Origin of the sequence: Sulfuritalea sp. (assembly GCF_017302275.1) — a bacterium.
GTDB lineage: Bacteria > Pseudomonadota > Gammaproteobacteria > Burkholderiales > Rhodocyclaceae > Sulfuritalea.
In genome coordinates this window covers 1-112,827 of record NZ_JAFLDR010000010.1, presented here as the reverse complement: position 1 = coordinate 112,827, position 112,827 = coordinate 1, and the positions used below count along the sequence as shown (strand labels likewise).

105 protein-coding genes and 1 tRNA gene (1 of these 106 only partly in view) are annotated in these 112,827 nt (G+C 66.1%); 55 read left to right on the top strand and 51 right to left on the bottom strand.

The window, feature by feature from the left end:
• From gltB to J0M27_RS07685, 9 genes are all read right to left on the bottom strand, one after another.
• Positions 1–382, bottom strand: partial view of a glutamate synthase large subunit gene (gltB, locus tag J0M27_RS07725; RefSeq protein ID WP_294989443.1) — the beginning only. It extends 4,247 nt beyond the left edge of the window; 382 of the gene's 4,629 nt are visible here — the first part of the coding sequence; it begins with the start codon at positions 380–382; its stop codon lies off the left edge, out of view.
• Between the two features lie 187 nt (positions 383–569).
• Complete coding sequence (locus J0M27_RS07720) at positions 570–1,694, bottom strand: deoxyguanosinetriphosphate triphosphohydrolase (protein ID WP_294989440.1); 1,125 nt, start codon at positions 1,692–1,694, stop codon at positions 570–572.
• Positions 1,687–2,781: a 3-dehydroquinate synthase gene (gene aroB, locus J0M27_RS07715; protein ID WP_294989437.1), complete on the bottom strand. Its 1,095-nt coding sequence runs from the start codon at positions 2,779–2,781 to the stop codon at positions 1,687–1,689. The genes J0M27_RS07720 and aroB overlap by 8 nt, the downstream gene beginning before the upstream one ends.
• Positions 2,769–3,296 carry a shikimate kinase gene (locus tag J0M27_RS07710; RefSeq protein WP_294989433.1) on the bottom strand — a complete coding sequence of 176 codons (528 nt, stop codon included), beginning with the start codon at positions 3,294–3,296 and terminating at the stop codon, positions 2,769–2,771. Before J0M27_RS07710 ends, aroB begins: the two co-directional genes overlap by 13 nt.
• A 144-nt stretch (positions 3,297–3,440) precedes the next feature.
• Positions 3,441–5,642 (bottom strand): type IV pilus secretin PilQ, encoded by a 2,202-nt coding sequence (pilQ, locus tag J0M27_RS07705; protein WP_294989481.1) that lies wholly within the window; start codon positions 5,640–5,642, stop codon positions 3,441–3,443.
• Between the two features lie 26 nt (positions 5,643–5,668).
• Positions 5,669–6,193: a pilus assembly protein PilP gene (locus J0M27_RS07700; RefSeq protein ID WP_294989430.1), complete on the bottom strand. Its 525-nt coding sequence runs from the start codon at positions 6,191–6,193 to the stop codon at positions 5,669–5,671.
• The gene (locus tag J0M27_RS07695) at positions 6,190–6,939 is read right to left on the bottom strand and encodes a type 4a pilus biogenesis protein PilO (RefSeq protein WP_294989427.1); all 750 of its coding nucleotides are present in this window, start codon (positions 6,937–6,939) and stop codon (positions 6,190–6,192) included. The genes J0M27_RS07700 and J0M27_RS07695 overlap by 4 nt, the downstream gene beginning before the upstream one ends.
• Positions 6,939–7,505, bottom strand: coding sequence for a PilN domain-containing protein (locus J0M27_RS07690; RefSeq protein ID WP_294989425.1), 567 nt, complete (start codon positions 7,503–7,505; stop codon positions 6,939–6,941). Before J0M27_RS07690 ends, J0M27_RS07695 begins: the two co-directional genes overlap by 1 nt.
• Positions 7,502–8,593: a pilus assembly protein PilM gene (locus tag J0M27_RS07685; RefSeq protein WP_294989422.1), complete on the bottom strand. Its 1,092-nt coding sequence runs from the start codon at positions 8,591–8,593 to the stop codon at positions 7,502–7,504. Before J0M27_RS07685 ends, J0M27_RS07690 begins: the two co-directional genes overlap by 4 nt.
• A gap of 167 nt (positions 8,594–8,760) precedes the next feature.
• Between J0M27_RS07685 and J0M27_RS07680 the strand changes: the two genes are divergently transcribed.
• On the top strand, positions 8,761–11,193 hold the full coding sequence (locus J0M27_RS07680; protein ID WP_294989419.1) for a penicillin-binding protein 1A: 2,433 nt from the start codon (positions 8,761–8,763) through the stop codon (positions 11,191–11,193).
• On the opposite strand, the gene cyaY is transcribed toward J0M27_RS07680, so the two are convergent.
• The gene (gene cyaY, locus J0M27_RS07675; RefSeq protein WP_294989416.1) at positions 11,190–11,516 is read right to left on the bottom strand and encodes an iron donor protein CyaY; all 327 of its coding nucleotides are present in this window, start codon (positions 11,514–11,516) and stop codon (positions 11,190–11,192) included. The two genes, J0M27_RS07680 and cyaY, sit on opposite strands and share 4 nt — an antisense overlap.
• Positions 11,517–11,559: 43 nt before the next feature.
• Between cyaY and J0M27_RS07670 the strand changes: the two genes are divergently transcribed.
• The 4 genes from J0M27_RS07670 to J0M27_RS07655 are packed head-to-tail and all read left to right on the top strand — an operon-like array spanning position 11,560 to position 17,337.
• Positions 11,560–11,823, top strand: a complete 264-nt coding sequence (locus tag J0M27_RS07670) for a lipoprotein (RefSeq protein WP_294989413.1) — start codon at positions 11,560–11,562, stop codon at positions 11,821–11,823.
• Positions 11,820–13,085, top strand: coding sequence for a diaminopimelate decarboxylase (gene lysA, locus J0M27_RS07665; protein WP_294989410.1), 1,266 nt, complete (start codon positions 11,820–11,822; stop codon positions 13,083–13,085). Before J0M27_RS07670 ends, lysA begins: the two co-directional genes overlap by 4 nt.
• Positions 13,085–14,293, top strand: a complete 1,209-nt coding sequence (locus J0M27_RS07660) for an efflux RND transporter periplasmic adaptor subunit (RefSeq protein WP_294989407.1) — start codon at positions 13,085–13,087, stop codon at positions 14,291–14,293. Before lysA ends, J0M27_RS07660 begins: the two co-directional genes overlap by 1 nt.
• Complete coding sequence (locus J0M27_RS07655; protein ID WP_294989404.1) at positions 14,290–17,337, top strand: efflux RND transporter permease subunit; 3,048 nt, start codon at positions 14,290–14,292, stop codon at positions 17,335–17,337. The genes J0M27_RS07660 and J0M27_RS07655 overlap by 4 nt, the downstream gene beginning before the upstream one ends.
• A gap of 298 nt (positions 17,338–17,635) precedes the next feature.
• On the opposite strand, the gene J0M27_RS07650 is transcribed toward J0M27_RS07655, so the two are convergent.
• The 6 genes from J0M27_RS07650 to J0M27_RS07625 form a co-directional block, all read right to left on the bottom strand.
• On the bottom strand, positions 17,636–18,082 hold the full coding sequence (locus tag J0M27_RS07650; RefSeq protein ID WP_294989401.1) for a type II restriction endonuclease: 447 nt from the start codon (positions 18,080–18,082) through the stop codon (positions 17,636–17,638).
• A 24-nt stretch (positions 18,083–18,106) separates the two neighbouring features.
• Entirely contained in the window at positions 18,107–18,421 is a 315-nt protein-coding gene (locus tag J0M27_RS07645; protein ID WP_294989398.1) for a hypothetical protein, read from the bottom strand.
• Positions 18,421–19,200: an HNH endonuclease gene (locus J0M27_RS07640; protein WP_294989395.1), complete on the bottom strand. Its 780-nt coding sequence runs from the start codon at positions 19,198–19,200 to the stop codon at positions 18,421–18,423. Before J0M27_RS07640 ends, J0M27_RS07645 begins: the two co-directional genes overlap by 1 nt.
• Entirely contained in the window at positions 19,190–20,431 is a 1,242-nt protein-coding gene (dcm, locus tag J0M27_RS07635; RefSeq protein ID WP_294989394.1) for a DNA (cytosine-5-)-methyltransferase, read from the bottom strand. Before dcm ends, J0M27_RS07640 begins: the two co-directional genes overlap by 11 nt.
• 350 nt (positions 20,432–20,781) lie before the next feature.
• Positions 20,782–21,348 carry a hypothetical protein gene (locus J0M27_RS07630; protein WP_294989392.1) on the bottom strand — a complete coding sequence of 189 codons (567 nt, stop codon included), beginning with the start codon at positions 21,346–21,348 and terminating at the stop codon, positions 20,782–20,784.
• Positions 21,345–22,619 (bottom strand): ATP-binding protein, encoded by a 1,275-nt coding sequence (locus J0M27_RS07625; protein ID WP_294989389.1) that lies wholly within the window; start codon positions 22,617–22,619, stop codon positions 21,345–21,347. The genes J0M27_RS07630 and J0M27_RS07625 overlap by 4 nt, the downstream gene beginning before the upstream one ends.
• A gap of 211 nt (positions 22,620–22,830) precedes the next feature.
• On the opposite strand from J0M27_RS07625, the gene J0M27_RS07620 reads away from it, so the two are divergent.
• Positions 22,831–24,018: an MFS transporter gene (locus tag J0M27_RS07620; RefSeq protein WP_294989386.1), complete on the top strand. Its 1,188-nt coding sequence runs from the start codon at positions 22,831–22,833 to the stop codon at positions 24,016–24,018.
• A gap of 12 nt (positions 24,019–24,030) precedes the next feature.
• On the opposite strand, the gene J0M27_RS07615 is transcribed toward J0M27_RS07620, so the two are convergent.
• From J0M27_RS07615 to J0M27_RS07565, 11 genes are all read right to left on the bottom strand, one after another.
• Positions 24,031–24,906, bottom strand: a complete 876-nt coding sequence (locus J0M27_RS07615; RefSeq protein WP_294989383.1) for an AEC family transporter — start codon at positions 24,904–24,906, stop codon at positions 24,031–24,033.
• A gap of 5 nt (positions 24,907–24,911) precedes the next feature.
• On the bottom strand, positions 24,912–26,237 hold the full coding sequence (hslU, locus tag J0M27_RS07610; RefSeq protein WP_294989381.1) for an ATP-dependent protease ATPase subunit HslU: 1,326 nt from the start codon (positions 26,235–26,237) through the stop codon (positions 24,912–24,914).
• On the bottom strand, positions 26,234–26,770 hold the full coding sequence (gene hslV, locus J0M27_RS07605; protein WP_294989379.1) for an ATP-dependent protease subunit HslV: 537 nt from the start codon (positions 26,768–26,770) through the stop codon (positions 26,234–26,236). Before hslV ends, hslU begins: the two co-directional genes overlap by 4 nt.
• 20 nt (positions 26,771–26,790) lie before the next feature.
• On the bottom strand, positions 26,791–27,918 hold the full coding sequence (locus J0M27_RS07600) for a hypothetical protein (protein ID WP_294989376.1): 1,128 nt from the start codon (positions 27,916–27,918) through the stop codon (positions 26,791–26,793).
• Between the two features lie 135 nt (positions 27,919–28,053).
• Positions 28,054–28,722 (bottom strand): DUF1826 domain-containing protein, encoded by a 669-nt coding sequence (locus J0M27_RS07595; protein WP_294989373.1) that lies wholly within the window; start codon positions 28,720–28,722, stop codon positions 28,054–28,056.
• A gap of 2 nt (positions 28,723–28,724) precedes the next feature.
• Complete coding sequence (locus tag J0M27_RS07590; protein ID WP_294989370.1) at positions 28,725–29,156, bottom strand: hypothetical protein; 432 nt, start codon at positions 29,154–29,156, stop codon at positions 28,725–28,727.
• 25 nt (positions 29,157–29,181) lie between these two features.
• The gene (locus J0M27_RS07585) at positions 29,182–29,955 is read right to left on the bottom strand and encodes a metal ABC transporter permease (RefSeq protein WP_294989367.1); all 774 of its coding nucleotides are present in this window, start codon (positions 29,953–29,955) and stop codon (positions 29,182–29,184) included.
• A gap of 13 nt (positions 29,956–29,968) precedes the next feature.
• The gene (locus J0M27_RS07580; protein WP_294989364.1) at positions 29,969–30,856 is read right to left on the bottom strand and encodes a zinc ABC transporter substrate-binding protein; all 888 of its coding nucleotides are present in this window, start codon (positions 30,854–30,856) and stop codon (positions 29,969–29,971) included.
• 9 nt (positions 30,857–30,865) lie between these two features.
• Positions 30,866–32,272 carry a TonB-dependent receptor gene (locus tag J0M27_RS07575; RefSeq protein WP_294989361.1) on the bottom strand — a complete coding sequence of 469 codons (1,407 nt, stop codon included), beginning with the start codon at positions 32,270–32,272 and terminating at the stop codon, positions 30,866–30,868.
• Positions 32,273–32,332: 60 nt separating this feature from the next.
• Positions 32,333–32,698, bottom strand: coding sequence for a hypothetical protein (locus tag J0M27_RS07570; RefSeq protein ID WP_294989358.1), 366 nt, complete (start codon positions 32,696–32,698; stop codon positions 32,333–32,335).
• Positions 32,699–32,705: 7 nt separating this feature from the next.
• On the bottom strand, positions 32,706–33,158 hold the full coding sequence (locus tag J0M27_RS07565; protein WP_294989355.1) for a transcriptional repressor: 453 nt from the start codon (positions 33,156–33,158) through the stop codon (positions 32,706–32,708).
• Between the two features lie 109 nt (positions 33,159–33,267).
• Here J0M27_RS07565 and J0M27_RS07560 point away from each other — a divergent pair, with 109 nt between their 5' ends.
• From J0M27_RS07560 to J0M27_RS07540, 5 genes are all read left to right on the top strand, one after another.
• Complete coding sequence (locus J0M27_RS07560; protein WP_294989352.1) at positions 33,268–34,080, top strand: ZIP family metal transporter; 813 nt, start codon at positions 33,268–33,270, stop codon at positions 34,078–34,080.
• Between the two features lie 20 nt (positions 34,081–34,100).
• Entirely contained in the window at positions 34,101–34,595 is a 495-nt protein-coding gene (locus J0M27_RS07555; protein WP_294989349.1) for a DUF2796 domain-containing protein, read from the top strand.
• Between the two features lie 10 nt (positions 34,596–34,605).
• A complete protein-coding gene (locus tag J0M27_RS07550; RefSeq protein ID WP_294989346.1) occupies positions 34,606–35,301 on the top strand; it encodes an ABC transporter ATP-binding protein in 696 nt (231 codons plus the stop codon).
• On the top strand, positions 35,298–36,557 hold the full coding sequence (locus J0M27_RS07545; protein ID WP_294989343.1) for an FtsX-like permease family protein: 1,260 nt from the start codon (positions 35,298–35,300) through the stop codon (positions 36,555–36,557). Before J0M27_RS07550 ends, J0M27_RS07545 begins: the two co-directional genes overlap by 4 nt.
• A 275-nt stretch (positions 36,558–36,832) precedes the next feature.
• On the top strand, positions 36,833–37,357 hold the full coding sequence (locus tag J0M27_RS07540; protein WP_294989340.1) for a DUF3299 domain-containing protein: 525 nt from the start codon (positions 36,833–36,835) through the stop codon (positions 37,355–37,357).
• Between the two features lie 49 nt (positions 37,358–37,406).
• Here J0M27_RS07540 and J0M27_RS07535 read toward each other — a convergent pair whose 3' ends face one another.
• Positions 37,407–38,597 carry a class I SAM-dependent methyltransferase gene (locus J0M27_RS07535; RefSeq protein ID WP_294989337.1) on the bottom strand — a complete coding sequence of 397 codons (1,191 nt, stop codon included), beginning with the start codon at positions 38,595–38,597 and terminating at the stop codon, positions 37,407–37,409.
• Positions 38,598–38,629: 32 nt separating this feature from the next.
• Positions 38,630–39,520: a LysR family transcriptional regulator gene (locus tag J0M27_RS07530; RefSeq protein WP_294989334.1), complete on the bottom strand. Its 891-nt coding sequence runs from the start codon at positions 39,518–39,520 to the stop codon at positions 38,630–38,632.
• Between the two features lie 136 nt (positions 39,521–39,656).
• Here J0M27_RS07530 and J0M27_RS07525 point away from each other — a divergent pair, with 136 nt between their 5' ends.
• Both J0M27_RS07525 and J0M27_RS07520 read left to right on the top strand, forming a co-directional pair.
• Positions 39,657–39,932, top strand: a complete 276-nt coding sequence (locus tag J0M27_RS07525; protein WP_294989331.1) for a hypothetical protein — start codon at positions 39,657–39,659, stop codon at positions 39,930–39,932.
• A 282-nt stretch (positions 39,933–40,214) separates the two neighbouring features.
• On the top strand, positions 40,215–40,700 hold the full coding sequence (locus tag J0M27_RS07520; protein ID WP_294989328.1) for a DUF1499 domain-containing protein: 486 nt from the start codon (positions 40,215–40,217) through the stop codon (positions 40,698–40,700).
• A gap of 16 nt (positions 40,701–40,716) precedes the next feature.
• Here the strand turns inward: J0M27_RS07520 and J0M27_RS07515 are convergent, their stop codons facing one another.
• Positions 40,717–41,208: a flavin reductase family protein gene (locus J0M27_RS07515; protein ID WP_294989326.1), complete on the bottom strand. Its 492-nt coding sequence runs from the start codon at positions 41,206–41,208 to the stop codon at positions 40,717–40,719.
• 59 nt (positions 41,209–41,267) lie between these two features.
• Between J0M27_RS07515 and purT the strand changes: the two genes are divergently transcribed.
• Both purT and mutY read left to right on the top strand, forming a co-directional pair.
• Entirely contained in the window at positions 41,268–42,503 is a 1,236-nt protein-coding gene (purT, locus tag J0M27_RS07510; RefSeq protein WP_294989323.1) for a formate-dependent phosphoribosylglycinamide formyltransferase, read from the top strand.
• Between the two features lie 113 nt (positions 42,504–42,616).
• Positions 42,617–43,693 (top strand): A/G-specific adenine glycosylase, encoded by a 1,077-nt coding sequence (gene mutY, locus J0M27_RS07505; protein ID WP_294989320.1) that lies wholly within the window; start codon positions 42,617–42,619, stop codon positions 43,691–43,693.
• Here the strand turns inward: mutY and J0M27_RS07500 are convergent.
• The 6 genes from J0M27_RS07500 to J0M27_RS07475 all read right to left on the bottom strand — a co-directional run bounded on the left by J0M27_RS07500 (position 43,651) and on the right by J0M27_RS07475 (position 48,129).
• The gene (locus tag J0M27_RS07500; protein WP_294989317.1) at positions 43,651–44,256 is read right to left on the bottom strand and encodes an LON peptidase substrate-binding domain-containing protein; all 606 of its coding nucleotides are present in this window, start codon (positions 44,254–44,256) and stop codon (positions 43,651–43,653) included. The genes mutY and J0M27_RS07500 overlap by 43 nt on opposite strands.
• Positions 44,253–44,786 carry a Gx transporter family protein gene (locus J0M27_RS07495; protein ID WP_294989478.1) on the bottom strand — a complete coding sequence of 178 codons (534 nt, stop codon included), beginning with the start codon at positions 44,784–44,786 and terminating at the stop codon, positions 44,253–44,255. Before J0M27_RS07495 ends, J0M27_RS07500 begins: the two co-directional genes overlap by 4 nt.
• Entirely contained in the window at positions 44,767–45,213 is a 447-nt protein-coding gene (locus tag J0M27_RS07490; protein ID WP_294989314.1) for a NusG domain II-containing protein, read from the bottom strand. The genes J0M27_RS07495 and J0M27_RS07490 overlap by 20 nt, the downstream gene beginning before the upstream one ends.
• Positions 45,210–46,052, bottom strand: coding sequence for an RNase adapter RapZ (gene rapZ / locus J0M27_RS07485; protein ID WP_294989311.1), 843 nt, complete (start codon positions 46,050–46,052; stop codon positions 45,210–45,212). Before rapZ ends, J0M27_RS07490 begins: the two co-directional genes overlap by 4 nt.
• A 103-nt stretch (positions 46,053–46,155) precedes the next feature.
• Entirely contained in the window at positions 46,156–47,283 is a 1,128-nt protein-coding gene (locus tag J0M27_RS07480) for an aminotransferase class V-fold PLP-dependent enzyme (RefSeq protein ID WP_294989308.1), read from the bottom strand.
• A 147-nt stretch (positions 47,284–47,430) separates the two neighbouring features.
• Positions 47,431–48,129, bottom strand: a complete 699-nt coding sequence (locus tag J0M27_RS07475; protein ID WP_294989306.1) for a GntR family transcriptional regulator — start codon at positions 48,127–48,129, stop codon at positions 47,431–47,433.
• Between the two features lie 137 nt (positions 48,130–48,266).
• Here J0M27_RS07475 and J0M27_RS07470 point away from each other — a divergent pair, with 137 nt between their 5' ends.
• The 7 genes from J0M27_RS07470 to eda all read left to right on the top strand — a co-directional run bounded on the left by J0M27_RS07470 (position 48,267) and on the right by eda (position 54,498).
• Entirely contained in the window at positions 48,267–48,818 is a 552-nt protein-coding gene (locus J0M27_RS07470; RefSeq protein ID WP_294989303.1) for a TRAP transporter small permease, read from the top strand.
• Between the two features lie 109 nt (positions 48,819–48,927).
• A complete protein-coding gene (locus J0M27_RS07465; protein WP_294989301.1) occupies positions 48,928–50,217 on the top strand; it encodes a TRAP transporter large permease in 1,290 nt (429 codons plus the stop codon).
• A gap of 36 nt (positions 50,218–50,253) precedes the next feature.
• The gene (locus J0M27_RS07460) at positions 50,254–51,255 is read left to right on the top strand and encodes a DctP family TRAP transporter solute-binding subunit (RefSeq protein WP_294989298.1); all 1,002 of its coding nucleotides are present in this window, start codon (positions 50,254–50,256) and stop codon (positions 51,253–51,255) included.
• Positions 51,256–51,268: 13 nt separating this feature from the next.
• Complete coding sequence (locus tag J0M27_RS07455) at positions 51,269–52,261, top strand: C-terminal binding protein (RefSeq protein ID WP_294989295.1); 993 nt, start codon at positions 51,269–51,271, stop codon at positions 52,259–52,261.
• Positions 52,258–52,905, top strand: coding sequence for an RraA family protein (locus tag J0M27_RS07450; protein WP_294989293.1), 648 nt, complete (start codon positions 52,258–52,260; stop codon positions 52,903–52,905). Before J0M27_RS07455 ends, J0M27_RS07450 begins: the two co-directional genes overlap by 4 nt.
• Positions 52,892–53,854: a sugar kinase gene (locus J0M27_RS07445; RefSeq protein WP_294989290.1), complete on the top strand. Its 963-nt coding sequence runs from the start codon at positions 52,892–52,894 to the stop codon at positions 53,852–53,854. The genes J0M27_RS07450 and J0M27_RS07445 overlap by 14 nt, the downstream gene beginning before the upstream one ends.
• A complete protein-coding gene (gene eda, locus J0M27_RS07440; protein ID WP_294989287.1) occupies positions 53,851–54,498 on the top strand; it encodes a bifunctional 4-hydroxy-2-oxoglutarate aldolase/2-dehydro-3-deoxy-phosphogluconate aldolase in 648 nt (215 codons plus the stop codon). The genes J0M27_RS07445 and eda overlap by 4 nt, the downstream gene beginning before the upstream one ends.
• A gap of 7 nt (positions 54,499–54,505) precedes the next feature.
• Here eda and J0M27_RS07435 read toward each other — a convergent pair whose 3' ends face one another.
• The 3 genes from J0M27_RS07435 to J0M27_RS07425 are packed head-to-tail and all read right to left on the bottom strand — an operon-like array spanning position 54,506 to position 58,388.
• Positions 54,506–55,285: an SDR family oxidoreductase gene (locus J0M27_RS07435; protein WP_294989285.1), complete on the bottom strand. Its 780-nt coding sequence runs from the start codon at positions 55,283–55,285 to the stop codon at positions 54,506–54,508.
• Positions 55,286–55,287: 2 nt separating this feature from the next.
• Positions 55,288–56,070, bottom strand: coding sequence for a 3-oxoadipate enol-lactonase (gene pcaD, locus J0M27_RS07430; RefSeq protein WP_294989282.1), 783 nt, complete (start codon positions 56,068–56,070; stop codon positions 55,288–55,290).
• Positions 56,067–58,388 carry a UvrD-helicase domain-containing protein gene (locus J0M27_RS07425; RefSeq protein WP_294989280.1) on the bottom strand — a complete coding sequence of 774 codons (2,322 nt, stop codon included), beginning with the start codon at positions 58,386–58,388 and terminating at the stop codon, positions 56,067–56,069. Before J0M27_RS07425 ends, pcaD begins: the two co-directional genes overlap by 4 nt.
• A 263-nt stretch (positions 58,389–58,651) precedes the next feature.
• On the opposite strand from J0M27_RS07425, the gene J0M27_RS07420 reads away from it, so the two are divergent.
• Positions 58,652–59,005: a hypothetical protein gene (locus J0M27_RS07420; RefSeq protein ID WP_294989278.1), complete on the top strand. Its 354-nt coding sequence runs from the start codon at positions 58,652–58,654 to the stop codon at positions 59,003–59,005.
• Here J0M27_RS07420 and J0M27_RS07415 read toward each other — a convergent pair.
• The gene (locus J0M27_RS07415; protein ID WP_294989275.1) at positions 59,002–59,874 is read right to left on the bottom strand and encodes a FecR family protein; all 873 of its coding nucleotides are present in this window, start codon (positions 59,872–59,874) and stop codon (positions 59,002–59,004) included. The genes J0M27_RS07420 and J0M27_RS07415 overlap by 4 nt on opposite strands.
• Before the next feature lie 72 nt (positions 59,875–59,946).
• Between J0M27_RS07415 and leuS the strand changes: the two genes are divergently transcribed.
• The 6 genes from leuS (at position 59,947) to J0M27_RS07385 (ending at position 67,439) form a co-directional block, all read left to right on the top strand.
• Complete coding sequence (leuS, locus tag J0M27_RS07410) at positions 59,947–62,571, top strand: leucine--tRNA ligase (RefSeq protein ID WP_294989272.1); 2,625 nt, start codon at positions 59,947–59,949, stop codon at positions 62,569–62,571.
• A gap of 17 nt (positions 62,572–62,588) precedes the next feature.
• On the top strand, positions 62,589–63,167 hold the full coding sequence (lptE, locus tag J0M27_RS07405; RefSeq protein ID WP_294989270.1) for an LPS assembly lipoprotein LptE: 579 nt from the start codon (positions 62,589–62,591) through the stop codon (positions 63,165–63,167).
• 5 nt (positions 63,168–63,172) lie between these two features.
• The gene (gene holA / locus J0M27_RS07400) at positions 63,173–64,129 is read left to right on the top strand and encodes a DNA polymerase III subunit delta (RefSeq protein WP_294989267.1); all 957 of its coding nucleotides are present in this window, start codon (positions 63,173–63,175) and stop codon (positions 64,127–64,129) included.
• A 27-nt stretch (positions 64,130–64,156) separates the two neighbouring features.
• A complete protein-coding gene (locus J0M27_RS07395; protein ID WP_294989265.1) occupies positions 64,157–65,413 on the top strand; it encodes a glutamate-5-semialdehyde dehydrogenase in 1,257 nt (418 codons plus the stop codon).
• A gap of 75 nt (positions 65,414–65,488) precedes the next feature.
• Positions 65,489–67,054 (top strand): GMC family oxidoreductase, encoded by a 1,566-nt coding sequence (locus J0M27_RS07390; RefSeq protein ID WP_294989263.1) that lies wholly within the window; start codon positions 65,489–65,491, stop codon positions 67,052–67,054.
• Positions 67,047–67,439 (top strand): hypothetical protein, encoded by a 393-nt coding sequence (locus J0M27_RS07385; protein WP_294989261.1) that lies wholly within the window; start codon positions 67,047–67,049, stop codon positions 67,437–67,439. Before J0M27_RS07390 ends, J0M27_RS07385 begins: the two co-directional genes overlap by 8 nt.
• 90 nt (positions 67,440–67,529) lie before the next feature.
• Here J0M27_RS07385 and J0M27_RS07380 read toward each other — a convergent pair whose 3' ends face one another.
• Positions 67,530–68,936, bottom strand: a complete 1,407-nt coding sequence (locus J0M27_RS07380) for a DUF4139 domain-containing protein (RefSeq protein ID WP_294989259.1) — start codon at positions 68,934–68,936, stop codon at positions 67,530–67,532.
• 95 nt (positions 68,937–69,031) lie between these two features.
• Between J0M27_RS07380 and J0M27_RS07375 the strand changes: the two genes are divergently transcribed.
• The 3 genes from J0M27_RS07375 to J0M27_RS07365 all read left to right on the top strand — a co-directional run bounded on the left by J0M27_RS07375 (position 69,032) and on the right by J0M27_RS07365 (position 71,943).
• Entirely contained in the window at positions 69,032–69,604 is a 573-nt protein-coding gene (locus tag J0M27_RS07375) for a chalcone isomerase family protein (protein ID WP_294989257.1), read from the top strand.
• Between the two features lie 161 nt (positions 69,605–69,765).
• On the top strand, positions 69,766–71,007 hold the full coding sequence (locus J0M27_RS07370; protein ID WP_294989254.1) for a CaiB/BaiF CoA-transferase family protein: 1,242 nt from the start codon (positions 69,766–69,768) through the stop codon (positions 71,005–71,007).
• Positions 71,008–71,073: 66 nt separating this feature from the next.
• On the top strand, positions 71,074–71,943 hold the full coding sequence (locus J0M27_RS07365) for an HDOD domain-containing protein (RefSeq protein WP_294989251.1): 870 nt from the start codon (positions 71,074–71,076) through the stop codon (positions 71,941–71,943).
• 6 nt (positions 71,944–71,949) lie between these two features.
• Here J0M27_RS07365 and J0M27_RS07360 read toward each other — a convergent pair whose 3' ends face one another.
• Complete coding sequence (locus tag J0M27_RS07360) at positions 71,950–74,151, bottom strand: SulP family inorganic anion transporter (protein WP_294989248.1); 2,202 nt, start codon at positions 74,149–74,151, stop codon at positions 71,950–71,952.
• 143 nt (positions 74,152–74,294) lie between these two features.
• Between J0M27_RS07360 and J0M27_RS07355 the strand changes: the two genes are divergently transcribed.
• The 6 genes from J0M27_RS07355 to xerD all read left to right on the top strand — a co-directional run bounded on the left by J0M27_RS07355 (position 74,295) and on the right by xerD (position 80,010).
• Positions 74,295–75,242, top strand: a complete 948-nt coding sequence (locus J0M27_RS07355; RefSeq protein ID WP_294989245.1) for a TAXI family TRAP transporter solute-binding subunit — start codon at positions 74,295–74,297, stop codon at positions 75,240–75,242.
• 79 nt (positions 75,243–75,321) lie between these two features.
• Positions 75,322–76,164, top strand: coding sequence for a hypothetical protein (locus J0M27_RS07350; RefSeq protein ID WP_294989242.1), 843 nt, complete (start codon positions 75,322–75,324; stop codon positions 76,162–76,164).
• Positions 76,165–76,177: 13 nt separating this feature from the next.
• Positions 76,178–78,280, top strand: coding sequence for a TRAP transporter permease (locus J0M27_RS07345; RefSeq protein ID WP_294989239.1), 2,103 nt, complete (start codon positions 76,178–76,180; stop codon positions 78,278–78,280).
• On the top strand, positions 78,277–78,651 hold the full coding sequence (locus J0M27_RS07340) for a DUF1850 domain-containing protein (protein ID WP_294989237.1): 375 nt from the start codon (positions 78,277–78,279) through the stop codon (positions 78,649–78,651). The genes J0M27_RS07345 and J0M27_RS07340 overlap by 4 nt, the downstream gene beginning before the upstream one ends.
• The gene (locus J0M27_RS07335; protein ID WP_294989235.1) at positions 78,648–79,118 is read left to right on the top strand and encodes a methylated-DNA--[protein]-cysteine S-methyltransferase; all 471 of its coding nucleotides are present in this window, start codon (positions 78,648–78,650) and stop codon (positions 79,116–79,118) included. Before J0M27_RS07340 ends, J0M27_RS07335 begins: the two co-directional genes overlap by 4 nt.
• Entirely contained in the window at positions 79,105–80,010 is a 906-nt protein-coding gene (xerD, locus tag J0M27_RS07330) for a site-specific tyrosine recombinase XerD (protein WP_294989232.1), read from the top strand. Before J0M27_RS07335 ends, xerD begins: the two co-directional genes overlap by 14 nt.
• 5 nt (positions 80,011–80,015) lie before the next feature.
• On the opposite strand, the gene J0M27_RS07325 is transcribed toward xerD, so the two are convergent.
• Positions 80,016–80,795 (bottom strand): DUF1223 domain-containing protein, encoded by a 780-nt coding sequence (locus J0M27_RS07325; RefSeq protein WP_294989229.1) that lies wholly within the window; start codon positions 80,793–80,795, stop codon positions 80,016–80,018.
• A gap of 94 nt (positions 80,796–80,889) precedes the next feature.
• Here J0M27_RS07325 and ybaK point away from each other — a divergent pair, with 94 nt between their 5' ends.
• Positions 80,890–81,393 carry a Cys-tRNA(Pro) deacylase gene (ybaK, locus tag J0M27_RS07320; protein WP_294989227.1) on the top strand — a complete coding sequence of 168 codons (504 nt, stop codon included), beginning with the start codon at positions 80,890–80,892 and terminating at the stop codon, positions 81,391–81,393.
• A gap of 168 nt (positions 81,394–81,561) precedes the next feature.
• On the opposite strand, the gene J0M27_RS07315 is transcribed toward ybaK, so the two are convergent.
• Both J0M27_RS07315 and J0M27_RS07310 read right to left on the bottom strand, forming a co-directional pair.
• Positions 81,562–82,191: a TRIC cation channel family protein gene (locus J0M27_RS07315; RefSeq protein WP_294989225.1), complete on the bottom strand. Its 630-nt coding sequence runs from the start codon at positions 82,189–82,191 to the stop codon at positions 81,562–81,564.
• On the bottom strand, positions 82,188–82,535 hold the full coding sequence (locus J0M27_RS07310; RefSeq protein ID WP_294989222.1) for a dihydroneopterin aldolase: 348 nt from the start codon (positions 82,533–82,535) through the stop codon (positions 82,188–82,190). Before J0M27_RS07310 ends, J0M27_RS07315 begins: the two co-directional genes overlap by 4 nt.
• Before the next feature lie 146 nt (positions 82,536–82,681).
• On the opposite strand from J0M27_RS07310, the gene plsY reads away from it, so the two are divergent.
• Both plsY and J0M27_RS07300 read left to right on the top strand, forming a co-directional pair.
• The gene (gene plsY, locus J0M27_RS07305; protein ID WP_294989219.1) at positions 82,682–83,287 is read left to right on the top strand and encodes a glycerol-3-phosphate 1-O-acyltransferase PlsY; all 606 of its coding nucleotides are present in this window, start codon (positions 82,682–82,684) and stop codon (positions 83,285–83,287) included.
• A 93-nt stretch (positions 83,288–83,380) separates the two neighbouring features.
• Entirely contained in the window at positions 83,381–84,292 is a 912-nt protein-coding gene (locus J0M27_RS07300; RefSeq protein WP_294989216.1) for a cyclic nucleotide-binding domain-containing protein, read from the top strand.
• A 20-nt stretch (positions 84,293–84,312) separates the two neighbouring features.
• Here the strand turns inward: J0M27_RS07300 and tsaD are convergent, their stop codons facing one another.
• Positions 84,313–85,329, bottom strand: coding sequence for a tRNA (adenosine(37)-N6)-threonylcarbamoyltransferase complex transferase subunit TsaD (gene tsaD, locus J0M27_RS07295; protein WP_294989213.1), 1,017 nt, complete (start codon positions 85,327–85,329; stop codon positions 84,313–84,315).
• Positions 85,330–85,370: 41 nt separating this feature from the next.
• Positions 85,371–86,444, bottom strand: coding sequence for a PA0069 family radical SAM protein (locus J0M27_RS07290; protein WP_294989210.1), 1,074 nt, complete (start codon positions 86,442–86,444; stop codon positions 85,371–85,373).
• A gap of 344 nt (positions 86,445–86,788) precedes the next feature.
• Between J0M27_RS07290 and J0M27_RS07285 the strand changes: the two genes are divergently transcribed.
• From J0M27_RS07285 to J0M27_RS07225, 13 genes are all read left to right on the top strand, one after another.
• A complete protein-coding gene (locus J0M27_RS07285) occupies positions 86,789–87,568 on the top strand; it encodes a PEP-CTERM sorting domain-containing protein (RefSeq protein WP_294989207.1) in 780 nt (259 codons plus the stop codon).
• 323 nt (positions 87,569–87,891) lie between these two features.
• The gene (locus J0M27_RS07280) at positions 87,892–88,584 is read left to right on the top strand and encodes a PEP-CTERM sorting domain-containing protein (RefSeq protein ID WP_294989204.1); all 693 of its coding nucleotides are present in this window, start codon (positions 87,892–87,894) and stop codon (positions 88,582–88,584) included.
• Between the two features lie 176 nt (positions 88,585–88,760).
• A complete protein-coding gene (locus J0M27_RS07275; RefSeq protein ID WP_294989201.1) occupies positions 88,761–94,445 on the top strand; it encodes an MG2 domain-containing protein in 5,685 nt (1,894 codons plus the stop codon).
• 76 nt (positions 94,446–94,521) lie between these two features.
• Positions 94,522–94,839 carry a hypothetical protein gene (locus tag J0M27_RS07270; protein WP_294989198.1) on the top strand — a complete coding sequence of 106 codons (318 nt, stop codon included), beginning with the start codon at positions 94,522–94,524 and terminating at the stop codon, positions 94,837–94,839.
• Positions 94,839–95,915: a hypothetical protein gene (locus J0M27_RS07265; protein WP_294989196.1), complete on the top strand. Its 1,077-nt coding sequence runs from the start codon at positions 94,839–94,841 to the stop codon at positions 95,913–95,915. The genes J0M27_RS07270 and J0M27_RS07265 overlap by 1 nt, the downstream gene beginning before the upstream one ends.
• Complete coding sequence (gene pbpC / locus J0M27_RS07260) at positions 95,916–98,117, top strand: penicillin-binding protein 1C (protein ID WP_294989193.1); 2,202 nt, start codon at positions 95,916–95,918, stop codon at positions 98,115–98,117.
• Between the two features lie 58 nt (positions 98,118–98,175).
• Positions 98,176–98,388 carry a 30S ribosomal protein S21 gene (gene rpsU, locus J0M27_RS07255; RefSeq protein ID WP_041100734.1) on the top strand — a complete coding sequence of 71 codons (213 nt, stop codon included), beginning with the start codon at positions 98,176–98,178 and terminating at the stop codon, positions 98,386–98,388.
• A gap of 95 nt (positions 98,389–98,483) precedes the next feature.
• Positions 98,484–98,933 carry a GatB/YqeY domain-containing protein gene (locus J0M27_RS07250; protein WP_294989190.1) on the top strand — a complete coding sequence of 150 codons (450 nt, stop codon included), beginning with the start codon at positions 98,484–98,486 and terminating at the stop codon, positions 98,931–98,933.
• A 19-nt stretch (positions 98,934–98,952) separates the two neighbouring features.
• Entirely contained in the window at positions 98,953–100,707 is a 1,755-nt protein-coding gene (dnaG, locus tag J0M27_RS07245) for a DNA primase (protein ID WP_294989187.1), read from the top strand.
• Positions 100,708–100,825: 118 nt separating this feature from the next.
• A complete protein-coding gene (rpoD, locus tag J0M27_RS07240; RefSeq protein ID WP_294989184.1) occupies positions 100,826–103,033 on the top strand; it encodes an RNA polymerase sigma factor RpoD in 2,208 nt (735 codons plus the stop codon).
• A 50-nt stretch (positions 103,034–103,083) separates the two neighbouring features.
• A tRNA-Ile gene (locus J0M27_RS07235) sits at positions 103,084–103,159 on the top strand.
• 38 nt (positions 103,160–103,197) lie between these two features.
• Positions 103,198–103,434, top strand: coding sequence for an ArsR family transcriptional regulator (locus J0M27_RS07230; protein WP_294989181.1), 237 nt, complete (start codon positions 103,198–103,200; stop codon positions 103,432–103,434).
• A gap of 55 nt (positions 103,435–103,489) precedes the next feature.
• Positions 103,490–104,389: a patatin-like phospholipase family protein gene (locus J0M27_RS07225; protein ID WP_294989471.1), complete on the top strand. Its 900-nt coding sequence runs from the start codon at positions 103,490–103,492 to the stop codon at positions 104,387–104,389.
• A 21-nt stretch (positions 104,390–104,410) separates the two neighbouring features.
• Here J0M27_RS07225 and J0M27_RS07220 read toward each other — a convergent pair whose 3' ends face one another.
• A complete protein-coding gene (locus J0M27_RS07220) occupies positions 104,411–105,832 on the bottom strand; it encodes a 3'-5' exonuclease family protein (protein WP_294989178.1) in 1,422 nt (473 codons plus the stop codon).
• Between the two features lie 30 nt (positions 105,833–105,862).
• On the opposite strand from J0M27_RS07220, the gene J0M27_RS07215 reads away from it, so the two are divergent.
• Complete coding sequence (locus tag J0M27_RS07215) at positions 105,863–106,762, top strand: radical SAM protein (RefSeq protein ID WP_294989175.1); 900 nt, start codon at positions 105,863–105,865, stop codon at positions 106,760–106,762.
• A gap of 16 nt (positions 106,763–106,778) precedes the next feature.
• Here J0M27_RS07215 and J0M27_RS07210 read toward each other — a convergent pair whose 3' ends face one another.
• From J0M27_RS07210 to J0M27_RS07200, 3 genes are all read right to left on the bottom strand, one after another.
• On the bottom strand, positions 106,779–107,342 hold the full coding sequence (locus J0M27_RS07210) for an OmpA family protein (protein WP_294989173.1): 564 nt from the start codon (positions 107,340–107,342) through the stop codon (positions 106,779–106,781).
• A 263-nt stretch (positions 107,343–107,605) separates the two neighbouring features.
• Positions 107,606–109,720 (bottom strand): DUF1631 family protein, encoded by a 2,115-nt coding sequence (locus J0M27_RS07205; protein ID WP_294989171.1) that lies wholly within the window; start codon positions 109,718–109,720, stop codon positions 107,606–107,608.
• A gap of 69 nt (positions 109,721–109,789) precedes the next feature.
• Positions 109,790–112,537, bottom strand: coding sequence for a bifunctional acetate--CoA ligase family protein/GNAT family N-acetyltransferase (locus J0M27_RS07200; protein WP_294989168.1), 2,748 nt, complete (start codon positions 112,535–112,537; stop codon positions 109,790–109,792).
• Positions 112,538–112,827 lie beyond the last annotated feature (290 nt).

The window sequence follows — 112,827 nt, the reverse complement described above, 5'->3', positions numbered from 1 at the left end:
CGTCGCGCCAGCCGAGCAGCACTTGGCCTTCGTAGCGGATGGCGCGCTCGATCACGGCCTCGCAGGAACGCCGGCTGGCATCGCCGCGCGGCAGGAAGACCATGCCCACGCCGTACATGCCGACAGGCGGTAGCGCCACGTTCTGGCGCGCCATCTCCTCGCGCAGGAACTGGTCTGGAATCTGGATCAGGATGCCCGCACCGTCGCCCAGCAGGGGATCGTAGCCGGTAGCGCCGCGATGCTCGAGGTTCTCCAGGATTTTGAGGCCCTGCTCGATGATGGCATGGCTCTTCTGGTTCTTGATATGTGCAACGAAGCCGACGCCGCAGGCGTCTCGCTCGTTTTCCGGGTCGTATAGACCCTGGCGCTGGGGGAGGACCATCGTGTCTTTCCTCGGAAATGCGACCGGCAATCGGCCGAAATATCTGCAAACGCGGCCGGCAAAAAAGCCGGGGTGTTGCCGCTCCCCGGCCTTGGATTTTCCGCCATGCATCGCGGACACTCGAATATACCGCCAAAAGAGGTGGATTTCAATACGCTGCAACGCAGCAATCGGGCTAGGGTGCTCCCTAGAACTCGCTGACGGCAAACAGGCGGCGGTGTTCCCGCATCGAGTAGCGGTCGGTCATGCCCGCGATGTAATCCGCCGTTGTCCGTTCGATTGTTCCCGCGGCGGCCATGGCCTGGTACTGGGGCGGCAGCAGGCGCGGATTGGCGACGAAAGCGCCGAACAGGTCATGGATCACGCGCCGTGCCTTGGCGGTCATGCGCAGCACCTCGTAATGGCGATAAAGATGCTCGCGGAGAAAGCCCTTGAGCGCACGGTTTTCCTCAGTCATGGCCGCCGAGAAACCGATCAACTCCGCTGCACTGCGGACATCCTCCAGTGTGCCCGGAGCTGCTGCCGCAATACGCCGGGCCGATTCGGAGAGGAGGTCGGTGACCTGGGCGTCAATCATGCGCCGGATGGTTTCATGTACCCGGCGGCGTCCGGCGATGGAAGGAAATTCGGCGGAGACTTCGGCGGCATGGCGCGTGAATAGAGACACGTCCTGCAACAGCTCCAGCGTGAGCACGCCTGAACGCAACCCGTCATCCACGTCGTGGTTGTTGTAAGCGATTTCGTCGGCCAGATTGCAGATTTGCGCCTCCAGCGTAGGTCGCCGGCCATCGATAAAGCGCAGGCCGAGATCGCCCAACTCCCGTGCCCGCGCCGGCGAGCAGTGCTTGAGGATGCCCTCGCGCGTCTCGAACATCAGGTTCAGGCCATCAAAGGCACCGTAGCGTTCCTCGAGGCGATCGACTATGCGCAGGCTTTGCAGGTTGTGCTCGAAGCCGCCATGCCCCTGCATGCATTCGTTCAATGCATCCTGGCCGGCGTGGCCGAACGGGGTATGGCCAAGGTCGTGGGCCAGTGCGATGGCCTCGGCCAGGTCGTCGTTGAGTTCCAGCGCACGCGCCACGGTGCGCGCGATCTGGGCCACCTCGATGCTGTGCGTCAGCCGGGTGCGAAACAGATCACCTTCATGGTTGACGAAAACCTGGGTCTTGTACTCCAGGCGACGGAAGGCCGTGGAATGGACAATGCGATCGCGATCGCGCTGGAACTCGCTGCGCACCTTGGGTCGCGGCTCCGCAACCGCTCGCCCCCGGCTGTTTCCGTCACAGACCGCGTAGGGCGCCAGATCAGGCATGGCAGCAGGTCTCTATGGCCGCTGCGACGTCGGCGGGTGGTGCATCGGCATGGGTCACCGCCTGCCCCAGGCCCTTGAGCAGGATCAGGCGCAGGCTGCCGGCGATAACCTTCTTGTCGTGCGACATCAGGTCAAGATAGCGCGCAACTCCGAGATCGGGTCCGGTGACGGGCAGGCCGGCACGCAGGAGTAGCTTGCGGACCCGCTCCACGTCGGCGGCGGACAGCCAGCCGAGGCGGCGGGAAAGCTCGGTGGCCATCATGGTGCCGGCCGCAACCGCCTCGCCGTGCAGCCATTCCCCGTAGCCCATGCCGGCCTCGATCGCATGACCGAAGGTATGACCGAGGTTGAGCAAGGCTCTGCCTCCATCCGTGGCCGTCTCGAACTCGTCGGCGCCTACAACCTCTGCCTTGTTGGCGCAGGAACGTTCCACGGCTTCGGCGAGTAGTTCGCCATCGCGCGCCATCAGCCCGTCCATGTTGGCCTCCAGCCAGCGAAGGAACGGCAAGTCGCGGATCAGGCCGTACTTTATGACCTCGGCCATCCCGGCGGACAATTCCCTCGGCGGAAGCGTCTGCAGGGTATCGGTGTCGGCGAGCACCAGTTGGGGTTGCCAGAAGGCTCCCACCATGTTCTTGCCTCGCGCATGGTTGATGCCGGTCTTGCCACCCACTGACGAGTCGACCTGGGACAGTAGCGTGGTCGGAACCTGAATGAAGGGCACGCCGCGCTGGTAGGTAGCGGCGGCAAATCCGGCCAGATCGCCAATGACGCCACCGCCGAAGGCCACGACCGTGGTGGATCGATCACAGCGCGCAGCCAGCATTGCGTCGTGGATTCGGTTTAGCGACTCCCAGTTCTTGTGCGCTTCGCCGTCCGGCAGGACGATGGTCGTGACGCCGACACCGTGCTTTTCAAGGGCGCCGACAAACCGTTCGGCGTAAATTGGCCCGATCGTTGAATTGCTGACCAGCGCAACGCGCGGCGCGCGCAGCCGCTCAAGCAACAGGTCGGCGCGGTCCAGCAAACCGCGCCCGATCAGAATCGGGTAGCTGCGAGCAGCGAGTTCAACGTTCAGGCGGCGCATCGCTTCTGCAACTCCCTTTCAAGCTGTCTTACGAGGTGGCTGGTGCTGCCGCCGAGGCTATTGACGACGATATCGGCGACTTCGCGATAGAGCGGATCGCGCTGGGCAAAGAGTTCCTCGATCTTTTGCATCGGATTCGCGACCTGTAGCAATGGGCGGTTGGGATCCAGGCGCGTGCGCTCGAACAACAACCTGGGCGCGGCATGCAGATAGACCACCGTACCGCTCTGCTTCAGGGCGACCCTGTTCTCCGGCCGCAGCACTGCGCCGCCGCCGGTGGCGACGATCAGATTGCCATCTCCGGCAAGATCGGCGATCACCTTTGCCTCGCGGTCTCGAAAACCCTGCTCGCCTTCGATATCGAAAATCAGCGGGATCCTGACTCCGGTGCGGGCTTCGATCTCATGGTCGGCATCGACAAAGGTGCGTTGCAACCGACGTGCAAGCTGACGGCCTATGGTGGTCTTTCCTGCACCCGGCATGCCGACGAGGTAGATGTTCTTGGTAGTGCTCACGTCCGAATTGTAGCCTTCAGCGGTGGGGGGGACGAGAACGCCCCGCCATCGTCGTGAATGGCGCGTCGATGCGGCGAAAGGCGAGCCCGAAAATGGTGCCGGCAGGCACGTTGTCCGGGAGCCTGGCCCCCGGACGTTTGGCGCTTACCGCTGCGCCAGGGTTTCGCTGATGATGCGCGGCGTTATGAACACCAGCAACTCGCTGCGTGACTGGTTCTTGCTTGTGGTCTTGAACAGAAAGCCGACATAGGGCAGGTCGCCGAGAAACGGAACCCGGTCCTGTGTCTGAATCTCGGCTTCCCTGGCAAAGCCGCCTATGACCACCGTCCCACCGTTTTCCACGATCACATTGGTGGTCACGGTATTGGTGTCGAGGCTGCCCGTGTTCGCGTTGGTGATCGTGCTCTTGGCGATGTTGAGTTCCAGGCTGATTCGATTGTCCGGATTCACCGACGGAGTCACACCAAGGGTCAGCGGCGCCGAGAAGGTCTGGTAGATCGGCAGGCCGGTTGTGGCATTGACGCCCGTCAGAATCGTTACCTGCTGTGTGTTGTTGATGGTCGCGGCCTTGCGGTTGAGGGTGACGATGCGCGGTGAGGATATGGTCTTGTTGCGCGTATCCTGCTCGGCCGCCTGAAGTTCGAGCGCCAGCAGCTTGGTCCCGGCATTGTTGAACAGCATCAGCCCGATGTTGGCGGCCGCCGCCAGGGCATAGCTGGGCTGGAAGATATTCGTTGACGATCTGGCCAGCGCGGGCACAGACGGTGCGCCAAACGTATCCACGTTGGTGAAGCCGGCTGTGGTTCCCAACGCGACTCGCGTCGTACTCGATTCGGTGAACGGAATCTGGTATCCGCGATTGCCCAGAACGTTGGCATCCGCCACGCGCAGCCGCATACCGAGCGAATTGGTGAATCCGGTCGACGCCTCGACGATGCGCGCTTCGATCAGAACCTGTTTGGGCGGTATATCAACCGTGCGGATGACCTCTCGAATCGCCTCGATCACCGCCGCCGTGTCGCGGACGAATACCTGGTTGGTCGCATCGTGGATGGAGATCCCGCCGCGCGCGGTCAGCATGCCCTTGTTGGCGCCGGCGGGCGCGCCAGCCGCAGGTGCCGCCGCCGGTGCGGCGCCAGCCGCTGGAGCCGCAGCGGCACCAGCGGCAGCAGGAGCGAAGCTTGTGTTCACCAGCGAAACGATGTCGGCCGCCTTGACGTAGCTTAGCTTGAAGGTTTCGGCCACCAGCGGCGCTATGTCGCTGGCGCGCGCCAACTCGTCAGCCGTGTCCTGGTCGCGCCGTTGCAGGACCGCCCGGTCTCCGAAAAGCACTACGTCGTTTCGCACCCGCATGCCCGCATTCACCTGGGCCATGATGATTTCCAGCGCCTGGTCATAGGGTATGTTGTCGAGATTCGCGGTAACCGCGCGTCCATTCAGCGAGGGATCGATCAGGACGTTCTTGCCGGAAATGTCGGCAAGAGTTCGCAGCACCATCGTTGCGTCCGCGTTGAAGAAGTTGATCGAGACCTTCTGGCCTTGCTGGCCGGCCTGTACCAGCTTGTTCGCCTCGTCAGCGGGGATGGGTTTGATCTCGATGTTGAGCTGGTTGTTCGTCAGGTGCGCCTGATGGAACCAACGGCCCCGTGCAGCAATTTCCATACGAGTCAGGTTTCCGTCGGCACGCGAAGTAATCGTGGTCACCGGCGTCGCAAAGTCGTTCACGTCACGGCGATTCTGCAAACGCTCCGGAATTTCAACGTCACGCAGCTCGACGGTGATACCCGTTGCGGAGCGACGGATGTCGATCGGCGTGGTGCCATCCGTCAGGTCCACTGTGATTGATGCCTGCCCATCCTCGCCGCGCCGGAACAGTATGTCGCGAACGGCCGCGGTGTCAGCCGCCTGGGGAGATTTTGCGGCCGCGGTGGTCGTGACAGGGGTTGGCTGATAGACGCTCGGAGCCTGTTCCTGGCTGGCCTGCACGCCCTGTGCCTGAAGCTTGATGAACAGCGCATCGCCGACAATTTCGGTCGAAAATTTGGTTGGACGATAGAGATTGAGCACCAGTCGGGTCAGCTTGTCGGTCTGGACCAGGTTGAGGCTGCGGAGGTCTCCCTCGGACACCTGCTGCACGGTCTTGCCGGATTGGTTGTCCGTATCCGGAAAATCTATCACGACGCGTGGCGGTTCGACCACACTCCAGTTGCCCGGAAGTGCCTTCAGGGGAGTGGCCATCTGGACTTTGAGCAGGACTTGATCGCCGTCGCGCCTTACCTGGACCTGCTTGATCGAGTTGTCGGCCGCGAACGAGTAGGCCGGAACGCCGAGGCAGAAGCCCAGCATGGCCAACGCGGCAAGTTTAAGCTTGTTCATTTACGTCCTCCTTCGTTCGGCACCATGAGCACCTTCTCCTGCGCGACCCATGCGCCGTTCGCGTCCTTGACGGTTTCAAGTACCGTAACGCCATCTCGGGAAATCTGCGTGATCCTGCCGAAGCTGCGGCCCATGTATTCGCCTACCCGCACATGCTTGGGCTTGTTGGGTGGTGGGGTCTGGATGAGGGCGTAGGGCACCGGGCCAGCCATGACGATGCCCATCACCTTCAAATCCTCGATCGGAAATATCTCAAGGGGTTGCTGCGGCCGCGACCTGTCCGGTGCGGACTTGTCGGCAACTGCCTCCAAGGTCACGATCTTGCCGGACGCGAATGGCGGCGTCAGCGTTTCGGTTTCATAGGCAACGACGGGGAAAGCCGCGATTTCCGGCAAGGGAGCGACCTTGCCCCTCATGCCCTTGGCTTCCTCTCGCATCCATTCCCGAATATCCTGATGCTGCTCGGCGCCACACCCGGCCAACAGCGGCAGGATCAGGATCAGAAGGGCGCTAGGCTTCATTTCTTGCCTCCCTTGGCGGCCTTCTTCTGGTTGGCAATCTCGGTGTCATCCAGATAGCGAAATGTCTTTGCGGTGGCCCGCATGGCGAGAGTGCCATTCGGATTCGCCGCCATGCTGATGTCGTTGAGCGTGACGATGCGAGGCAGTTTCGCGATATCCCCGGTGAAGCCGCCGATGTCGTGATAGGTTCCTGTCAGGTTGAGTGCGATAGGCACTTCCGCATAGAACTCCTTGGGCGCTTCGCCACCCGGCTTGAAAAGTTCCACCAGCAAGCCCCTGCCTTGCGCAGCCTTGTTGATGTCGACCAGCATGTCACCCATTTCGGCCTTGTTTGGCAACTGCTTCAGCAGTGCGCCGAACGAGCGATCGATTTCGGCCAGTTGGCGCCGGTATTCGTCCAGGTTTACCGCCTGCCGTTTCTTGTTCAGCCAATCTTCCTTGTGTTTGACCTCTTCGGCGCGCTTCGCTTCCAGTTCCTCCAGCTGTACGCTCCATCCAAGTGCGCCGAATCCCCAGGCAGTTGCCATCAGCGCAATGAACAAGCCCAGAAGAATGACGATTCTCGGCGCCAGCGGCCACAAACCGGGATCCTTGGGGTCCAGGGTCTTGAAGTCCATCGCCAACTGCTGAAAATTGATCATCGGCGCCTTTGGCGCGGTGGGCTCCACCTTGGCCGACTGCTTTTCGGCCAGCTTTTCGGCAGCTGACTTGCGTTTGAACAGGTCTTTCAGGGAGGGCAGCTTCATCATTTCTTCCCCGGTGCCTGCGCGGTCTGGCGCGTTATCATCGTAGTGATGCTGAACGCATTGAGCCGGCGACCGGCCACGGCCTCTGCCTTTGTTTCGACCAGCGTCGACGCTTCAAGAAGCGGCGATTCGTCGAGGTTGTTCATCAGGGTCGTGATTCGGGCATTCGACTGCGCGTACCCGGCAAGAACGATCCTCGGCCCGGTCTGTACCAAGGTACGCAGGTAGATGCCTTCGGGAACCTGCTTGGCCAGCTCGTTGAACAGGTGCACCGTCTCGCTACGGTTGGCCTGAAGGGCCTCGATCACGCGCTTGCGTGATAGCAGTGCATTGGTCTGCTCCTGGATCTTCTTGATTTCGCTGATTTCCTTGTCGAGGCTGGCTATTTCCTTCTTGAGAAACTCGTTCTTTTCGCTCTGCAGAGCCGTCTCGCGGCTGATCACCGAATAGCCAAGGAACCAGATCACGGCCGCAAGAACCGAGACCAGTCCCATCAGGACATAGAACTGCTGGCGCCGCGCCTTGCGCTTTTCTTCGCGGTGCGGAAGGAGATTGATCCGGATCATTGATCGAACTTCCTTAAGGCGAGTCCGCACGCCACCATCAGCGACGGCGCGTCGGCAGCGAGTTGCTTGGCCCGGATGCGCGGCGAAATGGTCATTCCGGCAAAGGGATCGGCCAGGATGGTGTTCACATTGGTGCGCTGGCCCACGATTTCGGCGACGCCCGGAATCAGCGCGGAACCACCGGCGAGGATGATGTGATGCACCTCGTTATGCGGCGTCGAAGTGAAGAAGAACTGTAATGCACGTGCGACTTCCTGCGCCATGTTCTCGATGAAGGGATGCAGGATTTCGGCTTCGTAGTTGTCGGGAGGAGTACCGGAACGTTTGAGATTCTCGGCCTCTTCCGCGCCCATGCCGTAGGCACGCATGATCTCATCGGTCAATTGCGATCCACCGAAGGCCTGTTCGCGCGCATACAACTGCTGGTTGTCCTTGGTAATGGTGACCTTCATGGCGGCGGCGCCGACGTCCACCAGGGCAACGATCTGCCCGGCACCTGCTTGCGGCAGTTGCATCGTGACCAATTCATAGGCGGCCTGGGTCGCATAGGCCTCGACATCCATCACCACCGGCTTGAGCTCGGCGACTTCCGCCGCCGCCACCCGGTCCTCGACCTTTTCCTTGCGCGATGCCGCCAGCAACACCTCGACATCGTCGGGGCTCGACGGCGCGGGTCCGATGACCTGAAAGTCGAGATTGACCTCCTCCAATGCAAAGGGAATGTATTGGTTGGCCTCGGACTCCACCTGCACTTCCATTTCCTGCTCGCGCAAGCTGGCCGGGAGCGTGATCTTCTTGGTGATTACCGCCGCCGTCGGCAATGCCAAGGCGACATACCGGGTAGATGTGCCCAAGCGCTTCCAGCATCGCAACAGGGTTTCGGACACGGCATCGACCGACGCGAGATTGCCGTCAACCACAGCATCCTTGGGCAGCGGTTCTATGGCGTAACGCTCCACGCGCGGCTGCCCCTTGCCGCCATCCACCAGCTCGACCATCTTGACCGCGGTCGAACTGATGTCGACCCCGATCAGCGGACGAAGCTTCGGGTTAAAGATCGACTTCAGGGCCGAGACATCGATCTGCAAAGAATTTTCCTTTAAAAATATTGCGTTACAAGCTATACGGATAATTTACTTCAGATGCTAGCAGCAACTATATCGAGTGTAAAGCAAAATTGTAAAGAATCCACTGTGGCAGCGTCTCTTCAACGCCACAGCTATAATTCGCCGCGCCGCCTCCCACCTTCCATTTCGTGCCAATTTCCTCCGTCAACGCTCCGGTCCGCTGGGTCCTGTATTTTCTGCTCGTGCTCGGCGGCAGCGTGCTTGGCGTCCTCGCGTTGGCCGGGATAGTGCTGATTCTTGCGTATCCCCAACTGCCCTCGGTGGAAGTCCTGACCGACTACCAGCCGAAGATACCCATGCGGATCTATTCCGGCGACGGCCACCTGATAGGTGAATTCGGCGAGGAGCGGCGCAATTTTGCGCGTATCAAGGATGTTCCCGCCATCATGACCCAGGCGATCCTCGCCGCCGAGGATGAGCGTTTCTATCAGCATCCCGGTATCGACACGCAGGGCATACTGCGCGCTGCGTATTCGAATTTCGTGGGAGGCGGCAGGCGGCAAGGGGCGTCGACCATCACCATGCAGGTGGCGCGCAATTTTTTCCTTTCCAGTGAAAAGACCCTGACCCGAAAACTGTATGAGATGTTACTGGCTTTCAAAATCGAGAACAATCTCGAAAAAGACCAGATTCTGGAAATCTACCTCAACCAGATTTACCTCGGACAACGCGCCTACGGGTTCTCGGCGGCGGCGCAGTTCTATTTCGGCAAGGCACTGAAGGACGTCACCATCGCCGAAGCGGCCATGCTGGCCGGCCTGCCCAAGGCGCCCTCCGCCTTCAACCCGGTCGCCAACCCGAAGCGCGCCCAATTGCGCCAGCGCTATGTGTTGCGCCGAATGCACGAGCTGAACTACATCGACGATGCCCAGCTAAAGACGGCACAAGCGGAGACACTGCGCGTCAAGCGCGACGTCAACGACTTCGGGGTGCATGCCGAGTACGTCGCCGAAATGGCGCGCCAGATCACCGTCGAACGCTTCCCCGATGATTCGTACAGCCGCGGCCTGAACGTCATCACCACCGTCGATCGCTCCGAACAGCAGGCAGCCTATCTTGCGCTGCGGCGTGGCGTGATGGATTACGACCGGCGTCACGGCTATCGCGGCGCCGAGGCCTACGTCGACCTCAAGGACGTCACCTCGGACCAGGACGAGGAACTCGAGGAACTGCTGACGGATTTCCATGACAGCGACGATCTGCTGCCGGCAATCGTCCTCGAAGCGGGGCCGAAGCAGGTGCGCGCTTACCTGCGCGGCGGAGATTTGCTCAAGATCGGCGAAGAGGGCCTCAAGTTCGCCGCCCGCATGCTGGACGACAAGGCGGCGCCGAACAAGCGCCTGCGACGCGGCGCGGTGATTCGCGTGCAAAAAACCGAAAAAGGCTGGCAAATCCTCCAACTGCCCGAGGTGGAGGCCGCCTTCGTCGCCGCGAGCCCGGTCGATGGCGCCATCCGCGCCCTGGTCGGCGGCTTCGATTTCAATCGCAACAAATTCAATCATGTCACGCAGGCCTGGCGCCAGCCCGGCTCCAGCTTCAAACCCTTCATCTACTCGGCGGGACTGGAAAAAGGCTACACGCCCGCATCGGTGATCGCCGACGAGCCGGTCTCTATATCCGCCGAGGAAACCGGGTCGCAGGCCTGGGAGCCGAAAAACTACGACGGCAAGTACGAGGGCCCGATGAGCCTGCGCACGGCGCTCGCCAAGTCGAAGAACATGGTCTCGATCCGCCTGCTGCGCTCGATCGGGACCCATTACGCGCAGGACTACGTGACGCGCTTCGGCTTTGATGCCGACAAACACCCACCCTACCTGACGCTGGCATTGGGCGCCGGCGCCGTGACGCCCTGGCAGCAGCTTGCCGCCTACTCGATTTTCGCCAACGGCGGCTACCGCGTCGAGCCCTACATCGTGCGCGAGATCCGCGACGACAAGGGCAGCTTGCTGGCCGCGATTCAGCCAGCCCTGGCGGGTGACGAATCCCTGCGCGCGATAGACGCCCGCAACGCATGGCTCATGGACAGCATGATGCACGACGTGGTGCGCCGCGGTACCGCGACGCGCGCCGCCACCGCGCTGAAGCGCGGCGACCTGGCCGGCAAGACCGGCACTACCAACGACTACATCGACGCCTGGTTCTGTGGTTATCAGCCGACGGTGGTCGGCATCGCCTGGATCGGCTTCGACCAGCCCAAGCGCATGGGCAACGGCGAGACCGGCGGCGCGGCGGCGTTGCCGATCTGGATCGGCTACATGGAACACGCGCTGAAAAACGTCCCCGAAAGCTGGCCCGAGCTTCCTGAAGGACTGGTATCCGTCGTCACCAACGATCCCGCCGGCAAGACAGGCAAGGAACTGGTCTACAAGGAACACCTGCCGGCTCCGCCCGCCGAGGAAGAGGCGGAAGCGTCGGTACAGGAACCCGCGCCGGTGCAGGACGCCAAGCCCAAGCCGGTCGAAAGGCCGGCGGGCGAAAAGCCTCCCGGAGAAAAGGCCGCTGGCGAGAAAGCCGCGGCCGACAAGCCGGTCTCGGCCAAGCCCGCGGAGAAGAAGCCCTAGAGCTTCACGCTGGTCCCGGCCTGCTGCGACACGGCCCGGGACAGCGCCACCATCAGTTCCTCGCCGTCACGCGTGCCGAACCAGCGCCCTCCCTCGGGCCGAAAGTGAAACCCGCCGGATTTCGCCGCCAGCCAGATCTCGCGCGCGGCGGCATGGCGATTGACGATGATCTTCGAACCATTGTCGAACTCGATCTCGATGATGCCACCGGGCTTTATTTCGAAGTCGAAATCGACCGCAGCACTGTCGCACGCGGCCTCCAGTGCCGCTTCGATGCGCGCCAGTTCGGCATCGGCCGCCGCCATGAATTCCTGTTCGTCCATCGCGTGTTCCTTTCAGGGGAAAGCGCGGCCGGGAGAGGCCAACATGTCGCCGGCACTGCGCGCCGCATATACTACCGTTCCCAGCCTTCCTTCCGCGAACCCGATGCGCCCGATAACTCCATTGCTCGCCGCCCTGGCCTTCCTCGGGGCGCTCGCCGGCTGCGGTACCAAGACTCCCCTGACGCTGCCGCCGCAGCAACCGCCGGCGAAGGCTGCCGCCTTGCCGACGACATCATCGATGGAATCGATGCAAGGACTGGCGCTGGCGGATAGTCGTCGCGACCCGCGCGCCGAGCCCCGCCGATGAGCCTGACCAGCATGGGCAAGGACGGCTTGCAGGTCGAGGCCGTCGCGCTGGACGACGTTGCCGCGCGCTTCGGCACGCCCTGCTACGTCTATTCGCGCCTCGCGCTGACCGCCGCCTACGTCGGCTATCGCAACGCCTTGCAGGCACACGGTCTGGGTGACCGCTCACTGATCTGCTACGCGGTCAAGGCCAATTCGAACCTCGCCATTCTCAATTTGTTTGCACGTCTGGGCGCCGGCTTTGACATTGTCTCCGGCGGTGAACTGGCACGCGTCCTGGCGGCCGGCGGCAGCGCGGACAAGATCGTGTTCTCCGGCGTCGGCAAGTCGCGCGAGGAAATGTGCGCGGCGCTGGAAGCCGGCATCCATTGCTTCAACGTCGAATCGGCCAGCGAGCTGGAACAGCTCAATGCGGTCGCCGGCAGCATGAATCGCCGCGCGCCGGTTTCGCTGCGGGTAAATCCCGACGTCGACGCCAAGACCCATCCCTACATTTCCACGGGCCTCAAGACCGCCAAGTTCGGCGTCGCCTTCGACCAGGCCTTCGACACCTACCGCCGCGCCGCGTCCCTTCCGCATCTCGCGGTAAAGGGCATCGATTGCCACATCGGTTCGCAACTGCTCGACCCGGCGCCCGCCGCGGAGGCCGCCGACAAGGTATTGGCGCTGGTCGACCGCCTCGCGGCGGCCGGCATCGTGCTGGAACACATCGACCTCGGCGGCGGCATGGGCATCCAGTACCGCCGCGAAGAACCGGCGCCTGCGACCGCCGACTACCTTGCGCCGATGCTCGCGAAGTTCGCCAGCCGGCGCGAAAGCCTGATCTTCGAACCGGGTCGCTCTCTGGTGGGGAATGCCGGCCTGCTGCTGACCCGAGTACAGGTGCTCAAGCCCGGCGCGGAGAAGCATTTCGCCGTGGTCGACGCGGCGATGAACGACCTGATGCGTCCCGCCCTGTATGACGCCTGGCACGACATCGTGCCGGTGGCAACAGTCGGCGCTGGCGCTACGGCGATGCCGTACGAGATTGTCGGTCCGGTCTGCGAATCCGGCGACTTCCTCGGCCACGACCGCAGTCTGGCCTTGCGGGAAGGCGACCTGCTCGCCATCCTTTCGGCCGGCGCCTACGGCATGGCCATGGCATCGAACTACAACAGCCGGCCGCGCGCCGCCGAAGTCATGGTCGATGGCGCGCAGGCCCACTTGATCCGCCGCCGCGAGGACCTTGCGGAACTCTTCGCCCTGGAGTCGGTCCTGCCGTGATGCGCAGGACATTCGCCGCCGGCATCGCCCTGCTGCTGCTTGGCGCCTGCGGCCAGAAAGCCGAGGAAAAGAAAGCCGGGCCGCCGCCGGCGTTGATCACCGTCACCCAGGTCGGCAGCGGCGAATTCGAAGTGGTCGAGGAAACCCTGGGCACGCTGGAAGTGCTGGCCGACCCGAAAGTCGGCGCCGAGGTGCCGGGGCGCGTCGTGCAGGTGCTGGCGCGCACCGGACAGCGCGTGAAAAAGGGGCAGGTGCTGGCGGTCATCGACGCCGGCGATACCACGCTGGCCAACCGCGCCGACGAAGCCGAAGCGCGCCGGCTCGAAGCGCTCGCCACCCAGCAGGACCGCCTGCTCGAACGCCAGCAGGCGCTGGTGGCCAAGGGCTTCCTGTCGAAGAATGCCGGCGAGGATATCGCCGCGCAGCGCACCGCCGTCAATGAGCAACTGACCGCCGCCCGCGCCCGCGCCGAAAACAGCCGCCGCTCGGTGGGCAAGACCCGCGTCACGGCGCCGCTCGATGCCGTGGTCGAAGTGCAGATCGTCGCCCCCGGCGATTACGTCAAGGTCGGCGATCCGCTGTTCCAGTTGGTCGCGCCGCACAAGCTGCGCGCCCACCTGCCCTTCCCCGAAGTCGCCGCCACTCGCCTCGCCCGGGGCCAGGCGGTGAGCATGACGTCACCGCTGGCGCCGGGCAAGCTATTCGAAAGCCGCATCCACGAAATCCGTCCCGGCATCGTCGAAGGCAGCCGCACGCTCGACGTGCTGGCCGACATCGACAACCGCGAGGGCCTGTTGCGCGGCGGCGGCACGGTGAATGCCACGGTGCGCATCGCCGCCAAGGCCACGGCCCTGACGGTGCCCGAGCAAAGCGTGGTGCTGCGCCCGGCCGGCAAGGTGGTCTATGTCATCAGCGAGGTCGAAGGACAGAAGCGGGCGCAGGCGAAGGTGGTCAAGGCCGGCGCCAAGCGCGGCGGCCGCGTCGATATCCTCGAAGGGCTCAAGGGTGGCGAAACGATCGCGCTCGACGGCGCCGGCTTCCTAACCAACAATGCCGTGGTGGCGATCAAGGAGGCAGCCAAGCCGGGCGGCAAGGGCGGCCCGCCCAAGGATTCCGCCGCCGACAAGACAGTTCCCGCAGGGACGCAGGGCGCTGGCGCTGACGCCACGGCGAAGAAGGCCGACCCCGTCAAACCCGAAGCGAAATGACCCTGCCCGAGCTATCGGTCAAGCGCCACGTCCTGGCGTGGATGCTGAACGCCGTGCTGGTGCTGTTCGGCGTCATCTCCTTCAGCCGCATCGGCATGGACCGCCTGCCCTACATCGAATTCCCGGTGGTCTCGGTGACCACCGCACTCAAGGGCGCCAACCCGGACATCGTCGACGCCAGCGTCACCAACCTGCTGGAAAGCTCGGTGAACAGCGTGCCCGGCATCGAGCACATCCAGTCCACTTCCTCGCCCGGCGTCTCGGTGATCAACATCACCTTCGGCCTGGAGAAGGACGTCGACATCGCCTTCAACGAGGTGCAGTCCAAGGTCAACCAGGTGCTGCGCCGCCTGCCGAAGGATGTCGATCCGCCCATCGTGGCCAAGGTCGAGACCAACGCCTCGCCGATGTTCTGGATGGCGCTGCAGGGCGACCGCACCCAGCAGCAGCTCAACCAGTACGCGCTAAACGTGGTCAAGAAGAAGCTGGAGACCATAGACGGCGTCGGCGAGGTGCGCCTCGGCGGGCGGCGCGACCGCACCATCCGCGTAAACCTAATCCCCGAACGCATGACGGCGCTGGCGATCTCGGCGCAGGACATCGCCAGCGCCTTCGCCACCGAGCACGTGCAGCTCGCCGGCGGCTTTGTGGTCGGCCAGGCCACCGAACACCTGGTCAAGCTCGACCTCGAATTCCACTCGCTCGACGCGCTGGCCGGCCTGGTGGTGACGCAGCGCAACGGCGTCGCGGTGCGCCTGGGCGATGTCGCCGAGCTGGAGGACGGTCTCACGGACAACCGCCAGTTGGCGCGCTTCAACGGCGAGATGACGGTGGGCCTCGGCGTGGTCAAGGTCGCCAATGCCAACACCGTCGCCATCGCCGAGCGCATCAGGGCGAAGCTGGCCAACGAGATCGAGCCGCAACTGCCGCCGGGCATGAAGATCAGCATCGTCTCCAACGATGCCGTGTTCATCCTCGAAATCGTCAACTCGCTGAAGCAGCACCTGGTCGAAGGCACCCTGCTGGCGGCGCTGGTGGTGTGGTTCTTCCTGCGCTCGCTGCGCTCGACGCTGATCATCGCGCTGGCCATCCCGGTGTCGCTGATGGGCGCCATCGCGGTGATCTACTTCTTCGGCTACACGCTGAATTCGCTGACCATGCTGGCGCTGCTGCTGCTGATCGGGGTGGTGGTGGACGACGCCATTGTCGTTCTCGAGAACATCTTCCGCCACCGCGAGGACCTCGATCCCGATCCGCAGTCCGCCGCGATCAACGGCAGCCGCGAGGTGGTGTTCGCGGTGATCGCCGCCACGCTCTCGCTGGTTTCCATCTTCGCGCCGGTGATCTTCCTGCAGGGCGTGATCGGCCAGTTCTTCCGCTCCTTCGCCGTGGTGGTCACTTTCGGCGTGCTGGTTTCGCTGTTCGTCTCGCTGACGCTCACCCCCATGCTCTGCTCGCGCTATCTCACGGTGGAAAAGCAGCACGGCCGACTCTACCACCTGCTCGACGGCATCCTCGGCGGCCTCGACCGCCTCTATGTGCGCCTGCTCGAAGCCGCGCTGACGCACCGCTGGTGGGTGGTGGCGCTGACCGCGCTGATCGTGGCTTCCAGCAGCTTCTTCTTCATCCACATCGGCAAGACCTTCACCCCGGACGAGGACGAGGGCCGCTTCCGCGTCTCGCTGCGCACGCCGCTGGGCTCCAGCATCGACTACACCGACGGCAAGCTGCGCGAGGTCGAGGCGGTGCTCAACAACTACCCCGAGGTGCGTACCGAGTTCGCCCTGATCGGCCTGGGCAGCGCCGGCCAGGTCAACCAGGGCACGGTCGTGGTGCGCATGGCGCCGCGCGAGGAACGCCAGCGCAGCCAGCAGCAGGTGATCGCCGAGGTGCGCAAGGAACTCGCCGGCATCCCCGGCGCGCGCGCCTTCGCCGCGCCCTTCTCCATCGTCGGCGGCGGCCAGCGCGGCGAGCCATTGCAGTTCGTCCTCGCCGGCGAGAACATCGACGAAGTCGGCCGCCTCACGCGCGAACTGCAGCAGAAGCTGGCTTTGCTGCCCGGCATCGGCCGCGTCGACACCGACCTGCAGCTCGACCTGCCGCAACTGGTGTTCCGCCCCGACCGACTGCGCATCGCCAACGCCAACCTCTCCACCGCCGACGTCGCGCTGGCGGTGAACATGCTGACCGGCGGCATCGACATCGCCAAGTTCAACGACGAACCCGGCGACGGCCAGCGCTATGACATTCGTGTCAAGGCGAAGGAAGGCGCCTTCACCCAGCCCGCCGACCTGTCGAAGATTTTCCTGCGCAACCGCGACGGCAAGCTGGTGCGCCTGGATTCCGTGGCGCGCTTCGAGGAGAAGCTCGGCCCCGCCGTGATCGGCCGCTTCGACCTGCAATACTCGGCCACCTTCTATGCCACGCCGGCCATCCCGCTCGGCGACGCCGTGACCCAGATGCGCGCCGCGGCGGCCGAGATCCTTCCCGCCGGCTACCAGGTCAAGCTGATCGGCCAGGCCGAGGAATTCGGCAAGACGCAGAAGTACATGAGCTTCGCCTTCGGTCTCGCCCTGGTGCTGCTCTACATGGTGCTGGCGAGCCAGTTCAACAGCTTCCTGCAACCGGCCATCGTCATGCTCGCCCAGCCGCTGGCGGTGGTCGGCGGCATTGCCGCGCTGTGGCTGTTCGGCCACACGCTGAACATCTACTCGATGATCGGCCTGACGCTCCTGATCGGCCTCGTAGCGAAGAACTCGATCCTGCTGGTGGACCTCACCAACCAGCGCCGCGAGCAGGGCATGGCGGTCGACGCCGCCTTGCGCAACGCCTGCCCGATCCGCATGCGCCCGGTGCTGATGACCTCGGCGACCGTGATCCTGGCGCTGTTCCCTGCCGCGCTGGGCCTCGGCGCCGGCGCCGAGACCAACCAGCCGCTGTCGATCGCCGTGATCGGCGGCATGATCTCCTCGACCCTGCTGACCCTGGTGGTGGTGCCGGCGGTGTATTCGCTGATCGAGGGGCGACGCCGCAAGGTCGAGTGAAAGAGTCGGCGCTGGCGGAACGGCGGCTTGGTGCCCTAAACGGCCTGATGACAAAAATATCTGCGTTGGTGGCAGACTGATCGGAAAGCCGTCGTTCGATTTTCCGGGGTGGCAATCCTGACCTCGGCCAAAATAGACGTTCAGTACCAAGCAGCAACGCGCCTGCTGTGCGGCCAAGAAAATGACGATAAGGGAAAACAGACGCTACGTGCAGAGTCCCGAAACTTTCGCCGCAATGTCGGCAAAAGGCTGTAGAAACGCCGACTTATGCGGTGGCGGATTGGAAGGTAGAGCCATCCTATTGACGTCCCTTTACCAGATCGACAAAACCAGAAATATCAAGCAGCCAGCTCCGCTGTGCTGCTGTGTAGGTATCGTGCAGAGGTGCGGGAATCACGAGTTGCACCCGCTCAGATTGCATTTCAGCGGTCTGATTTTCGCTGATGCTAGGTTCCAGCGTGACCAAGTGTTTTAAAGGAATTCGCGCCGCTTCGTTGAGTATTTGTCGCCACCGGTCCTTGCTGGTCGTCTTTGATGCCAGCATGGTGAGTCGGGTCGAAGGAAAGGATTGGTCGTGATAGTGCCTGATGTCAGGAAAAATGAAATCCGGCTTGAGTTTTTGCTCGGTCACGGCAGTACGTGAATAGGTCACTCCATGTGACTTGAAGATGGCCTCAAGGTGGTTTTCCAAGGCATTTCCGGCTCTCGACTTGCGGCGCTGGAATGCGCTTTGCGCGACCTTCATTGCCGGATCGGGATGCAAATTGCACTATCGACCGAAATTTCCAATCTCGACTAAGAGTTGGTCAATGCTTCTGCCAAACAAATCGTCTGGAGCTTGATCAGTGTCGCTGACATCAAAAAACTCATGTAGAGGCACATCTAGCTCCGCGCAGAACACTGGAAAATGCAAATCTGGCAAACGAGCAGCAGGTGCATCAAAGAACTCGGCATTAGACATGGCCTGCCTAACTGACGCCCTCACTGTATCTATGTCATGAGCACGAGGATTGGAGAACACTACACTCTCCCAATTCTTGTAGTTGCCAGCGTCTCGGTATAGGTACTCAAAGACGATATTCATTACGTTCTCACAAACACGTTGTCACGGTGGAATGCCAGAAATTCACGGTCAGGTATGAATTTCTCGGGGGTACGCAACCGCTGTCCGCTATATCTGATGATTGAGGAAGTTAGAAACTCATCGTCAAGCCGCATGAGCTTTGGGGAAATTTGTACGGTGAAATTGTCGGCAATGCAAATCAAACCAAGATCGAACGCCTTGTCATGCAGCATGGATAAGCACAGTCCGTTTCTTGGATTCAACCGGTTCTTGGCGTCACTGCGCCACGGAACAATGTGACTGGCTACCAGAAGCTGCGGTACACCTAGCCCGCTGATGCAGCAGCAATAGTCATAGGCGCTCAATACAGCATCGCGGAAAAATGCCTGGCCCACCCGGGTCTTGGTCGTGGCAAACCTTTCGGTACCCTCATAGTTTTCCGCTGCGCCCAAGTGAACATCCTCAGCTATTGGGAGCTCGATAGCTTGCCCTTCAACCCGTTCTACGGCTTGCTGTACAGCCAACGCAAACTGCTCCCAATCAGTCTGCATCTCCTCCCACATCGCTCGATCTGCCGAAGATGCTCCCTCAAGCCCTTTCCTGCCCGTACTGGTAATGGCCGGATCGAGACTGGCGATATTTGTGAGTTTCATCGCTAGAGCGGATGGCGTACGCCCAATCAAACCGGCGTAGCGAATTACGTCAGGATTGGCACGATGCATCTTGCCGAATGGCATCCGGCAATAAAGATGAAATGCAACCAGCAACTGTTCGCGTAACCAACCGGCTCTAGTTGCCATGTGCGTTCATCCTTGGTGATGTCGAAATGGCGATCATCACGTGCGGCTTCATTGCTCTTGCAACTCCATCGATAAGAGAAGGCACGGACGCATCACCAAATTGCCGATAGGCTTGCGTGTCCGAAACAGGAATACGAAAATCATCCGGGAAACCCATCAGTCGTGCGCACTCACGCGGCGTCAGCCGGCGCGGGTTCTTGTTCTTGCCACGGCTCACGAGAATTTCCGAACCGTCTTTGTAATAGCGCGCAGACAGGGTGCGCGCCGTTTGCTCGGGCGTCACCAAACCGAAGCCGAATCCGTTGCCGGCGGCGCGGTGTTTTTCGGCATAGGCTTGCAAGTAGGCCCAGAGCTTGTCAGTCAGGACGTACTTGTCATGGACGGTGGCCTTTGCACCATGCGTGTATGGAGGCTGGGGTAATTCACTTCCATTTTCCGGATGCAGAATGCTTGACAAGACCGGCCCGGATTCCGGAAATTGCAGAGCGTCCCAACTGAATCCGGTCGGCTCGCGGAAACCAACGATGAGAATGCGCTCGCGATGCTGGGGTACAAAATGGCGGGCATCGATGACACGGTAGTGCACGTCATAGCCGAGTTCTTCGCGCAGAGCGTGCAAGATCACTCTGAACGTGTTTCCCTTGTCGTGCGAGACAAGTCGCTTGTTGCTTTCGAGCAGGAAGGCTTTGGGGCGTTTTTCGGCAATGATCCGCGCTACATCAAAGAACAAGGTACCTTGTGTTGTGCATTCAAACCCGTGCGGACGGCCCAGTGCATTTTTCTTGCTGACGCCAGCAATGCTGAACGGCTGACAAGGGAATCCGGCGAGTAGAACGTCGTGATCGGGAATGTCCTTGGCCTCGCATGGAACAATGTCACCAACAATCTCATGCGCGTCGCGGAAGTTCTCGACATAAGTTTTTTGCGACCACGTATTCCATTCTGATGTGAACACACAGCGCCCCCCGTGAGACTGGAATCCAAGCCGGATACCGCCGATACCGGCGAACAGGTCGATGAAAGTGAAATCACCTCCACTCGGGGTAACCCGGCCAAAGTCGAGAATTTTCTGCAGGGCCGGCGCCAAATAGGACGGCGGCGGAGTTTTCCCAGTGCGCCACCGGGTAATTGTTTTCGGGGCTTTGCCCAGCATTTCGGCTACTCGCCCGACGTTGTAACGTGCAACGGCTTGCTCAAGGAAATAAACGGTTTCGGCTGACTCGGCTAGCATGGCGCTCTCGCGGGGAATAAGTCGGGACATTCTGACCAATGCTCGCCCTAGGTGCAAGTACATTTTCGAGGTCATTACCCTGCTTAAGACCGGGCTGCCCACGCTGGCCTCACTTCTGGGGTGGCGTTTCAGTCCTCAGGCCGAGCGGTAGCGGGAGCAAGTGGCGGGTCTCGGATCGGTCACCGGGCATTGGCGCCACCAAATTGCCCCTTGTCGCTATGCCCGCTCTTGGCCCAAACCGCCGATCAACAACAAGTCGGCGCTGGCAACACGGCGATTTGCGGCCTGACGAGCGCCGCTCCCCGTCGCCCAACCCTCCCCGCATCGCAGCCGACCGGGATGCGCAAACCCTACCCGCGATCCTCCGGTTCGATCACGATTTCCGCCCGCGCATCGGCGACACCGAGTTCCGCCAGATCGCCGTCGCCGGCGCCGGACTCGACCACGCGATGCAGCAGGCCGTAGGCGACTCGCCATCGCTGGGGGCCGACCTGCAGGGTGACGGTCTTGTCGTTGAGGCGCAGGATCCGGCCGCCGCGTTGCCGGTGCTCGCGATCGACAAAACCGACCACGTCGCCGACGGCGACGGACTGGCGGCTCAGGCCATGCGGCACCTGTTCACGGATGTCGACGTCAGCGCCGTCGAGGTTGATCGCGGCATAGGAGATCAGCCAGCGCCGGCGGGTTTCCGGATCGAGCACCACCGCCTGCTTGCGACGCATCTCCAGCAACTGGCCCTTGACGGCGCGGTTGGCCTGCGCGTCGAAGTACTCGATGTTCGCGCCTGGCGCCAGCCGGGCCTGCACGGCGGCCATCCAGCCCGGCTGGTCGAGTACGCGGTCAATGGCGGCGCGCAGGCGGAAGAGGTCGAAGGCCGAGGCCTGGCCCAGCGTGGCAAGGATTTCGGTGTAGTTCATGCGCTTGCCTCCCGGAATTCGGCCTGCCACAGGGTGCTCAGGGGCACGGCCCACAGGCCGGGGCCGAACGGCAAGGTGAGGTCGCCGTCGTAGAGCACCAGGCCGGCACGGAATCGCTGTCCGCTGAGCAAGGCAAGTTGCCGCAAGCCGGAGAAATCGCTGCCGCCTACCGTTGCCGCCGACTTGACCTCGATGCCGACGATGTCGCCCGGCGTGTTCTCGATGACGAAATCGACTTCGCGCTGGCTCTTGTCGCGGTAGTAGTACATGGCGTGGCGGCGTTCGGACCAGGTGCAGAATTTGAGCAGTTCGCCGAACACGAAGCTTTCCAGCAAGGGCCCGAAACGGCTCCGCGACTGGACCGGCGAGATGTCGCCGATTTCCAGCAGCGCGGCCAGCAATCCCGAGTCGATGAATTGGAGTTTGGGCGTCCTGACCAGCCGACCCAGGGTCGTGCCCGCCCAGGCGGGAACGCGTTGCAGCAGGTACATCTGCTCGAAGACCGCGAGATACTTGCCTATCGTCTTGTGGTCGAGCCCGATCTGGCCCCCAAGTTGGGAGAAATTGCACAACTGTCCGGATACCTGGGCCAGCATCGCCAGCAGGCGGGGCAGGTGTTCCAGTTTGTCCAGGCGGGCGAGATCGCGGATGTCGCGCTGGATCAGCATGTCCAGGTACTGGCGCGCCCAGGCCTGGCGTCGCCTTGGGGTGGCGCGCGCGAGGGCTTCGGGGTAGCCGCCGCGCAGCACGCGATCGACGATTTCGCCGCGACCGGCGGCGGGATGGGGAATTTCGCCCCGGAACAGCCGGTCGATCCAGTCCTGCACGGCGCGGCTTTCAGGCGCCACCATTTCCGATTGGGACAGTGGCAGCAGGACCTGGTTTTCGATCCGCCCGGCCAGCGAGTCCGCCACCATCGGCAAGGTCATCAGGTTTGCCGAGCCGGTCAGCAGGAATCGTCCGGGCCGGCGATCGGCATCGACGGCCTGCTTGATCGCCAGCAGCAATCGCGGGGCACGCTGGATCTCGTCGATGACGAGCGCGTCGAAACCGCGCACCAGGCCGACGGGATCGTCGATAGCGGCCCGCAGGGTCGGCTCATGGTCGAGCGTCAGGAATGTCCGCGCCCCCGCCAACTGCCTGGCCAGCGTGGTTTTCCCGGATTGGCGCGGCCCGCTGATCAGGACCACGGGGGTATCGGCAAGCGCCTCCTCGATGCGCGGCGCGAGGAAGCGCGGATAGAGGGATCGGGAAGCCTCCTGGGCAGTCATCGCACTGGGTGTCCAAACGGGATGGGCGTCATTGCCAATTGGGAAGATATTGTCCTCCAATCGGGAAGATATGGCAACGCGACGTGACGGGAAGGGCTGCCAGCCACCCATCGCCCGCAGCGCGCCGCCATCAGTCGATTGACCGCACAAGCCGCTTGCGACGATACTCGACGGCCGCCCGACGCCGACTCCCGCCTGCGCCCTTTTCCCGATGACCCCGCCCCCGCCCGACACGCCGCCGCACGGACTCCTGATCGCCAACCTGCTGGCGCAGATCGCCTTCGGCCTGCTGGCGATGACGGTCTGCCTGCCGTCGATGCAGGAGTGGGGGGCGATCTTCGGCGCCGGGCAGGCCGGCGTGCAGTTGACGCTGAGCGGCTACCTGGTGGCCTACGGCGCGCTGCAACTGCTGTATGGGCCGCTGTCGGATCGCCATGGCCGCAAGCGCATCCTGATGATAGGGCTGGCGGTGGCCGGGATCGGCTCGCTGCTGGCGGCGCTGGCGCCGGACCTGCCGTCGCTGATCGCGGCGCGCACGCTGCAGGGCGCCGGCAGCGCCGCCGGCATGGTGGTGGGGCGGGCCATGGTCCAGGACCTGTTCCGCGGCCCGGAGCGCACCCGCGTGATGGCCTGGGTGGGCATGACGATGGGCTTCTGCCCGCCGCTGGCGACGGTGATCGGCGGGCAACTGCATGTCGCGCTCGGCTGGCAGTCGAACTTCCTGCTGGTCGCCGTGCTGGCCGCGGTGCTGCTGGTCGCGGCATGGCGCGGGCTGCCGACGCGCGAGCCCGCGGCGGCCCTCGATACGCACTGGCTCCACGACATGGGCATGGCCTATGCGCGGCTGGCGCGCGAGCCAGCCTTCCTGCTCCATGTCGCCATCCTGGCGATGACCACGGCGGCGTTCTACGTCTTTCTCGGCGGCGCGCCCATCGTGCTTGGCGGCTATGGTGTGGGCCCCGCCGATATCGGCTGGTACATCATGTGCGTGCCCTTCGCCTATGTCGCCGGCAACTTCCTCACCAGCCGCCTGATCCGCCGCCAGGGCGATCGCCGCATGATGGCCCTGGGCCAGCTTTTGACCCTGGCGGGAATCGCCCTGCTGCTGGCGCTGGCCGGGGTCGGCAGCCCGCTGGCCTTCGCCCTGCCGCTGATGCTGCTCGGCATCGGCCACGGCTTCCTGATGCCGCCGACGCTGGCGGGCACGGTGGGCGCTGTGCCGGCGCTGGCTGGCGCCGGCGCCGCCGTGGCCGGCCTGATGCAGCAACTGATGGGCGCGCTGGGCGGCTATTCGGTGGGGCTGGTGAGCCACGCGAACACGGTGAACCTTGGCCTGCTGATGCTCGCCTTCACGCTTTGCGCGATGGCGGCGCAGTTTCTGCTGCGGCGCCGCCACTGAGGCGGCGCGCCGCTATTTCAGCACCCAGGCCAGGGTCAGCGGGATCACCAGCAGCGAGGCGGTGTTGCCGACCATCACGATGGAGGCGACGCGCTCCGGCTCCTGCCGGTAACGCTCGGCGAAGATGTAGTTGAGTACCGCCGGCGGCAGCGCGCCGAACAGCACCAGCATCGCCGCATCGCGCCCGCTCAGCCCGAGCAGATGGTTCGCCAGCAGCGCCACCAGCACGCCGGCCAGCGGCGTGGTGAGCGCCCCGGCGATGCTGATCTTCCAGTCGGCGTGGCGGCTGTCGGTGAGGCGCACGCCGAGCGAGAACAGCAGCAGCGGGATCGACACGTCGCCCAGCATCTTGACCCCCAGCCACAATGGCTGCCACAGCGGAAACTGCAACAGGCTCACCGCCAGCCCCGCCAGCGCCGCGCCGATCACCGGCACCCGCCACAGGTTCCACAACCGGGCATGATGGTCGAGCATCCAGGTGCCCAGCGAGTAATGCAGGAAGTTCTCCACGAAGAACAGCACCACGGCGGCCGGCAGCGCGGCTTCGCCGAAGGCGAGCACCGCCAGCGGCAGGCCCATGTTGCCGGAATTCTTGAACATCATCGGCGGCACGAAGGTGTTGCTGGCGACCCCCAGCAGGCGCGCCACCGGCCAGGCCAGCAGGCCAGTGCCGAGCACCACGAGAGTGGCGCCGAGCAGCAGCGGCAGGTTCTGCGCGATGTCGAAGGACCTGGAGGCCAGCGCGGCGAACACCAGCGCCGGGACGAAGATGTCCATGTTGAGCTGGTTGGCGAAGGCCATGTCGGGCTTCTTCCAGCGTCCGTAGGCATAGCCCACGGCGACCACGGCATAGATCGGGAAGACGATGCCGAGAATTCTCTCCAGCATCGGATTCAGAGCACGTAGCGCGAGAGATCTTCGTTTTTCGCCAGTTCGCCCAGCCTCGCGTCGACGTAGGCGCCGTCGATGGCAAGCTTTTCGCCGACACGCTGGCCGGCATCGAAGGAGATTTCCTCGAGCAGCTTTTCCATCACCGTGTAGAGCCGGCGCGCGCCGATGTTCTCGGTCTTTTCGTTGACCTGGTAGGCAATTTCGGCCAGGCGCTTGATGCCGTCCGCGCCGAATTCCAGGGCCACCTCCTCGGTCGCCAGCAGCGCCTGGTACTGTCGCGTCAGGCAGGCGTCGGTCTGGGTCAGGATGCGCTCGAAATCATCGACCGACAGCGAATCGAGTTCGACCCGGATCGGGAAGCGGCCCTGCAGTTCCGGTATCAGGTCCGAGGGCTTGGCGATGTGGAAGGCGCCGCTGGCGATGAACAGGATGTGGTCGGTCTTGATCATGCCGTACTTGGTGCTGACGGTCGTTCCCTCCACCAGCGGCAGGAGGTCGCGCTGCACGCCCTGGCGCGAGACTTCGGCGCCGTGCGCTTCCGAGCGCGAGGCGATCTTGTCGATCTCGTCGAGGAAGACGATGCCGTTCTGCTCGACGTTCCGCAACGCCTCGGTCTTCACTTCCTCGTCGTTGATCAGGCGCGCCGCTTCCTCGTCCGCCAGCGACTTCATCGCGTCGCGGATCTTCATCTTGCGCACGCGCTTCTTGCCGCCGCCGATGTTCTGGAACATGCCCTGGATCTGCTGCGTCAGGTCCTCCATGCCGGGTGGGGCGAAGATCTCCATGCTGGCCTGGGGCGCGGCGACTTCGATCTCGATCTCCTTGTCGTCGAGTTCGCCTTCGCGCAGCTTCTTGCGGAATTTCTGGCGCGTACCGGAGTCCTCGCTCGCCGTGTCGCCGGCGCCGACTCTTGCAGACGGCAGCAGCACGTCGAGCACACGGTCCTCGGCGGCATCCATGGCGCGGTCGCGGACGATGCGCATGGCGTGTTCGCGGCCGTTCTTGATCGCCGTTTCGGCGAGGTCGCGGATGATGGTGTCCACGTCGCGACCGACATAACCGACCTCGGTGAACTTGGTCGCCTCGATCTTGATGAAGGGCGCATTGGCCAGCCGCGCCAGGCGGCGCGCGATCTCGGTCTTGCCGACGCCGGTGGGGCCGATCATCAGGATGTTCTTCGGCGTTATTTCGGTGCGCAGGGGTTCGGCAACCTGCATGCGGCGCCAGCGGTTGCGCAGCGCGATCGCCACCGCGCGCTTGGCGCGCGACTGGCCGACGATGTGTTTGTCGAGTTCGGAAACGATCTCCGCGGGCGTCATCTGGGTCATTCCAGAACCTCGATCAGGTGGTTCTGGTTGGTGTAGATGCACAGGTCGCCGGCGATCTCCAGCGACTTCCTGACGATTTCCGCCGGTGTCAGCGTGGTGTTTTCCAGCAATGCGCGCGCCGCCGACTGGGCGTAGGCGCCGCCGCTGCCGATGGCGACGATGCCGTGTTCCGGCTCCAGCACGTCGCCGTTGCCGGTGATGACCAGCGAATGGTCGCGGTCGGCGACGGAGAGCATGGCTTCGAGGCGGCGCAGCATGCGGTCGGTGCGCCAGTCCTTGGCCAGTTCCACGGCGGCGCGCATCAGCTTGCCCTGGTGCTGTTCCAGCTTGGCCTCGAAGCGCTCGAACAGGGTGAAGGCGTCGGCGGTGCCGCCGGCGAAACCGGCCAGGATGCGCTCGTTGTAGAGGCGCCGCACCTTGCGCGCGGTGGCCTTGATCACGATGTTGCCCAGCGTCACCTGGCCGTCGCCGCCCAGCGCAACGCAGTTGCCGCGGCGCACGGAAAGGATGGTGGTGCCGTGATATTGCTCCATGGAATTCCCCGCGTATCGGTTCAGATGGCCTTGGCGCGCAGTTCCGCGACATCGGCAAAGCCCTGCAGTTCGAGGAAGGCGGCGATCAGGGTGCTGAGGCCGACGATGCGCAGCTTCTTGCCCGCGGCCTGGAGCCGCGTCAGTACCTCGAGCAGGCTTTTCGCGCTGGGCTGGTCGATGCGCACCAGCTTGCGCGCGTCGATGTCGTAATCGTCGCGCCCGGCCAGCACGGCTTCAAGCGGCGCGAAGTCAGCCACGGCGGCGCCCAGCAGCTGGTCGTGCAGGCTGAAGCCCTCGGCCTTGGGCGGCGGCAGGGACGACAGCTCCGGCGCCTCGTCGCGCCGTTCCGGCAGGGCTTCCCAGGATGGCGGCGAGACCTCGAAGGTGATCGCGTAGTTCACTGCCGCCTCCTCGAAGGCGTCCTGCCGATAGGCCTGCTGATAGAGCTCGAGCAACAGCAGCCACATCGCCTCGTTGCTGCGTTCGCCCACCACCAGCTTGGCCGACAGTAGTTGCGCCAGGTGGTCGGGACTGCCGAAGACGAACTCCTTGCGCGCCTTCTTCAGCGCGGCAAGGGCACGCATCATCAGCGTGGCGCCGTCATTGTCGGCATCCTCGAGCTTGGCCAGGTCCATGCGCACCATGGGGCTGGTCGCCGCCAGCTTCATGGTCTGCTTGAGCACTTCACCGACGCGGGCATTGAGCGCGCCGGTAAGCGAGACGTGGGCGCGGCCGCCGGTGGTTTCGGTGGCACTGTGCTCGCTTTCGGCCGCCGCGGTCCACGCCGGCGGCGACTTCTCGAAGCGCCGCGCGAAGGTCAGTGCCAGCGCCTCGAAAGCGGGCCGGCGGCCGAGAACCTGCAACAGGTCGAACAGGCCGCCCCAGGCCCGCAGCGCGGCATCCCCCAGATCCTCGCCGCTCTTGAGAGCGGACTCCAGCCGGCGCATGGCATCCAGTTCCTGCCCGGCGGCATACAGGGTCGCGGCCTCGGCCAGGGCCGCTGGAAGTGGCGCCCGCAACGGTGGCGCGGGCGGCTCGGGTTGCGCCGGCACAGGCAGCTCGTTCAGCGGTACCAGCGCGAGTTCGGACGCGGCCGGCTGCGCCGGCGGCGCATTGAACGCGCCGGGCACCGTGAAATCGAGGGACATCAGATCGTCTTCGTCTGCCACTGATCTGGCGCAGCTTCCGTCGCGCTGCCTGTGTTGGGGGCCGGTCAGTATAAACGAGGGATCAGTTCCCGAACGGGCGGGAAACTCGGACAGTGGCCGCGCCCCCTTTCCGCATCAGTCCCAGATAGCGTCGATCGCGACCAATATGCGTGGTGCTTGCTCCACGAGCACTGAGGGTGATCGGTGGATGATGCCCCTGCCGGCATTGCCCTGCCACAGGTCGCCTTTTAGCAGCGCGACGGCAAATGGTGGCACGGCATGGATCCCACGTGAGTCTCGGATCAATCCCGATGTCTCGTCGGGCTGGCCGCCGCTACGCGCGCCGAGTAAGTTGCGATCGGCAGCGGCGGCGTCCAGCCATTCCGTTCCCGGCCCGCGAAAGGTACACAGCATGCGAATGCCGACATGGTCGACATGGAAGCGCGGGCACATCGCGCGCTCGATGACTTCCAGGCGCAATCCGACGGATCTGCAACCGAGCAGATCGCCATACAGTTCAGCCAATCCGGTGATGTCGCCGACCAAGGCCTCGCGCCCAGGCAGGTCAGGCAGGTCGATTTCGGACTTGCCGGAGCCCTCACCAGTCCCCAGCTCGGCCCGAAAGCCGCTGCACAGCCTGCCGGTCGCCGCCGCCCGAGCCAGATAGCCCGAAATCCCCGCATCCACTGCCCGCGGCAGCACGGCGATCTGCACCGCCTCCTCGAAGATGGCGGCGAGGTCGCCGGCCTCGGCGCAGTGCGCAACGATCGTGGCACTCGGCGGCAACTCACATGGCGCGTTCATGCTCAGTGCGCCGGCTTCCCGGTCAGCCGTTCGATGCGTTTGACGACCTCCATCACCTCGGCGTGGTGTTTCGCCATCGCCTTGTGGTGCCGTGCATGCTCGCGGTGCTGCGCGGCCTGCTTCTTGTGTTCCACGGCCAACGCCGGATCGGCCTTGCCGGCCTTGAGCGCGTCCTCGTGGGCCTTGATGCGGGCGCCATGTTCGGCCATGGCCTTCTCATGCTCATCAATTGCCTTCTCGTGCTCGTCGATGTCCTTTTGCAGGCTGGCGAGCGCTTTGCGTGCACGCTCGTGGTCCTTGCGCCAGGCCTGATGCTCCTTGGCCCAGGACTGATGCTCGCGCGCATGCGTGGCATGCTCGGCCTGCGGTGTGGCGGCGGCCGCGCCGCCAAAGGCGGTCAGTGCGACCGCAAGAACGATTGCATTGGTTTTCATGGTGAATCCCCTTGTCAAAATGGAATCAGGAAAAGTCGGCGCTGGCGGGACGGCGCCAGACAACCAGGCCGGCGACGGCCAGTGGCACCAGCAAACAGACGATGGCGGCGCCGGCCGGCAGATCGAACACCAGCGAGCCGGCGAGCCCGCCGCCGTAGCCCAGCGCGCCGACGCCGAAGGCGCCGGCCAGGCGGCGATTGCCGCCCAGGGCGCGGGTAGCCACCGCCGGCGCGATCAGGCTGGCAAACACCAGCAGTACGCCGACCAGTTGCACCGAGGCGGTGACGGCGACGGCAAACAGCGCGTAAAAAGCAAAGCCTTCGCCGCCGCCGCGACGCGCGAACCACGCCCGGCCGGCCAGCACGACGGCCGACAGTGCGGCCACGACACCGATCTGGCCCCAGCCCGCCCAGAGTATCTGGCCGGCCAGGAGGTCGCGCAGATGCTCGCCGCCGTGCGGGTTACCTGCCAGCAAGAGGATGCCGGCAGCAGCGGCGAAGACGAACAGCAGCCCGATCAGGGCTTCCTGAATGTCCGGCCAGCGTCGCTCGCAGAACGTCAGCAGTGCCGCCGCGGCCAGGGCGGCGATTCCCGCCGCAAGCTGGGCGCCGAAGCCGCCCCAATGGTCGTCGAGATGCGCCAGTCCGGCGACGATGACGCCCAGCGCCGCCACCTGCGCCACGGCAAGATCGATGAAGATGATGCCGCGCCGGAGCACGGTAATGCCCAGCGGCACGTGGGTCGCCAGCACCACCAGCCCGGCGGCGAAGGGCGCCGCCAGCAGGCCGAGATCGGACACGGCAGCGCTCACCTCACAAGCCCTTGAGCAGGCGCTGCACGGTGGTCTCGAACAGTGCCGTCAGGTCGGCCGCCTCGGGCGCGCCGACCGTGAATGGCAGCACCACGGCCGACACCTTCGCCTCCCGCGCGAACCACTCCGCGGGTCGCGCCGAGTTGTAGGCGGCACGGATCACCATGCGCGGACGGCTTGTCGCCGCCTGGTCGCGCACCAGGGCCAGGTGGGCCAGCGAAGGCTCGACCCCGGGCTTGGGCTCCAGCGCGGCCACCTCGCGCATGCCCAGCCAGTCGTAGAGGTAGGCCCAGGCCTTGTGCTGCGAAACCACGGCCACCCCCTTCAGCGGCGCCGCCTGCGCTTCCCAGCGTTTGATCTGTGCGCGCCAGCGGTCGGCGAAGGCGGCGTAAGCCGTGCGGTAGGCCGCGGCATTTGCCGGGTCGACCTGGGCCAGGCGCGCCGCCAGCGCCTCGCCGACGGCGAGCATGTTGCGCGGATCGGTCTGGATGTGCGGGTTGCCGGCGGCATGGACGTCGCCGTCGGCGCGATCCAGCCGCGCCGGAACTTCCAGCATGCGCACCGCGCCGGCCGCCTCGAAATACCCCGGCTGCCCGGACTGGATGCGCGGATTGCCCGACTCGCGCTGCACCACCGGCAGCCAGCCGACCTCCAGTTCGGCACCGGTGGCCAGCAGCAGATCGGCGTTGCGCGCCCGGGCGATCAGCGAAGGCCGCGCATCGATGTGGTGCGGGTCCTGCAAGGCCGTGGTGGCCGAACTCACCTTGATTTTGTCGCCGGCAATTTCCTGCGCCAGTGCCGCCCATTCCGGCACCGTGGCCAGCACGTTCAGCGCCGCCTGCGCCGGCAGGGCCAACACCGCGGCCAGAATCACGAAAAGTTTCTTCATTGCCGCCCCTTAGAACTTGTGCGCGCCGTGGGCGCCCAGGCTCATGATGTACTGCAAGGTCACCTGGTTGTCGGTCACACCCATCATCGCCCTGTCACGAGAGTACTGCAGGCGCAGGCGCGAGAACTCCGAGTTGCTCCAGTCCAGCATCACACTGTCCTTGCGCGGCTTGAAGTCGGCGAAGTAATGGTTGCCGGCATCGAGCAGGCCGAATACCGTGGCACTGTCGAAGGACTTGGTGCCCTTGGCCAGCCAGTCGTGGCGGTAGCCGGCGCGCCATTTCGGCATGAACTGGAACACGGCCGATGCATAGCCCCCGCTCTGGCGAGTCGACAGATCGCCCAGCGCCGCGCCGCCGGTACAGGTGGTGGCATTGGCCGCATCGGCGTCATCGCAGCGCCAGGTGCCATTCTCGGTGCGGCGGAAAACCTCGCCTTGCAGCTTCAGGCTGCGATCCGAGGCATTGCCGTTCGGCGCCCACTTCCAGACAAAGTCAGCGATGGCGGTACGGCTCTTGCCGCTGAAGAAGCTCTCCGCCTCGACCCCGCCGGTATCCTCGAAATGTGCGGCGCGGTCGGATGCCTTGGTGTGCAAGAGCGACAGCCCCGCCTGCCACGCGTTCGACGCACCGACGTCACCGCCGGTCTTGACGAAGATCGCGCCGGCGCCACTGCCGTTCTTGTTGCGGTCGGTGCCGGGGAAGCCGGCGCCGCGGCCGACCTCGGCGCCGAACTGCAACAGGAAGGGCGTCGGGGCCAGCCACTTCAGCTGCACGCCGTCCTGCCGATAGCCCTCGTTGCCGAACAGCACCTTCTGCATCAGCGTGGCGTCGGCGAAGTCCCACTCGTGCGGATGCTGTGCGTTCTGGTAGCCGATGTCCGAGGCGAAGCGCCCGGCGCGCACGGTAAAGCCGTTGCCCAGGCCCAGCGTCGACACGCTGGCTTCCTCGACCTCCACTTCGCCGTCGCCGGTGACGCCGAAGCGGGAAACGCCGCGGAAGTTCGGGTCGATGTTGGCCGAGAGCATCAGCTCGGAATGTTCGAGCGACAGGCCGCGCTTGTCGCCGTGTTCGTGCCCGGCCGGCCAGTAGCCGGAAACGGCGCGTTCGGGTACATCCTTCATGCGCTTGGCCTGGCCTTGCAGGACGAGGCCGATCTCGGGATTGAAGGCATTGGCCTTGGCCTCGCCGGCACGGGCCGTCTGGGTGGCCGCCTTGTCGGCGGCGGCCTTGGCCTGGGTCGAGGTCGACTCGGCCTGCACCAGGCGCTTCTCCAGCGACTCGATGCGTTGTTCGTAGGACTTTCTCATCTGCGCGATCTCGTCGCGCAGGGATTGCAGGTCGGCGTCGGCGGCGACGGCGGGAAATGCCGATAGCGCACCGGCGGCAGCCAGCGCGAACAATGACACGTGGTTCATGACGTACTCCAGGTAGACAGGGACAGGCCCGACGCGGGGCGCCGGGCGGAAGAATCCGGATCAGGCCTGGAACGTGGGAGGTGCGCGACTGCGAAAGGCGGCGCACGAGCCGAAAGTCGGCACTGGCGACACGGCACAGGAGAGTCCCTGATCGCGGCAGCGCGGGTCGAAACGGGCAGGCTGCCCGGCAGCGGGCAGCATGTCGGCGCCCAGGCCACTGGCACAGGCGGAGCAGGCATGGGTCAGCGCTTCGGCACCGCCATGCTCGCTGTCTTCGTCGCTGGCACCGGCATCGCCGCCGGCGACGGCATGGGCAAGGGCGTCACCGACATGGCCAACCATGTGGGCCAGCGCCAGTTGCTGGCCAAACAGCAACTGCAATACCAGCCAGCAGGCCAGCAGGACTTGGCGGCGGGGGCGCCTCATGCGGCCCTCATGAGGTACCCGCACCGCAGCCGGCACACAGCCCGCGCAGGTCGAACTCGACCTGCTGCAGGCGGAAGCCGCGTGGCAGCCTGGGCGGCGGCGGCGGCTCGGCCTTGAGGCAGAACACCCCGCCACAACCCGTGCAGCGGAAATGGACGTGCTTGGCATGCTGGCGCTGCGACCCGGCGGCGGAGAAGCGGAACACGCCGCGCGTATCCACGGCCTTCAACGCCAGGCCGCAGGCCACCAGCGAATCGAGCACGCGGTAGAGCGTGACGCGGTCGATCGCGGCATCGCCGGCGCCGGCCGGCAGCGCTTCCATTTCCGCATGCGACAGCGGCTGGCGCGCCGCGCGCAGCGCGTCGAGCACGCGCACCCGGCCGCGCGTCACCTTGACGCCGGCGGCGCGGATCAGTTCGGACGACAGGGAGTCTTCGGTGGTAGCGGTTGCGCGAGCCATGCGCGCATGAAACCACAGCCCGCCTTCAAATGCAACACTGTTGCATTAGTGGCCTTGCTGTGATTGAATGGTGCCTCCCGTTCCACGGCGCCCGCACTCTCCAGCCCCGATGTCCGCACCCCTGCTCACCCAGATCGTCCTCGCCTGCCTGCTCGGCGGCCTGCTCAGCGTGGCCGCCGCCGCGCTGGTGATGTTCGGGCTGCCGCGCAAGTGGCTGGGCTTCACGGTGAGCTTTTCCACCGGCCTGCTGCTGGCGACCGCGACGCTGCACCTGCTGCCCGAGGCGCTGGAAAGCGGACTCGCGCCGCGCGAGGTGTTTCCGCTGCTGCTGGGCGGCATCCTCGCCTTCTTCATCCTGGAAAAATACGCGCTGTGGCGCCACGCCCATGCCAGCGGCGAATCCGACATGCACCAGGGCGGCCAGCAGTGCGACGACCACACCCACAGCCACCACCACCTGCACGGAGCCGCCGGCAGCCAGGGCGAGACCTTGTCCATCCTGGTCGGCGACGGCTTCCACAACTTCACCGACGGCCTCCTGATCGCGGCGGCCTTCCTCGCCGATCCCGCGCTGGGCTGGGGCACCACGCTGGCCATCATCGCCCACGAAGTGCCGCAGGAAGCCGGCGACTTCGCCATCCTGCTCGCCGCCGGCTGGAAGCGCGGCCGGGCACTGCTGTGGAACGGCGTGTCCAGCCTGACCGCGGTGGCCGGCGGCATCATCGGCTATTTCGCCCTCGACAATGCCCGCGACTGGATTCCCTACATCCTCACCATCACCGCCGCCAGCTTCCTCTACATCGCCATCGCCGACCTGATGCCGCGGCTGAAGCGCGAAACGCAGTCGGTCGGCTGGCACGGCCTGCTGCTCGCCGCCGGCATCGCCGTGGTGGTGTTCGGCAGCGGCGGGCACTCGCATTGACCGCTACCCGGAGACATACCATGCATCCGATTCATCTGCTCACCCTGCTCGCCGCGTTTGCCCTGCCCGCCCATGCCCAGCACGCCCACGGCGAGGGCAAGCTCGACGTCGTGATCGACAAGGACAGCATCGCCATCAGCCTGGAGCTGCCGCTGGATGCCGCGGTCGGCTTCGAGCGCGCGCCGCGGAACGAACGCGAAAAGGCAGCGCTCGCCGCGACGGAAAAAACCCTCGCCGATGCGGCGCTGTTCGTGCCGACGCCGGCCGCCAACTGCAAGGCGCAAACGCCCAAGATCGTGATGCCGGCATTCGGCGCCAAGGTCGGAGCCGATGACCATGGTGACGTCGATGCGAGCTACAGCTATCGCTGCGCCAACCCCGCCGCGCTGAAAGGCATCGAAACCAGCATATTCAAGAGCTTCAAGCGACTCTACCGTCTCGAAGCCCAGCGCGTTGGGCCCGCGGGCCAGGGCAAGCAGCGGCTGACGCCGAAGAATCCCCTGCTGAACTGGTAAGCTCCGAAGCATGACGGCGCTGCGAATCACCGACCTGGTATTTCGCTGGCCGCGACAGGCGGAGATCTGCCTCGACATTGCGCGCTTCGACCTCGCCGCCGGCGAACGCGTCTTCCTGCACGGCGCCAGCGGCAGCGGCAAGAGCACGCTGCTCGGCCTGCTCGGCGGCGTCGCGCTGCCGCAGCAGGGCCGCATCGAACTGCTCGGCACCGACATCACGCGGCTCTCCAGCCGCGCCCGCGACCGCTTTCGCGCCGACCACATCGGTTTCCTGTTCCAGCAGTTCAACCTCCTGCCCTGGCTGCCGGCGATCGACAACGTGCTGCTGCCGTGCACCTTTTCCGCGCGCCGCCGCGAACGCGCCGGCGCCGACCCGCGCGCCGAGGCCGAGCGCATGCTGCGCCACCTCGACCTCGACACCGCAAGCTGGCGCAAGCCGGCCGGGGAGCTTTCCGTCGGCCAGCAGCAGCGCGTCGCCGCGGCGCGCGCGCTGATCGGGCGGCCGGAAATCCTGATCTCCGACGAACCGACTTCGGCGCTCGACGCCGAACGCCAGCAGGTCTTCATCGACCTGCTGCTGCAGGAGTCCGCGGCCGTCGGCGCAACGCTGGTGTTCGTCAGCCATGACCGGCGGCTGGCAGGGCATTTCGATCGCGTCGTGGCGCTGGACGAAATCAATCGCACGGCGCAGGAAGTCGCGGCATGAAAGCCGTGCTGCGCCTTGCCGCGCTCTCGGCCTGGAGCCGGCGCCTGACGTTGGGCCTGACGCTGGTCGCCATCGCCCTGGCGGTGACGCTGCTGCTGGCGGTCGAGCGCATCCGCGTCGACGCGCGGCAGAGCTTCACCCAGTCGGTGTCGGGCGTGGACCTGGTGGTCGGCGCGCGCACCGGCAGCGTGCAGTTGATGCTCTACGCCGTGTTCCATGCCGGCGCGGCGAGCAACAACATCGCCTGGGACAGCTATCAGATGATCGCCACCCACCCCGCCGTCGATTGGGCGCTGCCGCTGTCGCTGGGCGATTCGCACCGCGGCTTCGCGGTGCTCGGCACCAGCGCCGACTATTTCGCCCGCTTCCGTTACGGCGACCGCGAAGAGTTGCGCTTGCGTCAGGGCAAGCCCTTCGCCGGGGTCTTCGAGGCCGTGCTCGGCAGCGAGGTGGCGCAAGGCCTCGGCTACCGGCTGGACGACAAGATCATCCTCAGCCACGGCCTCGGCGAACTCGGACCGGAACACGGCGACAAGCCCTTCCGCGTCACCGGCATCCTCGCCCCGACCGGTACGCCGGTCGACCGCACGGTGCATGTCAGCCTCGAATCGATCAGCGCGCTGCACCTCGACTGGGTCGGCGGCGCGCCCATGCCGGGTGTCAATATCCCGGCGGAATTCGTCGCCAAGTTCGACCTGCGGCCGAAACAAATCACCGCCGCGCTGGTCGGCCTCAAGCAGCGCGGCGACGTGTTCCGCATGCAGCGCTTCGTGAACCAGTATCGTGGCGAACCGCTGCTGGCGGTCTTGCCCGGCGTGGCGCTGGACGAGCTGTGGCAGAGCATCGCGCTGCTGGAACGCACCCTGCTCGCCGTCTCCGCGCTGGTGGTGCTGGTCGGCCTGGCCGGGTTGGCGGCGACGCTGCTGGCCGGGCTCAACGAACGCCGCCGCGAACTCGCCATCCTGCGCGCGCTGGGCGCCGGGCCGGGCGACATGTTCCTGATGCTGACCGCCGAGGGCGTGCTGGTCACCGCCGCCGGCGCGCTGCTCGGCCTCGCTCTGCTGACCGTCGCCAGCAGCCTCGCCGCGCCCTGGTTGCTAGACCGCCTCGGCGTGGTACTCGGCACGCGCTGGCCTGGTACTGCGGAACTCGCCCTGATCGGCGCGGTCATTGCCACGGGGCTGGTCGCCAGCCTGATCCCGGGCTGGCGCGCGTGGCGCATGTCGCTGGCCGACGGCCTGACGCCGAAACTCTAGGGTCTGTTCTCAATCATGCGACGGTGGCGCCGGGATCAAATCGGGATGCGATGCAAGGCGCGGCGACGCCGCGATATTCATATCTTGCAAGGAGCCGCAACGCCGCAGCGCGCCCGATTTGACCCGGCCCTTCGGGTTGAGGCCAGACGCGGCGTCTGCGGCGTTGTCGGACTTGGCAAGGGATTACCCTTGCCGGCGTCCTCCGCCTTGCATCCATCCACGTCTGGCCTCAACGCCATCCGCCGGATGATTGAGAACAGACCCTAAGGAACCCGATGCGCAAACTTCTGCTCCTGCTCGCCCTCTGCCTCGCCCCGCCGCTAACCGCGGCCGACGATTACCGGGACATCAAATGGGAAGCGCTGGTGCCCAGGGACTGGGACCCGGCCAAGGACCTCAAGGCGCTCGACTTCGGCAAGCTGCAGGACTCAGACCCGCGCGCCATGGAAGCGCTGGATAAGATGAAGGCGCTGTGGGACGCGGCGCCGACCGTGCCGACGATGGCAGGGGCGAAGGTCAGGCTGCCCGGCTTCGCGATTCCGCTCGAAAACAAGGGCGGCAAAGTCTCCGAATTCATCCTGGTGCCCTACTTCGGCGCCTGCATCCACAGCCCGCCGCCGCCGGCCAACCAGATCATCCACGTCGTGACGAAAACGCCTGTGAGCAAGCTGAACAGCATGGACTCGGTCTGGGTCAGCGGCACCATGAGCCTGCAGTACGCCAACACGCCCTGGGGTTCCGCCGGCTACCGCCTGACAGCGGACAAGATCGCGCCCTACGAGGAAGCGAAGAAAAAGTAGCGCCGCCCGCAAGGGATACCGTCTCCGGCACGGCCGGAGACAGGACTTTTCAATCCACCTGCAGCAGCAGGCCCTTGAGGTATTCGCCCTCGGGGAAGGCAAGGTCCACCGGATGGTCGGCGGCGCCGTGCAGATGCTGCACGATGCGCGCAGTGCGTCCCGCATCCAGCGCGGCGCCGGCGAGGATCCTGGCGAACAGTTCGGCACCGATGCCTCCCGAGCATGAGTAAGTCATCAGCAGGCCGCCAGGGGCGAGCAGTTGCAGGCCCAGCAGGTTGATGTCCTTGTAGGCGCGCGCTGCCCGGTCGGCGTGCGCCGCGGTGTTGGCGAACTTGGGCGGGTCGAGGATGACCAGGTCGTAGCGTTCGCCGGCGGCGCGCAGGTTGCGCAGCTCGGCGAAGACATCGGCTTCGCGCCATACGGCGCGCGCCGCATCGAGTTGGGGGTTCAGCGCCAGGTTGCGTTGCGCGGTAGCCAGCGCCGGGCCGGAGCTGTCCACCGACACCACTTCGCGCGCGCCGCCGGCCAATGCCTGCAGCGAGAAGCCCCCCGTGTAGCAGAAACAGTTGAGCACGCGCCGATCCCGCGCCAGTTCGGCGACGCGGCGGCGGTTGTCGCGCTGGTCGAGGTAGAAGCCGGTCTTGTGGCCGCCGACGAAATCGACCGTCATCCGGATGCCGTTTTCGACGATCACCGGTTCCTCGTCGGCCGCCTGGCCGTGCAGCCAGCCGGTGACGGCTTCGAGGCCTTCGAGCTTGCGCACCTCGACGTCGGAACGTTCGTAGATGCGCGCGCAGCCGGTGGCCCGGAGCAAAGAGTCGGCGATGGCGCCACGCCACTTGTCGGCGCCCGCGGTGGTCAGTTGCAGCACCACGGTATCGCCATAGCGATCGGCGACGACACCGGGCAGGCCGTCGGATTCGGCGTGGATCAAACGCAAGCCCTGCTGCCCGGCGAGTTCCGGCAGCGCGGCGCGGCGCGCGACGGAAGCCGCCACGCGGCGCTTGAAGAAGGCGTGATCGATAGTCTCTTCGGCGTCGAAGCTCCAGATCCGGGCACGTATCTGCGAGGCGGGGCTCCATGCCGCGCGGCCCAGCGGGCGGCCTTCGTGCGATACGACATCGACCGTGTCGCCCGGCCGCACGCGACCATCGAGCCGCGCGACGGCACCGGAGAACAGCCAGGGGTGGCGGCGCAGGACGGATTTCTCCTTGCCGGGATGGAGGATCAGGGTGGCCATGGCGTCATTGTGCGGCGGAATCGCAGGCCGCGTCAGCGCGGTCTGCGCCAGGGCGCGCCGCCGAATTCCTCGACCAGGAAATCGACCATGGCGCGCACCTTGGGCGACAGGTTGCGGCCGCTCGGATAAGTGGCGAACAGGGGCACCGGTTCGACGTGGTGCCAATCGGAAAGGATGGGCACCAGCGTGCCGGCGCGGATGGCCTCGGCCACCACCACATCCGACAAGCGGGTGACACCTACGCCGGCGACGGCGAGTTGCAGCACCGTCTCGGCATTGTTGGTGACGACGTTGCCATCGACATGGACGACGCGGATGCCGTCGTCGGTATCGAAGGGCCAGCGGCGCAGCGCGGGCTGGCTGGTCATCCACAGGCAGTTGTGGCGTTGCAGTTCGTCCGGCGTGCGCGGCGTGCCGTGGCGCGCCAGGTAGTCGGGCGAAGCGCAGATCACCCGCTCGAGGTTGCAGATGCGGCGCGCCACCAGCGAGGATTCCTCCAGCGGGCCGATGCGGATCGCCAGGTCCACGCCCTCCTGCATCATATCCAGCCGCTCGTCGCTGATCGTGATGTCGATGCCGACCGCCGGGTGGCGCGCCTGGAAGCGCGGTATTGCCGGCGCCAACTGGTGCATGCCGAAGGTCGAGCCGCAATGCAGGCGCAACTGGCCGCGCGGGCTGGCGCCGGCTTCCGCCACTTCCGCCTCTGCCTCGGCGATCGCCGCCAGGATGTCCCGCGCCCGGCTGTAGAAGGCCTCACCTTCGGCCGTCAATTGCAGGCGGCGCGTGGTCCGCTGCATTAGCCGCGCGCCCAGGCGATCTTCCAGCCGGGTCACCAGCTTCGACAGCGCGGAAGGGGTCAAACCCAAATCCCGCGCTGCCGCAGTAAACCCTCCGGTTTCCACGGCACGAACAAAGGCAGTCATCTCACCAGCACGATCCATGGAGCAATTATGGAATATTTTTCATCAATGTTGTGACTTAAGTATTTATTGTGATTAGCCGTAAAAGTAATTACATTGCAGTCACGCGATTTTGCATCGCAGCAGAAAGGAAGCCAACATGGAAACCTACGATACCAACGAGATCCTCAGACAAGCCCGGGCAATGCGCGCCGAGGAAATGCGCCGCATCCAGGGGCTGATGACCGCCCGCCTCGTGGTCTATGTCCGGCTGCTGGCCGGATCCCTGGCCGACGCCGGCGAGGCCCTGCGTCCGCTATTCTCCTGGAACCCGCAGAACGCCAAGCCCGGCCGCCGCGCCATCGGACCCTCGCTAGCCACCCGCGCCAGCCTGTCGCTGCGCAGCCTCTTCAGCTGGAACCCGCAGGCGCACTGACCTGACCGTTCCACCCCCGTCTCCTCCTCGGCCTGCACATTCAGGCCGCTCGCCCCACCTGAATTTGGTGGGGCTTTTTTTTGGGGGGGTTGTTCGGTCAGCGGCTTTAGTGACACCGGACGGCTTCTTGGATCAGCTTGCCGGATGCCTGTAAGCTGTTGCCAACAGCAGATTTTTGCCGCCAACGAAAGCTGGTACCTGATTCACACAGTATTGCCAGCGACCAAAGGAAGTCCCTGTGGGGCGCCGACTTCTGAAAGCACCAATGCGAGCCCAGTGCAAATGAAAGCCACCCTCTACATTCTCCTGGCCCTGCTCGTGGTCGCCACCATCGCGATCCAGTTCGGCGCGCTCAGTGGAAGCCGTCCGGCCGACCTCGGCGTCAGCCAGTCGCGCCTGAAAGCTCCGTCGCCGACGCCCAACAGCGTTTCCAGCCAGGCCGCGCTCCATCCCGGCCATCCGCAGCGTGACTACGCGGACATCAAGCCGCTGCCGTTGAAGGCCGGCGGCGCGGCACCGTCATTGCGGGTATTGGAAGGCGTGCTGCGGGGCATGCCGGGCATCGAAGTCGTCGAGCAGCGGCCCGACTACCTTTACGCCCTGGCGCAGACGCGCTGGCTGAAGTTCGTGGACGACCTTGAGTTCTGGGTCAATCCGGCGTCCGGCGTGATCGAACTGCGCAGCGCGAGCCGTATCGGACGCAAGGATTTCGGCGTGAACCGGCAGCGCATCGAGGCGATCCGCGCGGCCTACCAGGCGCAGCCGTGACGCCAACGGCTCCGGATCAGGCCAGCTCGCGATAACGCCCGCCGTGGAAGACCAACGGCGCCTTCGACTCGCGGCGGAAGTTCTCGACGAAGCCGACCAGGATGACATGGTCGCCGCCGGGATAGCGGATCTCGTTGCGGCATTCGAACCAGGCGCTGCAGCCCGGCAGCAGCGGGGTGCCGCCGGCGCCGACCGTCGTGGTGATGCCGACGAAGCGGTCCTCCTGGGCCTGCGAAAAGCGTTGCGAGAATTCGACCTGGTCGGCGGCGAGGATGTTCACCGCGTAATGGCTGCAGGATTCGAAGGCCGCCAGCGAGGGCGACGCGAGGCCGAGGCTCCACAGCACCAGCGGCGGCTCCAGCGAAACCGAGGCGAAGGAATTGATGGTGACGCCGACCGGCTGGCCGTCGGCGCCGCGCGCGGTGACCACGGCGACGCCGGTGGCGAACTCGCCCAGCGCGTCGCGCAGGGCTCGGCTGTCGAACTGGATGGGGAACGGCTGGTTCATTGGGGATGACCGTCAACTGGCTCTAAAATCGGCGACTTGTAATTTTTCTGGAGCACCTGATGGGCATCGCCAAACGTATCGGCACTCCGCTTTCCCCTTCCGCCACGCGGGTCATGCTGCTCGGCTGCGGCGAACTGGGCAAGGAGGTCATTATCGCATTGCAGCGCCTGGGCTGCGAAGTCATAGGCGTCGATCGCTACCCCGATGCTCCCGGCATGCAGGTGGCGCACCGCAGCCACGTGGTGAACATGACCGACGGCGCCGCGCTACGCGCGCTGATCGAAAAGGAGAAGCCGGCGCTGGTGGTGCCCGAGATCGAGGCCATCGCCACCGCCGCGCTGGTCGAGATGGAACGCGACGGCGTGGCCGGGCATTTCCCCGAGTTCATTCCCACCGCGCGCGCGGCGCAACTGACCATGAACCGCGAGGGCATCCGGCGCCTGGCCGCCGAGGAACTCGGGCTGGCGACGTCGCCCTACAAGTTCGCCGACTCGCTGGCCGAGCTGCAGGCCGCCATCGACGGGTCTGACAAACCGGGCATTGGTTATCCCTGCGTGATCAAGCCGGTGATGTCCTCCTCGGGCAAGGGCCAATCGCTGGTGAGATCCGCCGCCGAGGTGCAGCAGGCCTGGGACTACTCGCAGGCCGCCGGCCGCGTCGGCGCGGGTCGCATCATCGTCGAGGGCTTCATCGATTTCGACTACGAAATCACCCAGCTCACGGTGCGCGCCGTCGGCGCCAGCGGCGCGGTCGAAACCTTCTTCTGCGAACCGATCGGCCATGTGCAGGTGAATGGCGATTACGTCGAGAGCTGGCAGCCGATGGCGATGACGCCGGTCGCATTGCAGAAGTCGCGCGACATGGCGCGTGCGGTGACCTCCAACCTGGGCGGACGCGGCATCTTCGGCGTCGAGCTGTTCGTCAAGGGCGACCAGGTCTGGTTCTCCGAAGTCAGCCCGCGCCCGCACGACACGGGCCTGGTAACACTGGCCACGCAGCGCCTTTCCGAATTCGAATTGCATGCGCGCGCGATCCTCGGCCTGCCGGTGGACACCAGCCTGCGCCGGCCCGGCGCCTCGGCGGTGATCTACGGCGGCATGGAGGAAAAGGGCATTGCCTTCGAAGGCGCGGCCGAAGCCCTGCAGGTGCCCGAATCCGACTTGCGCCTGTTCGGCAAGCCGGAGAGCTTCGTCAAGCGGCGCATGGGCGTGGCGGTGGCGAATGCCGATACCACCGACGAAGCGCGGCAGCGGGCGAAACTCGCCGCGAGTCGCGTGAAGCCGGTCAAGGGGTGAGCATCCCCGCCGGGCCGCCCCAAGGGAACGCCGTCAAGACCATGGAGCCGCGCCAGCGGCGAACCGTAGTCACCCCCTCCCACGGGGAGGGGGCCGGGGGGAAGGCCGGTTCATTGCCTCAGGCGCGCAGCTTTGCTGCGCGTCTGATCCGCTGGCACAAGCGCCACGGCCGCCACGACATGCCGTGGCAGAACACCACCGATCCCTATCGCGTCTGGCTGTCGGAAATCATGCTGCAGCAGACCCAGGTGGCGACCGTGGTGCCTTACTACGAGCGCTTTCTGCGGCACTTTCCGCGGCTCGCCGACCTCGCCGCCGCGCCGGTCGACGACGTCATGGCGCTGTGGAGCGGGCTGGGCTACTACGCCCGCGCGCGCAACCTGCACGCCTGCGCGCTGGCGGTGATGCGCGAGCATGGCGGCGAATTCCCCCACCACCCCGATGTGATTGCCGGCCTGCCCGGCATCGGCCGCTCCACGGCCAATTCCATCGCCACCTTTTGTTTCGGCGCGCAGGCGCCCATCCTCGACGGCAACGTCAAACGCGTGCTGTGCCGCGCCTTTGGCGTCGAGGGCTTTGCTGGCAACTCGGTTGTGGAAAAGCGCCTGTGGCGACTGGCCGGCGAGTTGATGCCGAAGCGCGACGGCGGCACCTACAACCAGGCGCAGATGGACCTTGGCGCCACCGTCTGCAAGCGCGGCAAGCCGCGCTGCGAATCCTGCCCGCTCGATGACATCTGCGTCGCGCTCGCCTCCGGCCGCACCGGCGAGTTGCCTGAGCCGAAGCCGCGCAAGGCGATCCCGCGACGCGAGGCGACGCTGCTGGTGCTGCGCCACGAGGGCCGCATCCTGCTCGAAACCCGTCCGCCGGCGGGTATCTGGGGCGGCCTGCTGTCCCTGCCGGAACTGCCGGAAGCAGCCGATGCCCGCCAGTGGGCCACGCGACGCTTCGCCTGCCGTGTCATCGCCGTCGCGCCGGCGCCGACTCTTGACCACGCCTTCAGCCATTTTCGCCTGCGCATCGCGCCGCTGCTGCTGGACGTCGAGCCTTCATCAGCGGCGATGGAACCCGGCCTGTGCTGGCTAAACGACGAGGAACTCGCCACGGCCGGCGTGCCGGCGCCGGTGCGCCGCATCCTGGAAGGACTTCAAGCTTCCGGCAACAGGCCCTTGCCTTCGAGGAAGCGATAGATGATTTCCAGCCGGTCGATGCTGTCCTCGATTTCCAGCAGCTTCTGCCGGGCGACGAGCGGAATCGGCAGCACTTCGGCATAACGCATGCCCAGCCAGCCGGCGTCGAAGAAGCGGTGCGGTGCGGCCGGCGCGCCGCTGGCGGCACCGAGGTCGTCGATGATGGCGCGCAACAGCGGCACCAGGCGCGCATAGGAGCCCGGCACCGGCAGCACCGGCGGCGACTCGATCAGCTCGACCTCGCCGCACAACAGGCCCGATGCCTCTGCCCAATGGCGTTTCAGGCGAAAGCGCTCGCCGCCCTGGGCGACGATGTCGAGCACTCCCAGTTGCTGCATGTCCCAGTCGGCGATATGCGCCAGCGTGCCTACCGAGTGTGGCTCGGCCGGCTTCTCGCCGGGCCGGGCGACCTCCTCGCCGGCGGCGATCAGGCAGACGCCGAAGGATCCGGACTCCTTGAAGCAGGCCTTCGCCATGTCCATGTAGCGCTGTTCGAAGATGCGCAGCGGCAGCCGTCCGCCGGGAAACAGCACCGAACCGAGGGGAAACAGAGGAACGATCATGGCGTCGGCGACTCCGTGGAGGGTGCGGCCAGCAGGCGCGCTGCGACCAGGCCGTTGATGCTGCCGAACAATAGCGCGGCCGTGGCGAACAGCGGCAGCAGGTAGAACACGCCGTCATGGGGCACCAGCCAGGCGCGCGCCAGCAGCAACTGGCCGCCGATATGGGCGAAGGCCGCCAGCACGCTGGCCGATACCGGGCCGAAAACGCGCGGCGGCAGGTGCTGCGCCGCCGCCAGCACAGCCAGGCTGCACAGGGCGCCGGCCAGCGCAAGGAAGAAGCCCGGCGCGAGGAACTGTCCGACCACCAGGCTGCCGGCAACCACGCGCAGCAGGCTGACCCAGGCCGCGTCGCGCCAACCGTAGCGCGCCAGCACCACCAGCACGATGATGTTGGCCAGCCCCGGCTTGATGCCGGGCAGCGGGCTGGGCAGGGCGGTTTCCGCCACCGACAGCGCGATCGCCGCCGCCGCGTAGCGCGCGATGCGGTAATCGTCGGCCGTGACCGGCAGCTCAATAGTTGATGGTGTCATAATCGGCATGCGCCCCGCCGCGACCGGCGAGCTGCAGCGTGACGTGGTTCGGCGCGCAGATCGCCACCGCGTTGGCGCGCGACAGCCAGCCCTGCTGAACGCAGTACTGGCGCGGCCCTGGGTCGGACAGCACGCGGGCGCGGCCCGGCTGCACTTCGATCACGGTGGTGCCGATGGCGCCGGTGACCTCGTACTTGCGCGCCACGTTGAGCGCCAGTTCGGTGACCAGTCGCCCGTCGCGCTTGACGATGGCGCGGTCCGCCACCCCGCCGCGCCACAGCAGCGGATAGGACGCCGCGACCAGCGCGGCGCAGCACAACAGCAGCAGCCAGTCACCGGGCCTGAGCAGCGTGCGCCAGGGAGCCTGGCCCGCGCCCGCCGCCAGCGCCAGCAGTTCGCGCAGTCCGTCCGGGATCTGCGGGTTCATTCGATCAGGCTGCGGTGCCGCACCAGCACGCGCGCCGACTCGCCGAAATGCGCGGCCAGCCTTTCCGCCAGGTATACGGAGCGGTGCTGGCCGCCGGTGCAGCCGATGCCGACCGTCAGGTAGGACCGGTTGTCGCGCACGTAAGCCGGCAACCAGTCGCCGATGAAGCGGCGCAGGTCGGATTCCATGCGCATCACTTCCGGCTGCGCGGCGAGGAAGCGGATCACCTCGGCATCGCGCCCGGTGAGCGGGCGCAGCGCCGGATCGTAATGCGGATTGGGCAGGCAGCGCACATCGAACACCAGGTCGGCGTCGAGCGGAATGCCGTTCTTGAAGCCGAAGGATTCGAACAGCAGGATCAGCCCGCTGCGCTCGTCGAGCACGGCGAAATCCTTGATGCTGGCGCGCAGCGCATTCGGCCGCAGGTCGCTGGTGTCGATGTGGTGGCCGAGCGAAGCCAGCATCTCCAGCGCCTCGCGTTCGCGGGCGATGGCCTCCTCCAGCGTCACGTCGTCGCCGGCGAGCGGGTGGCGCCGGCGGGTTTCCGAGAAACGCTGTATCAGCACATCGTCACGCGCGTCGAGGAACAGGAAGCGCAGCGTAATGCCGTCCGCTTCGAGCGTGCGCAGCTGCGGCGGCAACGCCGCGATGCTCGACCCGCCACGCATGTCCACCGCCACCGCAACGAGTTTATGCCCCTCCATCCGCAGGTGGGATACCAGTTCCGAAAGCAGCGGCGCCGGCAGGTTGTCGACGCAGTAATAACCGGCGTCCTCCAGCACGTTGAGCGCGATGGACTTGCCGGACCCGGAAAGGCCGCTGATGAGCACGACTTGCATGCCCGAAAGGATAGCGGATAACGCGGAACGCGGGCGGCTCGCCGTGTCGCCGACCGAAGGAAGTCCCTGTGGGGCGCCGACTTTTCGCTTCGCCGGCGGGGGATCAGCTGAGGCGCTTCACCGCGTCTTGCAGCAAGGCCACCGTGCGTTCGACATCGCCCAGCTTGTCGAGGCCGAACAGGCCGATGCGAAAACTCCTGAAATCGGCACCCTCGTCGCACTGCAAAGCCACCCCGGCGGCGGCCTGCAAGCCCAGCGCAACGAATTTCTGCGCCGACTGTATTGCCGGATCGGTGGTGTAGCTCACCACCACGCCGGACGCCTCGAACCCGGTCGCGGCGACACTGGGAAAACCGTGGCCGACGAGCATGGCGCGCACGCGGGCGCCCAGCTCCAGTTGCCGGGTGCGTGCCAGTTCAAATCCGAAGCTCTCGGTGTCGCGCATCGCGTCGCGCACGTGGCGCAGGGCATCGGTGGGCATGGTGGCGTGGTAGGCATGGCCGCCGGTTTCGTAGGTCTCCATGATCTGGCGCCACTTCTTGAGGTCGCAGGCGAAACTGCTGCTGGTCGTTTCAGCCATGCGTGCGATGGCCCGTTCGCCGAGGCCGACCAGCCCGGCACAGGAGGGGCCGCTCCAGCCCTTCTGCGGCGCGCTGATCAGCACATCGACGCCGATCGCGCGCATGTCCACCCAGAGCGCGCCGGACGCGATGCAGTCGAGCACGAAGAGCCCGCCGACCTCGCGCACGGCTGCGGCGACGGCACGCAGGTAATCGTCGGGCAGCAGCATGCCGGAGGCGGTCTCCACGTGAGGTGCGAACACCACGGCTGGACGCTGGGCGCGGATCGTCGCCACCACCTCGGCGATCGGCGCGGGCGCGAACGGCGCCTGCGCGCCCTCGCCCTGCCGCCGCGCCTTGAGCACCGTCGTTGCCTCGGCGAAGCCGCCCATGTCTAGGATCTGCGACCAGCGAAAGCTGAACCAGCCGTTGCGCAACACCAGGCAGTTCGCGCCGCCGGCAAACTGGCGCGCCACGGCTTCCATGGCATAGGTGCCGCCGCCGGGCACCACCGCCACGGCGTCCGCGCCATAGGCCCGCTTGAGCGTGGCGGAGATGTCACGCATCACGCCCTGGAAGGCCTGCGACATGTGGTTCAGGGCGCGGTCGGTGTAGACCACGGAGTATTCGAGTAGCCCGCCGGGATCGACGGGATTGCTTGCTGCGGACATCGCTTGCTCCAAGATGATTGTTCAGGTCGGCGGTGCGCCGCTGGTGTTTGGGGTCCAGCGGCGAGCGGGGATGCGCAGCCCGCCCGGATCCGCTCAGGCATACCCGGTTTTGGTTCGGGCTGATTCTAGTCGCAAGCGCATGCCTTGTTAGGCAGCGACGCGTGCCTTGCGGCTGGCCTCCAGATAGGCCGACTCGGTGCTGCGGATGTGTTCCTTGAGGAGCTTCTGGGCGCGGGCCGTGGTGCCGGCAGTCACGGCGTCGAGGATGGCGCCATGGCTCTGCTGGCAGTCGTCCACCTTCTTGTTCTGCGCCGGAAGGCGAGAACGCAGGGCCTGGAAGCGATAGCCGATCAGAGCATAGGAAGCACGGAGATACGGATTGCTGCAGGCCTTGAGGATGGATTCGTGGAAGTCGGAATCCAGCGCCGGGATCAGTTCCATTTTTCCTTCCGCCTCGCAGCGTGCCATGGCCGCCAGATTGTCTTCCAGCATGCGGGAGAGTGCTGCCCGGTCTTCGCGAATGGCTTCGCCCAGGGCGGCCGACTCGATCAGCTCGCGGAACTGCATGAGCTCATGCACCTGCTGCCCGGAAAGGCTGAAAACAAAGCTGCCGCGCTGCGGATGGATGTCCACCAGGCCTTCGAGCTTGAGCCGCAGCAGAGCCTCGCGTACCGGCGTCTTGCTGATGCCGAAGGTGGTGGCGAGGCCGATTTCCGATACCTGCTCGCCGAAGCCGAGCCGGCCGTCGACGATCGCGGCCCGGATGCGCTCCACGGCCATATCCACCAGCGACCGCGGACGATCGATGCGCTGCTCGGCGGGATCGAGGTGGTTGGCGTTCGACATGGCGCGATCTTACCAAAAAATCTTGCGCCTGAGATATGGTATCTGATACGCTAGTCATCAAAGGAGCCCGGCGATCGGCGATATGCATGCTTGGTGCATGGCAGGCCGGTCGACGCAACAAACGCGGAGGAATGGACATGGCGGTAGTTCCACAGCCCGAAACCACGGGCGGCGGGATGGGCGCACGCCTGGAAGCGGTGCTGGTCGGGGCCAATCGCTGGGTGGTGATTGCCCTGATGGCCGCGATGTCCGTGCTGGTGTTCTCCAACGTCGTGTCGCGTTACCTGTTCAACCATTCCTTCCTCTGGGTCGAGGAAATGTCGCGTTACATGATGGTCTGGGTCGGCTTCATCGGTTCCGGACTGGTCCTGCGCTATGGCGCCCACATTGCCGTCGAGGCTTTGCAGGACGTGTTGCCGACGCGCGCCGCGCAGCTGACGCGCGTGCTTGTCGTCGTCGTCCTCGCCATCACCTTCATCGCCATGACCTGGCTCGGCATCCAGTACGTCCGCTTCGCCTGGGATCAGGAAACACCGGTGTTCAACTGGAATTTCGGCCTGATCTATCTCGCCATACCGATCGGCTCAGCGCTGATGCTGATCCACCTCCTATGCATCGCGCGGCCCTATGTCATTGGCCGCCAGTTCGACAAGTCGGAAACCTTCAATCCCGAGGACGCGGTGCTGTGAGCGCTGCGCGCGGCCGCCCGAAGCAGCACAAGTCATTGCACGGAGCCGCGCTGCGGCGAACCACGGTCACCCCCGCTCTTGGGGCGGGGGGTGGGGGGAGGGTCGTTCCGTGAGCGCTACCTTGATCATTGTGTTTCTTCTCACGCTGATGATCGGCGTGCCCGTCGCTTTCACCATGGTCATCGCGGGTTTGGCGGCGGTGCTGGTGCAGGGCTCGCTGAGCCCGATCTCGGCGGTGCAGAACATGTTTGCCGGCATCGACAGTTTTCCGCTGCTGGCGATTCCCTTCTTCATCCTTGCCGCCGAACTGATGACCGGCGGCGCGCTGACGGAGGTGCTGCTGCGCTTCGCCAACCAGTTGGTAGGCCGTGTGCGCGGCGGACTAGGCCACACCAACGTCCTCACCATCACCTTCTTTTCCGGGATCAGCGGCTCGGCGCTGGCCAACATGGCCGGCCCCGGCAACATGCTCATCCACATGATGAAGAAGTCGGGCTATTCGGCGGAATACGCGGCCGCGCTGACCGCATGCACTTCCATCGTCGGGCCCATCATTCCGCCGTCGATCATCATGATCGTCTACGCCCTGACCGAAAACAGCGTGACCATCATGGGTCTGTTCCTTGGGGGCGTGATTCCCGGTCTGATGGTTTCCGGCTCCATGCTGCTGGTCAACCACTGGATCAGCGTGCGGCGCAATTACCACGGCTCAGATCTGCGTCCGTCGGCCGGTGAAATTTTCAAGACTTTCGTGCGGGCGCTGCCTGCCCTGGCCCTGCCCCTCATCATCCTCGGCGGCATCCATTTCGGCGTGTTCACGCCGACCGAGGCTTCGGCGGTCGCGGTGTTCTATGCGCTGGCGATCGGGCGCTTCCTTTACGGAACGCTGAAATGGGACATGTTGCCGGGGATACTGTTCCGCACCGCGCTGGTGACCTCATCGATCCTGATGATCATCGCCACCTCGGAAGTACTCAGCTGGGTGCTTACCGTGGGCCAGCTTCCGCAGGCCGCCGCACAGTGGATCGCCGGGCTGCACCTTAGCCCGCTCGAGTTGTTCCTGCTGCTCAACGTGTTCCTGCTGCTCGGCGGCATCTTCATCGAACCGCTGCCCGGGGTGATGATCTTCGTGCCCATCCTGGCGCCAATGGCACTGGCTGCCGGCATCGATCCATTGCAGTTCGCCATCGTCGTCATCATCAACCTGACCCTGGGCATGATCACGCCGCCGGTCGGCGCCCTGTTGTTCATCACCACGGTCGTTTCCGGCGTGCCGATGGGCAAGATGGTGCGCGAGATGATTCCGATGTTCGCCGCCCAGCTCGTGGTGATACTGCTGCTCACCCTGTTCCCCGTACTGGTCACCTGGCTGCCCGGCCTGTTCGGTTACACCCGCTGATCCTCACCCTGACCCATTACACACAAGGAGACTCCCATGAAACTGAACCTGCTTGCCCTCGGCGCCGTCCTCTTCATGGGCCTGCCCGCCGCCCATGCCCAGAAGGTGCTCAAGTACGCCCACTTCCAGCCGGCCAAGGAAGACCAGCCCAAGCATGTGGCGGCTCTGGCATTCAAGGAACATGTGGAAAAGTCCACCAATGGCTCGATCAAGGTCGAGATCTATCCGGCCGGCCAGTTCGGCAAGGACCAGCAGACAATGGAGGGTGTCAAGCTCGGCACGCTGGAGCTCGCAGTGGCCCACGACGGCGCGGTCGCCACCATCTACAAGCCGATCGGCGTGCTCGGCATTCCCTTCCTCTACGAAAGCCACGAGCACGCCTGGCGCGTGTATGACTCGAAGTGGAAGGACGAAGCGAGCGCCGACATGGTCAAGAAGAGCGGCATCCGCCTGCTCGGCCTGGCCGACAACGGCGTCCGCCACTTCACCAACAGCCTGCGGCCGATCCAGTCGCCGGCCGACATGAAGGGCATGAAGATCCGCATCCAGCCCTCGCCCGTCTACAAGGCGCTGGTTGAGTCGCTCGGCGCGTCGGCCTCGGCGATTCCCTGGGGCGAACTGCCGACCGCCCTGCAGCAGAAGGTGGTCGATGGCCAGGAGAACGGCGTGACCAACATCATCGCCGCCAGCCTGTACCAGAGCCAGAAATACGCCACGCTCGATGGTCACGTCTGGTCAATCCACGCCTATATGGTCAATGAACGCTTCTACCAGGGCCTGAATCCCACTGAGAAAAAGGCGGTCGATGAAGCGACTGCCAAGGCGGTTGCCATCCACCGCAAGATGACCAGCGACCAGGACAAGAACGCCAAGTCCATCCTCGAAAAGCTCGGCATGCAGGCCTACGTGCCGACACCGGCGCAGATCGGCGAGTTCCGCAAACTGGCACAACCGCCGGTCAAGGAATGGGCCGAAAAGGAAATCGGCAAGGACTACGTCGATAACCTGTTCAAGGCGATCGAGGCGAACCGCAAGTAAGCGGCGAATCGGCATGAGCGAACGAAAGCAGGTTGTCGCGATCGATGGCGGCTATGCCGCCTACGACCAGGAGGAGACCCTGCTGGCTGCGGCTGGCGCGGAGTACCATCTGCGCCCCTGTGGCGGCAGCGAAGAGGCCGTGCTGGACGCTGTGCATGATGCCGACGTGATCATGGTCCGCGAGTCGCCGGTGACGCGGCGCGTGCTGGAAGGCGCGCCGCGCTGCAAGGCGGTGATCCGCTACGGCATCGGCGTCGACAACATAGACCAGGCGGCGGCGCGGGAGCGCCACATCATGGTTTGCAACGTGCCTGACTACGGCACCGACGAGGTGGCGACCCAGGCGGTAGCCCTGGCGCTCGCGGTGGTGCGGCGGTTGCGCCTGCACGACACCGAGGTGCGTGCCGGACGCTGGTCCACCGGTGTGTCGAAGCCGATGCACCGCCTGCGCGGAGCTACCCTTGGCCTCGTCGGCTATGGCCGCATTGCGCGCATGACGCAAGCGATGTTCGCCGGCTTCGGCATTGCCCGCGTGATGGCCTTCGACCCCCAGGCGAAAATGCCGGAAGCTGTTGAAGCGGCGGATGTGGACGCGATCTGCCGCGAGGCCGACCTGATTTCGCTGCATGCGCCCTTGACGATCGAAACCCGGAAGCTCATCGATGGCCGCCGACTTGCTTTAATGAAACCGAGCGCCATCCTCGTCAATACGGCGCGCGGTGGGTTGGTCGACCTTGACGCCCTGCAAGAGGCACTTGCCTCGGGACGCATCCTCGGCGCCGGCCTCGATGTGTTCGATCCCGAGCCACCCGACCCGAGCCATCCGATCTTCGCGCTGGACAACGTCGTGGTGACCAACCACATCGGCTGGTACAGCGAGGAATCGATGCGCGACCTGCAACGCCTGGCGGCCGAAGAAGTGGTTCGCGTGCTGCGCGGCGAACCGCCCCGGCACTGGCTCAATCCCTGGCGATTTCACGAAAAATCGGAAACGAGAACAACATGAATGAACTGATCGAAGGTTTCAACAAGGTGGCCGTTGCCTCTGTGGCCGACGCCGTGGACAAGGTCTGCGGCAAGCGCGGCTACATGGATTGCGAAATCAAGCCGCGCATCAACGAGAAGCGCATCTGCGGGCCGGCGGCAACCGTGCTCGAAGCGGCGACCGACGAGTTCGTTCCGCCGCAGCACGCACTCGACCTGATCGACGAAGCGCCGCGCGGCAGCGTGATCGTGATTTCCATCGCCGGTGGCGAGCCCAATGTGGCGGTCTGGGGTGGCCTGATGACGGCGGGCGCGGTGGCCAACGGCCATGCCGGCGCGGTACTCGACGGCGCCGTGCGTGACCTGACGGAGATCCGCCGCGACTACGACTTCCCCGTGTATGCCCGGGCCGTGAGCCCAGGCACAACGCTGGGCCGCTACCGCACGGTCGCCTCCCAGGTGCCGGTATGCGTTGCCGGCATCATGGTGCATCCGGGCGACATCATCGTCGGCGATATCGACGGCGTGGTGGTAGTACCGCAGGCCAAGGCCGCGGAAGTGCTGGCCATGGCACTGGAGATCGATGCCCGCGAGCTGGAGCAGGCCAAACTGATCATCGCCGAGAAATCCCTGCGCAAGGGCCTGGCCAAATATGGGCGGATCTGACGCCGGGCCGGGCTGGCCCGAGATCCTGACCCTGGGCGAACCGCTGATCGAGTTCAACCAGACCGATCCGGCGCGGCCGCAGTATCTGCAAGGATTTGGTGGCGACACCTCGAACGCGGCAATCGCCGCGGCACGCCAGGGGGCCAGCGTCGGCTACCTGACGCGCCTGGGAACGGATGCCTTCGGCGATTTGTTCGCCGACCTTTGGGCCGGCGAGCATGTGGATATACGAGGCGTGATTCGCGATCCCGGTGCGCACACGGGGGTGTATTTCGTCAGCCACGGACCGCAGGGCCACGTTTTCAGCTACCTGCGCGCAGGTAGCGCGGCAAGCCGGATGACGCCGCAGGAATTGCCGCGGGAGATGCTGGCGAACTGCCGCTGGCTGCATGTCTCCGGAATATCGCAGGCGATCAGCGCCAATGCCTGCGACACCGTTTTCACCGCGATCGATACCGTGCATGGCTTTGGCGGCAAGGTCAGCTTCGACTCGAACCTGCGGCTCAAGCTGTGGCCCCTGGACCGGGCTCGCGCCGTGATACTTGCGACGATTCCGCTGGCTGACATCTTCCTGCCCAGCATCGAGGACCTGCAGCAGCTGTCCGGGCTCGCCGATGCCGACGAGATCCTCGACTGGTGCTTTGCGGCGGGGGCGCGGATCGTCGTGCTGAAGCTGGGGAAGGATGGTGCCCTGTACGGCACAGCCACGGAACGGCATCGCCTAGCCGGGCATCAGGTCAAGGCGGTCGACGCCACGGGCGCTGGTGATTGCTTCGGCGGAGCCCTTCTGGCGCGTCTGGTCGCTGGGGATACAATGGCACGTGCCGTAGACTACGCCAATGCCGCCGCGGCGCTGACCACCCTCGACTTCGGCGCGGTGGCGCCGATTCCTCGAGCCGCCGAGGTCATGGCCTTCCTGCAATCCACCGCCGACGCATGCCGAACATGAAGCACGATCGATCGAACCGGATACGCGAGCTCATCGGCCAGAGGACGGTATTGCCCGTGCTGGTGATCGATGACGCAGCCAAAGCCGTGCCCCTGGCGCGCGCCCTGGCCGACGGCGGCCTGAAACTCATCGAAATCACTCTGCGTACGCCCGCAGCCCTGTCAGCCATTGCGGCAATTGCCGAGGCGCTGCCCGGGATCGAGGTGGGCGCCGGCACGGTTTGCGATGCCAGCGATGCCCGTCACGCCCAGAAGGCGGGCGCGCGCTTTGCGGTCAGTCCGGGGCATGCGACAAACTTGGGGAAAGCCTGTGCCGAACTCGGGCTTCCCTATCTGCCCGGTGTGGCGACCGCCAGCGAAGTGATGGCGGCACGCAATGACGGCTACGACGTCATGAAGTTCTTTCCCGCCGAAGCGGCGGGTGGCCTGGCAATGTTGGCTGCCCTGGCCGGACCGTTCCCGGATGTCATGTTCTGTCCGACAGGTGGCATTGACGCGGCCAATGCCCCTGCCTACCTTGCCCGGTCGAACGTGCTGTGCGTGGGCGGCAGCTGGATCGCGCCGCGCGACGAGGTGACCGCCGGCCACTGGGCGAAGCTCACCGGGCTTGCTGCCGCTGCCGCGCGATTGCAGCGCGGCGGCTAGCCGGGCTTCAGAAGGTGCCGCTGTAGGCGCCGCCGTCGATCAGCCAGTTCTGCCCGGTAATGAAGCCGGCTTGCGCCGAACACAACCAGGCGCAGGCGGCGCCAAAGTCCTCGGCATCGCCGATGCGGCCGGCCGGGATGGTGGCGATCCGTTCCGCCAGCGCCTGCTCGTAGCTGATGCCGCGCTGCCTGGCCTGGCCGCCGACAACCGATTTGACGCGATCGGTATCGTGAAAGCCCGGCAGCAGATTGTTGATCGTGACGTTGTGCGCCACGGTCTTGCGCGAGAGCCCGGCGACGAAGCCGGTAAGCCCCAGGCGCGCGCTGGTGGATAGCCCTAGCACGTCGATCGGCATTTTCACCGCGCCGGAGGTGATGTTCACGATGCGGCCGAACTTGCGTGCGATCATGTGATCGACGGTGGCCTTGATCAGTTCGATCGGCGCAAGCATGTTGGCGTCGAGCGCGGCGAGCCAGTCGTCGCGCAACGAGTTGCGGAAATCCCCGGGCGGCGGACCGCCGGCGTTGTTGACCAGGATGTCGGGCTGCGGGCAGGCCGCCAGCGCGGCGGCGCGGCCCGCCGCCGTGACGATGTCGGCGGCGACCGTCATGACGGTGACGCCGGTGGCAGCGCGGATTTCCGCCGCGGTCTTTTCCAGCGCCTCGGCGCCGCGCGCCACCAGCGTGACATTGACACCTTCGCGCGCCAGGGCCATGGCGCAACCGCGGCCGAGGCCCTTGCTCGACGCGCAGACCAGTGCGGACCTGTCCTTGATTCCGAGATCCATGTTCAGCCTTTCAGGAAAGCGGCGACCAGCCGGTTGAAGGTTTCCGGCTGCTCGATGCAGGACAGGTGCGATGCCGATGGGATGATCTCGAGCCGGGCGCCGGGTATCGTCGAGGCGATGAGTTCCGACATCGCCGGCGGCGTGCCGGGATCGTCGGCGCCGGCAATGACCTGGGTCGGCGCGCGGATCGCGCCTATCCTGGCCGTGATGTCGAGCGCGCGGATGGCGCCGGCGCAGCCGATGTAGCCCGCCGGCGGCGTGCCAGCGATCAGGCCGGCGATGCGCGCGGTTTCGGCCGGCTGCGCGGCACGAAACGCCGGCGTGAACCAGCGGCCCAGCGTGCCCTCGACCAGGCCCGCACAACCCTGGCTGCGGGCCATGCCGATGCGTTCGTCCCACAGCGGTCCGGCCTCGGGCGGGATGCGGCTGGTGGAGTTGGCGATCACCAGCCTGTCCAATCGCTGCGGCGCCGCGAGTGCAAAGTGCTGTCCGATCATGCCGCCCATCGAGAGGCCGACGAAATGCGTGCGCGCTATCTCCAGCGCATCGAGCAAGCCGGTGAGGTCGGCCGTGAGCTGGCCGAAGCTGTAAGGACCTTGCGCTGCCGTCGTGCCGCCGTGGCCGCGCGTGTCGTAGCGCAGCACCGTGAAAGTCGGCGCCAGCGCCACGGCGAGCGCGTCCCACATGGTCAGGTCGCAGCTCAGCGAATGCGAGAGCGTGACCCAGGGGCCGCTGCCTTCGATTTTGTAATTGATGGAAATGCCGTTGGCTTCAATGGATTTCATGCTGCCTCCAGTTTGGCGACCGACAGGGCCAGCCACTTCATGCCGGCATTGCCGAAGTTCACTTGCACGCGGGCGTCGGTTCCGCTGCCTTCGGCGTTGATAATGACGCCGAGGCCGAATCTTGCATGCATCACGCTCTGGCCGATGCGGAAACCGCTGCCAGCGGAGGACTCGCTGCGGCGCGGCGCCGCGCCATAGGAGGAAGTACCCGACGATCCATACGAACCGCTGGCCGAATCCTGCATCGCGAAGCCGCCCTTGCCGGCGCGCGGTGTCAGCCATTTCACCAGTTCTTCCGGCACCTCGTCGAGGAAACGCGAGGGCAGGTTGTAGCGGGTCTGGCCATGCAGCATGCGGGTCTGCGCGAAGCTGAGATAGAGCCGCTGCCGCGCGCGGGTGACGGCGACGTACATCAGGCGGCGCTCTTCCTCCAGGCCCGATTTTCCGTCCCGCGTTTCGGTCAGCGAGTTCTCGTGGGGGAACAGGCCGTCTTCCAGACCGCTGATGAAGACCACGTTGAATTCGAGGCCCTTGGCGGAATGCACGGTCATCAGTTGCAGCGCGTCGTCGCCCTCGCCGGCCTGGTGTTCGCCGGCCTCGAGCGAAGCATGGGCGAGGAACGACGACAGGTCGTTGCCGTACTGCCCGGTGATCTCGCCGTCCGGGTCGGGTGTGCCTTCCTCGGCGACGAAGCTGGCGGCGGCATTGATCAGTTCGTCGAGGTTGTCCAGCCGCTCCTGGCCTTCCTTCTCATTCTTGTAATGGGCACGCAGACCGGACAGTTCGAGCACGTGGTCGACCAGTTCCGGCAGCGGCAGGTGGGCGGCATCGCGCAAAGTCACGATCAGTTGCGCGAACGCGGCAAGCTTGGCGCCGCCGGCGCCACTGACCTGCGGAATCGCCGCGTGCAGGCTGCTGTTGGCGGCCTTCGCGGCATCCTGCAGGGTTTCCAGGCTGCGCGCGCCGATGCCGCGCGTGGGGAAGTTGACGACGCGGGCAAACGCCGTGTCGTCGTCGGTATTGGCGATCAGGCGCAGGTAGGCCAGGGCGTGCTTGATTTCGGCGCGCTCGAAGAAGCGCAGCCCGCCATAAACGCGGTAGGGCAGGCCGGCGTTGAACAGTGCATGTTCCAGCGCGCGCGACTGCGCGTTGCTGCGATAGAGCAGGGCGATCTCGGCGCGCGCGTGGCCATCGCGCTGCAGGGCCTTGACTTCCTCGACGATCCAGCGCGCCTCGTCGCCCTCGCCATAGGCTTCATGGACGCGGATCGGCTCGCCGCTGCCGGCCTCGGTCCACAGGTTCTTGCCCAGGCGTGAGGGATTGTTCTTGATGATGGCGTTGGCCGCGTCGAGGATGTTGCCGTGCGAGCGGTAGTTCTGCTCCAGGCGGATCAGGTTCGTCACCTTGAACTCGCGTTCGAAGTCGGCCATGTTGCCGACGTCGGCGCCGCGGAAGGCGTAAATGCTCTGGTCGTCGTCGCCGACGCAGAACAGACAGCACCCACCCCCCGACCCCCGCCCCGCGGGCGGGGGTGACTGTAGTTCGCCGCTGCGCGGCTCCGTGTAGAACACTGCGCCTCCTTGGGACGGCCCTGCGTTGGCGCCAGGTGCCCCTCCGGCGAGCAGCTTCAACCAGCGGTATTGCAGCTTGTTGGTGTCCTGGAACTCATCAACAAGAATGTGGCGGAAACGTTGCTGGTAATGCCGGCACAGGGGCTCGTTGCGCTCCAGCAGCTCGTAGGAGCGCAGCAACAGTTCGGCGAAATCGACCACGCCTTCACGCTGGCATTGCGCTTCGTAGGCCTCATAGAGGCCGACGCGCTTCTTCGCCCAGTCATCCCATGCCTCGACCGCGGCGGGGCGCAGGCCCTGCTCCTTCTGCGCGTTGATGAAGTGGCACAGCTCGCGCGGCGGGAACTTCTCGTCATCGACATTGAGCGATTTGAGCAGGCGCTTGACTGCCGACTGCTGGTCGGCGGAATCGAGGATCTGGAACAGCTGCGGCAGGCCGGCGTCGCGATGGTGGGCGCGCAGCAGGCGGTTGCACAGGCCGTGGAAGGTGCCGATCCACATGCCGCGGACGTTTATCGGCAGCATGCCCGCCAGCCGCGTCTGCATTTCCTTGGCCGCCTTGTTGGTGAAGGTCACGGCGAGGATGCCGGGCGGCGACACCTGCCCGGTCGAAATCAGCCAGGCGATGCGCGTGGTCAGCACACGTGTCTTGCCGGAACCGGCGCCGGCGAGGATCAGGGCATGGACCGGCGGCAGGGTGACAGCGGCCAACTGCGGCGCGTTGAGGTGGAGAAGCAGGGGATTCATGGACTGGGCCGGCGGGTGGAAACGCGATTATATCGACCGGGTTGCGGCCACGATCTTCGGGAGTAAGCACTAACAATGGCCGCCGGCACCGGAATCAAACGAAATTCCCGTGCGTTTTGCGTTGCACCAAATTTTGTTGCCTTAGAGTAATTCACCCATACGTTGCCTGTAGAATCCGGCATGCTGCGATGCACCACGTTGCGTGCTGGAAAGGCCATCCCGGCTCACAAGGCCGGGATGGCCCGAACAACAGGAGAAACACCATGAGAACCCCGCCCAAGACACCCAAACTGCTGCCCTGGCTGGCCAAGAAGGCCGGCATCAGCGACGCGCGCGCGGCCACCTTGTGGCACGACGCCGAGCGCTGGGCCGCGCGTCAGGCGACACACGGTTCCGCAACCTACTTCAAGCTCGCGGTGGATCGCCTGATGGAACTGGTCGCTGCGGAATCCCTGCGCCAGGACGCCGCCTCATTCGGCTGGCGGCGATGGGCGCGCACCCAGGCCCGCTTCTGGGCCGTGTCGATGCAAGCGATGCATGAGGCGTCGGCGCTGTCCGCACGCGGCTGGCGCCTGTTCGGCTCCGCCCCGCGGCAGCGGCAGCAAGTCCCCGGCTAGTTCACCACGCGCGGCATAAGTTCCGTCGCCGCCTTCAAGCGGGCGGCGGCCACGCCGGCTTCCGCCGCGCTGGCATAGCCGCCCAGCACCACGTCGTAGGCCCAGCCGCCGCCTTCCATTTCCCGCGGCCGTATGCGCGCCGCAAAACCCGCATCGCGCGCCTGATCGTAGATCGCCAGGGCGCCCGCCTCGCTGTCGGCGCTGCCGGCGAGGATGCTCCGCTTGCCCCGTGCGCTCGCCGCACCGTCGCCGGCAAGGATTTCAGTCTGCCGCGCCAGTTTCTTGAATACCTCGGGATCGAGCGGCTTGACGGCCGCCGACTGGCCGCTGGGAGCGTCGAAGTAGGTCAGCGGCTCGGCCATCTCGGTCACCTGGCCGGCACGGGTGATCTCGATGCGACCTTCGAGCAGGGCCACCAGATCGCCGTCCTTGTCGGTCTTGCCCCAAACGTCGGTGCCGCGAATGCCGATCGTGGCGGTTCCGACGCGGATCGCCACTTCGCGCGGCTGGGCCTTTTTCAGCTTCCCCGTGGTGTAACGGAACGCTCCGGCGAGGACATCGAGCGCGCCACGAAAGGTTTTTTCCGGTTGCAGGCTGCGCGTGTGCACGCTGAAGCGCGCCGATTCGCCAAGCTTGACCCGGCTGCCCTCGGCCAGCATCAGGTAGGCGCGCGCGCCGGACCCGGTGCGCACCACGTCGCCGCTCTTGATTTCCATGCCGGCCGCCAGCGGCTGCGTCATGCCGCCGCGATCCAGCCATGCGGGCGCCTGAACGACTTCGACCGTAGCGGGCGCCGCGGCCCAGACCGCGCCGGACAGGAAGGCGACAAGGGCGAAAACCCCGGTAAACAGCCGGTTCAAGGGACGCATGCAAATCCTTTCACACAGAGTCGGCGGGTATAATTCCGCCCTTTGCCAGCACTCAACGCAGACACCCCGGCCATGCAGGAAAAATACCTTCCGACGGAAATCGAGCAGGCCGCACAGGCCTGGTGGAACACCACTCAGACCTTCCGCGCCGTCGCGGATGGGGGTTCGCCAAACGCGCGGCCGAAGTACTACTGCCTGTCGATGTTTCCCTACCCGTCGGGCAAGCTGCACATGGGGCACGTGCGGAACTATACCATCGGCGATGTGCTCTCCCGCTACCACCGGATGAAGGGCTACAACGTGCTGCAGCCCATGGGCTGGGACGCCTTCGGCCTGCCCGCCGAAAACGCCGCGATGCAAAACAAGGTACCGCCGGCGAAGTGGACCTGGGACAACATCGCCTACATGAAGAAGCAGCTCCAGTCGCTGGGTTTTGCGATCGACTGGGAACGCGAACTGGCGACCTGCGCGCCCGAGTACTACAAGTGGAACCAGTGGCTGTTTCTGCGCATGCTGGAAAAGGGCATCGCCTACAAGAAGACACAGGTGGTGAACTGGGACCCGGTGGACCAGACCGTGCTGGCCAACGAGCAGGTGATCGAAGGCCGCGGCTGGCGCACCGGCGCGGTGGTGGAAAAGCGCGAGATCCCCGGCTACTACCTCGCCATTACCAAATATGCCGACGAGCTGCTCTCGGCGCTGGACACGCTGCCGGGCTGGCCCGAACGGGTCAAGACCATGCAGGCCAACTGGATCGGCAAGAGTACCGGCGTGCGCTTCGCCTTCCCATACGAACTGGACGGCAAGCAGGAGAAGCTCTGGGTGTTCACCACCCGTGCCGACACCATCATGGGCGTCACCTTCTGCGCCGTTGCCGCCGAGCACCCGTTGGCGACGCACGCGGCGAAGAGCAAGCCGCAGCTCGCCGCCTTCATCGATGAGTGCAAGCACGGCTCGGTCATGGAAGCCGACATGGCGACCATGGAAAAGAAAGGCATGCCGACCGGCACCTTCGTCAACCATCCGCTGACCAATGATCCGGTCGAGGTCTGGGTCGGCAACTACGTGCTGATGAGCTACGGCGAAGGCGCGGTGATGGCGGTGCCGGCGCATGACGAGCGCGATTTCGAATTCGCCAGGAAATACGGCCTGGCGATCAGGCAGGTGATCGCGGTCGAAGGCGAGACCTTCTCGCTCGACGGCTGGCAGGAGTGGTATGCCGACAAACAGCGCGGCAAATGCGTGAATTCCGGCAAGTACGACGGGCTGGGCCTCGAAGCGGCCACTGCGGCCATCGCCGCCGACCTGAAAGCCAAAGGGCTCGGCGACACCCAGGTGCAGTACCGCCTGCGCGACTGGGGCGTTTCGCGCCAGCGCTACTGGGGCTGCCCGATCCCGCTGATCCATTGCGAAGCCTGCGGCACCGTCCCGGTGCCCGACGATCAGTTGCCGGTGAAGCTGCCCGAAGACTGCGTGCCCGATGGCTCCGGCAATCCGCTGGCGAAGCGTGCCGATTTCGTCGACTGCGCCTGCCCGAAATGCGGCAAGCCGGCCAAACGCGAAACCGACACCATGGACACCTTCGTCGATTCGTCCTGGTATTACGCCCGCTATTGCGTCGATCCGGCAACACGCGCGGCGAACACCGCCATGGTCGATGCCGCCAGCAACCACTGGATGCCGGCCGACCAGTACATCGGCGGCATCGAACACGCCATCCTGCACCTGCTCTACTCGCGTTTCTGGACCAAGGTCATGCGCGACCTCGGCCTGGTGACTTACGACGAGCCCTTCGCCAACCTGCTCACACAAGGCATGGTGCTCAACCACATTTTCAGCCGGCGCACCGACAAGGGTGGCATCGAGTACTACGCACCCGACGAGGTTGATCTGTTGCGCGACGAGGGTGGCCATGTGGTTGGCGCCACGGCGAAAGCCGACGGACGGCCGGTGGATTACGGCGGCGTCGGCACCATGTCGAAATCCAAGCGCAACGGCGTCGATCCGCAGGAGCTTATCGAGACCTACGGCGCCGACACCGCGCGCTTCTTCATGATGTTCGCGAGCCCGCCGGAGCAGACCCTGGAGTGGTCGGACTCGGGTGTCGAGGGCGCCTACCGTTTCCTCAAGCGCGTCTGGGCTTTCGGCCATGCCTGCCAGTCGCTGTCGCGCGGCGCGATGCCGGCGACGCTGGCGGCCGGCCCCGCCGCGCTGCGCCGCGAGATCCACCTGCTGCTCAAGCAGGCCAACTACGACCTTGCCAAGCTGCAGTTCAACACCGTCGCCTCGGCGGCGATGAAAATGCTCAACGCGCTGGAAAAGGCGCACAAGGAGTCGAATGCGGACGACGCCCACGCGCCGGTCCTGGGCGAAGGTTTCGGCATCCTGCTGCGCATGCTGTCGCCGATCGCGCCGCACATCTGCCACGCGCTCTGGATCGAACTCGGCTACGGCACCGACATCCTCGCCGCGCCCTGGCCCGAGCCGGTCGAGGCCGCGCTGGTGCAGGACGAGGAAGAACTCGTGCTGCAGGTCAATGGCAAGCATCGCGGCAGCATCCGCGTGAAAGTCGGCGCTGACCGCACGGCGATCGAGGCCATCGCGCTGGCCGCCGAGGCAGCACAGAAGTTCATGGAGGGCAAACCGGCGAAGAAAGTCGTCGTCGTGCCCGGCCGTCTGGTTAACATAGTGGTTTAGCCGTCCGGAGAGCTGCAATGCGCGCCGCCAAACTGAGCATCCTCACGCTGCTGCTGGTACTGCTCGCCGGTTGCGGCTTCAAGCTGCGTGGCAGCGCCGAACTGCCCGGCTACAGACTGCCGTTCGCCACCATCGCGCTGTCGCTGGCGGAAACCTCCGAGTTCTACGCCCACCTGAAACGTACCATCGAAGCCTCCTCGCCGGGCACGCGCGTGGTGTCCGACCCGCGCGAGGCGGAAGCGGTGCTCACCATACTCGGCGACCGCAGCGAGAAGATCATCCTCTCGCTCACCGCCGCCGGCCGCGCGCGCGAATACCAGTTGGTGCGCCACTTCAGCTTCAAAGTGCATGGCAACGTCACGGCGCCTGCGGCACCGGCGGTCAAGTACAGCGACGCACCGGTGACCGGCCCGGTCGAATACCTGCCCGCCAGCACCATCACGCTGCGCCGCGAAATCACCTTCAGCGACGACCTGGTGCTGTCCAAGGAGTCCGAGGAAGCCCTGCTGCTGCGCGACATGCAGAACGACCTGGTGCAGCAGTTGATGCGCCGGCTGGCGGCGGCGAAACTCCAGCCCGTCAAGGTTGCCGAGTAGGGAAAATGCTGCTGCGTCCCGAACAGCTCGCGGCGCATCTGGACAAGCCGCTGGCACCTCTGTACCTCCTGCACGGCGACGAGCCGCTGCTGGTGATCGAGGCCGGCGACGCGATCCGCGCCGCCGCGCGCAAGCAGGGCTTCGAGGAACGCGAAGTGATCGTCGCCGGCACCGGCTTCAAGTGGGAGGAGCTTTTCCTCGCTGCCGGCAACATGTCGCTGTTCGGCGGCTCCAAGCTGGTCGACCTGCGCATCCCTTCGGGCAAGCCCGGGCGCGAGGGTAGCGAGGCGCTGCAGCGCTACATCGGAACCCTGGGGCCCGGCATCGTCACCCTGATAACCCTCCCAGAACTCGACTGGCAGGCGAAGAAGGCCGCCTGGGTCACGGTGCTGTCGAACGCGGGCGTGGCCATCGAGTGCAACGCGCCGCCGCTGGCGCGCCTGCCGCAATGGATCGCGGAGCGCATGGCGCGGCAGAAGCAGAGCGCACCGCGCGCCGCGCTGGAGTTCATCGCCGCCCACGTCGAAGGCAACCTGCTTGCCGCGCACCAGGAAATCCAGAAGCTCGGCCTGATCCATCCTCCCGGCGAAATCTCCCTGGAACAGGTCGAGGCCGCCGTGATGAACGTCGCCCGCTACGATGTGTCCGATCTGCGCGACGCGCTCAAGGCACGCGACACGGTACGTGCCGCGCGCACGCTGGAAGGCCTCAAGGGCGAAGATGCGGCGCCACCGCTGGTGCTCTGGGCGCTGGCCACGGAGGCGCGCAACAGCTCTGCCGCATCGACCAAAATGCGCGCACTCTTGCAGGCGGCAAGGATTGACCGCATGATCAAGGGTCTGGCGCGCGGTGATGTCTGGGACGAGTTTCTTCAACTGGCGTTGAAGATAACTCGCATGGGTGAGAACCCTCACCCCCGCCCCTCTCCCCAGGGGAGAGGGGTGACAAGTTATGGCCGCTGACGCGGCAAAGGAAACTCGGGAACCATTATGGACGTAAAGGACTACATGCAGCAAGTCGGCCGCCAGGCCCGCGACGCTTCGTGGGCCACGGCACGCGCTTCGACCGCTGCCAAGAATGCCGCCCTGCTGGCGATGGCTGCAGCGATCCGCGCCGGCACGGCCGAACTGCTCGCGGCCAATTCCGCCGATGTCGCCGAAGCCCAGGCCAATGGCCTCGACGCGGCGATGATCGACCGCCTGACACTGACCGGAAAAGGCGTCGAAGCCATGGCCCAAGGCATCGAGCAGGTCGCCGCCCTGCCCGACCCGATCGGCGAGATCAGCGACCTGAAGCGCCGTCCCTCCGGCATCCAGGTGGGCAGGATGCGCGTGCCGCTGGGCGTGGTCGGCATCATCTACGAGGCGCGCCCCAACGTCACGGCCGATGCCGCCGCGCTGTGCCTGAAATCGGGCAACGCCGCGATCCTGCGCGGCGGCAAGGAAGCCATCCGCTGCAACCAGGCGATCGCCGCCTGCGTGCGCGAGGGACTCGCCGCGGCCGGACTGCCGGCAACGGCGGTGCAGGTGGTCGAGACCACCGACCGCGAAGCAGTGAGCCTCCTCGTCGCCATGCCGGAATACGTCGATGTCATCGTGCCGCGCGGCGGCAAGGGCCTGATCGAGCGCGTCTCGAAGGATGCGCGGGTGCCGGTGATAAAGCACCTCGACGGCAACTGCCACGTCTTCGTCGATGACGCGGCCGACCCGGCGAAGGCGCTGGCCATCCTGGAGAATTCCAAGACCCAGCGGCTGGGCACCTGCAACACCGCCGAGTCGCTGCTGATCTCGCGGGGCGTCGCCGTGTCGCTGGCGCCGACTCTTTGCGCCATGCTCGCCACCAAGGGGGTCGAGATCCGTGGTTGCGAGGAAACCCGCAAACTGGTGCCACAGGCCATCGCCGCGACGGAAGAGGACTGGTACGCCGAATACCTCGCCGCGATCATTTCGGTGAGGATCGTCGCCGGCGTGGATGAGGCCATCGCGCACATCAACAAGTATTCCTCGGCGCACACCGAGGCCATCGTCACCGAGAACTACACGCACGCCATGCGCTTTCTTCGCGAGGTGGACTCGGCCTCGGTGATGGTCAATGCCTCGACGCGCTTCGCCGACGGCTTCGAGTTCGGCCTCGGCGCCGAGATCGGCATTTCCACCGACAAGTTCCACGCCCGCGGCCCGGTCGGCCTCGAAGGCCTCACCTCGCTGAAATGGATCGTGCTCGGCAATGGCGATGTTCGTGCCTGAGTCCGTTCAAGACCCCGGCGAATTGAAGCACAACCTGGCCGCGACAGCGCAGCACAGCCACTTGCCCGACCGACCTTGATCGCCAGCGCATCCGCCGCCGCAGGCAAACCGGACCAGCCCTTCGATGTCTGCATCGTCGGCTCCGGCCCGGCGGGCATCACCGTCGCGCGCAGCCTGCCGAAATCGCTCAGCATCGCCCTGGTTGAAGCCGGCGGCTTCGACTACGAAGCGGACTCGCAGAAAAGCTACGAGGGCGACACCGTCGGCCTGCCGCCGGACTACCTATCCACCACCCGCTCGCGGCTGTTCGGCGGCAGCAGCTTTTGCTGGGGTGGCGTCTGCCGCCCGCTCGATGCCTATGACCTGGAACGCAAGGACTGGCTGCCGGCCAGCATCGCCTGGCCATTCGGCCGCGAGGAGCTGCTGCCCTATTACGACCGGGCATCGAAACAGCTGGGTCTGCAATCCTTTTTTGCCGACGGCCGCGACCGCAGGGCGCTTACCCGCGACGGCGCGCACTCGGAAGGCCTGGTGCTGGTCCCGTTCCAGCACAGCGATCCGACGCTGCGCTTCGGCACCGAGTATCGCGACGAACTGGTACGCGCGGAAAACATCACGCTGTTCCTCCATGCCAATGCGATGGCCTTCGACAGTGCACCAGGCGGCGACGTCCAGGCGCTCGCGGTGGTCGACAAGGCAAGGCAGCGCTCCAGGATTGCCGCGCGCTACTTCGTACTGGCCACCGGCGGCATCGAGAACGCCAGGATCCTGCTCAATTCGACCGGCGCGCACCCTGCCGGCCTGGGCAACCGGCACGACCAGCTGGGCCGCTACTTCATGTCGCACACGCCGATCTGGGGCGCGGGCCAGATCGTCTTCGCCGACACCCCGGCCCGCGACATGGAAGCGCGGCTGCGCGCCACGAAGGGGCGCATCTGCCTTTCGCTCGACGACGACATAAAGCGCCGGGAGCGCCTCCTGAACCTGGGCCTCGCGCTGCAGTACGGTCGTCGCCAGCGCCTGTATCGCGGCGAACGCCAAGTCGCGAAGCTGCGCGAGCAATTGCTGAAACTCGGCATCGGGCTGAACCTCGGTGCGGGCGACGGCGGCAAGAACGATTTCGTCGAACGCGCCGTCGCGGGCTTCGCGAAAAGCACGGGCCAGGGCGAGGCTGCGCTGTTTTCCTTTTTCGCGCTGCCCGAAGCGACGCCGGACCCCAACAACCGGGTCACCCTGTCGACCCGCACCGACGACTACGGCATGCGCCGGGTCAGCGTCCGCTTCCGGACCAGCGAACAGGAAGCCCATAACCTTGAGCGCTCCCTCGGCCTCATCGCGAACCGGCTAGGCGGCCAGGCGCTGGGACGCATCCGCATCGAATTCAACGCCCACGACCCGGCCGCGCGGATCGCCGACCAGCACCACATGGGGACGACGCGCATGCACGACGATCCGAGGCGCGGCGTGGTCGACCGCGACTGCATCGTGCATGGCACGCGCAACCTGTTCGTCGCCGGCAGCTCAGTGTTTCCCTCCGCCGGCTTCGCCAATCCGACCTTCACCATCATCGCGCTGGCCCATCGCATCGCCGACCACCTGGCGCGCAGCGCACGATCACAGGGCGGGGCAAGGCATGGATAAATGGCCCAGACTCGATCGCCGCCAGTTCCTCGCCCTGGTTTCCGCGCTCGGCCTTGCGCTCGGGGCCGGCGGCGTCGCCACCGGAGTGCTGGTCATCTCCGACGGCAACCCGCTGCTGCCGGGATTCCGCCTCGACCCGGATGCGTTGCGGCACGTCGCCGAAAGATACCTCGCCGACCACCCGGTGGAGAAGAGCGCCGAATTCCTGGAAAGGGAACTGCTCGCGGCGGTCGCGGCGAGCGGCGCCGGCAAGAGTTTGGTCGATGCCATCGCCATAGCCGTCCGACGCGACTTCGCAGCGGGGAACACGGTGGTGCTGGATGGCTGGATCCTGTCCCGCACCGAAGTACGGCTTTGGGTGCTGCAGGCCCTGAACCAAGGTTGAGCGTCGTTTGCCAGCGTCGGCGCGGTCAGCCCGGCATCCCAAATCCGAGCAGCGCGGCCAGCAGCGAAAGCGGGGCAAGGGCACGCCACATCACCACTTCACCCTCACCGTGTAATCGAGCAGCGCCTTGTCGCCCGGCGGAACCGTCACCTGCCACGAGGCGATGCGCGCCGAGTCTTTGGTGTGCTTCTGCGACTCCTGGATCATCTCCCAGTCGCCGGGCATGGGTTCCTGCACGCGCACCGTCACGGCCTCGTCCTTGGCGTTGCGCAGCTCGATGCGCCAGGAAGATTCGGTCTGGTTGTCGGCGATGCGCTTGTAGCCGGTCTGCTTGCGCTCGGCGGTGATGTCGAAGGCCTCGCCCAGGCGCAGCTTGAGCTTTTCGTTTTTGGCCGTGTGCTCGATCCGGTCCTCGCCGACGAATTGCGCCGCGCCTTTGCTGTCCTTCGCATAGACACGCACGATGCCCGCCGGCAACGGCTTGCCGAGCTGCCCGCCCCTGTTCTCGAATTCGATGAAGACCGCGGGCTTCAGCTTCTGCCCGATCTGGCCGTAGCGTTCGCGGTAGTACCAGTCGTTGCCGGCCAGCAGGTACTCGCGGCGCACCGGCACGGCGGCCGCCGAAAGCAACGCGAGCTGCTTGGTCTGGTTGTCGGCGATCGTGGTCGGCCGCTCGAAACTGTAGAGGTGGTAGTCCATCAGGGCTTCCTGCGTCGCCTCGGCGACCTTGGCGCGCGCGGCAGCCGGTGCCGCCATCGCCATCACCCGCATGTCGGCCTGGCGTACGCGATTGACGGTGCCGGCGACGAGCTGCAAGGTGGTGTTGTCGAAGCCGGCGCCGCTGCGGTTGGTCAGGGTGACCCAGCCGTTGAGGTCCAGGCTCTTGCCATCGGTCGACAAATTGGCGACGTAATCTGCCTTCCACGCCAGCCCCGAGGTCAGGTAGGAAAGCTCCAGCGACTGCTTGCCGCCGCCGGCGTCGAGCAGCACGGAGAGCGTCGGTCGGTCGCGCAGGTTGGCCGGCACGCTGTCGAAGGCCAGACGCCCCGGCACGCCGGTCTCGATGCGGTCGGCGAAGCGCAATACCGTGCCCTGGCCGGCGGCAAGCACCGTCGCAGTTTCCCGCTTCTCGGCGTCGCTGGTCGGGTGCGAACGGATTACCGTCACTTGGCGGCCGACGTATTTTTCCAGCAGCTTCTGCGGCGTCAGCAGGTCGAAGTCGAAGTTCTGTTCGACCAGCTGTACGGCCGGGCCGCTGACCGCGCGCAGCAAGGCGGTCTCGGGCCGCATCTGGGCCGCCACCTCGCGCAGGGACAGACGCGCCAGGCCGGCGGGCAGTTCGATCATGCGCCGTTCCTTGACCAGGGCCAGGTCGTCGTTGTAGACCGTCACCGCCACGGCTTCGCGATCGGCGGCCGTGGAGGCGACGTCCCTGGCCGGGCCAGCGGCATGGGAGAGGGTGGCGGCCAGGAGGCCGGCGGCGAGCAGGGGTTTCATGTGCATCTCCTTCGTGCGACGGGCAACGATAGCATGAGCGCATCGGCGGTATCATGGCGGCCATCTTTTACCGCTTTTTCCCGAGGAGACTGACCATGAAAAAAATGCTCGCCGCACTGCTGCTGACAATTTCCCTGCCGGCCCTGGCCGCGCTCGACGTCAGCGGTGTCAAGTTCGAGGACAAGGCAAAAGTCGGCGCCGGCGACACGGTGATCAATGGCGGCGGGGTACGCAAACGGGCTTTCTTCAAGGTCTACGCGATCGGGCTCTACCTGCCGCAGAAGGCGGCGACTGCGGCCGACGCGATCAACGCCAAGGGTGCCAAGCGCATCGCCATCGTCACCCTGCGCGACCTGACCGCCGAGCAGTTCGTCGATGCCCTGATCGAGGCCCTGAAGAACAACCACGACGAGGCGGCGCTGAAGGCGCTGCAGCCGAAGATCGACCAGTTCCGAACCACCATGCTGACCATCGGCAACGCGCCGGAGAAGTCGGCCGTGACTCTCGACTGGTTGCCCGAGTCCGGCACGCGGCTGACCTTCAACGGCGCCCAGAAAGGCGCCGACATCCCCGGCGAGGATTTCTACCGCGCCCTGCTGCGCATCTGGCTCGGCGACAAGCCGGCGCAGGACGACCTCAAGGAGCAGTTGCTCGGCAAGGCCTCGTAGCGCCCGTGGCGAGTTCGAGATATGGCGAGACATGAATGTCCAGAGTCAATTTGCACTAGGCGCGGGTAAATTTTGCCCGCCCCCCCATCCCCCCTCACAGGGGGCTTTCTGCCTGGCTCGCTGCGCTCGATAGTGGTCGCGCGCGCTTGGATTCGTCGTATATGGCGATAGCTCAAGGCGCACTCGCCGGCCTCCGCGTGCTCGACCTCTCGCGCGTGCTGGCGGGCCCGTGGGCCTCACAGTTGCTGGGCGACCTCGGCGCCGAGGTAATCAAGGTCGAAAGGCCCGGACAGGATGGCAAGGGCGGCGACGATACGCGTGGCTGGGGCCCGCCATGGCTGGACGATGGCGACGGCAAGCCAACCGTGGACGCCGCTTACTTCCTATGCACCAACCGCAACAAGCGCTCGCTGACCGTAGACATGACCCGGCCCGAAGGCCAGGCCATCCTGCGCGAACTGGCGGCGCGCTCCGACGTCGTGCTGGAAAACTTCAAGGTCGGCGGACTCATGGCCTACGGCCTCGATTACGCCAGCCTTGCCGCGATCAACCCGAAGCTCGTGTATTGCTCGATCACCGGCTTCGGCCAGGACGGCCCCTACGCCGCCCGTGCCGGCTACGATTTCCTGATCCAGGGCATGGGCGGCCTGATGAGCATCACCGGCCGCGCCGAGGGCGAGGAAGGCGCCGGGCCGCAGAAGGTCGGCGTGGCGCTGACCGACATCCTGACCGGCCTGTATGCCGGCAATGCCATCCTGGCCGCGCTGCTGCACCGGGACAAGACCGGCCAGGGCCAGCATATCGATCTGGCATTGCTCGACGTGCAGGTGGCCTGCCTCGCCAACCAGGCGATGAACTACCTGGTCTCGGGCAAGGCGCCGCGGCGCATGGGCAACGGCCATCCCAACATCGTGCCCTACCAGGACTTTCCCACCGCCGACGGCGACATGATCCTCGCCATCGGCAACGACGGGCAGTTCGCGCGCTTCTGCGAGATCGCCGGTCATGGCGACTGGGCGCGCGACGAGCGCTTCGCCAGCAATGCCGCGCGGGTCAGGCATCGCTCCGAACTGCTGCCCCTGCTGCGCCAGGCCACGGTGATGAAGACCACGGCCGAATGGATCGCCGCGCTGGAGAACGCGGCCGTGCCTTGCGGCCCGATCAACGACCTGGCCGGCGTCTTCGCCGATCCGCAGGTGATCCATCGCGGGCTGCGCCTCGACCTGCCCCATGCGGCAGGCGGCAGCGCGCCGCAGGTCGCCAACCCGATCCGTTTCTCGGCGACGCCGATCGATTACCGGCGCGCTCCGCCGCTGTTGGGACAAGACACCGAGGCCGTCCTGCGGGAACTCGGCCGCGACACCGGCGACATCGCCAGCCTGCGCGCCGGGGGTATCGTCTAGCACCTCGCCCGCATCCCGCCGCCGAAAAAGTCTTACACTCCCGGCAAAACCGCACCTGGAATCGGCATGACGGACAGCGCATCGCCCCAAAGCGAAATCGAGAAATCCCTGGCGAAGGCCCTGGCCGGCATCGAAATCCCGCCACGCCCGGCCGTGCTCGACAAGGTGATGGCGGAAATGCAATCGTCCGATCCGGATTTCCGCCGCCTGGCAAACCTGATCCTGGCCGACGTCGGCCTTGCCGCCGGCCTGATCAAGACCGCCAATTCGCCGGCATTCGGCTATCGCAGCAAGGCCGCCACGGTACGCGACGCCCTCACCATGCTGGGCTTGATCAACGTGCTGCGAACGCTCGCCGGCCTCTCGCTGCGCGCCGTGCTGCCCGAATCGCCGGCGATGAAGGGCTTCTGGGAAACCTCGTCAGGCACCGCCTTCATCTGCGGATGGCTGACCCGCGAACTCGGCATCCGCGAGGGCATCCGCTCGGAGGACGCCTACACCTACGCCCTGTTCCATGATTGCGGCATACCGGTGCTGCTGCACTCGCTCCCGGGTTACGAAGAGACCTATACCGCGACTCATGTCGCGGATCGCCCATACACCGAGATCGAAATCGAGCGCCATGAGCTGAGCCATGCCCGGGTGGGCGCCATCATGGCCGAGAGCTGGTTCCTGCCTGATATCCACGTGCAGGCCATCCTTCACCATCACGCGACCAGGATCTTTCCCCCGAACATGCCCGGCCTCGCCGCCGGCACGCGCCGCCTGATAGCACTTGGGCAATTGGCAGAAAAACTCCACGGCGACCTCACTGGCGGCGCGGACCACGGCTGGAACCTGACCGGAGCGGATCGGCTCGAAGTGCTCGGCATCGGTGCGGACCAGCTGGACGGACTGCGCGCCGGCGCCAGCAACACCCTCGACAGCATGGGCTAACGCCCGTCAGCTTTCCAGCACCCGCAACTCGGCATTGGTATAGCGCAGGCGGCTGGCGAGCACGCTGGCGATGCCTTCCATAAGCTTGAGCCCGAGCTTCTTGTGCTCCTCGGCGAACTTGTCGAAGGCGAGGCGCGAAAGTACATAGAGTTCGCAGTCGGTGAAGGCCACCGCGTCCGCCGAGCGCGGATCGCCATCGAGATAAGCCATCTCACCGAAGAAGGCGCCGCGGCCGAAGGTGCCGAGATGGTGCGACTGCCGGTCCGAAAGCGGCAGGATGATGCGTACCGCGCCGCGCCGGATCAGGAAAAGTTCGTCACCCGAATCGCCGCGCGAGAAGATTTTTTCCCCGGCCGCGACGTGGCGCTTTTCCATGCACAGCTCCAGGGCCGCCAGCGTCTCCTGCTTGCGTCCGGCAAATATCTCGACCTCGTGCAGTTCAAGCGCGATCTCCTCGTCCTTCAGCAGCGCCGCGTCGTGGATGATGCGGTCCTCTACCCACTCCAGCGCGTCGTCCTGGGTCGGGAAGACTTTCACCGGGCTGTCGGCATGCAGCAGGCCGACCTGGTCGAAGTATTCCTGCAGGTCGCGCCCCGACGGCAGGTTGTCCGGGATCTGGCTGAAGATCAGGAAGCCGTGGCGCTCGGCCAGCATGTCCTTGATCTGTTCCAGCAGGTGCGCGGCGGTGACGTCGACGGTCTGGATGCGGCGCAGGTCGAGGATCAGGAAATCGCGCGCCTTGAGATCGGGTTCCAGCGCCCGGTAGAGCTGGTCGGCCGTGCCGAAGAACAGGCTGCCCTGCAGTTCGACGATGGCGGCGCGGTCGCCCTTGGCGGTGAGGATTTCCATTTCGGCCTGGGTGCGCACGCGCTTGGAGAAGGTTTCGTTGCCCAGCAGCTTGCGGCGGATGATGGAACCGCCGATCTGTTCGCGGATGAAGAGCACCACGGCGAGCACGATGCCGACGCCGGAGGCCGCGATCAGGCTCACGGTCAGCGCGGTACCGATCACCGCGGCGATGACCAGGAAATCGAGGATGGTCGAGCGCGACCGGAGGAAGGTCAGGCTGTTGCGGTCGATCATGCGCACGCCGATCACGATCAGGATGCCGGCGAGGCCCGCCACCGGCACCCAGGAAATGAAGTTGGCCAGCAGCAGGAAGGCCAGCAGCGCGAGCACGCCTTCGATCAGGCCGGAAAGCCGGGTGCTGGCGCCGCCGGAAATGTTGACCAGGGTCGCGCCCATGGTGCCCGCGCCGGGAACGCCGCCGATCGCGCCGGCAGCAAGGTTGCCCAGGCCCTGGCCGATCAGTTCGCGGTTGGAATCGTGGCGCGACCGCGTCAGCGCGTCGAGCACCACGCAGGTTTTGAGCGTGTCGATCGACAGCAGCACGGCCAGCGTCAGCGCCGGGATCATCAGCATCCATATCTGCTGCGGGCCGATGTCGGAGAAGGAGGCCCAGCGCGCCGATAGCCCCGCGAAAAAGCTGCCGTCGCCGCCGCCATCGAGGGCGCCGACCACCAGCGCATTGCCTTGCAGGTTCAGCAGTGCCGGATCGAACAGCGCCAGCCCGAAGTACACCGCCACGCCGGCAACCAGGCCGAGTACCGCGCCGGGCACGGCCTTGATCACCCGCGGCGCGCCGAGCATGACCACCATGGTCGCGACACCGACCAGGATGCCCTGCCAGCGCCAGTGCTCGGGTGCCATCAGCGCAGTCCAGAAACCGATCCCCTTGGGCGTGCCAAGCAGTTTCGGCACCTGGCTGCCGATGATGATCAGGCCGACGCCCGACAGATAGCCGCTGACCACGGTGTAGGGCATGTACTTGATCAACAGTCCCAGGCGCAGCACGCCGAACAGCACCTGCATCAGGCCGGCGAGCAGGCCGAGCAGGGTCAGCAGCAGCAGCGTGGTATCCACCGGCGTGCCGCCATGCATTGCCTCGATGGCAAATGCCGAAACCACCGCGGCGGCCGGGGCGCAGGGCGCCGATATCAGCCGGTTGGTGCCACCGAAGGTCGATGCGACGATGCCGATGGCCGTTGCGCCGAGGATGCCGGCGAGGGCGCCGACGGCGACGTAGGCACCGCCCAGCACCGAATAGATGGTGACGCCGAAGGCGATCGCCGAGGGCAATGCCACCAGCATGGCAGCAAAGCCGCCCCAGAAATCGCCCGAGGGATTTTCCAGTGTTGGCAGTTTCATGCTGGGCGGATGGGAAGGCGAAAGGCGGACAACGCAATGTTACCGCGTGTCCGCCACGCGCCGCTGCGCTTTTTTGCCATTGACGAAAGCGGAGTGTTGTAAGCTTGAGTTTCCAATAAAACAGATACCCGGAGGATGCAACCATGAAGCAAGCACGTACCCTGCTGCTCGCCGCCGCGACGCTCGTCCTGGCCGCCACGGCACACGCCCAGGAATTCGTCACCGTCCTCACCGGCGGCACCTCGGGCGTGTATTACCCGATGGGCGTGGCCCTGTCGCAGATCTACGGCAAGGCCATGCCCGGCGCCAAGACCTCGGCCCAGGTGACCAAGGCCAGCGCCGAGAACCTCAACCTGCTGCAGGCCGGTCGCGGCGAAATCGCCTTCACCTTGGGCGATGCGCTCAACGAAGCCTGGAAGGGCAACGAGGAAGCGGGCTTCAAGACGCCGCTGAAAAAACTGCGCACCATCGCCGCGATCTATCCTAATTACATCCAGATCGTCGCCGCCGCCGATTCCGGCATCAAGACCCTGGCCGACCTCAAGGGCAAGCGCGTCGCCGTCGGCGCGCCGAAGTCGGGCACCGAGCTCAACGCGCGCGACATCTTCAAGGGCGCCGGCATGAGCTACAAGGATTTCGCCAAGGTCGAGTACCTGCCCTTCGGCGAATCGGTGGAACTGATGAAGAACCGCCAGCTCGACGCCACGCTGATCTCCGCCGGCCTCGGCGTCGCCGCGATCCGCGACCTGGCGACCTCGGTCAAGATCGTCATCGTGCCCATCCCCGCCGACGTGGTGGCCAAGATCGGCGAGGCCGCCTACCAGCCGGGCACCGTGCCGGCCAACACCTACAACGGCCAGGCCGATGCCGTGGCCACGGTCGCGATCCAGAACTTCCTGGTCAGCCATGAGGGGGTCTCGGCCGACGCCGCCTACAAGATGACCAAGGCCATCTTCGAGCACCTGCCCGAGCTGCAAGCCGCGCATGCGGCGGCCAAGGCCATCATCCGCGAGAACGCGGCCAAGGCGCCGCCGGCGCCGCTGCATGCGGGTGCCGAGAAGTATTACAAGGAAGTCGGGCTGATCAAGTAAGCCGGCCCCAGGGCGCGGCGGCGAGGGTCCGCGCCCGGCGACACGGGAAGAAAACGAAAACAACGACAAGGAGGAAAACATGAAATACCGTGATGTCATCGCTTCGTCCGCCGCCGCCCTGATCCTGACCGCCTGCGCCTCGGCACCGCCGCAAAGCCGCTTGCTGGCAGAGAATTTCAAGGCCATGCAGCCGACCTCGGGGCTATCGAAGGAAATGAGCATGGAGGAGGCCGTGCGCATCCGCGACGGCCTGGTTGCCGAACTGTCCGCCAGTCAGGGCAAGGTGGTCGGCTACAAGGCCGGCCTCACCAACCCGGCGGTGCAAAAGCGCTTCGGCACTACCTCTCCGGTGCGCGGCGTGCTGCTGGAAAAAATGCTGCTCGACGACGGCGCCGAGGTGCCGGTCAAGTTCGGCGTGATTCCTTTCTTCGAGGCCGACCTGGTGGCGGTGGTCAAGGACGAGGGCATCAACCAGGCCAAGACCCCGGCCGATGTCATCCGGCATCTGGAGAGCATCCGCCCCTTCATCGAACTGCCCGACCTGGTGACGGCCAAGGAGCAGCCGCTCAGCGCCGCCGTGATCACGTCCTTCAACGTCGGCGCCCGGCTCGGCGTGCTCGGCAAGCCGATCGCGCCCGCCCCGGCGCTGGTCGATGCGCTGGGCAAGATGACGGTCGTCATGCGCGATCAGGATGGCAAGGAACTCGCCAGGGTGCCGGGCGCGGCGATCCTCGGCCATCCGCTGAATGCCGTCGTCTGGCTGGCAGAGGATCTGGCGAAGTCCGGCGGCAGGCTTCGCGCCGGCGACATCCTCAGCCTCGGTTCCTTCACGCCGCCCAATTTTCAGAAGGCCGGCATGACGGTCACCGTCACCTACGAAGGCCTGCCGGGCAACCCCGGCGTCTCGGTGCGCTTCAAGTAGAGCACCGGAAGCCGTGAGCCTGCACGCCGCCGCTCCCGACCACGGCAACGAAGAGTTCTCCGAGCACGGCGTGCAGCGCCGGCTAGGCGGCGGCTGGCTGGCCGCGCTCAACGGCATCGCGCTGGCCTTTTCCACTTACCAGCTGATCGTCGCGGCCTTCCATCCGCTGTCCAGCCTGGTGATCCGCAGCCTGCATGTCGGCTTCCTGCTCTGCATCACCTTCATCCTCTACCCGGCCTTCAAGAGCGGCGGCAGGCTTTCAAAAGTCGGCGCTGGCGACACGGCGCTGGCTTTCGGCGCACTGGGACTGTCGACCTACCACTGGGTGTTCGAGGCCGAACTGATTCAGCGTTCGGGCGACCCGAGCAACATGGACCTCTTCGTCGGCACCGCGCTGGTGATCCTTACCTTCGAAGCGACGCGGCGCATCCTCGGCCTGGCGCTGCCCATCGTCTGCGGACTGTTCCTGCTCTACGGCGTCTTCGGCCAGTACCTGCCGGGCGACCTCGCGCATCGTGGTTACGGCTTCGACCAGATCGTCAATCAGCTCGCGCTCGGCACCGAAGGCATCTTCGGCATCCCGACCCTGGTCTCGGCGACCTACATCTTCCTCTTCATCCTGTTCGGTTCCTTCCTCGAACACGCCGGCATGATCAACCTGTTCAATTCCCTGGCGCTGGGTTTCGTCGGCCACACCAAGGGCGGCGCGGCCAAGGTCTCGGTGCTGTCCTCGGGCCTGATGGGCACCATCTCGGGCTCGGGCGTGGCCAACGTGCTGACCACCGGGCAGTTCACGATCCCGCTGATGAAGAAGTTCGGCTACTCGGGCGTCTTCGCCGGCGCGGTCGAGGCCACCTCCTCGATGGGCGGCCAGATCATGCCGCCGGTGATGGGCGCGGTGGCCTTCATCATGGCCGAAAACCTCAACGTGCCCTATGCCGACATCGTCAAGGCGGCGGCGATCCCGGCCATCCTGTATTACCTGACGGCCTTCTGGATGGTGCATCTCGAAGCCGGGCGCAAGAACCTGGTCGGCATGCCCAAGGCGGAATGCCCCAACCCATGGCACGCGATGCGCGACAACTGGTACCTGCTGCTGCCGCTGATCGTGCTGGTAATCACGCTGTTCAACGGCTTCACGCCGATGTTTGCCGGCATGGTCGGCCTGGTGCTGACCGCCGTGCTGATCCTCGGCGCCGCGATCGCCGCGCGCGTTTCGAGCACTGCCTTCCGCTACGTGTTCTGGGTCGCGCTCGGACTCACCGCCGCGGTCTTCGTCAAGAACATGGAGACCTGGGGCATCGTCCCGCTGCTGGCGCTGATCGCCGCGCTAGTGGCGCAGACCTTCGCCATCCGGGGCGGACGCAAGACCCTGCACCTGCTGCGCATGAGCCTGGTCGACGGCGCGCGCCAGGCGCTACCGGTGGGCGTGGCCTGCGCCATCGTTGGCATCATCATCGGCGTGCTGACGCTGACCGGTGCCGCGTCCTCCTTCGCCGGCTACATCCTCAGCGTCGGCGAGAAGAGTCTGTTCCTCTCGCTGGTGTTGACCATGCTCGTATGCCTGGTGCTCGGCATGGGCATCCCGACCATTCCCAACTACATCATCACCAGTTCCATCGCCGCGCCGGCGCTGCTCAAACTCGGCGTGCCGCTGATCGTCAGCCACATGTTTGTCTTCTACTTCGGCATCATGGCCGACCTGACGCCGCCCGTGGCGCTGGCCGCCTTCGCCGCCAGTTCCATCGCCAAGGAGTCGGCGATGAAAATCGGCATCAAGGCGGTGCAGATCGCCATCGCCGGCTTCGTTATTCCCTACATGGCGGTGTATACCCCGGCGCTGATGCTGCAGGGGGACTACACGCTGGCCGCCGTGGCCTACATCGTGTTCAAGGCCGTCGTCTCGATCGGATTGTGGGGCGCGGCGGCGATCGGCTTCCTGTTCGGCCCGCTCAAGATGTTCGAACGCATCTTTGCCGCCGCCGCCGCCTTCATGCTGGTCGCAGCGATTCCGCTGACCGACGAGATCGGCTTCGGCATGAGCGTGGTGTTCGTCGTCTGGCATCTGCTGCGCAGCCGGCGCGCGGATCGCCGTGCCGCCAGCGCCGACTCTTGAGCCTCTGCCTCGCGGCGGGCGCGGTCGCCGCCTCCCTCGCCATCGACAGTTTCACCCTGACCTGGATCCATTCCATCGAAAAAGTCCGCTGGGAGGAGGATTGGCGCATCGAGGCTGGCGCGCTGGTGCTGACCGAAGCGCGCATCCGCGGCACGGGCGCCGGCATGGAACCGCCGCCCGGGGCGGTGCTGAAGAACGGTGTCTGGCACTACCGGCCGAACCTGCCGCCGCAGTCCGTACTGCGCCTCGCCCATTCTCCGCACGCCGGCGGCTACACGCTATGCGCGGCGACCGTCTGCGCACCGCTTGCGGATCACCTGCCGGGCATCGACAATACGGCGACCATCGAACTACGTGAGTGCCCGCGATGAAAGCGTATGCCGCCGTGATTGCCGCCCCGTCCTTCAGCATCGGCGTCGAATGCAATGCCGACGAGATCACCGGTATCGATTACCTCGAACCCTGCTCCGAGATCGCACCGAAGACGCCGCTCGCCAGGGAGGCCGTGCGCCAGTTGCGCGCCTGGCTCGCGAACCCGGCTTTCGAGTTCGGCCTGCCGCTGGCGCCGGCCGGCACGCATTTCCAGCGTCGCGTTTGGACCCGGATTGCGGCGATTCCCGCGGGGCAGACGCTGAGCTACGGCGAGGTCGCCGCGGCGATCGGCAGCGGGCCACGCGCGGTGGGCAATGCCTGCGGCGCCAACCCCTATCCCATCGTCGTGCCCTGCCACCGGGTGGTCGCGGCGAACCATGGCCTCGGCGGTTTCGCGCGCAACTCGGGCGGCTTTCTGCTCGACATCAAGAAGTGGCTGTTGCGTCACGAACATGCAGGCTTCTGACGCCGAACTGATCGACGAATTCATCGACGCCCTTTGGCTGGCCGACGGCCTGTCGAAGAATACGCTGGCTAGCTACCGCAGCGACCTCGCGCTGTTCGCCGCGTGGCTCGGCGCGCAGGGAAAGTCAATAGTCGGCGCTGACGGCACGGCGATCAACGCCTACCTCGCGCACCTGCATGCCCGCCCCGGCGGCATCAAGACCACCAGCCAGCGGCGGCTGATGGCCAGCTTGCGCCGCTGCTATCGCTGGCTGCTCGACCAGGGCCGGCTGCAGCAGGATCCGCTGCTCAACATCGACAAACCGGCGACGACGCAGCGCTTCCCCAAGACGCTGTCGGAAAAACAGGTGGAAGACCTGCTCAATGCGCCCGACCTGGATACCCCGCTGGGCCTGCGCGACCGCGCCATGCTGGAGCTGCTCTATGCCACCGGACTGCGCGTGTCGGAGCTGGTCGGCATCCGCCTGTTCGAGCTGAGCCTCAACGACAACGTGGTGCGCGTGGTCGGCAAGGGGTCGAAGGAAAGGCTGGTGCCGCTGGGCCAGGTCGCCGCCGACTGGCTGCGGCGCTATATCGCGGACGCGCGCGGCGACCTGCTCAAGCAGCGCGTGTCGGATGCGATCTTCATCACCGTGCGCGGCGCCGCCATGACGCGGCAGATGTTCTGGAACCTGGTCAAGAAATACGCGCTGCAGGCCGGCATCCCGCAGGAGCGCATTTCACCGCACGTGCTGCGCCATGCCTTCGCCACCCACCTGCTCAACCACGGCGCCGACCTGCGCGTGGTGCAGTTGCTGCTCGGCCACGCCGACATCTCGACCACGCAGGTGTATACCCACGTCGCGCGCGAACGCCTGAAGCAGCTGCACCACCAGCACCATCCGCGCGGCTGAGCCGTTCAGGCCGGGCAGGCGTGGCGCTGCAGTGCCTGGACGATTTCGCCGCTGGACTTGTCCTGCACGAACGCGACGATGCCGAGGTCGGCCCGTTTCCAGCCGGGCTCGAGGGCGATCTCCTGACGCAGTGCCAGGCGGCCGTCCCTGCCCGGCGTCAGCGGACCGAACAGGCGGCGCACCACGAAGTCGTGGCGGAGGGTTCTGCCGTTGTTCTCTCCGGCACGCACCTGGGACTCCAGATTGTTTTCATACAGCGCCAGCCAGACCTCGGCCGCCGCGCCAGCCGCCGCATCTGTCACCGTGACCACGCCATTGACCGTGATTTGCCCCGAGCCCGGCGCGCCGAGCTCGAGTACGATGCTGGCCCCGGGACGGGTGTCGACCGTGCCGTCGAGCGGACTGCCGGCACTGCGCCAGTCGCGCCCGTTGCGCAGAAACTGCGGCGTATACACCAGGCGCGAGCGGGCCAGGGCGGCCATCTGGTACTGGCGCTGGGTGTACTGGGGACTCGCGAAGCGGTCGGCCCAGCCCAGGCGGTCCCAGTAATCGACATGGAAGGCCAGCGGCACCAGGCGCCCGGCAAATCCTGGCTGGGTCTTCCACTGGGACAGGCGGCGGTCGGCGGGCGGGCAGGAATCGCAGCCCTCCGAGGTGTATAGCTCGAGCAGGATGGCGCGATGTTCGCCGCTCCCGGCAACGCAGGCCGGCGCAGCCGCCGCGGGCACTGCGGCAACAGCTGCGAGCCCGGTCAGCAGCACGGCGGTCGGGACATGGAATCTCATGGTGTGACTCCTGACGGAAGGAGCGGGGGCGCTCCGTGCCTTGGTCGCCGCGGCGGCGGATTCCTTACGCCGCGACAGGGGTAAAATCACTCCCATGAGACACGATACCAGCTACCCGGAAACGGGCCCCGAAACGCCGGCGACCAAGTTCCTGCACCAGCACCGGATCGCCCATTCCAACCACCTCTACGAGTACGAGGAGCACGGCGGCACCAAGGTGTCGGCGCGCGAGCTCAACGTCGCCGAGCACGCCGTGGTCAAGACCCTGGTCATGGAAGACGAGAACGCGAAACCACTGATCGTCCTGATGCACGGCGACCGCAAGGTGTCGACCAAGGAGCTGGCGCGCCAGATCGGCGTCAAGAAGGTAGGCCCCTGCAAGCCGGAGGATGCCCTGCGCCACACCGGCTACATGGTCGGCGGTTGCTCGCCCTTCGGCACGAAGAAGACGCTGCCGGTGCATCTGGAGAAATCCATCCTCGACCTGCCGCTGGTCTACATCAATGGCGGACGGCGCGGCTACCTGGTCGGCGTGCACCCGCACGACATCCTGAGCGTGCTGCAGCCGAAGATCGTCGAGTGCGCGTTGAAGGAGTGATTCATTTTTCCGCAGATTGCGCAGATTTCCGCAGATGGATCGACAAGTTTGGCGCGCCTCGCCCATCAGCCGTCGGGTTTGCCGGCGATGACTTCCAACCCGGAGAATTACCGAGTTTTGATCTGCGAAAATCTGCGCAATCTGCGGACAAGGTCTTTTCGACGATGATCAGCGCGACTTGTAGGTCGGCAGGCTGAGCTGGTAGCGGATCGCCGCCAGGCGCAGGCCGAGCACCACCGCGGCACCGACCGCCGCCGCCGCCGCGTCGCCCAAACCGAAATGCAGGCCGCCGAGCAGGGTCAGCGCGCCTAGCCAGGATGCCGTCGCGTAGAGCGTGCCCGGACGCATCACCAGCGGCACTTCATTGACCAGTATGTCGCGCAGCATGCCGCCGACGACGCCGGTGATTACCGCCAGCAGCGATACGGAAAGCCAATGCACGCCGGCGGCGATGCCGACCTGGCAGCCGACGACGGTGAACAGTGCCAAGCCGATGGCATCGGGTACCACGAACAGGCCGGGGCGTAACCGGACGCGCCGCGCCAGGACAAAAGTGAAGCCCACCGCGAGCAGGCCGCAGACCAGGTAGGCGACGTCGACCAGCCAGAACACCGGCCGATCCAGCAGCAGGTCGCGCAAGGTGCCGCCGCCGAGGCTGGTGGCGAGGCCGACCACCACGGCGCCGACCAGGTCCATCCTCTTGTTCTCGGTTTCCAGCACCGCCGACGCGGCATTGACCGCCACCGCCGCCATGCCCACGGCGTAGATCAGCTCGGCCGGGGCGGGCAGGGGCGTCATCGCGAGCGTTCGATCTGCACCCCGACGCGGCGCACGCCCTTCATGATGCCCATCTTGGCGATGCTGATCTTGACCCAGGGCGCGCCGAATTCGTTCAGCAGCAGGCCGATCACATACTCGCCCAGCGTTTCCAGCAGGTTGAAGTGGCGCATCGCCAGTTCAGCGCGGATGCGATCGATCACGGCGTCGTAGCGGATGGTCTGCTCGATGTCGTCGTTCTGCGCCGCGGCATCGGGCACGCCGAAGGTGAGGCTGATTTCCAGCGTCTGCGGCGCCGCCTTCTCGCGCTCGAAGATGCCGACGTGGGCCTCGACCCGCATGTCGTCGATGAAGATGAAGTCCATTACGCCTCCGTCGGGCCGCCCCAAGGAGGCGTGAAGTCAACAAACTGGACGCCGCGTAGCGGCGGAACCGTTGTCACTCCATTCCTTGGGAAAGGAGCTGGAGGATAGGTCATTGATCAGCCCCCGGGTAAAATTGCCGCCATTCTATGGATTCCACGCTGAACCTGCTGATCTATGCCGTGCTGGGCTACCTGCTCGGCTCGGTGCCCTTCGCCGTGATCGTCTCGCGTGCCTTCCGCCTGGCCGATCCGCGCAGCTTCGGCTCGGGCAATCCCGGCGCGACCAATGTACTGCGCAGCGGCAGCAAGGCGGCGGCGGCGCTGACCCTGATCGGCGACGCGGCCAAGGGCTGGCTGGCGATGTTCCTTGCCGCAAAAGTCGGCGCTGGCGCCACGGCGATTGCCGTCGCCGGACTGGCCGCCTTCCTCGGCCACGTCTTCCCCTTCACCCTCGGTTTCAGGGGCGGCAAGGGCGTGGCCACGGCGCTGGGCGTGCTGCTCGGGTTTTCCGCCGCGGTGGCCGGGCTTACGGCCGCGGTCTGGTTCGGCGTCGTGGTGCTCACCCGCTATTCGTCGCTGGCGGCGCTGGCGGCGGCGGCGGCGGCGCCCTTCCTCACCGCGTGGCTGTTGCCCGGTACCGGGACCACGGTGGTGGTGGCCATGATGTGCGCCGTGCTGATCTACCGCCACAAGAGCAACATCCGAAACTTGCTCGCCGGGACCGAATCCCGCGTCGGCGGCAAGAAGCGGTAGCGCGTTTCGCTTTCCCTATAATCGCGCTTTCAGTTCCTCCCAACCTATCTCCCGTCCCCACCCCGACGGGCCGCGATCCAAGGAAGCGCACTCATGGATGATCTGGATTTCTCGGGCACGCCCGCCAAGCCGAAGCCGGCACCGGCACCTGCGGCGGCCGCCAAACCCGCCGCGGTCGCGGAAGCGCCATCCCTCTACGACCCGAAGCTGGCGCTGGCCTTCTTCAAGATCGCCGGCGCACTGGAGCAGTTTGCCGCCGGCCGCCAGATCTTCGTCGAGAACGAGAAGTCCTCCGGCTTCTTCGCCAAGGGCGCGCGCATGTACCTGCTGCTGGAGGGCGACGTCGCCCTGACCCTCAAGGGCAAGCCGCTGGAACTGGTGTTGCCCGGCGAAATCTTCGGTGAAATGGCCGCCATCGCCGACACGCCGCGCAGCGCCACGGCGACGGCGCGCCACAATTGCCGCGCGCTGTCGCTCGACGAAAAGTCCTTCCTCCAGGCGCTGCAGCAAATGCCCGAGTTCGCCCTGATGCTGATGAGCGTGATGGCCCAGCGCCTGCGCCGCGGCGTGGCGCGGCTGGCGGCGGCGAAGAAGACCTCGCTCAAGGCCCTTGAACACACGCAGACGCTGGACAAAAAAATGATTGCCGACCTGCAGCGCGCGCTGGGCAACCCGACGCCGACCAGCGCCGGCGCGGGCAAGACCGTGGTCACCAAGGGCTCGGTCGGCGCCTGCATGTTCGTTGTCACGCAGGGCCGCATCGCCATCTCGGTCGATGGCAACGTGATCGAGCATGTCGGGCCCGGCGGCGTGTTCGGCGAGATGGCCCTGGTCGACCGCTCCGGGCGTTCGGCCACGGCGACCGCCGAGGTGGACAGCGCCTGGCTGCTGATCGGCCGCAACGAGTTCCTCGCCATGGTGAAATCGCGCCCGGCCTTCGGCGTCGCGCTGATGCGCTCGATGAGCGCGCGGGTGCTGCACATCGGCAGCCTGCTCGGCGGCTAAGCCGCGGCAGGCGCCGCCGCTCAGGAAATTTCGGCGAGCGGCCAGCGCGGCCGCACTGCGAAGGCCCCCGTGCCGGGCACCGGCAAATCACCCTGCAGCAAGCGCTGGCTGCCGGCGAAGGCGATCATCGCGCCATTGTCGGTGCACAACTCCAGTTCCGGATAGAACACCCGGCCGCCGATCTTCGCCAGCGCCGCGTCCAGTCGCTGGCGCAGGCGCCGGTTGGCGCCGACACCGCCGGCCACCACCAGCGACGAAAGTCGGCGCTGGCGGCACGCGGCCACTGCCTTGGCCGCCAGCACCTCGGTCACCGCTTCCTGGAATTCCGCCGCAAGGTCGGCACGGTCCGCCTCGGTCAGCTCGGCCGCGCGCGCGGCCGTGAGTACCGCCGTTTTCAGCCCGGAAAAACTGAAGGAAAGATCGCCGCTGTTAAGCATCGGTCGCGGCAGCTTGTAGCGGCCGGGCGTACCGGTCTCGGCCAGCTTCGCCAGCGCCGGCCCGCCGGGATAACCCAGGCCGAGCAGCTTGGCCGTCTTGTCGAAGGCCTCGCCCGCCGCGTCGTCGAGCGACTCGCCGAGCAGTTCATAGTCGCCGACACGCGCCACGCGCATCAGCTGGGTATGGCCGCCGGACACCAGCAGGGCGATGAAGGGAAATTGCGGCACCGTCTGGGACAAAAGCGGCGAAAGCAGGTGGCCTTCGAGATGATGCACCGGCACGGCCGGTACGCCCAGCGCCATGGCCAGCGCTTCGGCGAAGCTGGCGCCGACCAGCAGGGCGCCGGCAAGTCCCGGCCCCGCCGTGTAGGCGATGGCGTCGATCTCGCCGCGCGCGCAGTTGGCGTCGGCCAGCACGCGCTCCAGCAGCGGGATCAGGCGCCGCACGTGGTCGCGCGAGGCCAGCTCCGGCACCACGCCGCCGTAGGCTTCGTGCATCGCCACCTGGGTGTGCACCGCATGACCGAGCAGGCCGCGCGCGGTGTCGTAGAGCGCGACACCGGTTTCGTCGCATGAGGATTCGATGCCGAGGACTTTCATCGGCGGCATTCTACCGGCCGGGCCGGGCGACTCCGGCGGGTTCAGAACAAGGCCATCTGCGGCGTTGCGCTTCCGGGCTTGGGCGGCGGACGAAAGGCACTGACATCGAGCGGCGACGCCGGCGCATCCAGGCCCAGCCGGCGCACCGCGCCGCGAAAGCGCTGGGCGATGATGTCCGCCAGCGGCCCGCTGCCGCGCTGGCGGGTACCGAAGGCGCTGTCGTATTCCTTGCCGCCGTGCATCTGGCGCATCAGGCTGAACACGTGTTCCGCGCGTCCCGGCTGGTGGCTATCGAGCCAGGCGCGGAACAGCGGCTTCACTTCGTGGGGCAGCCGCAAAAGGATGTAGCCGGCCGAACTCGCGCCCGCCGCGCGCGCCGCGCCGAGGATGGCTTCGAGTTCGTGGTCGCTGAGTGCCGGGATCAGCGGTGCCACCATCACCGCGGTCGGAACGCCCGCCGCCGCCAGCGCGGCGATCACCGAAAGTCGGCGCTGGGGAGACGGCGCGCGCGGCTCCATGGTCCGCGCCAGCGCCGGATCGAGCGTGGTGATCGACAGCGCGACATGCACCCGATTGCCACGGGCCATGTCGGCCAGCAGGTCGAGGTCGCGCAGGATCAGCGCCGACTTGGTGACGATGGTCAGCGGATGGCGCGTCTCGGCCAACACGTCGAGGATGCCGCGCGTCACCCGCAGGCGGCGTTCGACCGGCTGCCAGGCATCGGTGTTGATGCCCAGCGCGACAGACCGGCAGACGTAGGAAGGCTTCGCCAGCTCGCGGCGCAGGATAGCCGCCGCATCGGCCTTGTACGCCAGCCTGGTCTCGAAATCGAGCCCGGGCGACAGGCCCAGGTAGGCGTGCGAGGGCCGTGCGAAACAATAGGCGCAACCGTGCTCGCAGCCGCGATAGGGGTTGATCGAACGATCATAGGGAATGTCGGGCGAGTCGTTGTAAGTAATCACTGACTTCGCGCTATCGACCATCAACTCGGTGGCTGGCGTTTCCTCGTCCTCGTTCCACCAGCCATCCTCGGCCGCCTCGCGCTGCCAGGCGTCGAAGCGGCCATCCGGCGAAACGACCGCGCCACGGCCTTTGAGCGGGCCGGCGCTCTTCATGGCGGAAACTCAGGGGCCGGGAGTGGCATAGGCGCATTGTAGCGACCCATAGCGCCGGGCAAGGGACGCAGTCCCGAATCGCCGCATCAGCGTTCACACCGCGCAGGGAAGGCTGCCGCCTGAGGCGCACTTGGCGCATGAACGCAACTCGAACCCCGGCTCCGGCAATCTCGGTTGCCCGCGGAAAAACTTGCATCAGACTACCCCTTCGCAAAGTCAGCGGCTAACGAGAACTCTTGTCCGATACCGTTAGTCCGTTCGGGCTATTGCCCGCAGGCTTTGGCATGGCATACGATAAGAACCATGATTCGCCCGAAAACCCGAACATCAACAGGAGTCCCGACATGAAAAAAGCGCGCAACATCATCGCAGTTTCGATTTCGGTGATCGGGCTGTCCCTGTCATCCGCCGCCCTGGCCGCCAGCTACGCCTACATGGGCGACGTCGGTTCCGAGCCTTGGGGCATGACCAGCAACACGGACGCGATGGACGCCGCGTTCGGCGCCGGCAACTGGGACCGCATCAACTTCGGCGATTCGATCGCCGGCTACTCCTTCGTCTATGCCGACGGCGGCGACGGCGCCGGCACCAGCTTCTACAGCTACATCGCGGGAAATACGTCTCTCTTGGAGAGCTTCGTCACCGCCGGTGGCTCGCTGTTCCTCAACGCGGCGTCGAATACCCACGGCGGCGCCGGCCCGCAGTCGATGATTTTCGGCGCGACCAGCGAGGAAGGTATTTACAGTGGAAATGGTTACGCGGTAAACCCGCTTGACCCGATGTTCGCCGGCGCCGGATCGCAGTGGTACGGAACATGGTACTCGCACAATGCCATTACGGCGGGTGCCAGTTTCACAACCTTCATCACCGGCGACGCGAGTGAAACCATCGTCGCGGGCGGAGCGTTCGGCAATGGTTATGCGCTGCTCGGCGGCCAGACGAGCACTGGTTGGCATTCCAGCGTGAACGGCAGCGACCCGTTCCAGTTGCGTGTGAATCAGCTTCAATTTGCAGCGAGCATGGCCAACCCGGTCCCGGAACCCGAGACCTACGCCATGATGCTGGCCGGCCTCGGCATGCTGAGCTTCATGGCGCGCCGCCGCAAGCTGAAGGCTGCCGCCTGATCGACGCCTGATGCAATTCAGGACGGGAGCTTCGGCTCCCGTTTTTGTTTGCAACGCGGCCGGTGAATAGTCGGCGCCCAGTAGGACTCCCTTCGATCGCCGACGATAGGGCCCGCATCGCCTGGCCAATCCAGCCGCCGCCAACGGGTCACCGTGAAAGAACCGGTTAGTCCGAACGGGCTATTTATTTCGAACCTGCGCTTCCAGTATGCTGGGAACCGGTTTCGAACACGCCGGACGGCTACTGCGCTGCCGCTTGGCTGATTCCTCCGGTACATCGGAACCCGATGGCCCCCCACTACAACAAGCAAGGAGTAAGCGCCATGAAGAGTTTCCGCAGTTTCACGGTTTCCAAGATCACCGCTGCCGTCATCGTCAGCTTCGCGCTGGCCTCGCCGGCCTCGGCCGCTACTGTTGCCGCCAGCAATTCGGGCTGGATTTCTGACAACTCCGGGGCGAACTCCGGCGGATTCAACGGAGGCATCAACAACCACTTCGCCGGTTGGGAAAGCCCCGATGAATTGAACAACTGGTTCAATTTCCTGCTGCCCAGCACCTCGTTCAGCAACGCAACGCTGTACATTTGGAACGAGGGCAGCAACCCCGACCCGTCCCCCTATGATGCAGGTGCGTTTTATACCGTCCACGAAGCCAGCAGCTTTACCTTCGCCGGTCTGGAAAATGGCCCTGGCCTCGGTTCGGTGACGCTGCTTTCGGCCAATACCGGCGTCGGCCATTACGTCGGCATTTCGCTGAACGCGACCGGCCTCGCCGCGCTGAATGCCGCCGCCGGCGGCCAGTTCAATTTCGGCGGCTCGATCACGACGAGCTATCCGAATCCCGAGACCACCTTCGACAACATCGCGGCGTTTGGCTGGAATGGCGGCGTGCCGGAAGCCTATCTGGAATTCAACACGCAGCCCGTCCCGGAACCCGAGACCTACGCCATGATGCTGGCCGGCCTTGGCATGCTGGGCTTCATGGCGCGCCGCCGCAAGCTGAAGGCTGCCGCCTGATCGACGCCTGACGCAGTACAGGACGGGAGCTTCGGCTCCCGTTTTCGTTTGTGGCGCCGGTGAAAAATCGGCGCCACAAAGAGGCTTCCTGCGGTCGCCGGCGACGCGGCGGCGGGCGGGGTTCCGTGATCCCTGCTGGCTATAATCGGCCGACGTTCATCCGCCGCCCTTCCTTCATGCCCACGCGCGCCGCCGGTCTGCTCTGTCTTCTGCTCTCCTGCGCCGGGCACGCTGCCTGGGTACAGCAGTTCACCCCGCAGGAACTGGTCGACCAGCAGACCCGCGCCACGGCGAGCTTCAATACCGACATGGTGGCGCTGGGCCGGCCCGATGCGCCGGCGCCCTTCAGCGTCGATTGCGGGGCCGCCAAGGGGTCCGCGCGCTGGGTCGATGCCCGCACCTGGGCCTGGCAACTCGAACGCCCCCTGCAGCCCGGCGAGCGCTGCCTGTTCGCGGTGCGGACAAACTTCCGCGCGGTCAATGGCGAGCGCATCCAGGGCCAGAACCGCTACCGCTTCTACGCACCGGGGCCGTGGCCGCGCGCCGTTTATCCCGCGTCAGGCAGTAGCATCGAGGAGGACCAGGCCTTCATCGTCACGCCGGCCGGGGCGGTGAAGCCGGCCTCGGTGGAACAGAACGCCTGGTGCGAGGCCGATGGCGTCGGCAACCGCATTCCGGTGCGCCTCCTGGCGGCGAAGGAGCGCGCCGAGATCGTGGCCGCGACGCGGCGCGGCGGCAGGGACGAGATTGTGCTGGCCTGCAGCGAACGCCTGCCCGCCGGGACGAAGATGAAGCTGGTGTGGGGCAAGGGCATCGCCGCCGAGAATGGTGCGCTATCGACGAAAGAGGAAAGCTTCGTCTACCCGGTACGCGAACCCTTCCGCGCCACGCTGAGCTGCGAGCGCGAGAAGGCCGGCGCGCCCTGCTCACCGCTGTCCGACCTGACGCTGGAATTCTCCGCGCCGGTCGATGCCGCGCTGCGCGGCAAGATTCGGCTGCTGACGCCTGCCGGCGAACGCCCGCCGCTCGACCCGAGCCTGAAGGAAGGCCGCCGCGAGAACACCACCACCCGTTTCGTCTTCGCCAAACCCTTCGCGCAAAACGCCGAGCTGCGCCTTGAATTGCCGCCCGGCATCAAGGACGAAGCGGGGCGCCCGCTGGCCAACACGGCGAACTTCCCGCTCAAGTTCGCCATCGCCGCGCTGCCGCCGCTGGCCAAGTTCCCGGGCGACTTCGGCATCGTCGAACTGCGCGAGGGCGGCCTCCTGCCGGTCACCCTGCGCAACGTCGAGGCCAGCCTGCGCCTGGCCGAACGCCACCTCGTCGATGATGCCGCGGTGATCGCGACGATGCAGGAGCTGGCGGCCTTCAACCGCCGTACCAAGAAACTGAAGGTGGTGCGCGAGGGCAAGGAAGAGGACTACGAGGACCCCTACCACTCCCGCGAGCTTTCCTACCTCGCGCAGGCCCCCGGCGTCACCCGCCGCGAACTGCCCAAGCCCGGCGGCGGCGCCGAGTTCGAAGTGCTCGGCATTCCGCTGGCGAAGCCGGGCTACCACGTGGTGGAGGTCGAAAGCCGGCTGCTCGGCGCGGCGCTGCTGGCGGCCGGCAAGGACGGGCCGAAGCCGATGTATGTACGCTCCGCCGCGCTGGTGACCAACATGGCGGTGCATTTCAAGCGCGGCGCCGACAACGCGCTGGTCTGGGTCACGGCGCTGGACAGCGGCAAGCCGGTGGCGAACGCCGAGGTGCGCGTCTCGAACTGCAAGGGTGCCCTGCTGTGGAGCGGCAGGACCGACGCCCAGGGCCGCGCCATCGCCGAGCGCGCGCTGGGCGAAACCGCTTGCGGCGGCGCCAGCTTCCTCTTTGCCAGCGCGCGGCTCGGCGATGACTACAGCTTCGCGCGCAGCGACTGGAACGAAGGCATCGAGCCCTGGCGCTTCGGCGTCAACACCTGGGGCGAAAGCGCCGGGCCGCGCCTGATCCACACGGTATTCGACCGCACCCTGCTGCGTCCCGGCCAGACCGTGTCGATGAAGCACGTCGCGCGCGAGCGCAACAGCCGTGGCATGGGCTACGCCGATCCGGCGACGCTGCCGAAGCAGGCGGTGATCCGCCACGACAGCGGCGCCGAATACGCGCTGCCACTGTCGTGGGACGCGCAGGGCGTGGCGCTCGCGCAGTGGAAGATTCCCGAGGCGGCCAAGCGTGGCACCTATGCCGTCGAGCTGCGTGGCGGCACGGGCCCGCGTGTTGGCAATTCCCGATCCGATGCCGAGTTCCGCGTCTCGGATTTCCGCCTGCCGGTATTCACCGGCAGCGTGCAGGGCGCCGGCAAACGCTTCGTCGCGCCCGGCAGCGTGCCGCTGGCGCTGGGCCTGTCCTTCCTCAACGGCGGCGCGGCAAAGGCGCACCCGGTGCAGGTCTCGGCCACCCTGCGCCCGACCTGGCCGAGCTGGCCCGGCCATGACGGCTACAGCTTCAATGCCGATTTCGGCGACGCCGCGCTCAATGCCTTCGGCATCGACAACGGCCGCGAACGGGAACAGTTGATCGTCGACAAGCAGGCGCTGACGCTGGACCAGGCCGGCGCCGGCAAGCTCGACGTGGCGCTCGGCCGCAAGCCGCGCGGTCCGGCCGAGATCTACGCCGAGATGAGCTTCAACGATCCCAACGGCGAGCTGCAGACCATCCGCGGCACGGTGCCGCTGTGGCCGGCGGCGGTGGTGCTGGGCATGCGCATACGGGACTGGAGCTCGCCCGCCGACAAGGGCCGGGTCGACCTGGTAACGCTGGACCTCGACGGCAAGCCGGTCGCCGGGCAGGAGATCGAGGTCTCGGCCAAGCGGCGCATTTCGCATTCGCACCGCCGGCGCGTGGTGGGCGGCTTCTACGCCTACGAAAACCGCGAGGAATTCGCCGACCTCGGCGCCGTGTGCAGCGGGCGCAGCGACGCACGCGGCCTGCTGCGCTGCGAACCGAAGGTGCCAGGCGCGGGTGAAATCTACCTGCTGGCGCAGACGCGCGATGCGAAAGGCAACGTCGCCAGGAGCGGCGCCAGTTACTGGGCCGCCGGCGGCGGCGACGATCCCTGGTTCACCGCCGGCAACCAGGACCGCATCGACGTGGTGCCCGAACAGCGCAGCTACCAGGCCGGCGACACCGCGCGATTCCGGGTGCATACGCCCTTCCGCGAGGCGACGGCGCTGGTCTCGGTCGAGGCCGGCGGCATCATCGAAACCTTCGTCCGCCCGCTGTCGCGCTTCAGCCCGGTGATCGAGGTGCCGGTGAAGGGCGAGTGGGCGCCCAATGTCTTCGTTTCGGTGCTGGTGGTGCGCGGGCGCATCGAGCCGCTGAAATGGTATTCGCTGTTCCAGTGGGGCTGGCGCGAGCCGCTGGCCTGGTTCCGCGACTGGTGGAACCCGCAACAGCCGACGGCAATGGTGGACCTGGCCAAGCCGGCCTGGCGCCTGGGGCTGGCCGAGCTCGGCGTCGGCACGGAAAGCCTGCGGCTCAAGGTCGAGGTGCTGCCCGAACGCAAGGAATACCGGCCGCGCGAGGAAGCCACGGTACGCCTCAAGGTGTCGCCGCCCGCGGGCAAGACGCTGCCGGCCGGCACCGAGCTGGCCTTCGCCGCCGTGGACCAGGCGCTGCTCGAACTGCGGCCCAATGACAGCTGGAACTTGCTGGAAGCCATGTCGCCGCGCCGCGCCTACGAGGTGGCGACGTCCACCGCGCAATCGCAGGTGCTGGGCAAGCGCCACTTCGGCCGCAAGGCCGTGCCGCCGGGCGGCGGCGGCGGCCGCGCCCCGGCGCGCGAACTGTTCGACACGCTGCTGAGCTGGCAGCCGCGCGTGAAAGTCGGCGCTGACGGCACGGCGATGCTGAAGCTGCCGATCAACGATTCGCTCACCGAGTTCAAGCTGGTCGGCATCGCCACTGCCGGCGCCGCGCTGTTCGGCAGCGGCGCGGCGACCGTGCGCACGCGACAGGACCTGCAGATGGTGTCCGGCCTGCCGCCGCTGGTGCGCGAAAAGGACCGCTACCAGGCCTTGCTGACGGTGAGGAACGGCACGGCACGGGCGATGACGGTGAATGTCACGGCGCGCGCCGGCGCGCAGGCGCTGGAAGCTAAGGAAGTGAAGCTCGCCGCCGAAGGCGCGGCGGAACTGGCCTGGGACGCGCAGGCGCCGGAAGGCGCCTCGGCCATGACATGGGAATTCGAGGCCAACGAAAACGGCGACGGCAGCAAGACCCCCGGCCGCGACCGGCTGCGCGTCACCCAGAAGATCGAACCCGCGGTGCCGGTCACCGTGCAGCAGGCCAGCTTCGCCCGCGTCGAGGGCAAGCTCGAACTGCCCGTCGCCATGCCGCCGGGCGCACTGCCGGGTCGCGGCGGCATCGAACTGGGCCTGTCGCCGAAGCTGTCGACGCCGCCGCCCGGGCTGCGGCGCTTCTTCGAGGACTACCCCTTCGCCTGCCTCGAACAGCGGGCCTCGGTCGCAGTCGGCCTCAAGGACGAGGCGCGCTGGAAGGAGGTGGTCGACAGCCTGCCCGCGCTGCTCGACGGCAACGGCCTGGCGCGCTATTTCCCCGGCGACGCGCTTGCCAACAGCCCCGGCAGTGCGACGCTCAGCGCCTACCTGCTCGACATTTCGCTGGCCAGCAGCATGACGCTGCCGGCGGAACTCAGGACGCGCCTGGAAGACGGCCTCGCCGGCTTCGTCGAGGCGCGCTTCAAGGCGCCGCTGTGGTCGCCGGCCGCGACAGACGCGCAGCTCGCCGGCAAGCTGCTTGCGCTGGAAGCCCTGAGCCGCGCCGGACGCAATCCGGCCAAGGCCGCCGCCGCGCTGGAAGTCGAACCGTTGCGCCTGCCGACCTCGGCGCTGATCGACTGGTACCTCGTCGTGCGCCGCCTCACCGACCTGCCGCAGCGCGCGGAGAAGCTCGCCGCCGCCGAGCGCGAACTGCGCAATCGGCTGTCCTACACTGGCGGACGGCTGAGCTTCACCACCGAGAAGAGCGACTACTGGTGGTGGCTGATGGTCAGCGGCGATTCCAACGCCTTCCGCCTGATCGAGGCGGTGATGGACGAACCGGGCTGGCGCGAGGACCTGCCGAAACTGCTGCGCGGCGCGCTGGAACGCCAGGTGCGCGGACGCTGGTTCACCACCACGGCCAACGCCTGGGCCGCGATCGCGCTCGACCAGTACGGAAGGCGCTTCGAGAAGGAAGCGGTGGCCGGCACCACGCGCGCCAGCCTCGGCGCGGGCAAGGCCGAGCATCGCTGGACGGGCGCCGACGACGCACCGCGCCTGGCGCTGCCCTGGCCCGCGGGCGAGGCCACGCTCGCCGTCACGCACGACGGCAGCGGCAAGCCCTGGGCCAGCATCCAGGCACTTGCCGCGATTCCGGCCGGCGGCCCGCGCGCCTTCGGCTATCGTGTCACGCGCCAGGTGACGCCGCTGCAGGAAAGGGAAAAAGGCAAGGTGAGTCGCGGCGACCTGTGGCGCATCACGCTGACCATCGACGCCGAGCAGGACATGGGCTGGGTCGTGGTCAGCGACCCGATCCCGGCCGGCAGCCGCATCCTGGGCGAGGGCGACGGCCGCGATTCGCGCATCGCGACGCTGGACGAAGACCGCCGCGCGCGGCGCCTCTGGCCCAGTTTCGTCGAACGGACCTTCGCCAATTTCCGCGCCTATTACGAAGTAGTGCCGAAGGGCCGCTTCAGCATCGACTACACGCTGCGCATCAACAACGCCGGCGAGTTCGCGCTGCCTCCGACGCGGGTCGAAGCCATGTACGCGCCCGACGTGTTCGGCGAAGTGCCCAACGCGAAGGTGGTGGTGGGGAATTGAACGCAAGGCCAGTCCGACCCGAAAAGTCGGCGCCGGGGATACGGCGCTGCAACACGCAACCACGAGGAAACGTTCAATGAAGATACTCCTGCTTTGCCACGACCTGACCACCCGCTTGCGGCTCGAATCGGCCTGGACCGCGCAAGGCGTGCGCATGCTGAAAAAGGACGGCGGCGAGGCGCCGGACTGCATCGTCGTGGACCTCGGGCGGCGCGAGGCACTGGCAGAGATTTCCGGCTTGCGGGCCGCGCATCCCGAATTGCCCATCATCGCCTGCGCCGCAAGCTTCGACGAGAGCGCGGTGGAGGCCGCAAAGCTCGCCGGCGCCACGGATTTCGCCGCGCGCGGCTTCGTCGACCGGCGCGTGGCGCGCCTGTTGAAACTGCCCGGCTGATGCACCTGCTGGCCGACATTTCGGGGCATGGCCTGGGCCACCTGTCGCAGATCGCGCCGGTGCTCAACGCGCTGGCCGCGCTGTGCCCGGAACTGCGCCTGACGGTGCGCAGCGCGCTGCCGCTCGAACGCCTGCGGCGGCGCGTCGACGCCGCGTTCGAACACATCGCGGAAGCGCGCGATTTCGGCTTCGTGATGCACAACGCGGTCGACATCGACCTCGCCGCCAGCGCGCAGCGCTACCGAGAGTTTCATGCCGACTGGACGCAAACCGTGGCCGCTGAGGCCGACTGGCTGCGCGCACACGAGGTCGATGCGCTGGTCGCCAACGTCGCCTACCTGCCGCTGGCGGGGGCTGCGGCGGCCGGCATTCCGGCGGCCGGACTGTGCTCGCTGAACTGGGCGGAACTGTTCGCCCACTACTTCCCCGGCGAGGCCTGGGCCGCGCCGATCCACGGCCAGATGCTGGCCGCCTACAACTCGGCGGCGGCGTTTTTTCGCGTCACGCCGGGGCTGCCGATGTCCGACCTGTCACGCTGTCAGGACATCGCCCCGATCGCGCGCCGGGGACAGCGCGACCGCGAGCGCGTCGCGCGACTGCTCGACCTCGATCCGGCCCGGCACTGGGCGCTGGTCGCCATGGGCGGCATGGAGTTCCCCCTGCCGCTGGCCACTTGGCCCCACACGCCGGGGCTGTGCTGGCTGGTGCCAGCGGAACTGGCGATCGCACGCGAGGACGTGCGCAACATGGATGTCCCCGGCTTGCATTTCTCCGACCTGCTGGCCAGCGTCGATGTCGTGCTCAGCAAGCCCGGTTACGGCACCTTCGTCGAAGCCGCCTGCGGCGGAATTCCGATCCTCTACCTGCAGCGCGACGACTGGCCGGAGTCGGCCCCCTTCGCCGCATGGCTCGGACGCCATGCTCGCGCGCAAGTGCTGACGCGCGAACAGGTACTGGCCGGCGAATTCATCCCGGCCATGCAACGGCTCTGGCGAACCCCGCAGCCGCCGCAACCGGTGGCGAGCGGCGCAGAGCAGGCCGCACACTGCCTGGTGGCGACGCTGGGGCTGCACTGAATGTGGCGCCATCTTCGGCCCCTGGCTGCGCTTGCCCTGCTGATGCCCAGCCTGTCGGCAATGGCTCTGCCCGGCTTCAGCGAAGTGCGCGCCGCGCACCGTCCGTCGGACGCCTGGCTGCTGGCGCGCGACGGCACGCCGATCGCGGCGCTGCGCCTCGATCGCACGGTGCGCCGCCTGCCCTGGGTGCCGCTCGGCGAGATCGCGCCGGCTCTGCGCCGCGCCGTGCTGGCCTCCGAGGACAAGCGCTTCCTCGAACATGCCGGCGTGGACTGGCAGGCCGCCGCGGCCGGCGCATGGAGCAACCTGCGCCACGAGAAGACGCGCGGCGCCAGCACCATAAGCATGCAACTGGCCGGTCTGCTCGACGCGGAATCGCGCCGCAAGGGCCGCCGCAAGCTGGTGGAAAAGCTCGACCAGGCGGCAGCCGCGTTGCGCCTGGAGCAAAGTTGGAGCAAGAACCAGATCCTCGAAGCCTATCTGAACCTGGCGCCGTTTCGCGGCGAGCTCGAAGGCGTCGCGGCGATGAGCCGGGGGCTGTTCGGCAAGTGGCCGCAAGGGCTGGACGAGCAGGAAGCCGCGCTGGCCGCCGCGTTGCTGCGCGCGCCGAACGCCGGCGCTGCCGTCGTCGCGCGGCGTGCCTGTGCGCTGCTGCGCGAGATGCGGCGCGAAGCCCTCTGTCATGACCTCGACGCGGTCGCCGCGACCACACTGGCCAACGTTTTGCACCGCGCCGACCAGACACCGCCACTGGCCCCGCACCTGGCGCAAAAGCTCCTCACCCGGCCCGGCGAGCGCCGCCGGTCCACGCTGGATGCCGACTTGCAGCGCTTCGCCGACGAAACCCTGCGTCGCCACCTGAGGGCTCTGGACAAGCACAAGGTCGAGGACGGCGCGGTGCTGGTGGCCGACAACGCGACAGGCGAAATCCTCGCCTGGGTCGGCTCCAGCGGCGAGTTGTCGGATGCCGCTGCGGTGGATGGCGTGACCGCGCTGCGCCAGGCCGGCTCGACGCTGAAGCCGTTTCTGTATGGCATGGCCTTCGCGCGCCGCGACCTCACCGCCGCCTCGCTGATCGAGGACGCGCCGCTGACGCTGGCCACCGGCAACGGGCTCTACGCGCCGCAGAATTACGAACCCGAGCATCGCGGCTGGATCAGCGCGCGCACCGCGCTGGCCGCCTCGCTCAACGTTCCGGCGGTGAAGACCCTGGTGCGCCTGGGTGCCGACGAGTTCCAGCAGGGCCTGCGCCGCTTCGGCTTCGACAGCCTGACCGAAAGCGGCGACTGGTATGGCTACAGCCTGGCGCTGGGCTCGGCCGACGTCTCGCTGCTGGCGCTGGCCAATGCCTACCGCACGCTGGCCAACGCCGGCCGCTGGAGCGCCTTGCGCGCCACGCCCGACGCCAACGCGGCACCGTGTCGCGGCGAACATTGCGGCGCCTTCGCCGGCGCGCCGCGCCAGGCGCTGGCAGCCACTGCCAGCTTCCTGGTGGGCGATATCCTCGCCGACCGCGCCGCACGCGCCGGCAGTTTCGGCCTCGAATCCTGGCTGGCGACGCCCTACTGGAGCGCCGCCAAGACCGGCACCAGCAAGGACATGCGCGACAACTGGTGCGCCGGCTACTCGCGCCGCTACACCGTCGCGGTCTGGGTCGGCAATGCCAGCGGCGCGGCGATGCACGAGGTTTCCGGCATCGCCGGCGCGGCGCCGGTGTGGCGCGAGGTGATGGACTGGCTGCATCGGGGCGATGACGCCGGGCGCCGCAGGACGCCAAGCGCGCCGCCGGCAGCGCCGCCCGGCCTGATCGCGCGCGACGTCCGCTTCGAATCGAGCCCCCGCGTCCAGGCCGAACCGCCGCGCCGCGAATGGTTCATTGCCGGCACCGAACGCAGCATCGTTCGCGTAGCGGCCCAGAAGTCGCTGGCGCGCATCCGCTATCCGGCGCAGGGCACGGTGATCGCGCTCGATCCCGACATCCCGCCGGGGCGCCAGCGCCTGCCGCTGCAATTGTCATCCCGGGCCGAAACCGGATGGCAATGGCGCATGGACGGCAAGCCGGCCGGACGCGCCGGCCGCAGCAACCGCTGGCTGCCGCAACCGGGCAAGCACCGGCTGGCCTTGGTGGATGCCACCGAGGTCGAACTGGATGCGGTGAGCTTCGAGGTGCGGGCCCTGCGCGGCAAGCGACGCGATCATTGACATCCGGGGCGAACTGGTTAGAATGCCGGCCTTTCCCCGTTTCTCCAGGATTATTTACATGCCGGGTATTCGCCTCAAGGAAAACGAGCCGTTCGAAGTTGCGATCCGTCGCTTCAAGCGTGCCATCGAAAAGACCGGTCTGCTGACCGAGCTGCGCGCACGCGAGTTCTACGAAAAGCCCACGACCGAGCGCAAGCGCAAGGCCGCCGCCGCCGTCAAGCGTCACCACAAGCGGATTCGCAGCCAGCTCCTGCCGCCGAAGATGTATTGACCGGTGCGGCCAAGGCCGCGCCGGGCAGCACGCCGTACCGCTTCAACCATGAAACCGCCTTCCGGCGGTTTTTGTTCTTGTGCAAGGGATGAATCATGAGCCTCGAAACCCGTATCGACGACGACTGGAAAGCCGCCATGAAGGCCGGCGACAAGGCCCGGAAGGATGCGCTGAGCCTGCTGCGCGCCGCGATCAAGCAGAAGCGCGTCGACGAAAAACTGGTGATCGACGACGCGGCGGTGATCGCCGTGATCGAAAAGATGCTCAAGCAGCGCAAGGATTCCATCAACCAGTACGAGGCCGCCAAGCGCCAGGACCTGGCCGATGCGGAAAAATTCGAGGCGTCGGTGCTCGCCGACTACATGCCGCAGGGCCTCTCCGCCGCCGAGGTCGAGGCAATCGTGACGGCGGCGGTTGCCGCCTCGGGCGCCAAAGGGCCGGCCGACATGGGCAAGGTGATCGCCCTGGTCAAGCCCCGGGTGGCGGGCCGCGCCGACATGGGCGAAGTATCCAAACTGGTCAAGGCAAAACTGGCGACTGGCTGAAGCGCGGCATAATGTCCGCGTGATCCCCGAGAGCTTCGTCCAGGACTTGCTGGCCCGCGTCGATATCGTCGACGTGGTGGAGCGCTACGTGCCGCTAAAGAAGTCCGGCGCCAACTACAGCGCCTGCTGCCCCTTCCATTCCGAGAAGACGCCGTCCTTCACGGTCAGCCCCTCCAAGCAGTTCTACCATTGCTTCGGCTGCGGTGCCCACGGCAGCGCGATCGGCTTCCTGATGCAGCACGCCGGCATCGGCTTCGTCGAGGCGGTGGAGGACCTGGCATCGTCGGTCGGCCTGCAGGTGCCGCAGGAGGAGCGCAATCGCGCAGAACGGGCGAAGAAGGCGCCGCTGACGGAACTCATGGCGCGCGCCATGATGTTCTACCGCGATCAGTTGAAGGCCTCGCCCAAGGCCGTCGATTACCTCAAGGGGCGGGGGCTTACCGGCGAAATCGCGGCGAAGTTCGGCCTCGGATACGCGCCGGACGGCTGGCAGGGCCTGCAACAGGTCTTTCCCGATTACAACGATGCTGCCCTGGTCGAATGCGGCCTTGTCATCGTCAATGAGACCGGCCGCCGCTACGACCGCTTCCGCGACCGGGTGATGTTCCCCATCCAGGACCAGCGCGGCAACGTGATCGGCTTCGGCGGCCGGGTGATCGGTGAGGGTGAGCCGAAATACCTCAATTCGCCGGAAACCCCGCTGTTCGAGAAGGGCCGCGAGCTATACGGCCTGCCGCAGGCGCGCAAGGCCATCCAGGAAGAAGACACGGTGCTGGTAGTCGAGGGTTACATGGATGTGGTCGGCCTGGTGCAGAGCGGGGTCGAGAACGTGGTCGCCACGCTGGGCACGGCCGCCACCGACGCCAACGTGCAAAAGCTGCTGAAACAGGCCAATCGGGTGGTGTTCTGCTTCGACCGCGACAGCGCTGGCGATCGCGCGGCGTGGCGCGCAATGGAAGTCAGCCTGGGTCACCTGGCCGACAACAAGACGGTCGAAATCCTGCAGATGCCGGGCAACCAGGACCCGGACGAATTCATCCGCGAACATGGGCGCGAGGCCTTCGTGCAGCAAACCCGCAGCGCCACGCGGCTCAGCGAGTTCCTGCTGCGCGAACTGGTGAAGCGGGCCAATCCGGGCACGGCCGAGGGGCGCGCCCTGCTGGTACACGAAGCCAAACCCCTGTTGCAGAAGATATCCGCGCCCATCCTGCGGGTGCAGGTGACCAAGGAAATCGCCCAGCGCGCGCAATTGTCCCAGGCCGAAGTCGAAGCCGAATGCAGCCTCAAGCCGCTCGCCCGCAGCCGTTATGCGCCGGCGCAGATGAAACAGCGGCCGATTCCCTCATCTATAGAGTACAAGCTGCTGCAGATCCTCCTGCACAAGCCGGAATGGGCTGCCCGGCTGCCACTGGAACTGATCGACCGCGAGCGTGTCGAGGGCGATGCGCTGATCGCCATTGCCGATGCCATCGAGCACGGCGAGCTGCCGGCCGGCGGCTTCGGCCTGCTGCTGGAGTTTTTCCGGGGCACCCCGCACGAGGCCCTGATTTCGGGCATCGCGGCCAATATGGTGGAAGCGGTCGATCTGGGCGCCCTGGAAGCAATGTTCAACGATTCGGTCGCCCACCTGCGCCATGGCGCCCTCACCGCGGAAATCGAACGGCTTACCGCCCGGGCCAGGCAGGGCCTGAGCGCCGAGGAAAGGCAGCGGCTGGCGGAACTGCTGGCGAAGAAGCGCCCCGCAGCGCCTCCGGCGTCGAACGGCCCGATCTGATATACTTAGCGGTTCTCCTGCGCTTACACGGCGCGCGGAGTCGGCCGGCCCGTGATCGTTGCGGCGTTCCCCCGGCCCACTGCGTCGCACCCGAAACACGCTCCAGCCGAGGATAGTCATGCCGAAGGTAACCGCCAAGCAGAGCAAGTCGAAGACCGCCGCCAAGCCGGTCGCGAAGAAGCCCGCGCCGCTGAAGGCGGCGCCGGCCAGGAAGCCTGCGCCGGCCAAGAAAGCTGCTCCCGCAAAAGTTTCCGCCAAAGTACCGGCCAAGAAGCCCTCCAAGCCGGCGGCCGAAAAGGCACCGGCCAAGGCCGCCCTCGCCAAGCCGGCCAAACCGGCTGCCGTGGCCCCCGAAGTCGTCGTAGCACAGGCCAAGCCAGTCGCTCAGCCGGTCCCGGCAAAATCCGTGGCCAAGGCCATCGCCGAGTCGCGTGGCCGCAAGAGCCGCGAGAAGCTGGTCGCCCCCGAGGCCACGCCGATCGACCTCGACACCAAGCGCACGCGCCTGAAGAACCTGATCGCGCTGGGCAAGGAGCGCGGCTACCTGACCTACGCCGAGATCAACGACCACCTGCCCGACGACCTGGTCGATGCCGAGCAAATCGAGTCGATCATTTCCACCTTCAACGACATGGCGATCCAGGTCTTCGACGAGGCCCCCGCCGTCGACGACCTGCTGCTCAATGAATCCGCGCCGGCTCCGGTCGATACCGAAGCGGTCGAGGAAGAAGCAGAACAGGCGCTGTCCACCGTCGATTCCGAGTTCGGCCGCACCACCGATCCGGTGCGCATGTACATGCGCGAAATGGGCTCGGTCGAGTTGCTGACGCGCGAAGGCGAAATCGAGATCGCCAAGCGCATCGAAGACGGCTTGAAGCACATGATCATGGCCATTTCGGCCTGCCCGACCACCATCGCCGAGATGCTGGAAACCGCCGGCAAGGTCGCCCGCGACGAAATGCGCATCGACGAACTGGTCGACGGCCTGATCGATCCCAATGCCACCGACGAAGACATCGAGGCGCTGGCCGAAGACGAGGAGATGGAAGTCGACGAGGAAAGCGAAGACGAGGACGACGATGGCAGCGCCCGCATTTCCGCGTCGCTACTGCAACTCAAGCAGGATGCCCTCGAACGCTTCTCGGTGATCCACGCCCTGTTCGCACGGCTGCAGCCGACGCTGGCCAGGAAGGGCTCGCAGGACAAGGGCTACCTGCGGCTGCAGAAACAGATTTCCGACGAACTGATGAACATTCGCTTCACCGCCAAGTCGATCGAGCGCCTGTGCGACTCGGTACGCGGCATGGTCGAGGCGGTGCGCAGCCACGAACGCAAGATCCTGCATCTCTGCGTGGACAAGGCACATATGCCACGCGCGCACTTCATCAAGGTCTTCCCCGGCCACGAGACGGACATGGAGTGGCTCAAGCACGAAGTGCAGTCGGGCAAGCCCTACGCCGCGCAACTGATGCGCGCCGCGCCGAACATCCTCGAAGAGCAGCAGCGGCTGATCGACCTGCAGGTGCGTATCGGCATCCCGCTCAAGGAACTCAAGGACATCAACAAGCAGATGTCCACCGGCGAAGCCAAGGCCCGTCGCGCCAAGCGCGAGATGACCGAGGCCAACCTGCGCTTGGTGATCTCGATCGCCAAGAAATACACCAACCGCGGCCTGCAGTTCCTCGACCTGATCCAGGAGGGCAACATCGGCCTGATGAAGGCGGTGGACAAGTTCGAATACCGCCGCGGCTACAAGTTCTCGACCTACGCCACCTGGTGGATCCGCCAGGCCATCACGCGTTCGATCGCCGACCAGGCGCGCACCATCCGCATCCCGGTGCACATGATCGAAACCATCAACAAGATGAACCGCATCAGCCGCCAGATCCTGCAGGAAACGGGCCTCGAGCCCGATCCGGCGACGCTGGCGGTGAAGATGGAAATGCCCGAGGAGAAGATCCGCAAGATCCTCAAGATCTCCAAGGAACCGATTTCCATGGAAACGCCGATCGGCGACGACGACGATTCCCACCTGGGCGATTTCATCGAGGATCAGGCCACGCTGTCGCCTGGGGATGCGGCGTTGTTCGCCTCCCTGCGCGAAGTGACCAAGGAAGTGCTCGACAGCCTGACGCCGCGCGAGGCGAAAGTGCTGCGCATGCGCTTCGGCATCGAAATGAACACGGACCACACGCTGGAGGAGGTCGGCAAGCAGTTCGACGTAACCCGCGAGCGCATCCGCCAGATCGAGGCCAAGGCCTTGAGGAAACTGCGCCACCCGACGCGGTCGGAAAAACTGCGCAGCTTCCTCGATTCCGAGACCTGAACATGCATCACCGGCGGCCGCTACAGCAACGGCCGCCGCAGCAGCAAGCAGGGCCTGTAGCTCAATGGTTAGAGCAGAGGACTCATAATCCTTTGGTTGCGAGTTCGAGTCTCGCTGGGCCCACCAGCTTCAACTTACCCGGAGCAGCGGATATGCAAGAAATCATGCAATACCTGAAGGCCAACGGACAGCGTTTCGATTCCGAAATCGCCGCCGCAACGGGACTATCGCTGGCGAAAGTGCGCCGCTCCATTTCCGACCTTTCCGCTCGCGGCGAGATATCGAAGTGCAGCGTGACGCGCTTCAGCACCGACGGCGAAAAGGTCGAGGCGGTGCTCTGCCGGGTCGCGGGCTACATTCCGCCCAAGAGCCCCGGCCGCAAGCCCGGCGCCTCGAGCTGAACCTTCGGTAGTTTCCCTCAATCGCGGGGGCGATTGGCTTCGTACCTTGAGCGCCGTGTCGTCTCCTGATCCGCGCGTCCTGTTCACCCTCGCCGCAGCCGCACTGCTGTCCGGCTGCGCGCTGCTGGGCGAAGCGCCCACCCCGCCGCCAGCACCCACCCAGATAAGGATCGGTTTGGCGCTTGGCGGCGGCGCGGCGCGCGGTTTTGCCCACGTCGGCGTAATCAAGGCGCTCGAAGCGCAGGGCATTCTTCCCGACATCGTGGTCGGTACCAGCGCGGGCGCCGTCGTCGGCGCGCTGTATGCGTCCGGACTCAACGGTTTCGAGCTGCAAAAAGTCGCGATGGACATGGACAAGAACCACATCTTCGACTGGAATGTCACACTGCGCGGGGCGCTCAAGGGTGACCCCCTGCGCAATTTCGTCAATGACGCGGTCAGCCAGCGGCCCCTGGAGAAGCTCAAACGCAGCTTCGCGGTGGTCGCCACCGACTTCAATAGCGGCGAATCGGCCCTGTTCCGCACTGGCAGCACCGGATGGGCGGTGCAGGCGTCGGCCGCGGTGCCCGGCGTATTCCAGCCGGTCGCCATCAACGGTCGCGAGTATGTGGATGGCGGCCTGGTCAGCCCGGTGCCGGCGCGCGCCGCGCGCCGCCTCGGCGCCGACTTCGTGATCGCGGTCGATATTTCCGCCAGGCCGCGCGATGGCCGCAGCGGCAACAGTATCGACATGCTGTTGCAAACCTACGCGATCATGGGCCAGACCATCAGCCGCCACGAGCTGTCCGAGGCCGATGTGGTGATTCGCCCGGCTACCGGCGAGCTATCCGCCACCAGCCTCGACGACCGCCACCGTGCCGTGCTTGAAGGCGAAAAGGCGGCTGCGGCGTCCATGGCCGCGATCAAGGAAAAACTGGCGCGCCTGCGCAATCCGCCGCCGACCGCGGCGCGCTGATGCCGGCCACCGTGGATTGGATCAGGCTCGCGCTGCCGGCGCTGGCGCCAGCGGGACCATGCGCTCGACCGCTTTCTGCAGAATCCGGTAGCTGTCCCGATCGAAGTCGGGCAAGGGGTTGTCGAGCAGCGCGTACAAGTCCGCCTCGCAGCGCGCGGTACCGAGATGCCGCCACTGGTCGATCAGGTGCACCTCATCGCCCTCGCGTATCCAGACCGGCCCCGGAAACGGCCATGGCGCGAGCCGCTGCCGGCCCAGCGCGGCCATCAGGCGCGCGCTGTGGAAGGAGACCGGCTCCTTGCCGACGCAAACGCCTTTGCACTGTTGCAACTGGTGCGCAAAGCACGGCTTGCCGGGCTTCACTCTTTCCACGCCAAGCAAGGCATGGCAGAGCCGATGTTCCTTCGCCAGTTCGGTCAGCGTGCGATTGGCCTCCCGCATCGTCTTGAACGGGCCGTAAAGATGCTCCGGCAGGCGGGCACCGAGTTCGCTCGCCGGCAGTAGCCGCGGACGCCACTCGCCGGGACGCGGCTCGATCAGTTGCCAGAAGCAGAGGTCATCGTTGCGGCGCAGGGTCCGGTTGTGGATCGGCTGCAGGGACTTGATCAGCGCCGCTTCCTTCAGCAGCGCGCCGATCTCGCCGCCGGTTTCGATGCATTCGATGCGCCGCACCTGCTGCGCCAGGCTCATCTCCCTGGCGACGGCGTGATCGGCGGCGAAATGGGACAGGATGCGCTTCTTCAGCTCCTTGCTCTTGCCGACATACAGCGGCAGGTTGTTTTCGCCGTAGAACAGATAGACGCCCGTACCGTCGGGCAGTTCGTCGATCGCCGCTGGATCGAGGTTGGGCGGCAGGCTCGGCCGTGCCGTGAGTTGCCTGACCGTCGCCGCCAGCACATCGGGTTCGACATCGCGTTGCAATTGACTCCAGAACTGGTGGATCAGCCGTGCGTCGCCCAGCGCACGGTGGCGGGCGCTGACAACCAGTCCGTGGCGCGCCACCAGGCTGTCCAGGTTGTGGCGCGCATGCTGCGGGAACAGCTTGCGCGACAATTTGACGGTGCACAGCACCGTGGTGCGGAATTCGTGCCCGCTGCGCTTGAACTCGTTCTTCAGGAAGCCGTAGTCGAAGCGCGCGTTGTGGGCGACGAACAACCGACCGTCCAGTCGCGCCAGCACTTCTTCGGCGACTTCCTCGAAGGCCGGGGCGTCCGCCACCATCGCGTTGCTGATGCCGGTCAGGCTTTCGATGAAGGACGGGATCGGCGTGCCCGGATTGACCAGCGTTGACCACTCGCGCATGCCATTCTCATCGACCTCGATGATGCCGATCTCGGTGATGCGATCGGCCGTCGCCGTGGCTCCCGTGGTTTCGAGATCGACAAAGGCCAGGGCGGAAAAGGTCATGAAGTGGCGCGGGCGGTTGCGGAGGAAATGGATCATAGCCTGCGCCGGCCTGCCATAATCACCGCCATGGATGCAGCCTTTCCGATTCGCTACATCGACCCCGTGTTCCGCCCGCCGAGCGAGGCGGAATCGCTGATCCTGCCGGTCACCGACGGCTGCTCCTGGAACAAGTGCAGTTTCTGCGAGATGTACACCGCGCCGCAGAAAAAGTTCCGAGCCCGCGACGAAGCGGAAATCATGGAAACCATTCGCCGCTGCGGCGAACGCTTCGGCAGCGACATCCGCCGCGTCTTCCTTGCCGACGGCGATGCCCTGGTGCTGCCGACCCGACGCCTGCTCGCCACCCTTGCCGCGATCCACCAGCACTTGCCCGCGGTGCGCCGCGTTTCCAGTTATTGCCTGCCGCGCAACCTGCGGCGCAAGTCGGTCGGCGAACTGGGCGAGCTTGCCGCCGCCGGTCTATCCATGGCCTATGTCGGCGCCGAATCAGGCGATGACGAGGTGCTGGAAAAAGTGAACAAGGGCGAAACCTTCGCCAGCACCGCCGAGGCCCTGGACAAGCTGCAACAGGCCGGCATCCGGCGTTCGGTGATGATCCTCAACGGGCTCGGCGGCGCCTCGCTGTCGCGACAGCACGCCGAGAATTCCGCGCGCTTGGCCAACGCCACGCAGCCCGAATACCTGGCCACGCTGGTGGTCAGCTTCCCGCAGGGCGACAAGCGCTTCCGTGCGGGGTTTCCCGAATGGCAAGCCTGCGACCAGCGCGAGCTGTTCGTCGAAATGGAACGGTTCATCTCGGCGCTGGAACTGAGCCGCACGGTGTTCCGCAGCGACCACGTATCCAACCGCCTGGCGTTGAAAGGCAGCATCGGCGCCGAGAAGGACCGACTGCTACATGAAATTCGGGCCGCGATCGCGCGCCCGGAGGCGGCAAAACTCAGGCCGATCTGGCAACGCGGCCTGTAAGTTCAGGACGCCCCGGTCACCACTCGGGCACGAACTCGATGCGTCGATTCAGCGCGCTGGTCGGATCGGCGGTATCTTTCGGCTGCTCGCTGGAACGGCCGACGGTCTCGACGTTCTTCAGCTTGAAGTTCTTTACCAGGTAAGCCTTGACCACCTCCGCGCGGTCCTTGGACAGACGCTCATTGACGCCGGGGCTGCCGGTGATGTCGGTGTGGCCCTCGATGCGCAGCGAGGTCCATACCGACTCCTTCGCCTGCAGGGCCTTGCCGACGGAATCGAGGAATCCTTTCGCCTCACCCGTCAGTTCCGAGGAGCCGCGCGGGAAGGTGACCAGCACCGAATCCAGCGAGGACTTCGGGATCCTGCTCTGGCACCGCATGCCGGCCTTTTCGACGGCCGCGCATTCGGCCTTGAGCGCCTGGATTTCCCTGGGAAACATCGCCTCCGCAACCTGCTCGGCGGTCGGGATGCGATCATTGATCGAAACGGTCTTGCGATCCACGTCGGCCGCCATGCCCTGCACGCTGGCTAGCGTGCCGCTCAGCGCTGCCGCCAGCAACAATTTTCTGGTGGTATCCACGATAAGCTCCAAAGCTGTGGTTGGGGTCGCCGTTCGCGGCTTCGCTCGAAATCGGTTTCCCGGAAAGTCAAAAATACACGCGAACCTGCTCCAACGCAATCCGGCACTGTGACCTACTGCCTGTACCGTAGCGATCCGTCAGTCGCCAAAGCGGGTGCCGATCGATATCCGAAACCTCTCCATGGGCACGGCGCAGAACCCTCGGCGCCCGATCCCTGCATCGCGAAAAGTCGGCGCTGGCGATACGGCCCCCGGCAGGAATATCAGGTGAGCCTCTCCAGCGACTGGACGGCACCGTGCAGGGCGCGCTCGAAAATCGGCGAATCCGGTTTGACCAGGCTTGCGGTCAGATTCCTGAGGCGCACCGCCAGCGCTTCCGGCGTGATGGAAATGGCGCAGGCGGAAGCGCTGTTGCTGAACAGGAGCAGGGTGCGACTGGGGTTGATCCACGTCAGGCGCTCACGGCGGCTTTGTCCGGCGGTCATGAAATCCACCCAGTCGCCGCGCACCAGTTGCCTGACGCGGCGCAGGTTGGCACTGTCGGGCGTGCTTTCCGCGCTGGTGCCTTCACCGCCGGGCAGCGATATGTCCTGCACCCTGACGCCGCTCGCCGTCGAATGGCTGACCTGCAGGGTCGGCCCGCTGCTGATGACCGGCGCATCCGGTGCTTCCTTCGGCTCGGCGGCCTTGCCGGCGCCTCGCAGGTCGGCGCGCAAGGCGGCGAGCTGCAACTCCACCAGCATGTCCATGAAGGCGCTGCGCTCGTTCGCCGAAGTGCCGATTTCCTCGAATCCGGCATTCAACCGCTTCAGCAGCGCTGGCAGGGCAGCCGCTTGTCGTTGCCTGTCCTCCGGCTTGTGCTTGGGAGTCACGGTCCACAACAAGTCCGTCACGACTTGCAGGGTCGAGGTCACGGCCGCGCTTTCCGCCCCGGAGGCGTACACCCGCCCCTGCAACACGTCGCGCCAGTAAGTCAGCAGGAAGTGTGCGATCCCGGTCGGTATGCCGTGGGTGATCAGGGGTGCCAGCAACTGGTCGGCCGTTCGCTGCGCGCGCAGTTGCGCCGCGCGCTGCAGGCGCAAGTCTTCCTCACGCGCGCGCACGGCCTCGGCGAGCACCCGGCTTTCTTCCGCCTCAATCTCCTCCCGCTCGGCGAGGAAATTGGAAAGCTCGGCATTGGCGGCTTCGAAAACCGCGACATCGCCATCGTAGGTGTGCTGGATACGGTCGACCAGTTCCGACAGCTTGCGATAGAAGGGATCGTTGGCATCGACAACCTTGCCCCACCGGATCGCGATGCCCGAAATACTGTCGAGGAAGAGCCTGGCCGGATGGCTGCGATCCGCGAAAAAGCGCTGATTGAGCATGGCCACCTTCAACACCGGCGTCTGCAGGCGCGCAACCAGTGTCTTGATGCCCTCCGCCACGCTCTTGTCGCCGAATATGAGATCGAAGAGTTCGGCAACGATGTCCAGCGTGACGGATTCCTGGACGCCGACGTGGCGCGCCCCTTCGCTGTCGCGCGCCAGCTTGACCACGTTGGTCAGGGCGTTGTTCGACGCCTTCACGGCATCCTTCTGCAGCGACTTCAGCGACAGGAAGAAGGCCTGGCTTGCCGCCGCTGCATCGGTTGTTTTCGTCGCGCCGCGCGCCTGGGTTCTGGCCTTCACCAGCATTTCGAGCTTGCCCGCCATCTTGGTGGACTCGGCCGCGATGGTGTTCGGATCGACCGGGGTCGTTCCCTGGTAGCTGCGCTTCAGGCGCGGCAGGATGTCGGCTTCATAGAGGATTTCGTTGATCGCGCGAAACAGCTGGGGCAGCTCCGACGCCATATGTTCGCCCATCAGCTGCATCAGCACGATGCGCTGGCCGACGTCGGCGACAACCTCGGCGCAGGCACTCTGGAGGCAGTCGCAGAGCGACGAGACGCGGAAGCTGCCGTCGCCCTGGGCCATGGCGCCGCGCAGGACGAGATAGGAAACCCGCCGTTCTAGGGAGCTGCTTTCCTCGCTGCAGGCCGAATTCACGCGATCGACGACGCCGCGCATGGCGAGTTGCATGGATGTCTCGTCGTCGGTGACGATCTGCAGGTTCTCCACGTCGCCATAGTTCTGGCCTGCCCGGGGCGCCGGCTTGCGGCGCCGGGCGAGCGCTTCCTTCAGGGCCGGTGCGGCCTTCGCCCAATGGTTCCTGAGCTCGAACTGCAGGTTGATGCAGGCGTGCCGCCGGGCGTCGTCGCGGCTGCTGGCGACTAGCACGCGCGCGCCTTCGATCAGGGCAGGCCCCAGTTCGGCCACCAGTTCGCACAAATCGCCCTCGACCTGGTCGCGGCAGCGATCAACAAGGGTTCGCAGGGTTTCGGCGATCTTTTCGGTCATGTCGGGCCAGCCACAACGTTGTCATGGCTAAGGATTATCCCATCGCGGCACTGCAAAAAAGTTCATATTTCACGTTTCGACGCCCGCATTTCCTGCTCGGCCAGTGGCGGCCGCCTGGCCCGGCGGCACCTGCAGGTCGAGCGTGCAGCGCACGATGCCGGCTTCCTCGCTGCGGCCGAAGCTGAACCCGAAGTCCTTGAGCAGGGCGAGCATCGGCTGATTGTCGTACATCACGTCGCCGCGGAAGATGCGGATGCCGCGCTCGCGGGAGTAGTCGATCATCTTGCGCATCAGACCGGAACCCAGGCCCTGCCCCTTCATGTCGGAGCGGATGATGATGGCGAACTCGCCGGTCTGGTTGTCCGGTGCGGCGACCACGCGCACCACACCCAGGGTTTCCGCCTCGCCGCCCTCGCCCGTGGCGCTGGCGACGAAGGCCATCTCGCGATCGTAGTCGATCTGCGTCAGGCGCGCCATGTCGCGCCGTGGAATCTGCTTCACATAGTGGAAGAAACGATAGACCAGGTCCTGTTCGCTCATGTGCGACAGGAAGACGTAGTGCGCGGCTTCGTCCTCCGGGCGGATCGGGCGGAACAGCACCGGACGGCCGTTGCGCAGCGTGGCCTGCTGTTCCAGCGTCTTCGGGTAGGGCTGGATCGCGAAGCGATGCGGGTTGGCCGGCGCTGCCAGCAACTGGATATGCGCGTCAACCGCGGTCACGCCGCGGTCGCTGGCGAACAGCGGGTTGATGTCGAGTTCAACGATCTCCGGCAGGTCGATCAGGAGTTGCGAAACCTTGGTCAGCGCCAGCGCGATGGCATCGCGATCCGCCGCGGGATCGCCGCGGTGGGTGTCGAGCAGCGCCGCGGCGCTGCTGCGTTCGATCAGGTCCTGCGCCAGCGGCAGGTTCAGCGGCGGCAGGCCGACCGCCATGTCGCGGCGGATGCCGGTCGCGCGCCCGCCCTCGCCGAAGATGATCAGCGGCCCGAACAATGGATCGGTGGTGACGCCGACCAGCAGCTGCCGCGCATGGCCGCGCGGCTGCATGGTCTGCAGGTTGTAGCCGCTGATGGTCACCTCGGGGCAGGTGATGCGGGCGCGCTCGATCATGCCGCGTGCGGCGGCCTCGACCGCCTCGGCTGTTTCCAGGTTGAGCGCGACGCCGCCAATGTCCCACTTGCGCCGCAGGTCGCGCGACATGACGGCCAACGCCACCGGCAGGCCGATCTGCTGCGCGACGCGGGCGGCGTCCTGCGGATCGTTGGCGGCATGGGTCGCCACCACCGGGATGCCGTAGGCGGCCAGGACGGCTTTCGATTCGGCCTCGGTGAGCTGGGTGCGTCCCTTGTCCAGCGCCGCGCGCAGCACCTGCCGCGCGCCATCGAGATCGGGCGTGAAGCCGGTGGAGATCGAGGGCGGCACTTGCATCAGTAGTTCGCGCGCCAGGCGATGGTTGTCGATGTGGAGGAAGGCGCGCGCGCCGTGGCCCGGCGTCGAGAAGGTGGGAATGCCGGCGGCGGCGAAGCGCTTGCGTTCGGCGGCGACGCTTTCGTCGCCGACCCAGCAGGTGAGCAGCGTGCAATTTATGGATTTGGCGGCCTTGATCACCGCCGCGGCGATCTCGCCGCTGTTGGAGAGCGCGTTGGGCGTGTGCATCACCAGGATCGCGTCCGCCGCGCGCTGCTCGCACAGCGCGCCCAGCACTGCCTCGTAGCGCGCCGCGCTGGCGTCGACGCGGATGTCGATCGGATTGCAGCCGTCCCAGCTCGCCGGCAGGATGCGGCGCAGCTTCGCCACGGTGTCTGCGTCGAGCGCGGGCATCGCGTAGCCGCCGAGGTAGAGGCTGTCCTCGGCCATGATGCCGCCGCCGCCACCGTTACTGATGGCGACCAGCCGGCTGCCGTTCATCGGCCGCGAGCGCACCACGGTTTCCACGGCGCCGAACAGTTCATCGAGGTGCTCCACGCGCAGGATGCCGGCACGGCGCAGGACGGCATCGAATACGTCGTCGCTGCTGATCAGGCCGGCCATGCCGAGGTAGGAAGGTTCCGCGCCGCCCGCTTGGCGGCGACGCGGCGCCCGGCCGGCCTTGATCGCCACCACCGGCTTGTTGCGCGCGGCGGCGCGCGCGGCGGCCATGAAGCTGCGACGGTCTCGGATCGATTCGATATAGAGCAGGATGGCCTGGGTGTCGGGATCGCTGGCGAGGAAGTCGAGGACTTCGCCGAAGCCGATGTCCAGCGCGTCGCCCAGCGAAACGAAGTGCGAGAAACCGACCTTCTTCGGCCGCGCCCAGTCGAGCACCATCGTGCCCACGGCGTCCGACTGGGAAACGAAGGCGAGCATGCCCGGCTCGACCCGCACCTGGGAAAAGGTGGCGTTGATGCCGGCCTTCGGCACCAGGATGCCCAGCGTGCCGCCGCCCAGCAGGCGTATCCCATGCCGCCGCGCGGTTTCGAGGATGACGGTTTCCAGCGCCCGCCCATCGGCGTCGAAGGTGGTCGCCAGGTAGCCGGCCATGATGATCGCCGCGCGCGTGCCGCGCAGGCCAAGTTCGTCGAGCAGCACAGGTATGCTCGCGGCCGGCGTGCACAGGATGGCCAGGTCCGGTGTCTGCGGCAGCGCGGCGACGCTCGGGTAGGTGAGCACGCCGGCCACCGCCTGCCGCTTCGGGTTCACCGGCATGATGACGCCGCCGAAGCCGCCCGCGAGCAGGTTGCGCATCACCACATTGCCGATCCGTTGCGGACGCGCACTGGCGCCGATGACGGCAATGCTTTGCGGATCGAACAGGCTCTGCAGGAAATGGAAACTCATGGCGCGACCTCATGTCGGCCGGGAATGGCCCCGGTGTCGAGCCGGCAATGCTACGGCATTGTGCCGCGTTCTGTCCCGGCGGACTTGCGCGGGCCTGGCGCGGGTCACTTTCGCCGCGGCACCGACCTTTGCGCTGATCCGGCCCAATCCCGGGTTGCTGACCTATTGATATTTCCGTAAAACAGGACAACTTTTGATCATCTGAAACGTTGTATCTCCAATGGTGATATTGGAGAATGTTGTCATGGCACAAAAGCGGTTAAGCGACGCAACAAAGAAGCGATTGAAGG

Bases quoted from the DNA above. Each gene is read 5' to 3' on its own strand.
- J0M27_RS07250 (WP_294989190.1), top strand. From the start codon at position 98,484: ATGAGCCTCGAAACCCGTATCGACGACGACTGGAAAGCCGCCATGAAG.
- J0M27_RS07530 (WP_294989334.1), bottom strand. From the start codon at position 39,520: ATGACTGCCTTTGTTCGTGCCGTGGAAACCGGAGGGTTTACTGCGGCA.
- J0M27_RS07490 (WP_294989314.1), bottom strand. From the start codon at position 45,213: ATGAACCCGCAGATCCCGGACGGACTGCGCGAACTGCTGGCGCTGGCG.
- J0M27_RS07560 (WP_294989352.1), top strand. From the start codon at position 33,268: ATGTCCGCACCCCTGCTCACCCAGATCGTCCTCGCCTGCCTGCTCGGC.
- J0M27_RS07670 (WP_294989413.1), top strand. From the start codon at position 11,560: ATGTCGCCGGCACTGCGCGCCGCATATACTACCGTTCCCAGCCTTCCT.
- J0M27_RS07695 (WP_294989427.1), bottom strand. From the start codon at position 6,939: ATGAAGCTGCCCTCCCTGAAAGACCTGTTCAAACGCAAGTCAGCTGCC.
- J0M27_RS07200 (WP_294989168.1), bottom strand. From the start codon at position 112,537: ATGAGTTTCCATTTCCTGCAGAGCCTGTTCGATCCGCAAAGCATTGCC.
- J0M27_RS07285 (WP_294989207.1), top strand. From the start codon at position 86,789: ATGAAAAAAGCGCGCAACATCATCGCAGTTTCGATTTCGGTGATCGGG.
- aroB (WP_294989437.1), bottom strand. From the start codon at position 2,781: ATGCGCCGCCTGAACGTTGAACTCGCTGCTCGCAGCTACCCGATTCTG.
- J0M27_RS07565 (WP_294989355.1), bottom strand. From the start codon at position 33,158: ATGGCTCGCGCAACCGCTACCACCGAAGACTCCCTGTCGTCCGAACTG.
- J0M27_RS07575 (WP_294989361.1), bottom strand. From the start codon at position 32,272: ATGAACCACGTGTCATTGTTCGCGCTGGCTGCCGCCGGTGCGCTATCG.
- J0M27_RS07435 (WP_294989285.1), bottom strand. From the start codon at position 55,285: ATGGATCTCGGAATCAAGGACAGGTCCGCACTGGTCTGCGCGTCGAGC.
- J0M27_RS07365 (WP_294989251.1), top strand. From the start codon at position 71,074: ATGACGGACAGCGCATCGCCCCAAAGCGAAATCGAGAAATCCCTGGCG.
- J0M27_RS07445 (WP_294989290.1), top strand. From the start codon at position 52,892: ATGGGCGGATCTGACGCCGGGCCGGGCTGGCCCGAGATCCTGACCCTG.
- J0M27_RS07425 (WP_294989280.1), bottom strand. From the start codon at position 58,388: ATGAATCCCCTGCTTCTCCACCTCAACGCGCCGCAGTTGGCCGCTGTC.
- J0M27_RS07545 (WP_294989343.1), top strand. From the start codon at position 35,298: ATGAAAGCCGTGCTGCGCCTTGCCGCGCTCTCGGCCTGGAGCCGGCGC.
- J0M27_RS07655 (WP_294989404.1), top strand. From the start codon at position 14,290: ATGACCCTGCCCGAGCTATCGGTCAAGCGCCACGTCCTGGCGTGGATG.
- J0M27_RS07460 (WP_294989298.1), top strand. From the start codon at position 50,254: ATGAAACTGAACCTGCTTGCCCTCGGCGCCGTCCTCTTCATGGGCCTG.
- J0M27_RS07395 (WP_294989265.1), top strand. From the start codon at position 64,157: ATGGACGTAAAGGACTACATGCAGCAAGTCGGCCGCCAGGCCCGCGAC.
- J0M27_RS07660 (WP_294989407.1), top strand. From the start codon at position 13,085: ATGCGCAGGACATTCGCCGCCGGCATCGCCCTGCTGCTGCTTGGCGCC.
- J0M27_RS07380 (WP_294989259.1), bottom strand. From the start codon at position 68,936: ATGAAACCCCTGCTCGCCGCCGGCCTCCTGGCCGCCACCCTCTCCCAT.
- J0M27_RS07540 (WP_294989340.1), top strand. From the start codon at position 36,833: ATGCGCAAACTTCTGCTCCTGCTCGCCCTCTGCCTCGCCCCGCCGCTA.
- J0M27_RS07515 (WP_294989326.1), bottom strand. From the start codon at position 41,208: ATGAACCAGCCGTTCCCCATCCAGTTCGACAGCCGAGCCCTGCGCGAC.
- J0M27_RS07480 (WP_294989308.1), bottom strand. From the start codon at position 47,283: ATGTCCGCAGCAAGCAATCCCGTCGATCCCGGCGGGCTACTCGAATAC.
- J0M27_RS07580 (WP_294989364.1), bottom strand. From the start codon at position 30,856: ATGAAGAAACTTTTCGTGATTCTGGCCGCGGTGTTGGCCCTGCCGGCG.
- hslV (WP_294989379.1), bottom strand. From the start codon at position 26,770: ATGGAGCAATATCACGGCACCACCATCCTTTCCGTGCGCCGCGGCAAC.
- J0M27_RS07450 (WP_294989293.1), top strand. From the start codon at position 52,258: ATGAATGAACTGATCGAAGGTTTCAACAAGGTGGCCGTTGCCTCTGTG.
- plsY (WP_294989219.1), top strand. From the start codon at position 82,682: ATGGATTCCACGCTGAACCTGCTGATCTATGCCGTGCTGGGCTACCTG.
- J0M27_RS07595 (WP_294989373.1), bottom strand. From the start codon at position 28,722: ATGAACGCGCCATGTGAGTTGCCGCCGAGTGCCACGATCGTTGCGCAC.
- J0M27_RS07645 (WP_294989398.1), bottom strand. From the start codon at position 18,421: ATGAATATCGTCTTTGAGTACCTATACCGAGACGCTGGCAACTACAAG.
- J0M27_RS07415 (WP_294989275.1), bottom strand. From the start codon at position 59,874: ATGCGTCCCTTGAACCGGCTGTTTACCGGGGTTTTCGCCCTTGTCGCC.
- J0M27_RS07555 (WP_294989349.1), top strand. From the start codon at position 34,101: ATGCATCCGATTCATCTGCTCACCCTGCTCGCCGCGTTTGCCCTGCCC.
- J0M27_RS07215 (WP_294989175.1), top strand. From the start codon at position 105,863: ATGGATGCAGCCTTTCCGATTCGCTACATCGACCCCGTGTTCCGCCCG.
- J0M27_RS07570 (WP_294989358.1), bottom strand. From the start codon at position 32,698: ATGAGGCGCCCCCGCCGCCAAGTCCTGCTGGCCTGCTGGCTGGTATTG.
- J0M27_RS07220 (WP_294989178.1), bottom strand. From the start codon at position 105,832: ATGATCCATTTCCTCCGCAACCGCCCGCGCCACTTCATGACCTTTTCC.
- pcaD (WP_294989282.1), bottom strand. From the start codon at position 56,070: ATGAAATCCATTGAAGCCAACGGCATTTCCATCAATTACAAAATCGAA.
- rapZ (WP_294989311.1), bottom strand. From the start codon at position 46,052: ATGCAAGTCGTGCTCATCAGCGGCCTTTCCGGGTCCGGCAAGTCCATC.
- rpoD (WP_294989184.1), top strand. From the start codon at position 100,826: ATGCCGAAGGTAACCGCCAAGCAGAGCAAGTCGAAGACCGCCGCCAAG.
- rpsU (WP_041100734.1), top strand. From the start codon at position 98,176: ATGCCGGGTATTCGCCTCAAGGAAAACGAGCCGTTCGAAGTTGCGATC.
- J0M27_RS07325 (WP_294989229.1), bottom strand. From the start codon at position 80,795: ATGAGATTCCATGTCCCGACCGCCGTGCTGCTGACCGGGCTCGCAGCT.
- J0M27_RS07375 (WP_294989257.1), top strand. From the start codon at position 69,032: ATGAAAAAAATGCTCGCCGCACTGCTGCTGACAATTTCCCTGCCGGCC.
- J0M27_RS07360 (WP_294989248.1), bottom strand. From the start codon at position 74,151: ATGAAACTGCCAACACTGGAAAATCCCTCGGGCGATTTCTGGGGCGGC.
- J0M27_RS07420 (WP_294989278.1), top strand. From the start codon at position 58,652: ATGAGAACCCCGCCCAAGACACCCAAACTGCTGCCCTGGCTGGCCAAG.
- J0M27_RS07630 (WP_294989392.1), bottom strand. From the start codon at position 21,348: ATGAACTACACCGAAATCCTTGCCACGCTGGGCCAGGCCTCGGCCTTC.
- J0M27_RS07270 (WP_294989198.1), top strand. From the start codon at position 94,522: ATGAAGATACTCCTGCTTTGCCACGACCTGACCACCCGCTTGCGGCTC.
- J0M27_RS07350 (WP_294989242.1), top strand. From the start codon at position 75,322: ATGAAATACCGTGATGTCATCGCTTCGTCCGCCGCCGCCCTGATCCTG.
- J0M27_RS07310 (WP_294989222.1), bottom strand. From the start codon at position 82,535: ATGGACTTCATCTTCATCGACGACATGCGGGTCGAGGCCCACGTCGGC.
- J0M27_RS07355 (WP_294989245.1), top strand. From the start codon at position 74,295: ATGAAGCAAGCACGTACCCTGCTGCTCGCCGCCGCGACGCTCGTCCTG.
- J0M27_RS07590 (WP_294989370.1), bottom strand. From the start codon at position 29,156: ATGAAAACCAATGCAATCGTTCTTGCGGTCGCACTGACCGCCTTTGGC.
- J0M27_RS07290 (WP_294989210.1), bottom strand. From the start codon at position 86,444: ATGAAGAGCGCCGGCCCGCTCAAAGGCCGTGGCGCGGTCGTTTCGCCG.
- J0M27_RS07315 (WP_294989225.1), bottom strand. From the start codon at position 82,191: ATGACGCCCCTGCCCGCCCCGGCCGAGCTGATCTACGCCGTGGGCATG.
- J0M27_RS07535 (WP_294989337.1), bottom strand. From the start codon at position 38,597: ATGGCCACCCTGATCCTCCATCCCGGCAAGGAGAAATCCGTCCTGCGC.
- xerD (WP_294989232.1), top strand. From the start codon at position 79,105: ATGCAGGCTTCTGACGCCGAACTGATCGACGAATTCATCGACGCCCTT.
- lptE (WP_294989270.1), top strand. From the start codon at position 62,589: ATGCGCGCCGCCAAACTGAGCATCCTCACGCTGCTGCTGGTACTGCTC.
- J0M27_RS07720 (WP_294989440.1), bottom strand. From the start codon at position 1,694: ATGCCTGATCTGGCGCCCTACGCGGTCTGTGACGGAAACAGCCGGGGG.
- eda (WP_294989287.1), top strand. From the start codon at position 53,851: ATGAAGCACGATCGATCGAACCGGATACGCGAGCTCATCGGCCAGAGG.
- J0M27_RS07300 (WP_294989216.1), top strand. From the start codon at position 83,381: ATGGATGATCTGGATTTCTCGGGCACGCCCGCCAAGCCGAAGCCGGCA.
- J0M27_RS07600 (WP_294989376.1), bottom strand. From the start codon at position 27,918: ATGTCCCTCGATTTCACGGTGCCCGGCGCGTTCAATGCGCCGCCGGCG.
- J0M27_RS07275 (WP_294989201.1), top strand. From the start codon at position 88,761: ATGCCCACGCGCGCCGCCGGTCTGCTCTGTCTTCTGCTCTCCTGCGCC.
- J0M27_RS07455 (WP_294989295.1), top strand. From the start codon at position 51,269: ATGAGCGAACGAAAGCAGGTTGTCGCGATCGATGGCGGCTATGCCGCC.
- tsaD (WP_294989213.1), bottom strand. From the start codon at position 85,329: ATGAAAGTCCTCGGCATCGAATCCTCATGCGACGAAACCGGTGTCGCG.
- J0M27_RS07335 (WP_294989235.1), top strand. From the start codon at position 78,648: ATGAAAGCGTATGCCGCCGTGATTGCCGCCCCGTCCTTCAGCATCGGC.
- J0M27_RS07205 (WP_294989171.1), bottom strand. From the start codon at position 109,720: ATGACCGAAAAGATCGCCGAAACCCTGCGAACCCTTGTTGATCGCTGC.
- J0M27_RS07615 (WP_294989383.1), bottom strand. From the start codon at position 24,906: ATGCTGGAGAGAATTCTCGGCATCGTCTTCCCGATCTATGCCGTGGTC.
- ybaK (WP_294989227.1), top strand. From the start codon at position 80,890: ATGAGACACGATACCAGCTACCCGGAAACGGGCCCCGAAACGCCGGCG.
- dcm (WP_294989394.1), bottom strand. From the start codon at position 20,431: ATGCTAGCCGAGTCAGCCGAAACCGTTTATTTCCTTGAGCAAGCCGTT.
- J0M27_RS07520 (WP_294989328.1), top strand. From the start codon at position 40,215: ATGAAAGCCACCCTCTACATTCTCCTGGCCCTGCTCGTGGTCGCCACC.
- cyaY (WP_294989416.1), bottom strand. From the start codon at position 11,516: ATGGACGAACAGGAATTCATGGCGGCGGCCGATGCCGAACTGGCGCGC.
- J0M27_RS07650 (WP_294989401.1), bottom strand. From the start codon at position 18,082: ATGAAGGTCGCGCAAAGCGCATTCCAGCGCCGCAAGTCGAGAGCCGGA.
- pilQ (WP_294989481.1), bottom strand. From the start codon at position 5,642: ATGCTGGGCTTCTGCCTCGGCGTTCCGGCCTACTCGTTCGCGGCCGAC.
- J0M27_RS07470 (WP_294989303.1), top strand. From the start codon at position 48,267: ATGGCGGTAGTTCCACAGCCCGAAACCACGGGCGGCGGGATGGGCGCA.
- holA (WP_294989267.1), top strand. From the start codon at position 63,173: ATGCTGCTGCGTCCCGAACAGCTCGCGGCGCATCTGGACAAGCCGCTG.
- J0M27_RS07500 (WP_294989317.1), bottom strand. From the start codon at position 44,256: ATGATCGTTCCTCTGTTTCCCCTCGGTTCGGTGCTGTTTCCCGGCGGA.
- J0M27_RS07280 (WP_294989204.1), top strand. From the start codon at position 87,892: ATGAAGAGTTTCCGCAGTTTCACGGTTTCCAAGATCACCGCTGCCGTC.
- J0M27_RS07230 (WP_294989181.1), top strand. From the start codon at position 103,198: ATGCAATACCTGAAGGCCAACGGACAGCGTTTCGATTCCGAAATCGCC.
- J0M27_RS07475 (WP_294989306.1), bottom strand. From the start codon at position 48,129: ATGTCGAACGCCAACCACCTCGATCCCGCCGAGCAGCGCATCGATCGT.
- pbpC (WP_294989193.1), top strand. From the start codon at position 95,916: ATGTGGCGCCATCTTCGGCCCCTGGCTGCGCTTGCCCTGCTGATGCCC.
- J0M27_RS07495 (WP_294989478.1), bottom strand. From the start codon at position 44,786: ATGACACCATCAACTATTGAGCTGCCGGTCACGGCCGACGATTACCGC.
- J0M27_RS07265 (WP_294989196.1), top strand. From the start codon at position 94,839: ATGCACCTGCTGGCCGACATTTCGGGGCATGGCCTGGGCCACCTGTCG.
- leuS (WP_294989272.1), top strand. From the start codon at position 59,947: ATGCAGGAAAAATACCTTCCGACGGAAATCGAGCAGGCCGCACAGGCC.
- purT (WP_294989323.1), top strand. From the start codon at position 41,268: ATGGGCATCGCCAAACGTATCGGCACTCCGCTTTCCCCTTCCGCCACG.
- J0M27_RS07385 (WP_294989261.1), top strand. From the start codon at position 67,047: ATGGATAAATGGCCCAGACTCGATCGCCGCCAGTTCCTCGCCCTGGTT.
- J0M27_RS07525 (WP_294989331.1), top strand. From the start codon at position 39,657: ATGGAAACCTACGATACCAACGAGATCCTCAGACAAGCCCGGGCAATG.
- J0M27_RS07370 (WP_294989254.1), top strand. From the start codon at position 69,766: ATGGCGATAGCTCAAGGCGCACTCGCCGGCCTCCGCGTGCTCGACCTC.
- J0M27_RS07625 (WP_294989389.1), bottom strand. From the start codon at position 22,619: ATGACTGCCCAGGAGGCTTCCCGATCCCTCTATCCGCGCTTCCTCGCG.
- J0M27_RS07640 (WP_294989395.1), bottom strand. From the start codon at position 19,200: ATGGCAACTAGAGCCGGTTGGTTACGCGAACAGTTGCTGGTTGCATTT.
- J0M27_RS07550 (WP_294989346.1), top strand. From the start codon at position 34,606: ATGACGGCGCTGCGAATCACCGACCTGGTATTTCGCTGGCCGCGACAG.
- hslU (WP_294989381.1), bottom strand. From the start codon at position 26,237: ATGACCCAGATGACGCCCGCGGAGATCGTTTCCGAACTCGACAAACAC.
- J0M27_RS07700 (WP_294989430.1), bottom strand. From the start codon at position 6,193: ATGAAGCCTAGCGCCCTTCTGATCCTGATCCTGCCGCTGTTGGCCGGG.
- J0M27_RS07620 (WP_294989386.1), top strand. From the start codon at position 22,831: ATGACCCCGCCCCCGCCCGACACGCCGCCGCACGGACTCCTGATCGCC.
- lysA (WP_294989410.1), top strand. From the start codon at position 11,820: ATGAGCCTGACCAGCATGGGCAAGGACGGCTTGCAGGTCGAGGCCGTC.
- J0M27_RS07690 (WP_294989425.1), bottom strand. From the start codon at position 7,505: ATGATCCGGATCAATCTCCTTCCGCACCGCGAAGAAAAGCGCAAGGCG.